Raw genomic sequence first — 108,610 nt, forward strand, 5'->3', positions numbered from 1 at the left:
CGCTCCGACGCGCATCTGGCGGCGACCGGGGACCGCCCCAAGGCGTTCCTGGCCGCGCTCGGCCCGGTGGCGGCGCACACCGCCCGGGTGACCTTCGCCGCCAACCTCTTCCAGGCGGGCGGCATCGAGACCGTTCAAGAGGCCGTGGACGCGGCGTCGGTGGCCGAGCCGTTCGCCCGCAGCGGCGCGAGCATCGCCTGCCTGTGCTCCGCCGACGCGGTGTACGGCGAGCAGGCGGCGGCGGTGGCGGCCGCGCTGAAGGCCGCGGGTGCGCGGCAGGTGCACCTGGCCGGCAAGCCCGGCGAGCACCGGGAGGAATTCGTGGCGGCCGGGGTGGACGGCTTCGTCTTCGCGGGCTGCGACGCGGTCGAGGCGCTGTCCTCGGCCCTGGACATCATGGAGGTGGCGTGATGGGGAACATCCCCGACTTCAGCGGGATCGAGCTGGGGGAACCGGCCGGAGCAGCCACCTCGGCCGACGCCGGGCGGTGGGCCGAGGCCGTGGCGCAGACCACCGGCAAGGACGTCGAGGCCCTGACCTGGGAGACGCCGGAGGGCATCGACGTCAAGCCGCTGTACACCGAGGCGGATCTGGCGGGCCTGGACTTCCTGGGGACGTACCCGGGGGTCACGCCGTATCTGCGCGGCCCGTACCCGACGATGTACGTCAACCAGCCCTGGACGATCCGGCAGTACGCCGGCTTCTCCACCGCCGAGGAGTCCAACGCCTTCTACCGGCGCAACCTCGCGGCCGGCCAGAAGGGCCTGTCCGTCGCCTTCGACCTGCCCACCCACCGCGGGTACGACAGCGACCACCCGCGCGTCACCGGCGATGTCGGCATGGCGGGCGTGGCGATCGACTCGATCTACGACATGCGGCAGCTCTTCGAGGGCATCCCGCTGGACAAGATGACCGTGTCGATGACGATGAACGGCGCGGTGCTGCCGGTGCTCGCCCTCTACATCGTCGCCGCGGAGGAGCAGGGCGTACCGCCCGAGAAGCTGGCCGGGACCATCCAGAACGACATCCTCAAGGAGTTCATGGTCCGCAACACCTACATCTATCCGCCGCAGCCCTCGATGCGGATCATCTCCGACATCTTCGCGTACACCTCGCAGAAGATGCCGCGCTACAACTCCATCTCGATCTCCGGCTACCACATCCAGGAGGCCGGCGCGACGGCCGACCTGGAGCTGGCGTACACCCTCGCCGACGGGGTGGAGTATCTGCGCGCGGGCATGGCGGCCGGTATGGACGTGGACTCCTTCGCCCCTCGCCTCTCCTTCTTCTGGGCGATCGGCATGAACTTCTTCATGGAGATCGCCAAGCTGCGCGCGGCCCGGCTGCTGTGGGCGCGCCTGGTGCAGCGCTTCGATCCGAAGAACCCCAAGTCCCTCTCCCTGCGCACCCATTCACAGACCTCGGGCTGGTCGCTGACCGCGCAGGACGTCTTCAACAACGTCACCCGCACCTGTGTGGAGGCGATGGCCGCCACCCAGGGCCACACCCAGTCGCTGCACACCAACGCGCTGGACGAGGCGCTGGCCCTGCCCACCGACTTCTCCGCCCGCATCGCCCGGAACACCCAGCTGTTCCTGCAGCAGGAGTCGGGCACCTGCCGGGTCATCGACCCGTGGGGCGGCAGCGCGTACGTCGAGAAGCTCACCCACGATCTCGCGCGGCGGGCCTGGCAGCACATCGAGGAGGTCGAGGCGGCCGGCGGGATGGCCAAGGCGATCGACGCGGGCATCCCGAAGCTGCGCGTGGAGGAGGCCGCGGCCCGTACGCAGGCGCGGATCGACTCGGGGCGGCAGGCGCTGATCGGCGTCAACAAGTACCGGGTGGAGTCCGACGAGGAGATCGAGGTCCTCAAGGTCGACAACTCCGCGGTGCGCGCCCAGCAGATCGACAAGCTCAAGCGGCTGCGCGCCGAGCGCGACGAGGCCGCCTGCCAGGACGCGCTGCGGGCGCTGACACAGGCGGCGAAGTCCGGTCCCGGCAAGGGACTCGAGGGCAATCTGCTGGCGCTGGCCGTGGACGCGGCCCGCGCGATGGCGACCGTGGGCGAGATCTCCGACGCACTGGAGGCGGTCTACGGGCGGCACTCCGGCCAGATCCGTACGATCTCCGGTGTGTACCGAGACGAAGCGGGGCCCTCCTCCGGTGTCGAGCGCACCCGGGCGCTGGTGGCCCAGTTCGAGCGCGCCGAGGGGCGCCGACCGCGCATCCTGGTGGCCAAGATGGGCCAGGACGGCCATGACCGCGGCCAGAAGGTGATCGCCACGGCCTTCGCCGACCTGGGCTTCGACGTGGATGTCGGCCCGCTGTTCCAGACGCCGGCGGAGGTGGCCCGCCAGGCGGTCGAGGCCGATGTGCACATCGTCGGGGTGTCGTCGCTCGCCGCCGGACACCTCACCCTGGTGCCCGCGCTGAAGGAGGCGCTGGCCGCCGAGGAGCGCGAGGACATCACCATCGTGGTGGGCGGGGTGATCCCGCCGCAGGACGTGCAGCCGCTGCGCGACATGGGCGCCGCCGCGGTCTTCCTGCCCGGCACGGTCATCCCCGACGCGGCCCACGACCTGGTGCGGGACCTGGCGTCGGTCCTCGGCCACGAGCTGTAGAGCGGGGGGTCATGCCTGCGACGATCGATGTCGAACGGTACGCCCAGGGGGTCCGCGCGGGCTCCCGGGCCTGGATCGCCCGCGCCGTCACCCTGGTGGAGTCCACCCGGCCCGACCACCGGGCGGCGGCCCAGCGGCTGCTGGTCGAGCTGCTGCCGTACTCCGGTTCGGCTCGCAGGGTGGGCATCAGCGGAGTGCCGGGCGTCGGCAAGTCGACGTTCATCGACGCGCTCGGCACGCTGCTGACCGGGATGGGGCACCGGGTGGCGGTGCTCGCCGTCGACCCGTCCTCCAGCCGGACCGGCGGCTCCATCCTGGGCGACAAGACCCGGATGGAGCGGCTGGCGACCGATCCCGCGGCGTTCGTGCGCCCCTCCCCCACGTCCGGGACGCTGGGCGGCGTGGCGCGCGCGACCCGCGAGTCCATCGTCGTCATGGAGGCCGCGGGCTATGACGTCGTCCTGGTGGAGACCGTCGGCGTCGGCCAGTCCGAGACCACGGTGGCCAACATGGTCGACACCTTTCTGCTGCTGACCCTGGCGCGGACCGGCGACCAGCTCCAGGGCATCAAGAAGGGCGTACTGGAGCTCGCGGACCTGGTCTCGGTCAACAAGGCCGACGGTCCGCACGAGCGGGACGCCCGCTCCGCGGCCCGCGAACTGGCCGGCGCGCTGCGGCTGTTGCAGCCCGCCGACGCGGTCTGGACGCCGCCCGTACTGACCTGCAGCGCCCGCGAGGGCACCGGTCTGAAGGGGGTCTGGGAACGCGTCGAGCAGCACCGCACCCTCCTCGACTCGACCGGTGCGCTGGCCGAGCGCCGCCGCACCCAACAGGTCGACTGGACCTGGTCGATGGTCCGCGAACAGCTCCTCGACCGCCTCCAGGAGCACCCGGAGGTCCGCCGACTGAGCCCGGACGTCGAGCGCGCGGTACGCGAGGGCGAGATCACCGCGACTCTGGCGGCTCAGCGGCTGCTGGCGGCGTTCGGGCCGGCGGACGGTGCGGCGGGCTGACGACCGGCGGCGCGTCCTGATCGTGGCCTACGACGACGCGCAGATCCTGGACATCGCCTCGCCCAGCGGCGCCCTGGACATCGCCAACCGCTACGGCGCCGCTCCGCCGTACGCCATCGAGCTGGGCACCCTCGGCCGCCGTGCGGCCCGCAGTTCGGCCGGCATCGTGCTGGGGGCGGGGCGCGATCTGCGGGCCGTGACCGGCCCGCTGGACACGCTGCTCGTCGTCGGCGGCGTCGGGTACGAGGAGGCGTCGGCGGACGAGCAACTGCTGGCCCAGGTGCGGCGGCTGGCCGCCCGCAGCCGCCGGGTCGCCTCCGTGTGCACCGGCACCTACGTGCTGGCCGCCGCCGGGCTGCTGGACCACCGGCGCGTGACCACGCACTGGGCGTACGGCGAGCAGCTCGCCGCGCGGCACCCCGCCGTGGCCGTCGACGTCGGGCCGCTCCACATCCGCGACGGCAACGTCTACACCTCCGCCGGCGTCACCAGCGCGCTCGACCTGACCCTGTCGCTGATCGAGGACGACCACGGGCCGACGCTGGCCCGCGCCGTGGCCCGGGAACTGGTCTCCTACCTCCACCGCCCCGCCGACCAGGCCCAGATCAGCATGTTCCTGGCCGCCCCGCCGCCGGGCGACCGGCTGGTACGGGACCTCGCCGGCCATATCGCCGGCCATCTGTCCGAGGACCTCTCCCCCGCGGCGCTGGCGGCCCGGGCGGGGGTGAGCACCCGTCACCTGACCCGGCTGTTCACCGCACACCTCGGGACCACCCCGGCCCGTGCCGTACGGGCGGCCCGTACGGAGGCGGCCGCGCATCTGGTGCGCTCCAGCGAGCTGTCGCTGGCGGCGATCGCCCGCCGCTGCGGGTTCCGGTCGGCACAGACGCTTCGGCAGGCGTTCCTGGACCACTACGGGGTCGGCGGGGACAGGATTCGCAGGATGCCGGACATGCCGCGGGCAGCCGGTGCGCCGGCGGCGCAGACTCCGGTGCCATGACGAACCCGACGACACCCACCGCCCCTTCGACCACCCGCCGCACGCTGCTCCGCGGGACCGTGGCCACCGCAGCGCTCGCCACCGCGGGCGTCACGCAGTCCGGTGTCGCCCGCGCCGGGCAGCCGGCCCGCCCGGGACCGGACATCGGCATCCTCCTCTACGACGGCTACAGCCTGCTGGACCCCACCGGGCCGGCGGAGGTGCTGTCCCGGCTGCCGGGCGCCACGGTGACGATGATCGCCGAGCGGCGCGGCCCGGTCCGTACCGACACCGGAGACGTCGCGATCCTGGCCGACCGGGCGATCTCCGCAGTCGACCACCTCGACGTGCTGCTGGTGCCCGGCGCGGGCAACCGCGGCACGACCGGGGCGATGCACAACGACGCGCTGCTGGCGTGGATACGGCGGATCCACCGGCACAGCCGGTGGACCACGTCCGTGTGCACCGGGTCGCTCGTCCTCGCCGCGGCGGGGCTGCTGGACGGACGGAAGGCGACGACGTACTGGGCGTCCGCCGACTACCTGGAGTCCGAGTTCCCCGTGACGTACCTGCCCGAGCGCTATGTGCGGTCGGGGAAGATCATCACGTCGGCGGGCGTCTCGGCGGGCATCGACATGGCCCTCTATCTGGCGTCCCAGATCGCCGGGGACACCACGGCCAGGGCCGTCCAACTGGCCGTCGAGTACGATCCGCAGCCCCCGTTCGACTCCGGCGACGCCGCCGAGGCGGATGCCGAGCTCAAGGAGCTGGCGCTGCGGCTGCTCGCCGAGTCCCAGGTATGAGGGGCTCGGCCACGTCGCCGTGACGGGTTCTGTGCTACTCAGCCGCGGACCTGAGTAGCCGCACTCATGACGCCCCCGCGCCCGGCCCCGAGTATGTCGATGACTGTAGGGGCGGGACGCTTTCCGCATCTTCCATGGGGGCCACCATCAATCCGCAGGACGTCACACACGGGCTGTACGACGACAATCCGCTGGTCGAGCTGATCGAGGGCTTCTGTCTGGCCCCGGCCGCGGACGGTGCGCTGGAGTCCCGGCCGGTCATCCACGTCCAGTTACGTCCCGGCGTGCGGCTGTCGGCGGTGGAGGCCGACCGGCTGGCCAAGACCTGCCAGCACGGCGTGCGGCGCCGACTCGCGGCAGCCGCCCGGGACATGGGCCAGCTGCCGGAGGACTGCCCGTCGGCCGACGAGATCGCGATCACGCTGCATCCGTACGGCGCGGGCCCGTTCTCCGGCGGACCCGCGGGCGACCGGGGCCGGTCCGCAACCGACGCGCCGGACCGGCCCTGAGCGACGGGGCGGGCCTTGTGGCTACCCGCCCGCGTCCGGGCGCAGCGCCGCCCGCGCGGCGAAGTGGGCGACCGCCATGTCGCGGAACCGCTCGGCGGCCGTGGAGAGATAGCCGTCCTCGCGGCGGACCAGGTTCAGGGTCCGTACGCAGTCGGGGGCGTCCAGCCGCAGCCAGGCCAGCGGCGCCCGGGCCAGATCGGGACGGGCGAGCGAGGGCATCAGGCCGATGCCGAGGCCGGCCGCGATCAGATGGTGGGTGGCGCCGGGCTCGTCGCCCTCGCAGGAGATGACCGGACGGCGCCCGATCGATGCGAACAGCCCCTCCAGCAGGGCGCGTTGCCAGTGCCCCGGCCCGGTGGTGATGAAGGGCTCCTGGGCGATGTCGGCCACCGCGATCCGCCCCCGCCCGGCCAGCGGATGGCCGGCCGGCACGGCGAGCAGCACCTCTTCGTGCAGCAGCCGCACCGCGCCGAGCCCGGGTCCGGTCAGCGGCTGCGAGGCGACGCAGAAGTCGACCTCGCTGGACCGGAGTTGATGGAGCATCACCTCCGGTGTGGACTGGAAGCAGCGGACGGCCACGCCGGGGTGGGCGGCCCGGTAGCCGGCGAGCAGCTCGGTGAGCGGCAGCAGGGTCTCCGCGGCGACGGCGATGCCGCCGTGGTCGAGTCCGGCGGCATCGGCGAGCTCCCGCCGTGCGTCGTCGAGTTCGTCCAGCGCCCGCTCGACCCGGGTCAGGAACGCGGCGCCGTAGCGGTTGAGGCGGATGGCCCGTCCCTGCCGGTCGAAGAGCGGCACACCCAGCTCGGCCTCCAGGCGGGCGATCGTACGGCTCACCGAGGGCTGGGCGACCCGTAGCTCCTCGGCGGCCCGACTGATGTGCTCACGGCGCGCGACCACCCGGAAGTAGCGCAGGGACAGCAGATCCATCGGCTTCTCGGGCCTCCCGCTCGGGTGTCGGCGACCCGGGAATGGTCACACACCGCCTCAGCCGTGCGGCGACACCGTGGCCCACACCGTCTTGCCCGAACGGTCCGGCGAGGTCCACCCCCAAGCCTCGCTGAGCCGGTCGACGAGGTGCAGCCCGCGCCCGGACTCGGCCATCGGGTCCCGGGGCCTGACGACAGGGACGCCGGTACCGGCGTCGGAGACCGCACACAGCACGGCGCCGTCCTGCCGGGTCAGCGCGAGCCATGCGGGGCGGCAGCACGCCAGGGCACCGCGGTCGTCGGGGGCATCCGGGACGGCGGGGGCGCCGCCCTCCTCGGCGCGGACGCCGTGGCGCAGCGCGTTGCTGACGAGTTCGGAGACGACCAGCGCCGCGTCCTCGGTGACTCCGGCGCACAACTGCCAGTTGCCGAGCGTCGCCCGGGTGAATCTGCGGGCCTCCGCGACGGTGTGCGCGGAGCTGCTGAGCGCGCAGGCGGCGAAGTCCTCGGGGCCGGGCATCCACCAGGACTCCTCACACGGTTCCTCCCGAAGGGCGTCGTGCACGGTCTCTGCCGGATATGCGGTCATCAACGTCTCCGCGAGCGATTTCGGGTCTGGGCCGAACTGCCTGGGACGGCTAATATCCTCGTCAACCGTCCCTTGATGCAAGTGCATCTGCAAGTACATCGGTAAGGACGGCGGCACAGGGGCCCGTTCACGCCAACGTGATCGCGGGCTCGGGATCGGTCGGAGGACTCTCCTCCAGCAAGGGAGCAGCTGTTATGGAGCCGGTGACCAACGGCATGCAGGCGACCAGCATCGAAGGCGCCGTCTGGCGCAAGAGCCGCCGCAGCAACCCCAGCGGCAACTGCGTTGAACTGGCCGTTCTTTCGGACGGCGGGGTGGCGGTGCGCAACTCCCGGTTCGCCTCGGGACCGGCGTTGATCTACACCCGCGACGAGATCGCGGCCTTCGTCCAGGGCGCCAAGGACGGCGACTTCGACGACCTCGTGGCTCGCGACTGAGGCATATGCCGCCGAGATTGGCGCATATGTCGTTCGGATAGTCGCCGCAACTGTACGAACCCTGGCGGCGATGGGACACTGGGCGTTCGCCCGACCACTCAGGGGAGTCAGCATGTGCGCCGCGCAGTCGAGCAGCGATACGTCTCTGCGCCGGTACCTCGAACACCCGCGGGGCGGGCCGACCGTCCTGCGCATCGTGCTGGGCACCCAGCTGCGCAGGCTCCGGGAGGCGGCCGGCATCACCCGCGAGGCCGCCGGGGAGGCGATCCGCGGTTCACATGCGAAGATCAGCCGCCTGGAGCTCGGGCGGGTGAGCTGCAAGGAGCGGGACGTCGCCGATCTGCTGACGCTCTATCACGTCACGGACGAGGCGGTCCGCTCCGACTTCCTCAAGCTGGCCGGCCGGACCAGCAGCCCCGGCTGGTTCGAGACGCATCTCGGCCTCGAAGAGGCCGCCTCGGTGATCCGTACGTACGAGGTCCAGTTCGTCCCGGGCCTGTTGCAGACGGCGGACTACGCCCGTGCGGTGGCACAGCTCGGCCACCCGCGGTCCACGCCCGAGGAGATCGAGCGACGGGTGCAGCTGCGCGTCCACCGCCAGGAGCTGCTGACCGTCCCCGACGCACCGCGGGTGTGGGCGGTGCTCGACGAGGCGGCGCTGCGCCGGCCGTTGGGCGGACCGGAGGTGATGGCCGGACAGCTCAGACATCTGCTGAAGCTGGCCGAGCTGCCCAATGTCACGCTGCAGATCGCACCGTTCAGCCTCGGCGGTCTGGCCGCGGCCGGTGGGCCGATCACGATCCTGCGCTTCCTGGAGCCGGATCTGCCCGACATCGTCTATCTGGAGCAGCTGACCAGCGCCCTCTATCTGGACAAGCGCGATGACGTCGATCACTACCTCGCGGTGATGGACCGGCTCAGCGCGCAGTCGGAGTCACCGCGCGAGTCGCTGGCGATGCTGGAGCGGATACTCAAGGAGAGCTGACCGCCCGCGACGGCCGGTCCGGCCGGTTCCGTTGGGCGACGAGGGCGGCTGCCCGAAGGCCACCGCACCCGCCACCGCTGTCGACTGCCGCCGCGCACCTACAGCTTGCGGGCGATGCCCCCGTACTCGATCCACTCCTGGGTGAGCTGCCTGGGACCGATGTCCGCGTCCGGCTTCCAGGTGGAGACCTCCACCAGGCCGGGCTCCACCACCTCCAGGCCCTCCAGGAAGCCAGCCAGTTCGTGCGCCTGGCGCACCCGGCCCCACTGCCCGTGGGTATTGACCCGCATGAACTCGGTGACGAAATCGCGGGTCGCGGCGTCCTCGCTCACCAGCTGGCACACCACCAGGAAGCTGCCGGGCGCCAGCCGGTCGGCGACCCGCTTGATCAGACCGGCCGGGTCGTCGGAGTCCGGGATGCAGTGCAGCACGGAGACGAAGAGCGCGGCGACGGGCTGGTCGAAGTCGATCAGCCGCTCGACCTCGGGGCTGCTGAAGATGCCCTCCGTGTCCCGCATGTCGGCCTGGATGACGGCGGTGTGGGCGTTCTCCTCCAGCAGCGCCCGTCCGTGCGCCAGCACGATCGGGTCGTTGTCGACGTAGACCACCCGCGACCGCGGATCGATCCGCTGCGCGACCTGGTGGACGTTGTCCTGGGTCGGCAGGCCCGAGCCGTGGTCGATGAACTGCCGGATGCCGTGTTCACTCGCCAGCCAGCGGACCGCCCGCTGCAGGAAGCGCCGGTTGTTGATCGCCAGCACCTGCGTGCTCGGCACCACCTTGCTCAGCTCGTCGCAGGCCGTGCGGTCGACGGCGTAGTTGTCCTTGCCGCCCAGGTAGTAGTCGTACATCCGCGCGACGCTCGGGATGGTGACGTCGACGGCGCCGGCCTGCGGTGGTGTTTCCTGGCTCATTCCACACTTTCCCGTCGCTTCGACAGCCATCGGCCATGGCGCCGCCGAACCCGTTCCGTGTCGGAACGACCACGCGGCGCAGCGTCCAACATACCTACGCAGGGGCGGTTGTTGCAGACGAGCAGCGGGATAATTCCGCGTTCGCGGCCGCGCACCCGCGTCGGACCGCCGGCGCGGGCGGCCGTGCCCCGCCGATTCTCATCCCCCTCTCACCCGGCGCTTATCGGCCGGTCACCACCGGTTCGTACGGTCGCCGAAGGCTCGTCGCGCACCCGGCCGGGTCCCGGGGCGCGTCTTGGAGGAGAGGCACCGTGTACCACCTGACCGGCGTGACCAAGTGCTACCGCAGCGCCAGGGACGGCGAGGTGGTGCGGGCGCTGGACGGTGTCGGGCTCTTCGTCGAGGACGGTGACGGCCTCGTCGTGCGGGGGCCGGCCGGCGCGGGCAAGTCGACGCTGCTGCGGATCCTGGGCGGGCTGGAGCGGCCGACCCGCGGCAGCGTCGTACTCAACGGCACGGATCTGGCCATGGTCACCGAGTGCCGGCTGGCCCGCATCCGCGCCGAGTCGGTCGGCACGGTCCTCGGCACCGGAGGCGACCTGCCGCCGGGGCTCACCGTCCGGCAGAGCGTGGCCGGTGCGCTCGTACCGCTGGGGCTGCGCCCCGCCGACTGCCGGGAGCTGGCCGATCAGGCGCTGGCGGAGGTCGGTATCACCGGCGAGCAACTGACGTGGCTCACACAGGAGTTGGACGCCGGATCGCAGCGGCTGGTCGCACTGGCACGGGCGCTGGTGAAGCGGCCGTCGGTGCTGCTGGCGGATCAGCCGACGGCCGGTCTGCCGGCGGGCGCCCGCGCCGGCGTCGTCGCGGTCTTCGCACGCCTGTGGAGCGAGCGGCGGCTCAGCTGCGTCGTGGCCACGGAGGACGAGGCCCTCGCCCGGCACGCGCCGCGGCTGGCGACGCTCTCGCGCGGGAGGGTGACGGCCCTGGAGCGCCGACGCGGCGCGGGACCGGCGGTCCCTTCTGGCCGCCCGGCCACCCGGCCGGTACAAGGGAGGCATGACAGAAGAGATGAGTGAGCCGGCGGCCATAGCGGAGGCCTTACCCGGCGTGGCGGAGATGGTCCGGGCCAATCAGGCGAACTGGGACGCCCGCACGCCGATCCATGTGGCGAGCGCGTTCTACGGGCTGGACGGCTCCCGTACCGCCGAGGACTGGTTCGCACCGTTCGAGTGGACGGACCTCGGCGATCTGACCGGGCGGGAGGTGCTGCACCTGCAGTGCCATCTGGGCACCGAGACCGCCGCGTTCGCCGAGCGGGGCGCCGCGCGCACCGTGGGGCTCGACTTCTCCGCCGCGGCGGTCGAGGCGGCCCGGCGGCTCGCCGACGCGGCGGGCCGCCGGGTGGAGTTCGTCCAGGCGGATGTGCACCGGGCCGTGGAGGCACTGGGCGGCCGCCGGTTCGACGTGGTCTACACCGGCAAGGGGGCGTTGTGCTACCTGCCGGATCTGACGGCCTGGGCGGGGATCGTCAGCGCGCTGCTCCGGCCCGGCGGGACGCTGTACCTGGTCGAGTTCCATCCGCTGCTGGACGCCCTCGGTCCGGCGCCGAGCCCGGACCCGCTGCGGCAGCAACTGACGCTCCGCTACGACTACTTGGCGGGGCGCGGCGCCATCCGGAGCGATGCGCCCCGCACCTACACCGACGGCCCGCCGGTGCAGGGGGCGACGACCAGCTACGAATGGCGGCACGGGCTCGGCGAGGTCGTCTCCGCCGTGGTGGGCGCGGGGCTGAGCGTCCAACTGGTGCGGGAGACCGAGCTGTTGCCCTGGAAGCGGTTCGACTCGATGGTGCCGGCCGACAACGGCTGGTGGCGGCTGCCGCCCTCGGAGCCGATCATCCCGCTGCTGTACGCCCTGCGTGCGGTGAAGCCGGCGGCCTGAGCCGGCGGGCCGGGCGCCCCTGGCGCCTCACGCCCGCCGGTAGACCGAACGCAGCAGCTGGTCCTTGGCCGGCCCGGTGACCCGCCACCGCAGGTACCACTCGTCCGCCGCGACGGTGGTGAAGGTCCCCTCGTAGCGGTCCGCGGAGCAGGGGTGGACGGCGCTCCACCGTCCGCCCCTGAGGTCGAGGTCGTGGAAGGGCCGGCCGTCGGCGAAGCGGATCTCGGCGGTGCCGTCGGGGCGCGGGCGAAGGCGCAGGGTGCGGCTCGCCGGGTACTCCGTGCCGTCCCACGTCAGCCGCCCCTCCTCGACGTGCAGCAGCTCCTCGCCGTCCGACGGCTCCCCGCCCCCGGCCGGCCGGAACTCCGCGGTCCCGCGGAAGCGGCCCTCGACGCCGGCCCGCAGGTCGTCCACGGTGCGCTCGACGCGCCAGCGGCCGGCGAGGTAGGCGGCGACGTCGGTGACCGGGTACGGCACCGCCTCCGGCGCGCACCGCGGCCCCGCCTCCGGCACCGGCCCGCTCCATGACATCCCCGACATGCCCCCATTCTCCCGCCCGCCCCTGACGTCACCCCATCGGCCCCGCCCAGGGGGTGTCTCCCCGGTCTCCGGCCCCTCGTACCGTGCGGACCCGCGGTGCCCGCCTTACGCTCGGTGCAGTGATCGTCACCGAGGTCCGGTGGCCGTACGCCGTCGGCCAGGGCGGCACGCCCGTCCGCCGCCGCCTCGTACGAGCCCGGAGACCGGAGGCCCCCATGCCGGAGCTGTTCATCGGCGGTCAGTGGACCGCAGCGGCCGACGGGCAGGTGCGGGAGATCCGCTGCCCGGCGGACGGCACGCTGGTCGCGACCGTCGACGAGGGCGGGCCGAAGGACGCGGCGGCCGCGATCACCGCCGCCCGTCTGGCCTTCGACGACGGGCCCTGGCCGCGGACCCCGACGGACGAGCGCGGCCGGCTGGTGCTGCGCGTCGCCGAGCTGCTGGAGCGCGACAAGGACGCGCTGGCCCGCGCGGAGTCGCTGGACACCGGCAAGCGGCTGGTCGAGAGCGCCTACGACATGGACGACATCGCCAAGTGCTTCCGCTACTTCGGCAACCTGGGCGCGGCCGGCGGCACCGACCGGGTGGTGGACACCGGCATCGCGGAGACGGACAGCACGGTGCGGCACGAGCCGGTCGGCGTCTGCGCGCTGATCACCCCGTGGAACTATCCACTGCTGCAGACCGCCTGGAAGGTCGCGCCCGCGCTCGTCACGGGCAACACGTTCATCCTCAAGCCCAGCGAGCTGACCCCGCACACCGCCATCCACCTGATGCGGCTGCTGGCCGAGGCCGGGCTGCCGGACGGCGCCGGCAATCTGGTGCTGGGCACCGGCCCGGAGGTGGGCGCGCCGCTGACCGAGGACCCTCGGGTGGACATGGTGTCGTTCACCGGTGGTCTGGCCACCGGCCGGCGCATCATGGCCGCGGCCGCCCCCACGGTGAAGAAGATCGCCCTGGAACTGGGCGGGAAGAACCCGAACATCGTCTTCGCGGACGCCGACTTCGACACCGCGGTCGACTACGCCCTGACGGCGGTCTTCCTGCACTCCGGGCAGGTCTGCTCGGCGGGCGCCCGGCTCCTGGTCCAGGACGAGCTGCACGACGCGTTCGTCGACGAGCTGGTCTCCCGTGCCCAGCGGATCCGGCTGGGCGGGCCGTTCGACGAGCACGCCCGCACCGGGCCGCTGATCTCGGCCGCGCACCGCGCGAAGGTCGAGGCGTATGTGGCGTCCGGGCTGGAGGAGGGCGCCGTGCTGCTCTGCGGCGGCTCGGCGCCCGACGACCCGTCGCTGGCCAACGGCTTCTACTACCTGCCGACCGTCCTGGACGAGTGCACCCCGGACATGTCCGTCGTACGGGACGAGTCCTTCGGGCCGGTGCTGACCGTCGAGCGCTTCCGCGACGAGAACGAGGCGGTCTCGCTCGCCAACGACACGGTCTACGGGCTGGCCGGGGCGGTGTGGACGCAGGACAGCGAGCGCGCCCACCGGGTGGCGGCCCGGATGCGCGCGGGAACGGTGTGGATCAACGACTTCCATCCGTACGTGCCGCAGGCGGAGTGGGGCGGGATGAAGCAGTCGGGCGTGGGGCGGGAGCTGGGTCCCGCCGGGCTGGCGGAGTACCAGGAGGCCAAGCACGTCTGGCGCAATACCGCGCCACGGCCGCAGAGGTGGTTCGAGTGACGGATCGCGGATCCGTGCACCCCCCGGCCGGGGACGATCATTCGCACGACGACGCCTCGCTCGCCGAACTCGGCTACAAGCCCGAACTCAAACGCACCCTGGGCAACTTCCATACCTTCGCCGCAGGCATCAGCTACATCTCGATCCTCACCGGTACCTTCCAGCTGTTCTACTTCGGTGTCGCCCACGGCGGCCCGGCGTACTGGTGGTCCTGGCCGATGGTCTTCGTCGGACAGCTGATGGTGGCGCTGTGCTTCTGCGAGCTGGCCGCCCGCTATCCGGTGGCCGGCTCGATCTACAACTGGGCCAAGAAGCTCGGCGGCCCGCACATCGGCTGGCTCGGCGGCTGGATGATGCTGACCGCGACCATGGTCTCGCTGTCGGCGGTGGCGCTGGCCTATCAGGTGACGCTGCCGCAGATCTCGTCGTGGTTCCAGTTCATCGGCGACGGCACCGGGCAGTCGGCGGCCGCCAACGCGGTGGTGCTCGGCACCGTACTCGTCACCTTCACCACCCTGGTCAACGCGTTCGGCGTCAAGCTGATGGCGCGGATCAACTCGGCCGGCGTGGCCATCGAGCTGATCGCCGCCATCGTCCTGATCGTGCTGCTCGCCGCGCACATCACCCGCGGTCCGGGCGCGGTGACCGACACCTTCGGGCTGGGCGAGGGCGAGACCCTCGGCTACTTCGGGGCGTTTCTGACCGCGTCGCTGGCCTCGGCGTATGTCATGTACGGCTTCGACACGGCCTCGTCGCTCGGCGAGGAGTCCAAGGACCCCGGCCGCAACGCGCCCCGGGCGATCCTGCGCGCGCTGGTCGCGTCCTTCCTCATCGGCGGACTGATCCTGCTCTTCGCCCTGCTCTCGGTGCCCGACCTGCACGCCGAGGAGCTGTCCGTGGACGGACTGCAGTACGTCGTCCTCGCCACCCTCGGCTCGACGGTGGGACAGATCGTGCTCTGGTGCGTGGTCATCGCGATCACCGTGTGCGAGCTGGCGGTGCACACCGCGGGCATCCGGCTGGCGTTCGCGATGGCCCGGGACAACAATCTGCCGGCCGCCTCGCTGCTCGCCAAGGTCAGTCCGCGCTTCCAGACGCCGGTGCTGCCCGCCGTCGTGATCGGTCTGGTGGCCATCGGCATCCTGGTGATCAACGTCAACCAGCCGCAGATCTTCTCGGTGATCACCAGCATCGCGATCATCATGATCTACCTGGCCTATCTGTCGGTCACCCTGCCGATGCTCGTCCAGCGGCTGCGCGGCAAGTGGACCCCGCTGGAGGGGAGGTTCTCGCTGGGCAGGTTCGGCCTGCCGGTGAACGTCCTCGCCGTCCTCTGGGGCATCGGGATGTCCCTCAACCTCGCCTGGCCGCGCGCCGCCGTCTACAACGCGACCGGCCCGCAGCACTGGTATCTGCGCTGGGGCGCCTTCCTGTTCATCGGCGTCGTCGCGATCGGCGGCTTCGCCTACTACTGGTTCGTCCAGCGCAAGCGGACCGGCGTCCTGGCCATGCACGCCGCCGTCGGCCCCGACGACGGCGGCCCGGGCGGCCCGGGCTCCTCCACCACCCCCACCCCCTGACGGGAGACGGCGCGATGCCCCAAGAGACCCCCGTGGAAGAGTTCGACTACGTCGTGGTCGGCGGCGGCACGGCCGGCGCCGTCGTGGCGGCGCGGCTGAGCGAGGACCCCTCGGTCACGGTCTGCCTGCTGGAGGCCGGCCCGTCCGATGTCGGCGATGACAACGTGCTGCGCCTGGATCGCTGGATGGGCCTTCTGGAGTCCGGTTACGACTGGGACTACCCCGTCGAGCCACAGGAGAACGGCAACGACTTCATGCGGCACGCCCGTGCCAAGGTGCTCGGCGGCTGCTCCTCGCACAACTCCTGTATCGCCTTCTGGGCCCCGGCCGAGGACCTCGACGAGTGGGCCGCGCGGGGCTGCCAGGGCTGGAGCGCGGCCGACTGCTTCCCGCTCTACCAGCGGCTGGAGAGCAACGACGCACCCGGCGACCACCACGGCCGCTCCGGCCCGGTCACCCTGCGCACCGTCCCGCCGCGCGACCCGTGCGGGGTGGCCCTGCTGGAGGCCTGCGCGGCGGCCGGCATCCCCACCACCCCGTTCAACACCGGCAAGACCGTGGTCCGCGGCGCGCACTGGTTCCAGATCAACTGCCGCCCGGACGGCACCCGTTCCTCCGCGTCGGTCTCCTACCTCCACCCCGTCATGGACACCCGCCGCAATCTCGACGTACGCACCGGGCTGCAGGCCAAGCGTCTGAACTTCACCCCCTCCCGGCGCTGCACCGGCGTGGAGTACCTCTCCCCCGACCTCTTCCACACCCGTAGCGTCAACGCCCGCCGCGAGGTCGTCGTCTCCTGCGGGGCCATCGACACCCCCAAGCTGCTGATGCTCTCCGGCATCGGCCCGGCCGACCACCTGAGGTCCATCGGCATCGAACCGCTCGTCGACGCACCGGGCGTGGGCGAGAACCTCCAGGACCACCCCGAGGGCGTGATCATGTGGGAGGCCAAGCAGCCCATGGTGACCTCCTCCACCCAGTGGTGGGAGATCGGCATCTTCGCCGACACCGAGCCCGGCCTGGACCGCCCCGACCTGATGTTCCACTACGGCTCGGTGCCCTTCGACATGAACACCTACCGCCGCGGCTACCCCACCTCGGACAACGCCTTCTGCCTCACCCCGAACGTCACCCGCGCCCGCTCCCGCGGCAGCGTCCGTCTGCGCACCCGCGACTTCCGCGACAAACCCAAGGTCGACCCCCGCTACTTCACCCACGAACACGACGTACGGGTCATGACCCACGGCCTCCGCCTCGCCCGCGAGATCGCCGCCCAGGCCCCGCTGGCGAGCTGGGCCGGCGTCGAACTCGCCCCCGGCCCCTCCGCCCACTCCGACGACGACCTGCTCGCCTACATCCGCGACACCCACAACACCGTCTACCACCCCGCCTGCACGGTCCAGATGGGCGCTCCCGGCGACGACGCCGCCCCGCTCGACCCCCAGCTACGGGTCAAGGGCGTCACCGGCCTGCGGGTGGCCGACGGCTCGGTGATGCCGTTCCTGACCACCGTGAACCCCTGCATCACGACGATGATGATCGGGGAGAAGTGCGCCGACATGATCCGGGGCGGCTGATCGCGACACCCCCGACCGCCCCTGCGCATCCCGCCACGGCCACGCGCCTCCTGGTCCGCCCTCCCGGATCCCGGCACGACCGGATCCCGGCACGACAAAGACCTACGAGGTGGGCTCCCTTCGCCGGCATTGTCCGGATCAGGTGCTTGGGGGTCGCCGTCCGGTCTCACGACCTTTCAGCCTCTCAGCCCGACCTTCCTTCTTGTCCTCGGCGAGAGCCAGAGCTCCCTTACCCCGAGGCCAGTCCGGTCGAACTCCCTCGCTCGCCCCGTAGGCCGGTCTTCAGGATACTCCCGGACAAGGGGAATGGAACAGTCAAATCGGATAAGTTGCCGGGATTTCCCGAAGGGCACTCGACCCCGACCCTCAAAACGAAGAAAACCCCTGATCAACAGGGGTTTTTCGCTGGTGTCCGAGGGGGGACTTGAACCCCCACGCCCGATAAAGGGCACTAGCACCTCAAGCTAGCGCGTCTGCCATTCCGCCACCCGGACTAGGTGTGATCTTCGCGGGGCGTTCCCCGCGGCGACATGGATAACAATACCAAGGTTTCGGAGTGCCTTTCACCTGCGTATCCGTGCGGGACATAAGCTCCGCTTATGGGCCATGACGGACACATCGCTCATCTTGCTGGGCCGCGCAGGCCACGGGCTCTTTCGCCGCTGCGGGAGCATCTGCGGGACACGTTCTGGTTCGCTCCGACCGCGGGGCTGCTCGGTGCGGTGCTGCTGTGGTGGGCTGCGTCGGCCGTCGACCTGGAGATCGTCGCGCTGCTGCAGCGCGAGCGGGCGTACGGCGCGGTCCGGGAGCTGATGTCGATCGCGGACGACGCCAAGACGATCGTGACGACGATCAGCGCGGCGATGATGACCTTCATCGGCGTGGTCTTCAGCATCTCGCTGGTCGCGGTGCAGATGGCCAGCGGGCAGCTCACCCCGCGGGTGGTGCGGATCTTCGTCCGGAGCCGGATCAGCAAGATCACGCTCACCGTCTTCCTGGCGACGTTCCTGTTCTCGCTGCTGGTGCTCACGTCCTATGAGAGCGAGAGCAGCGCGCGGGAGGTCACCTCCGTACCGGTCGTGCAGAGCCTGCTGACGCTGGTGCTGGTGGGGCTGAGTCTGGTGCTGTTCATCGCGTATGTGTCCTCCACGCTGCGGCTGATGCAGGTGGGGCCGGTGGTGGACCGGATCACGCGGGAGACGCTGCGGATGCTGGCGCGGCAGGCTCCGGGCAGTGAGGACGGCGAGGACGATGCGGGGGTGCGGGCACCGGAGACCGGATGGCTGGCGCATGAGGGGCGGGCGGGGGTGGTGCGGGATGTGCATGTGGCGCGGCTGGTGCGGGTGGCGCGGCGGCAGGGCGTCGTACTGCGGCTGATCCCTCGCATCGGGGACTTCGTGACGCCGGGGACGCCGATGCTCGCGGTGCACGGCGGGACGCCGCCGCGGCGGGTGCTGTTGCGGTACACGGTCTCGGTCGGCGTCGAGCGCACCTTCCACCAGGATCTCGGGCTGGGGCTGCGGCAGTTGTCGGACATCGCGCTGCGCGCGCTGTCGCCGGCGGTGAACGATCCGACCACGGCCGTGCAGTGCCTGGACCGGATCGTGCAGATCCTGGCGGTGGTGGTGCACCGGCCGCTCGGGACGGTGCACCACCGTGACCGCCGGGGTGTGGTGCGGCTGACGCAGCGGGTACCGGGGTGGGCGGATCTGGTGGATCTGGGGCTGACCGAGGTCCGGGCCGCCTCGGTGCACAGCCCGCAGGTGACGCGACGGCTGCTGGCCGGCATCGACGATCTGCTGCTGCTCGCACCGGAGGACCGGCGGGAGCCGCTGGTGCGGCACCGCGAGCTCCTGCTGAAGGCGCTGGAGCAGGCGATGCCGGAGGCCGCGGACCGGCGGTTCGCCGCGCGTCCCGACCGGCAGGGGATCGGCTAGGAGGCGGGCCGGCCGCGCCGTCCGCCCGGGGGTCCGTCGGGCGGGCCCCGGGTGCCCGCCGCCCCGTGGCCGGCGGCCGGCTACGGCATCAGGTGGTAGTCCGGGAAGTTGCCCGGCAGACGCTCGGTGGCCGGACCCTCGGTCACCGCACGCACCAGGAGTTCGCCGCCGACGAAGGCGCCGCTCCAGGAGTTGCCGAAGCCGCCGAAGAGCTCGTCGCGGTCGCCGCGGGAGCGGGGCTTGTTGTGGCCGACCTTGAAGGCGCGGATCTGGGGCGCGAGGCGGTCGTAGGTGTCCTTGTCGTCGCAGGAGAGGCTCGCGACCAGGGCGCCGTTGCTGGCGTTCATGGCGGCGAGCAGTTCGGCTTCGGTGTCGACGAGGACGACGGTGTCGACTGGGCCGAAGGGCTCGGCGTGGTGGAGGGGCGAGGAGGGCGGCGGGGCCAGAAGGGTGGTCGGCGGGAGGTAGGCGGAGGTGTCCTGGTCGGGCAGGAAGTGGCCGTCGCCGAGGGCGCCCCGGTGCAGGGGGACGGCACCCCGGGAGACGGCCTCGGTCGTGAGGTCGTCGAGTTCCTTGGCCTTGGCCGCGTTGATCAGGGGGCCGAAGTCGAGTTCGGGGAGCGGGTCGGCGGGATCGGCGACGGCCAGGGGGTGGCCGAAGCGGACGCTGCGTACGGCCGGGAGGTAGGCGGCGAGGAAGTCGGCGAAGGCGTCGCGCTGGACGACGAAGCGGGGGTAGGCGGTGCAGCGCTGTTTGGCGTAGTCGAAGGTCTTGCGCAGCAGGGGGGTGAGGGAGGGCCAGTCGGTGTAGTGCCAGATCCCCCAGGTGTTGAGGCCCTCCTGTTCGAGGATGTGGCGTTTGCCGAGGTCGGCGACGGCGGTGGCGACGCCGGCGCCGGTGTCCCGGCCGCCGACGAAGGAGACGCAGCCGATCTCGGGTGAGCGGACGAGGGCGGGCGAGAGCTCGCCGCCGCTGCCGCTGACGAGGGTGGCCGGGACGCCCTCCCGGGCGGCCAGCGCGCAGGCCAGGGTGAGGCAGACCAGGCCGCCGTCGGTGGGCGTCTTGGCGATCACGGCATTGCCCGCCAGCGCCTGGACGAGCATCGCGTGGATCAGGACCGACATCGGGTAGTTCCAGCTGGCGATGTTGCTGACCGGTCCGGGCAGCGGGGTGCGGTCGGCGAGCATCCGGTCGATCTCGTCGACGTACCAGCGGACGCCGTCGATGGCGCGGTCGACATCGGCCTGGGCGAGCTTCCAGGGCTTGCCGATCTCCCAGACCAGCAGCAGGGCGAGCAGTTCGCGGTGTTCGGTGAGGGCGTCGAGGGTGGCGGAGATCCGGGCCTTGCGCTCGGCCAGGGGGACCTGGCGCCAGGCGCGGTGCTGGTCGAGGGAGGCGCGTACGGCGTGCCGCGCGGTGTCCGCGTCGAGGCGGGGCGGGCCGGCGATGGGGGTGCCGTCGATGGGGCTGGTGGCGGGCAGCGGATCTCCGTCCGGGTGCCAGGCGGCGGCCCAGAGGTTGAGGGCGTGATCGTCGCGGAACGCCTCGGGGGCGGCCGCCAGGCTGCGTTGCCAGGCGTCCTGCCAGGACGTACCGGGCTTGAGGGCCAGGGTCGGGGTGGTGTCGGGGGTGGGTGCCATCGGTTGTCTCCGCTCTCGGTGCACGGCCGGAGGGGCAGGGTGGTGGCGCTCGGGCGGCTCCCTGAGAAGCCGTTACCGGACGGTAGTGGGCGGGGTGGCACCGGGGGGCGGTCCGGCGTCAGGTATGGCGAGTGTCACTCTTCGTGGGCGGCGGGGCCACCTGGGTGAGGCGAGTGGTGGGCGGGTCGCTCCCGCCCCTGGCCGCACGGCACCCACCCGCTCCCGTCTGCCGGTGGCTCTCCCTCGCCCACCCGTCGGAGGCTGCTGATCGGCGGTCAGGTGCGCATGCCCGGCACAAGATGGGGCCGCCGCAGGACCTGCCGCACGTCATGACGCCGATCACCGAGTTCGCCGCCACCGTGCCCGCCACGGCACGCGCCGCCGACCTGGTCTCGATGGCGTTCCGAAGTTCGGGGCCGGCCCTAGAGCAGCCACTTCCCCTCACGCATAAGTGTCCGCCCCTTCATCTCCGGAACCGTTCCCCACGCCTGCAGAACCTCCGGCATGACCTGGAAGAAGACGTACGAGGAGTGGTCCTTCCGAGGATCCCAGCCGTCCTTGGCCGCGAAGGCATCGCCCACCCCGGCTGGAAGCTCCTCGCGGGTCAGCATGCGCGCGGTGCCGTGGACCAGGACCACGTCCCGGGTGTGGCCGAAACAGAGGCGGACCTGTCCGTTGGCGGAAAGGTTGCGCCCAGTCGGATTGGTGACGCGGGTGGCCAGCCACACGGTCTCCCCGTCCCACCAGAAGGCAAGCGGAACAAGGCACGGCTCGCCGGTGGCGTCGGCCGTGGCGACCCATACATCGTTGTCCCGCGCGAGCCGTTCCAGCGCCTCGCGCTTGCGCTGCTCCGGGCTCCGGGGTCCGCGTGGACGAGAATCAACTGAGGTCATGGCGCGAGGTTATGGCGTGTGGCACCCCACCACATCCGTCAGCGGAACTAGGACTCGGGGCCGAGGAGTCGAGGCCGAGGAGTCAGGGCCGAGGAGTCGGGGGTCCGCACCCCGAACACCCCAAGGTCGAGTAATCCGTGTGCGTCTGTCAGTGACCGGCCGTACGATTCGCGCCATGGCGACCACATGCGTCCCAGACGCCGCCGAGGCCAATGAGCGCATACGCGCGTTCATGGCCGCCCGCACAGGTCGGCCCCTGTGGCCCGACGAGCAGGACGAGTACGAGCAGTTGCTCGCGGCATGGGCCGCTTCGGCACGAAGGGGAACGAACCTCTGACGCCGAGCTGCCGCGGTGCGGAGAGTCTTGCCCTGGCCTCATCTCATGCCGAGAACATCGCGGAACATGGCGACGTCTCCTGCGCCTTCCCCCCGTGGGAACTTGACCACCAACGCCCGCGGAGCGGCGAGTTGACGGTGGGAAGGCTACGAGCCGGCCGTTCGTGAGGCGACGTACTTCACGGCCGACGCGCCGCGTGATCAGCTCTCGGGTCCTGCGTCTGCGCCCTCGCGGGGTCCGTTCCCGGCCGCACCCTGATCGGCGATCGCTTTATGGTGGCGGACCACCTCGTCGATGATGAAGTTCAGGAACTTCTCGGCGAACGCCGGGTCCAGTCGGGCGTCCTCGGCCAGTCGGCGCAGCCGCTCGATCTGGGCGGCCTCACGGGCCGGGTCGGCGGGCGGCAGGCTGTGCCGGGCCTTGAGCTCACCGACCTGCTGTGTGCACTTGAAGCGCTCGGCGAGCAGATGGACCAGGGCGGCGTCGAGGTTGTCGATGCTGCTGCGCAGGTAGCCCAGCCGCTCGCGGGCCGCGTCGTCGGCGACGGAGGCCTCTTCGCCGGCCGCCGGTGCTGTCCCTTCGCTCATGTACCTCTCGCCATTCATGGTCGGTCGTCCGGTGCTTCGGTCCTGATCGGGTGAAGGTTACCCGGCCGGCGGCAGGCGCCCTGGGCTGGTCTCGCGGATCGGACGCGTGGCGGGCGCGGGCCCTGGGCCGGACCGTCCCTACTCCGTCTCGCGCACCCGCTCGTGGTACGTACGGCGGGTGTGCTCGGTGTGGGCGCGCATGAGGGTCGTGGCGCGCTCCTCGTCTCGGGCGGCGATCGCCGCGATCAGCTCGCGGTGCTCGCTCCACGACTTCCTGCCGCGCTGCCCGGCGACCGATGCGTGGTACCAGCGCACCCGCCGCCCGACCTGCGCGGAAAGCTCCGCCAGAACCGCGTTGCCGGCCAGCTCCCTCACCTTGGCGTGGAACGCGGCGTCGGCCGCCACCGCGTCGTCCACCGCGTCGGTTGCCACCGCGCGCTCGCCCTGGGCGCACAGCCGCTCCAGCTCCGCGATCCCCGCCGCGCCGGCGTTGGCCGCGGCCAGTCGGGCGGCCTCCGCCTCCAGCAGCGTACGGACCGTCAGCAGCTGGTCGGCCTCCTCCTCGGTGGCCTCGTGGACGAACGCCCCCTGCGCCGGCCGCAGATCCACCCAGCCGTCGGTGTTGAGCCGCTGCAGCGCCTCGCGGACCGGCTGCCGGGAGACGCCGAGGTGCTCCGCCAGCTCACTCTCGACCAGATGCCGGCCGGGTGGCAGCGCACGGGTGGTGATCAGTTCGAGCAGCGCCTCGTAGACGCGCTCGCGCAGCGGACCGGGGCGTTCGAGCTTCGGCACGGTGCCCTGCGGCAGCCCTTCGGACAGCATCGAGGTCCCCTCCGTGGACGCGTGCGGAGCCCTGCGGATCGGTGATCGGCTCTCGCCGAGGAGCGATTGGCTATCGTCTACAGTCTACCGGGCTCCCTTCCGCCACGCCGGAGGCCGGGACGGCCGACCGCCGGGCGCACCGCGCCCCGACGGCAGCCAACCCCTCGGCGAATGACGCCGGTTGGGCCCGGACGGCCGAGCCGGCCGCGCGCCGAGCCGCCGGGGGCCGGCACACCCGCCGTATGCAGGACAATGAGGGCGCCAAGGTCACCGGAACGAGTGGGACTGATCAAGCCATGGGACGTGTCACGGAACGACGCAAGGTGATCCGCATCCGCGACGGTGCCGTGAGCACCCGCCCGGACACCCTCGTCGCCGAGGAGCCGATGGAGATCCGGCTCGGCGGCAAACCGCTGGCGATCACGATGCGCACGCCCGGTGACGACTTCGCGCTGGCCGCGGGCTTCCTCGTCAGCGAGGGCGTCCTGGCGCGCGCCGACGAGCTGGCGAACATCGTCTACTGCGCGGGGGCGACCGGCGAGGGCGGCGCCAACACGTACAACGTCGTCGATGTGCGGCTCGCGGACGGGGTGCCGGTCCCGGACATCACCCTGGAGCGCAACGTCTATACGACGTCGTCGTGCGGGCTGTGCGGCAAGGCCAGCCTGGAGGCGGTGCGCACCACCACCCGCTGGCCGCTGGACGCCTCCCCCGGCACCCCGGCCCGCCTCGCACCCGCCACCCTCGCCGCCCTCCCCGACCGACTGCGAGCCGCCCAGCAGGTGTTCGACCGGACCGGGGGCCTGCATGCCGCGGCGTTGTTCACCACCGACGGGGAACTGCTCGACGTACGGGAGGACGTGGGGCGGCACAACGCGGTGGACAAGATCGTGGGCCGGGCGCTGCAGCAGGGGCAGCTGCCGCTGTCCTCGTGCGTGCTGATGGTCTCCGGGCGGGCGTCGTTCGAGCTGGCGCAGAAGGCCGTGATGGCGGGGATCCCGGTGCTGGCCGCGGTCTCGGCCCCGTCCTCGCTCGCCGTCGACCTGGCCCAGGAGACCGGGCTGACCCTGGTCGGCTTCCTGCGCGGCTCCTCGATGAACGTGTACGCGGGTGAGCACCGCCTCGCCCTGGGCACCACGGCCGCCACCGGCTGAGGCGTCGCACGGGGACGGGCGGCCGGCTTCACCACCGGCGGGACACATCCCCGCGCACGTCAGCCGGGCGGCGTCCGTTCGTCCCATACGTCATCCGTCCCGTACGTCATCCGGAGCCACGGGCAGCGGCTCCCCCACCAGCGGCTCACTCCCCCGGCAGCGCGATCCGGGTCAGCAGCGCGATCAGCTGCTCGCGCTCGGCGGGGGTGAGCGCCGCGGTCAGCTCCGCGTTGGCCTCGTCGCCGAGCCGCTGGGTGCGGCGCAGGCGCCGCCTGCCGTCGGCGGAGATCTCGACGGCGTTCTTGCGCCGGTCCTTGGGGTCGGGAGTGCGGGTGACCAAGGCGTCCTTCTGCAGGTCGTTGACGATCGCGACCATGTCCTTGGGGTCGATGCCCAGGGTCCGGCCGAGCTCCGCCTGGGAGACCGGGCCGAGCTCGTCGACCGCCGACAGGACGGCGTGATGCATCATCCGCATGCCCTCGGCGGCGAGGGCCTCGGCGACCAGACGGTGGCCGCGGGCGGCGGCGCGGCCCAGGAGCCAGCTGGGGAGCGCGCGGATGCGGCTGGGGGCGTAAGAGGTGTCGGCCATGGGTCCACCGTATCGAGAATCCATTGGGCCTCCCCATGAAAAGTCACGGAAATCCATTGGCTTCCCCAACGACTTCGGCTTATCGTTGGGGAACCCAATGAAACGGCCGGTGTCCGCCGGCCCGAACCTCACGGAGGTGGCGGCCCATGCGCCGAGTCCGATTCCACGCCTACGGCGGTCCGGAAGTCCTGCGCGTCGAGGAGGCCGAGGCGCCGGTGCCGGGCCCCGGGGAACTCCTGGTGCGCACCGAGGCGATCGGTGTGACGCTGCCGTGCGTACGGCGGCTGCGCGGCGACGGCAAGGGCGGCGGCGATCCGCTCCCCGCTACGCCCGGCGGGGAGATCGCCGGCGAGGTCGTCGCGCTCGGCCCGGACGTCACCGGCTTCGCCGTGGGCGACCGCGTCACCTCGCTCACCCTCACCGGCTCGTACACCGAACTCGCCCTCGCGCCCGTCTTCCTGGCGAGCCGGATACCCCAGGGGGCCAGCGCCGTGGAGGCGGTGGCGCTGGTGCGCAGCGGGCATGTCGCGCTCGCCGCGCTCAGCACCGCAGCGCCGCGGGGCGCCGAATCCGTGCTGATCACCGGCGCGGCCAGCGGCACCGGGCACCTCGCCGTCCAACTGGCCAAGCTCCAAGGGGTGCCGCGGGTGGTCGCCGCGGTCGGTTCGGCCGCCAAGGCGGAGTTCCTCCGCGGGCTCGGGGCCGATGAGGTGGTGACCTACGACCAGGAGTCCTGGGGCGAGCCGGTCGACATCGTCCTGGACGGCGTCGGCGGGGAGCTGCTGCCGCGGGCGCTGGCCGCCCTGGCGGAGGGCGGTCGGCTGGTCTTCTTCAACTCCGGTGGCGGCACGGTCCCGGCGCATGCGCTGCTGGCCGGCTCCAAGACGGTCACCGGGCTGACGATGCGCCGGTTCGCCACCGTCCACCGGGAGCTGTACGAGCAGCACCGCGCGCAGCTGTGGGAACTGGCGCGGTCCGGCCGGCTGCGGGCCGCCGTCCACGCCGAACTGCCGCTGGACGAGGCCGCCAAGGCGCACGAGATCATCGAGGCCAGGGCCAATCTCGGCAAGGTGGTGCTGCGGCCGTGACGCACCGTGGGCACGGACCGGGCGTGCCGTACCCCGCGGTCCTGCGGCACACCCGGCGCACCCGGCTCGCGCAGCGCACCCGGCGCACCCGGCGCAGTGCCTGCGGGCCGGGTGAGTGAATTCCGGCTGTGGCGCCGAGAACCGATGCAGGCTCCTTGTCGCGGTCCGCACGCGGCAGTAGCTTCCGTCAGGGATGCACATAGGACGTGGGATGTCCTGATGACCCGACCGCCGATCCCTCGAAGGGCAGGCCGGACCATGACGTCAGTTCTCCGCGCACACCCCAGCCCCCGCCGCAGACCCCGGCACCGCCGCGCCACCGCCACGCTCGCGGTGCTGACCGCCTCAGTCCTCGCGCTGCTGCCGACCGCCCCGGCACAGGCCGCGCCTGACGAGGCGTCGGGCGGTGGTCCCGCCGCGACGGCGCCGCCGCCCGCGGGCGGTTTCGAGCAGCAGATCCTCTTCAAGGCCTCCCAGGAACGGGGCTACTTCTGCTTCCGGATACCAGCCGTCGTGCAGTCCGCGCGCGGCACCCTGCTCGCGTTCGCCGAGGGCCGCCGGCACGACTGCGGCGACTCCGGCGACATCGACCTGGTCCTCAAGCGCTCCACCGACGGCGGCCGCACCTGGGGCCCGCTCCAGGTCGTCAACCAGGGCGGCGGAGACACCCACGGCAACCCGGCCCCGATCGTCGACCGCCGCACCGGCCGGATCGTCCTCGCCGAGACCTACAACAAGGGCCGCGACGACGGCCTCAGCTGCGATGTCCCCTGCGACCGCACCCCGCACCTCCAGTACAGCGACGACGACGGCACGACCTGGTCCGCGCCCCGCGACCTGACCCCCGGCATCCGTCCCCCGCAGTGGAACTCCTGGTACGCCACCGGGCCCGTGCACGGCATCCAGCTCGCCCACGGGCGGCACGCCGGCCGGCTGGTCTTCGGCGTCAACGCCGAGAGCTACGCGGACAACCGGGTCACCGCCAACCACGCCGCACTGATCCACAGCGACGACGGCGGCGCCACCTGGAAGGTCGGCGCACTGGACAGCTGGCCCATCGCGGCGAACGGAACGTTTCGTCAGAAGCCCTCGGAGATGACCCTCCTGGAGCGCTCCGACGGCTCGATCTACGTCAACGGCCGCGAACAGGACGGCAGCGACCTGGGTCACCGCGACGCCGCGGTCAGCCGTGACGGCGGCGATTCCTTCACCGCACCGTTCCGCGCCCTGCCCGACCTCTACTCCCCCATGGTGCAGGGCTCGGCGCTGCGGCTGCCGCATCCGTACGGCGGCCGCAGCCGCACCCTGTTCGCGGCCCCCGCCGATCCCGACCGGCGCCGGACCATGACCCTCCGCTCGTCCTGGGACGAGGGCCGTACCTGGGAGGGCGTAGACCGGGGCGCCCGGGTCACCACCGACTGGTCCGGCTACTCGGACCTGGTCGCCATCTCACCCGACGTCACCGGCCTGATGTACGAGGGCGGCGCGGTCGACGCCCGGGACGAGATCCGCTTCGTCCGCTTCACCCAGGACTGGCTCGGCCCGCGCCGCGCCCCGGACCCCACCACCCGCGACGCCGCCCTGGGCGCCCGGCCGGCCCTCGTCCTCGGCGGCGCGAGCACCACGGGCGGCCGGTTCGGCCAGGCCCTCTCCTTCGACGGCAAGGACGACGCCGTACGCCTGCCGTTCCGCGGCTCGCTCCCCCTGGGCGCCCACGACTTCACCTGCAGCCTGTGGTTCCGCTACGACGCCCGGACCGGCGAGCAGCCGCTGCTGTGGATGGGCGGTGTGGGCACCAGGAGCCCGCAGGTCGCGCTGACCGGCGACCCCCGCAACGGCCGGCTGCTGGCCCGCGTCACCGCCGTCGACGGCGCCTCTGCGCCCGCCACCGCCCAGGCCGCGACCGCGGCGGCCTACAACGACGGCGACTGGCACCATCTGGCGCTGCGTCGCACCGGCGGCCGGCTGCTGCTCACCGTGGACGGCACCGAGACCACCGTCGTGGCCGACGTCCCGGGCTCGGTCAGCCGCGGGTCGGTCTTCGGCGTCCACCTCGGTCAGAAGCCGGACGCCCGCGCCCAGTTCACCGGTGCGCTGGACGCGGTACGGGTCTACCGGCGGGCACTGACCGACGCCGAGCTGTCCGCCGTACGCACGGACGACGCCTCGGTGCCCGCGCCGTTGGTGCTGGGGCTGTCGCTGGACCGGGTACGCGGACCGGGCCGGTAGCCCCCCTCGCCGACCGCCGCCGCGGCGGGAGTGGTCTCCCGCCGCGGTTCCGGCTCCGCACCGGCCGCGTACCGCCTCGCCAGCACCGCGCACACCATCAGCTGCATCTGGTGGAACAACATCAGCGGCAGGACCATCAGGCCCGCCTGGGCGCCGAAGAGGACGCTGGCCATGGGGAGGCCGGCGGCCAGGCTCTTCTTGGAACCGGCGAAGGTGATGGCGATGCGGTCCGCACGGGGGAAGCCGAGCCGCTTCGCGCCGTACGAGGTGAGGGTCAGCATCAGCGCGAGCAGTACGGCCTCCACGCCCAGCAGGCACAGCAGCCGCAGCCAGGAGACCTGGTGCCAGATGCCCTGGACCACGCCGGCGCTGAACGCGGCGTAGACCACCAGGAGTATCGAACCGCGGTCCACATAGCCGAGGGCCTTCTTGTGGCGGGCGAGGAAACCGCCCTCCCGACGCCCGCCGGCACCCCGCGCCCGACCCCTCCGGTTCCACCAGCGGCGCAGCACCTGCCCGGCGGCGAACGGGAGCAGCAGCTGGCCGACGATCGAGAGCAGCGAGTCGGCGGAGAAGCCGCCGCCGTTCCCGTGCAGCACGAGCCCCGCCAGCAGCGGTGTGACGACGATGCCGGCGAGGCTGGAGAACGAGCCGGCGCAGATCGCCGCCGCGACATTGCCGCGGGCGAGGGAGGTGAAGGCGATCGAGGACTGGACCGTGGAGGGCACCAGGCACAAGAACAGCAGCCCGGTGTAGAGGGTCGGCGGCAGGACGTACGGGACCAGGCCGCGGGCGGCCAGGCCGAGCACCGGGAAGATCAGGAAGGTGGCGGCCAGGACGGTGAGGTGGAGCCGCCAGTGACGCAGTCCGTCCATCGCCTCGCGGGTGGAGAGCCGGGCGCCGTAGAGGAAGAAGAGCAGTGCGACGGCTCCGGTGGAGGCGCCGTCGGCGACGGTGGCGGCCGCTCCGCGGGCGGGCAGCAGCGCGGCCAGCGCGACGGTGCCCACCAGGGCCAGGATGTATCCGTCCACGGGCAGCCAGGAAGGCGGCTTGAGGGAAGGGCGGCGCATGGTCTCTCTTCGGTCGTCAGGCGGCTCTCGGGCGGCGGCGTGGACGGCGCCCTCTTCAGCGTGCCGGTCCGTGCGGCGATCGGGAACCCCTCTTACCGTGGTGACTGTCATCGCACATCATGATGAGCACCGGAGGGGCCCGTGTTCGAGCCCGCGCAGTTGCGCACCTTTCTGGCCGTGGCGCAGACGCTGAGCTTCACGCAGGCCGCGCACCGGCTCGGGCTGCGGCAGTCGACCGTGAGCCAGCACGTACGGAAGCTGGAGGAGGCCGCCGGCCGTCGGCTGTTCGCACGCGACACCCACGGTGTGGAGCTGACCGAGGACGGCGAGGCCATGCTCGGATTCGCCCGCACGATCCTGGAGGCGAACGAGCGGGCCGCCGGCTTCTTCGCGGGTACCAGGCTGCGCGGCCGGCTCCGCTTCGGCGCCTCCGAGGACTTCGTGCTGACCCGGATGCCGGAGGTGCTGGAAGGGTTCCGCAGGGAGCACCCCGAGGTCGATCTGGAGCTGACCGTCGAGCTGTCGGGGACCCTGCACGAGCTGCTGGCGGCCGGGCGGCTCGATCTCGTCCTCGCCAAACGGCGCCCGGAGGACTCGCGTGGGCGCCTGGTGTGGCGCGACCGGCTGGTGTGGGTGGGCGCCGAGCGGCTGCGGCTGGACCCGGAGCGGCCGGTGCCGCTGGTGGTCTATCCGCCGCCGGCGGTGACCCGGGCCCGTGCGCTGGAGGCGCTGGAGCGCCAGGGCCGGCAGTGGCGGATCGCCTGCACCAGCGGCAGCCTCAACGGACTGATCGCCGCAACCCGGGCAGGTCTGGGCGTCATGGCACATACCAGGGGCATGATCCCGCCTGGTCTGGTCCAGATCCCGCCACGTGCCGGGCTGCCGGAACTGGGCGGGGTCGACTTCGTCCTGTTGCACGGGGAGCGCGACCGCGCGGCGCGGGGCCCGGCGGAGGCGCTGGCGGACGCGATCCTCGCGGGTGGCGACCGACTGCAGCTCCCGTAGCCGCGGGCCCGTTCCGGGCAGTTCGGACGACCGGGATTCCGACCAGGTGTCAGGTGCAGAGATTTGGTGCAGATATGGTCCCGGCGTCGTGATCGTACGGCGTCGAAGTACCCGGATCATGTCCGCTCTTCTCCGGAGTAGCCCGATTTCTTCGCTTGGCCAGTTCCGGCGGGGGCGCGTTCACGCCGTGGTACTGCCCTGCCGGATGCCGTCCCCGTGGGGTACGGTCGCGGCCTTGTGAGCAACACCACGAGGAGCTGGGTCATTGCGCGAGTTCACCGTCCCGCCTTTGGCGACCGCGCCCCGGGTCGGCGGGCTGGCGGACGCCGTCTACGACCACGCCGAGGCCGACCCCGGACACATCGCCCTCGGGCGTAAGGACGACGCGGGGAACTGGCAGGACGTCACCTCCGGACAGTTCCGGGACGAGGTCATCGCGCTGGCCAAGGGCCTGCTCGCACAGGGCGTCCGGTTCGGCGACCGCGTCGGGATCATGTCCCGTACGCGCTATGAGTGGACCCTGTTCGACTTCGCGCTGTGGTCGATCGGCGCGCAGTCCGTACCGCTGTATCCGACGTCCTCGGCCGAGCAGGTCTTCTGGATGCTGCACAACGCGGGCGTCTCGGCGTGCCTGGTCGAGCACGAGGACCACGCGATGACCGTCGGTTCGGTCATCGACCGGCTCCCGCAGCTGCGCAAGCTGTGGCAGCTGGACGCCGACCCGGTGGCCGAGCTGACCGCGGCCGGTGCGCACATCGAGGACGACGTGGTGCACCGGCACCGGATGGCCGTCACCCCGGACGCCATCGCGACGATCATCTACACCTCGGGCACGACCGGCCGCCCCAAGGGCTGTGTCATCACCCACGCCAACTTCATGGCCGAGGCCGACAACATCGTCATGCGCTACGAGACGGTCTTCACCTCGAAGGGGGGCGACGAGGCCGCGACCCTGCTGTTCCTGCCGCTGGCGCACGTCTTCGGGCGGATGGTGCAGGTCGCCGCGGTCCGCGGCCGGGTCAAGCTGGGCCACCAGCCCGAGCTGGCGGCCCGGGCACTCCTGCCCGACCTGCAGGCCTTCCGGCCCACCTTCATCCTCGCGGTGCCGTACATCTTCGAGAAGGTCTTCGCCGCGGCCCGGCGGCAGGCGGAGACGGACGGCAAGGAAGGGCCCTTCGACAAGGCCGTCGACATCGCGGTGCGCTACGCCGAGGCACAGGAGAACAAGGCGTTCGGCACCGGGTCCGGCCCCAGCGCCGCGCTGCGGATGCAGCATCAGCTCTTCGACAAGCTCGTCTACAGCAAGGTCCGTACGGCGATGGGCGGCCGGATGCGGTACGCCATGTCCGGCGGCTCCGCGATGGAGCGCCGGCTGGGGTTGTTCTTCGCCGGCGCCGGAGTGCGGATCTTCGAGGGCTACGGTCTGACGGAGAGCACCGCGGCGGCCACCGCCAACCCTCCCGAGCGGACCCGCTTCGGCTCCGTCGGCACCCCCATCCCCGGCACCACCGTGCACATCGCGGAGGACGGCGAGATCTGGCTGTACGGCGGCCAGGTCTTCCAGGGCTACCACAACGACACCAAGGCGACCGACGCGGTGCTGCACGACGGCTGGTTCGCCACCGGTGACCTGGGCGCCCTCGACGAGGACGGCTATCTGACCATCACCGGGCGGAAGAAGGAGGTCCTGGTCACCTCCGGCGGCAAGACGGTCTCGCCGGTGGGCCTGGAGGAGCGGGTGCGGGCGCATCCGCTGGTCGCCCAGTGCATCGTCGTCGGCAACGACCGGCCGTTCATCGCCGCGCTGGTGACGCTGGACCCGGAGGCGGTCGCGCACTGGCTGGCCATGCGCGGCAAGCCGGAGATGCCGCCGACGGACCTGGTGCGCGACCCGGACCTGGAGACCGAGATCCGGCGCGCCGTCGTCGCCGCCAACACCCTGGTCTCCCAGGCCGAGTCGATCCGTACGTTCCGGATACTGGCCAACCAGTTCAGCGAGGAGCAGGGGCTGCTGACGCCGTCGCTGAAGCTCAAGCGCAAGGCGATCGAGGCGGCGTACTCGGTGGAAGTGGACGCGCTGTACGGGTCGTGAGGGGCGGCGGGCCACCACCGTCCGCGGGCCCGCCACCGCCCGTCCGTGCCGCGGGCCGCGCCTCCGCCGCACGGCGGAGCCGGATCGTCCGCGGGCCCGACGCCGACCGCACCGGCGCTCGGCAGACTCCGGTGCATGCCCTCTCGCCGTCTCACGCTCCTGGGCCGGACAGCCGTCCTGGCCTGCGCCCCGTACCTGACCCTCAAGCTGCTGTGGGTGCTGGGCTTCGACATCGGCGTCGTCGATCCGGATCGCTTCGGCCGCGCCGTCTGGATCGCGGCCAACGCCTTCACCTTCCTCCTCGACGCGATCGCGGCGGCGGTGGCCCACACCCTCACCCGCCCGAATGGCCGGCGCGCCCCGGCGTGGCTGCTGCTCCTGCCGCTGTGGACGGCCTCCGGACTGCTGGTCCCGCTGATCACCGGCGTCGTGGGCGGCAGCCTCGCCGGCCTGGTCACCGGCGCCCGCAACCCGATGGGCTCCGACGACCTCATCGCCCCCTGGGTCTTCGGCGTGGTCTACGGCGGCTTCCTGGTCGAGGGCGTCACCCTGCTCGGCGCCTTCGCGGTGTACGCGCATCAGCGCTGGGGCGGTCTGCTGCGCGCCCCGTTGGGCGGACTCGCCGACACCGGTACCCGGACCGCGCAACGGATCTTCCTCGCGCCGGCCGCGGTGCTGCTGGCGGCGCTGGGCTCGGTCCACGTCCTGTGGGGCGCGGGCTCGGCGCTGGGCGTGGACGCCGCCGAGGCAACCGCCGGGACCGTGATCAGCTCGGCTTCGGACTGGTCGCAGGGCCTGCTCCTGCTCCTCGCCGCCGCCGGACTGCTGCTGCTCCTGCTCCCCCGCCTGACGCCCGGACTGCGGGTGCGCTGGCCGCTCGCGGCGGTCTGGACGGGCGGCGGCACGGCGTTCGCCTGCGGGGGCTGTATGTGGCTGGTGCGGGCGGTGACCGACGGCTTCTCCCCCGGTGCGCCCGCCGTCTCCGGCGGGCTTCCCGGCCTGGTCGGCGCCCTGGAACTCTGCGTCGGACTGACGGTGCTCTGCGCCGGTGCCTTCACGCTCGGCGAACTCACCGCCGACGTGCGCGGGAATGCACGGCGGCGGATGATCGTTGAACGACCTGGAACACGAACGTATACCTAAGGATCGATCCCCCCGTGAGCAAGGTTCCGTCCATCACGCTCAACAACGGCATCGCGATGCCCCAGCTCGGCTACGGTGTCTGGCAGGTCCCCGACGACGAGGCGGCCACCGCGGTCGGCCACGCCCTGGCCGCCGGATACCGCAGCATCGACACCGCCGCGATCTACGGCAACGAGGAGGGCACCGGCAAGGCGCTCGCCGCCTCCGGCCTCCCCCGTGACGAACTGTTCGTCACGACCAAGCTGTGGAACTCCGAGCAGGGCTACGACGCAACGCTCCGCGCCTTCGACTCCTCCCTGGCCAAGCTCGGCCTGGAGTACGTGGACCTCTATCTGATCCACTGGCCGGTGCCGGCCAAGGACGCGTACGTCGACACCTACAAGGCCCTCGAGAAGATCTACGCGGACGGCCGCGCCAAGGCCATCGGTGTCTCCAACTTCCAGCCCGCCCATCTGGAGCGGCTGCTGGGCGAGACCTCCGTCGTCCCCGCCGTCAACCAGATCGAGCTGCACCCGCAGTTCCAGCAGGCCGAGTCCCGCGCTGTCCACGCCCGGCACGGCATCGCGACCGAGGCCTGGTCGCCGCTGGGCCAGGGCAGGGGCCTCCTTGAGGATCCGACGATCGCACAGCTCGCCGCGAAGCACGGCAAGACCCCCGCCCAGGTGGTGCTGCGCTGGCACCTCCAGATCGGCAACGTCGTGATCCCGAAGTCCGTCACCCCCTCGCGCATCGCCGAGAACATCGACGTCTTCGACTTCACGCTGGACGACGCGGATCTGACCACCCTCGCCGGTCTGGACGCCGGCAACCGCCTCGGCCCGGACCCGGCCACGTTCGACATGGCCTGACGGCCTCGACACGGGCCCTGCCCGCCACGCGCCACGGCGCCGTCCGCTCTTACGGACGGCGCCGTCGCGTACCCGAGTGGCGGGCTCGGCGGACGACGGGAAGTGTGGAGGGTGAGCGCCACGCGTCCCCGCGGCGCGCCGGCGGGGCCGACGACCGTGGCGCCCTGCCCTGCTTCTCTCCCCGCCGCACGGACGCGGCAGGCGCCCCCATCGAGGAGGCCACGATGCCCGAAGTCACCTCCGCCTATCAGCCCGGGACCCCCTGCTGGGTCGATCTCGCGGCCCCCGACCAGCAAGCCGCCATCGACTTCTACTCCAGCGTCTTCGGGTGGACCGGGGAGATCGGGCCGCCCGAGACCGGCGGGTATGCGGTGTGCGAGCTGAACGGCAAGCCGGTGGCCGGCATCATGGCCGCGATGGCCATGGGCGGCCAGCCCCCGCCGCCCACCGTGTGGACCACGTATCTGGCGGCGACGGACGCGGACGCCACCTCCCAGGCCGTGAGCGACTCCGGCGGCACGATCCTGATGCCGGTGATGGACGTGATGACGCTCGGCCGGATGTGTATCGCCGCCGACCCCACCGGCGCGGTGTTCGGCGTCTGGCAGGCGGTGGACTTCCCCGGCGCCGGCATCGTCAACGAGCACGGCGCGCTGATCTGGAACGAGCTCAACACCACCGACCGCTCCGCCGCCGCTGCCTTCTACCAGGCCTCCTTCGGCATCGAGAGCGCCGCCATGGAGGGCGCCGAGAACTACTACGCGCTCAAGGTGGGCGACCGCCCGGTGGGCGGTATGCAGCCGATGTCCGAGCAGATGCCGCCCGACACGCCCTCGCACTGGCTGGCGTACTTCTCGGTGGCGGACACCGACGAGACCGTCGGCAAGGTGACCGCGGCCGGCGGGGCGGCACTTCAGGAGCCCTTCGACATGATGGCCGGCAGGATGGCCGTGGTGACCGATCCGCAGGGCGCCACCTTCGCCGTGATCACCCCGAAGCCGATGGGCCAGGGGTGACACCGCCGCGCCCCTGATCCCCCTGTCCGCCCCTGCGCCCGGCCGGCGTACCGCCCGGCCGGGCGCAGGGGCGGTCGGGATCGAGCCGGCCTACCGGGCGCAGGCCGTGTGCACGGTCTGCGCGGACAGCAGGAAGACGTCGGGGCGGCGGGTGACGCCGGCCGCGTCGTCGGGGTCGGTGAGCCGGGCGAGGGTGGTGCGGTCGTCCGCGTCGAGGCGGTCGCCGTAGAGGTCGACGGAGCGGGTGAGACGGCTCTGGACGTATCCGCGGGCCTCGGCGGAGAGCGGGGCCGGGAGGTCCAGCAGGAAGCTGCGGGTGCGCGGGGTGCGCAGGCCCGCGTCGGCGAGGAAGGCGGGCCAGTCCTCGATGTCGTCGGCGGCGTCGGGCAGCGCCGTCCGCATCGCGGTGAACCACTCCTCGCCGGCCGCGTCGAGCCGGGACTGCAGCCCCGGGCGGCCGATGCCGATGTCGCGCGGCAGGTAGCGCGGGGCGAGGCCGCCCTCGCAGACGGCGAGCAGTCCGCCGGGCCGCAGATGGCCCGCGAGGGCGGCGACCGCGGCGCGCTGGTCGCCGACGTGGTGCAGGGCCCTGCTCGACCAGATGAGGTCGGCGCCGCCGAGGGCGTCGAGCCCGCCGGGGACCTGTGCGGGATGGGTGTGGACCCGGTCGCCGAGCCCGAGGCGGTCGGCCCGCGCGCGGGCCCGCTCCAGCAGCGCCCCGCCCGCGTCCACCGCGACCACCTCGGCCGCGGGGAAGACCTGCGCCAGCAGGCAGCTGACGACGCCCGGCCCGCTGCCGACGTCGAGCACCCGGCGCACCCCGTCGGGGCCGGCGCCGGCCACACCGGTGAGCAGTTCCCGCAGCCAGGCCGCGATCTGCTGATGGAGCGGTGTGTGCAGTTCGGCGCCCCGTTCGAGGATCGGGCCGAGCGCCTCCCAGTCGATCTGCGCGCTGTCGTGGCGGGCGTGGTGGTGCCCGGGTCCGGTGCGGTCGTGGTCGCTCATGACATCGAGCCTCCGTTACGGGTGACTTCGGTGCAATCTCCCCTGACGTACCGGCAACCCCCGGTTCCGGCGGTCCGGGAGGTGATCGTAGGGTCTTGGCCTGTGGCTACTCCGGGATGGATGCCGCCGACGGATACCGAGCGGCGGCTGTGCGAAGCGACGGCGCGTGGTGATGTGGACGGCCAGGTCGCCGCGGTCGCCGGCGAGGACCTGTATTTGGCGGCGCCGCAGCCGGGACAGGACCCGCTGCCCGTCTACGACGACCCGGTGACGGGCGGTAGGTGCATTCCCGTCCTGACCCGCGGCATGCTGCCGCCGTGGCAGCCGCAGCAGTTCTTCGACCGGGTCTCGCTGGAGGAGCTGGCGCAGGACTGGCCGAACGACAAGTGGCGGCTGGCGATCAACCCGGGGACGCCGTGCGCGGCGTATCTGGCCGCCGTCCCCCAGGCGCGCGCCGGCTGGCTGCGGCTGCGCGCCCAGGTCGGGGTGCGGCCCGGCGGTCTGCTCGTCACCCACTTCGGGGGGCCGCTGCACGGCCCCGTCGCACAGGGGCTGGCATGCGGCGCGCCGCTCGCGGTGCACCACAGCGTGCCGTGGAACGAGCTGGGTACGGCCTTCCTCGACCACGCCGCGGACGCCCGGACGCTGCACGAGCAGTGGTCGGTGACCGACCCCGCCGGCTGGCAGCAGCGTCTGGACCAGCTCCTGGCCGGGCAGTTCGTACCGGCCGACACCGAACAGGCGCTGCGCGCACGGGCGGCGGCGGACGCGGAGAAGGAGAACCAGGGCGCCGCCGACGCGCCGGAGCTCCCCGAACTCGTCGCCCGGTACGAGGAGCGGTTCCACACGGACGGGCTGCTGCCGGCCGGTGGCCGGGTGGTGTCCGTGCTCGCGCTGGACCTCGTGCACGCCGTCAACCTCGTCCGCTGGGGCCTGGGCGCCCGGCTGTGCGCGCCGCCGCAGGCCGAGCAGGCGGTGCAGCGGGTCGGGGCGCGGGCGAGGGAGGTCTACGGCTCGTGGGCCGAGTTCGCCGCGGGCTATCTGCTGGGCCGGATGCTGGCGTTCGACCACGGCTGGTTCGGCCCGCAGTACGCCGAGGCGGCGCACCTCCATCGCGTGCTGACGCAGGACCCGTCCTCGCCGTGGCAGGTGCTGCCCTTCGCGTGAGCGGGCGGGCGGGCGGGCGGGCGGGCGGGCCGTCGTCCCCTCGTCCATACGGGGGATGTGGCCGCGGAGAGCTGACGGGTGGCGGTGCGGACCGGGACCGTGAGGTGTGTCCGCCGCCGGACGCGGCGGTGCCCCGGTGGGCGGTGCCGCCCGGTCGTCTTCGGACAGTCCTGGCGCGGGGGATGATGCAGGACGTATCGACGAGAGGACGCAACGACATGGGCGACAGCGGTACGCGCCGGGGGATGAACCGGACGCTGCTGGACCGTGCGCTCGGCGCGGCCGGGCCGAAGCCGCCGCCCGCCCGGCCGACCTGGGCCCAGTGCCGTACCGCGCTGCGCCATACGCCGCTGTCCGTCTGGCACGACGATGTGACGGACTGGGCGGCGAGCCTGACGTACTACTCGGTGCTGGCGCTGCTGCCGTCGCTGATCGTCACGGTGTCTTTGATCGGGCTCGCCGACCCGGCGGCCACCGAGCAGCTCATCGACCAGATCAGCGCCATCGCCCCGGCCGAATCGGGCCCGACCGTCCGCCGGGCGCTGGTCGGCATGGCGCATCAGCGCACCGCCGCGTGGGTGGTGGTGGGCGGCGCCCTGGCCAGCGCCCTGTGGTCGTCGTGCAGCTATCTGGCCGTGTTCCGTCGGGCACTGCACGCCATGCACCGGACGAAGGACGACCGGCCGCCGTGGCGCAAGGCGCCGCGGATCCTGGTGACGGCGCTGCTGCTGATGGCGCTGCTGATCAGCAGTGCGGTGGCGCTGCTGGTGAGCGGGCCGATCGCGACCGCGCTGGGCCGGGCGCTCGGGTTCGGTGAGGCGGGCGAGGCCACCTGGAACCTGCTGAAGTGGCCGCTGCTGCTGCTGTTGGCCACGGTGCTGGCGATGGTGCTGTTCCGCTCCGGGCCGCCCAGCTCGCGCGGGGTGCGGCGGGCCGCGCCCGGTGGTGTGGTCGCGGTGCTGCTGTGGCTGGTGTCGTCCGCGGGCTTCGCGCTCTACGCCTCGTACGTCGGCACCTTCAACCGGCTCTACGGGTCGCTGGCCGGACCGGTGGTGTTCCTGATCTGGCTGTGGTTCTCCCATCTGTCGCTGCTGTGCGGCGCCCAGTTCAACGTGGAGCTGGCGCGCGCGGGCCGGGTGGTCAGACCGCGCTCGGGCGACTGACCCGCCGGCCGCCGGTCAGCGGGCGCCGTGGGCCGCGGCGATCTCCTCGATCCTCCGGGCGAGGCCGAAGTCGAGGTGGGTGATCCGGCCGCCGGCGCTGTGGGTGTTCACCGCGACGGCGAGCCGGTCGTAGCCCAGGGTCAGCTCGGCGTGGTGGTCCAACTCCTGCTGGATCCGCGCGACATGGACGACCATCACGGCGGCCGGCAGGTGCCCCTGGAAGGAATAGGTCCGGCGCAGCAGGTCGTCCTCGGCGGACCAGCCGGGCAGCTCCGCGAGGCGGTCCTCGATCTCCTGGGCGCTGAGCGGTGCGGGCCGAGCGTTCACGGTGTTCTCCTCGCGCGGTATGTCGACTGCCTCACGGCTCCAGCCTGTCACGACGCGGACGCTTCCGCCGGGTGCCGGGGGTTCCCCGTCCGGCCGTTCGGGGTGAGCCGCGAACCATATAATCGGCGCTGACGGCCGATCAGTTTCGCTCCATCCGGCACCTCGGAGATCAGCTTGGCAGCTTCCAGCCTTCCGGAACCTGATCAGGAATGCTTCTTCATCGCCCCCATCGGAGACGAGGGTTCGGACATCCGCAACCGCTCCGACGGCATTCTTGAATTCATCGTGCAGCGTGCCGCACAGGAGATAGGTCTCACGGCGGTCAGAGGAGATCAGATCGCCGAGCCGGGGCAGATCAATCTGCAGGTCCTGGACCACATCCTGCGGGCGAAGGTGGCGGTGGCGGACCTCACCGGGCTCAACCCCAACGTCTTCTACGAGCTGGCGGTGCGGCACACCGCCAAGCTGCCGGTGGCGCTGATCGCGGACAAGTCCTGCGACCTGCCGTTCGACATCGCCCAGATGCGTGTCATCCTCTTCGACCACACCGACCTGCGCAGCGCGGACAACTGCCGGCAGCAGATCGTCACCCATCTGAACCAGGCATTGACCAGCGGCAATTCGGAGAGCCCGATCTCCACCGCCCTCGACGTGCAGTCCATGCAGAGGGGCAGTCCCGTGGAGCGGAGCGTGGCCGAGATGGTCACCAGCGTCGAAGAGATCGCGCGGGCCCAACGCCATATCGCGGTGGACCTGAACCGTATCGCGCAGGGGCGGAAGGAAACCGAGCGCGAGGACTTCGCGCTGCGCTACGCCCTCAAGAAGCTGAAGACGCTCCGCGAGAACGTCGCCGACATGAGTCCGGGCGAGATCGAATACGTCCTGGGTCAGACGGCCGAGGCGATCTGGTACGCGACGTCCCCACGTATGCAGTTGAACCCGCTCCACGAGCGGACCACCGGGCGCGTGTCCGAGGAGCGGACGGCCCCACCGGACAACCTCAACTCACTCGTTCTGTCGGAACTTCAGCAGGTGGCCTCGGCACTGGGCATCAGGGGTACGGCGCGCATGCGGAAGTCCCAGCTGATCGCGTTGATCAGGGATGCGCAGAGCGGCAAGAACTGAACGGGCGGGCGGGCGGCGTGGAACGGCCGCCGCACCCGGAACGACGACGGCAAGGTGGAGCCAGCCCCACCCCTTGGTGGCGGTAACCCCCCGGCCGGTCCGGGGGGTGCACCGGCTGTCGGGCCGCGGGCCGGGGCGGAAGACTCGCCGGTATGACGACGGGGCTTGGGCGGCGGTCACTGGCGGGTGCGGTGCTCGCCGGGGGCTGGGCGGTGTTCTTCACACTGGGCGACAGCTGGTGGCAGCCGGCGGTGGCCGGGCTTGTGGCACTGGTGTCCGGGCAGGTCGCGCGGGTCACCCGTGAGACGGCGGGTCGGCGGGGGCGCCGGGGCCGGCGGCCGAGCGGGATCGGCGGGCGGCTGTGGGGGAACCTCGGCGTGGGGATGTCGTACGGCTGGTGGATGAGCGAGCATCCCCGGCACCCGGCCGGGCCGCCCCGGTTCCGCGGGCGCCCTCAGGCGGGGCTGTTCCTTCCGCTGCTGGCCCTGGAGGGGGTCCGGCTGCGGGTGGCGAGCGTCCGGGCGCTCCGTTCCCCCACGATGCCGGCATGGGGGACGGAGGCGGTGCTGCTGCTGGCGCACATCACGCTCTACCTCTGCGCGCTGTTCCTGGTGCTGTCGCCCGGCAAGGCGCTGGTCTTCCTCCTCGTCCATCAAAGCGCCTTCGGCGTGTGCCTGAGCCGCCTCAGCGGCTCGGGCAGATGGACGCTCTCCTCAGGAGACCTTCTCGGGGACCGCGTCGCGCTGCGGCCGGTGGGTGGGCTCCGTCTGCGAGGCGCCCGCCTGGTCCTGGCGGCCCGCCCGGCGGGCCGCCATGAAGGCGTAGACGAGGATGCCGGCGAAGAGGAACAGCACGCCCTGGTAGATCGCGGCGTAGCCGGCCCCGGCGACGAGCCAGAAGGTGAAGCCGAACGCGACGAGGGCGAGGGTCAGGTCCCGGGCGAAGCGGGCGGGGCGGACCTTGTCGCGGCGGCCGGTGAGCAGGAAGTAGACCTGCGCGCCGGCGGCGAGGAGGTAGGGCACGGTGGCGGAGAAGGTGGTGATCAGGACGAGGATCTCGAAGACGCCGCCGCTGCCGATGAAGTAGTTGATCACCGTCAGGACGCTGGCCAGGACGGCCGCGGCCAGCACGCCGAAGGTCGGTACGCCGCGCCGCTTGGTCAGGAACGGGGCCGGGAAGAGGCCGTCCTTGGCGGCGGCGTACGGGGACTGGGCGCTCATCAGGGTCCATCCGTTGAGCGCGCCGATGATCGAGACGACGGCCGCGCCGGCGACGAGCGTGCCGCCCCAGTGGCCGCCGAACATCGCGTCGACCGCGTCCGAGAACGGCGCCTTGGAGTTCACCAGCTTGTCGTGCGCGACGGTGCCGAAGACGGCGAGGGTGCCCAGGAGGTACACCACGGCGGCGCCGATGGTGCCGAGGACGGTGGCCCGGCCGACGTTCCGCTCCGGGTCGCGGACCTCGCCGGCGCTCATCGCGGCGGACTCCACACCGACGTACGAGTAGAGGAGGATCGCGGCGGCCGCCGACATCCCGCCGACCGCGCTGCCGCCGCCGGCGTGGAACGAGCCGAGGTTGTCCGGGTCGAAGAAGAACAGTCCGACGACGGCGATGAAGAGGAGCGGGACGAACTTCAGGACGGTGGAGACCAGCTGCACGGCGCCCACGTAGCGGGTGCCGGCGAAGTTGGCGAGGGCGGGGAGCCAGAGCGCGCCCAGGGCGACCGCGAGGTCGGTGCCGGCGGAGGCGCTGCCGGGGACGAGGACGTGGACATAGCCGACGGCGGCGACCGCGAGGGCCGCGTTGCTGACCCAGGTCATGGTCCAGTACGACCAGGCCGAGAGGAAGCCGGCGAAGTCGCCGAACGCCTCGCGCGCGTAGACATACGGGCCGCCGGTGTCCGGATGGCGCTCGGCGAGCCGGCCGAAGACCAGGGCGAGCGCGACGGCGCCGATCGTCAGGACGCCGAAGGCGACCAGGCTGACGGTGCCGAACGGGGCCACCGAAGCCGGCAGCAGAAAGATGCCGCCGCCGATGATGTTGCCCATCACCAGGCAGGTGGCTGTCAGCAAGCTCATCCGAAACGGCTGCTTGGCTTGATTGTGCAGGTCAGAGCCGGTCTCGGGGTCCTGAGCGGCAGGGCTGCGGTGCATGGATCGTGCGTCTCTCGTCGTGCCGGTGCCCGAGGTCGCCGGGCCATGGCACATGGTCACTGTCTGGGGGGCATGCTTCAAATCGCCGGTAATGCTCCGGCCGCGGGCACCTCGGAGCGAAGGATCTTCGGCCCACCGGGCACCCGGCAGTAAGGCCCGGCCGGACCGCGCTCCGGGGCCGACCGGCCCCGACCACCGCTACCGGCACTACTATCGGCCTTCGTCCTACGGGCGGCCCTGGAGCGGCGCGGCCCCGAAGACGGGCTTCCAGCGCCGTCCGCCCTCCGGGAGTGCCCGTGTTTCCCCCCACCGTCATCGTCGGCCTGCACGGGACCCTCACGCGGCATCCGTGGTTCGACCGGGTCGTCGAGCAGGACGCCGAGGGCACGGTCGAGGAGGACCTGCTCGGTCGTGCCGTCGACCGGGCCGGCTCCTACGGCTGGCAGACCGTCAGCAGCGCGCTGCACGAGGACGGACGGATCACGGCCCGCCATGAGCCCACGGCGTGGGCCCATGAAGAGGTCGGCGGTGACTGGACCCAGGACGGCGCGGTCCACCGACTGGCCTGGCTGCAGGCGGGCGTGCTCACCGATCCGCCGCGCCCCGGTCTCCCCGTCCGGCCCGTCGTCCTGGTCCTGTCCGAGACGCTGGCCCGCGTGGGTGCGGTGACGTTCACCGGGCTGCACGCCTTGCTGCCGTTGCAGGCCGTCGGGCGCAACACGGCTTTCCACCAGATCGAGTTGGCGCCGTGGTTCGACCTGGCGGATCCGGACGCCCGGCACGAGGTGCTGGTCACGGTCGCGCGCCGTACCGGCGTCGCGGGCGGGATGGGCGCCGACGACGCGGTGGCCGTGTGCGAGGCGGTGCGGCACATGGCCCAGGGGGCGGTGGAGGTCTTCGTGCCCGTGACGGAGGGCGCCGCGGCGGCCGGGGACCTCGCGGGACTGGACCTCGATCTCGACGGCGCCCTGCACACCGAGGGGATGCGTGAGGTGCTGCGGCTGGGCTGCCGTACGCGGGAGTGGTCGCCGGATGTCGCGGTGTGGCTGCTGGAGATGGTGGCCGAGGGCGTGCGCGGGGTGGGGCGGCCCGCGCCGGTGGTGGTGACCGTCTCGCTGGCGTAGGGCGTGGCCGAGGGGTCAGGGCCGGCCCCGGCCACGGCCCCTCGGACACGCCCTGCCCCCTCCGGGCGGCGGGCGTGGCGCGCGTTCAGTCGTCGCCGTCGTCGCCGCACTCGTCGAGCCCCGCGGTCGCCAGCGCGCGCTCCACGGGGTAGTCGGCGGCCCCGGGCACGGCGAGCGCCGTCCGGAACTGCGCGCGTGCCTCGGCGACGCGGCCCGCCGCACCGTAGGCGCGGCCCAGCCGGGCGCGGATGTCCATCTCCAGCCGGTCGTAGTGGGGTTCGGTGAGCGGGGACAGCGTCCGGTGCCGGGAGAGGGCCTGGTGGTGGAGGGCCGTGGCGGCGCTCAGGTTCCCCTCGCCCTGCTCCGCCGTGCCCAGGCGGGTCAGGACGATCGCGTGCAGCAGGGCGTCCCCGACCCGCTGCGCCAGCTCGGCCGCGTGGCGGTACAGGGTCTTGGCCTCGCCGTAGCGGCCGAGGTCGAGGTGGACCCCGGCGGCGTTGGCCAGGGCCATCCCGATCACGCGCGGCCGGCCGTTGGTCTCGGCGTGGGCACGGGCGGCGGCGAAGCAGCCGAGCGCCTCCTCGGAGCGCTGCCGGCTGTGGTGGACGGCGCCGAGGAGGGAGAGTCCCATGGCGGCGACCCAGTCGTCGTCGAGCCGCCGGGCCAGCTCCACCGCCTCGGTCAGCGGGGGGATCGCCTCGTCGGCCCGGCCCAGGTTCAGATCGGCGGCCCCCAACCCGCCCAGGGCCACGGCCTCTTCGCGCCGGTCCGCGCGGCGGCGGCTGAGGTCCAGCGCTTCGGCGAACCAGACCCGTCCCTGGGCAATGCGCCCCTGGTAGATGTCGGCGATGCCCAGACAGTTGCGCAGTGCGGGGGCCATCCGCCGGTCGGTGGCCCGGTCCGCGTGCGCGAGCGCGCTCTCCAGGGCCGTCCGGCCCTCGTGGTAGCGGCCCCGGCGGGTGAAGTAGTCGCTCAGGGCCTCGGCGATCCAGCACGCGTAGTCGGCTTCCCCGCGCGCCGCGGCGTGCCCGACGACATCGGCGAGCTCCGCGCCTGCCGCGTCCAGCCAGCCCTCGGCCTCCTTCCAGTCCGCGAACGGCGCATCGCCGGGTCGCGGCCCGGTGGGAAAGCCCCCGGGGCCCCAGTCGCTGGTGGTCCGGGCCGCGTCCAGGTAGAGGCGGAGGGCGGCGGTGCGCGCCGCGCGGGCTTCGGCGGGTGCGGCCTCCGCGAGCCGCCGTGCGTGCACCCGGACCAGGTCGTGCAGGCGGTAGCGGCCCGGTCGGGGTTGTTGCACCAGGCTCGCGTCGACCAGGCTCTCCAGGATCCGCTCGGCCTCCCGGGGGGACCGGTCCAGCATGGCCGCCGAGGTCAGCGCGTCGAACTCGACCGTCGGCGACAGGCCGAGGGTGCGGAAGGCGAGCCGCTGCTCCGGCGTGAGCTGGTCGTACGACAGGCGGAAGGCCGCCTCCACGCTGCGGTCCCCGGCGCTGAGCTCGCCGAGACGGTGCTCGTCGCCCGCCATCCGCTCCACCAGGTACGCCAGCGTCCAGGCCGGACGGGTCTGCAGCCGCGCCCCGGCGATGCGCAGGGCCAGCGGCAACCCGTCGCACAACCGGACCAGTTCGCGGGTCGCCGCCGGCTCCCGGTCCGCGCGCTCCTCCCCCACGATGTGCCTGAGCAGGGACAGCCCCTCGCCGGTCTCCAGGGGCTCCAGGGTGACCCGTCGGTCGGCGTCCAGGCCGGCCAGCCGCCGCCGGCCGGCCACCAGCACCGTGCTGCCCGGTCCGGCGGGCAGCAGCGGCCGTATCTGCCGTGCGCCGGGCACATCGTCCAGCACGAGCAGCAGCCGCAGCGGGCTGGTCGCGGCCCGCCACGCCGCGGTGAGCTCGTCCAGGTCGTCGGGCACCTCGCTGTCGGCGGCGCCGAGCGAGCGCAGCAACCGGCGCAGCACGCGCTGCGGGGAGATCCTGTGCCGTCCGGTGCTGTGCGCCCGCAGGTCCACGAACAGGCAGCCGTCGGGGTGGTCGCCGCTCAGTACACCGGCCGCGTGGACGACGAGCGCGGTCTTGCCGACCCCGGCGGTCCCGTCCACCGCCACGACCGACACGGATGCGGGCGACGAGGGCGCGGTCAGCAGCGCCAGCTCGCGCTCCCGGCCGATGAGGCGGCCGGTGCCGCCCGGCAGTTCGTTGACCGCGCGGCGTGGCCGGCGCGGCACCTCTGCCGGCCGTGCCGCCGGGCCGAGGAGCCGCGCGTCGTCCCGGCGCAGCACCGCCTGGTGCACCCGGCTGAGTTCCTCGCCGGGATCGACCCCGAGTTCGTCGCGCAGCCGCGTGCGCATGTCCTGATAGGCGCTCAGCGCCGCGACCTGGTGTCCGCTGCCGTACAGGGCGCGCATCCGCAGCGCGGTCAGCGACTCGTCGTACGGATCGGACGCGGACAGGGCGGCGAGGTCGTCCAGGGCGTCGGCGGAGCGGCCGAGCAGGACCAGGCATTCGAGGTTCTCCCGCCGCAGCGCACGCTGCCGTTGCGCGAGCCGCCGCCGCTCGCCCTGTGCGAACGGCCCCGGCAGCCCGGCCAGCGGCTCGTCCCGGAACAGGCCGAGCGCCTGGGAGGACCGTGCCATCGCGGTGGCCGGGTCGTCGGACGCCCGCGCGCGCCGCACCTCGCCGAGGCGTTCGGTCAGTTCCGCCACGTCGAGCCGTACCCCGTCGCCGACGAAGCGGTACCCGCCCCGGCCGCTGCGGATCACCGATCCGGCCGGTCCGGCGCCCGCCGCGTCGAGCACCTTGCGCAGCGGATAGACGTAGCTGGGCAGTACCCGGCGACCGGTCTTCGGCGGCTGGGCGCCCCACACGTCGACGAGCAGCTGCTCATGGCTGACCAGCGTGCCCGGTCGCAGCGCCAGCGCGGCCAGTACCGCCTGCCGCCTGATCGGTCCCAGGTCGAGTGACGCCCCGTCACGCCAGGCCCGCAGCGGGCCGAGCACCTCGATCCGAAGCCGCTGGGGGGATCCCCCGTCCACAGCCCACCCCTCCGCCCCCGCGCCGCCGTCGGCATCACCACGATTTCATCGGCATTTCAGCGTCTCCCGCAAGGGTTGGCAAGTCACCACCGAGAACCGCGGGGAAGCAGGGGGAAGCGGCGCGGCGCGGGGCGGCACCGGGCGCGGCGCGGTGCGCCCGCGACGTGCCGGGCGTCGCGCCGTTCCCCCCGCGGAGATCGCCGCGGCGGCCGACGGCACGCCATGCGTATGTGTCACTTCCCGACCTGGAGGTCATCTTGAGCGAGCACCGCCCCACCCGCAGAAGTGTCCTGAGGGCCGTCGGCGGGGTCTCCGCGGCGATGGCTCTCGGCGGCGCGAGCGTCCTCGCGGCGGCCTCGCCGGCCGGTGCGGCCGGTGCGGCCGACGACGGGCTGCGCGTCGTGGACCGCAGGGAGGACGACCCCCGCATGTGGTACTACCGCTTCGCGACCGACGCGATCGGCTGGCAGCCCGCCGTCAACGTCCTGCTCCCCGACGACTACCACTCCAGCGGACGCACCTACCCCGTCCTCTACCTGTTCCACGGAGGCGGTACCGACCAGGACTTCATGACCTGGGACCGCGCGGGCATCCGCGACCTGACCGCCGGCAAGCCGATCATCGTCGTGATGCCCGACGGCGGTCACGCGGGCTGGTACTCCAACCCGGTCAGCTCCAACACGGGCCCCCGCAACTGGGAGACCTTCCACATCGCCCAGCTGCTGCCGTGGGTCGAGGCGAACTTCCGGACGTACGCCGAGTACGACGGCCGCGCCGTCGCCGGGTTCTCGATGGGCGGCTTCGGCGCGCTGAAGTACGCGGCCAAGTACTACGGCCACTTCGCCTCGGTGAGCGCCCACTCCGGCCCGCCCAGCCTGCGTCGCGACTTCGGTGCCGTCGCGCACTGGGCCAACGTGTCCTCCGCGGCCCTGGACCTCGCCGGCGGCACGATCTACGGCGAGCCGTGGGACGAGGCGCGGGTCAGCGCCGACAACCCGATCGAGCACATCGAGCGCTACCGCGACAAGCGGGTCTTCCTGGTCGCCGGTACCAGCCCCAACCCGGTCGACCCGTTCGACCTGCTCAACGAGACCGAGGTGCTCGCCGGCCAGCGGGAGTTCCGGGCCAAGCTCGACGAGGCCGGCATCCCGCACGAGTCGCACGAGCAGCCCGGCGGGCACTTCATCCGCCCCGACATGTTCACCCGCGACCTCGACGGCATCCTCGACCGGCTCCGCAAGGCATAGGCCACGCGCGGGCGGTCACCCCTGGTCCGGTGGTGGCACACCGTCGGGGGCGGCCGCCCCGTGCCGGGCCGCGTCCCGGCCGGGGCCGACGGGCCGTTGCGGGCCGTCGGCCTCGCGCAGCCAGCGCCGCAGCACCCGGTGCACCTCCTCTGCGCCGGTCGGCGTCCGGCCGTCCGGGGCCGGCGGGGTCAGTTCGGCGGGCCACAGGAGGAAGGGCCGGCCCTGGGCGCCGCCCAGCCCGCCGTGCGAACCGATCTGCTCCTCGAAGGCGTGGACCGCGCCGGTCGCCGGGTCGTAGGCGGAGTTGACCATGAGGTCGGCGGCGTGCGGGAAGCGGGCGGTGCGGCGTACGGCTTCGGCCGCGCCGGCGCCGAAGGGGGCCAGCGGGTCGCTGCCGGTGATGCGGCCGGTGTCGAGGTGGTGCTCGGCGCCGGCCGGGCCGAGCACCACGGGGCCGTGCGCGGCGGAGCGGACCAGCAGGAAGCCGATGCCGGGGTGGTTGGCGAGGGTGCCGAGCAGGGCGGGGTGCCGCCGGTCCAGCTCCTCGCGGGTGATCCGGCCGGGCACGTCCGGGAAGGACACCAGCCCCAGGTTTCCGGAGGCCAGGACGACGGGCTGGGTGGTGGAGCGATGGCCCTGCGCCCCCTCGGGGCGGTGGAGGGCGGCGCGGGCGGCTTCCCTGGCCTCGGCCCCGCTCGGGGTGCGTCCGGCGCGGCGCGGCACCGGCAGACCGCACCCGGCGCGTACCAGGTCGCCCAGGCTCAGCCCGTAGCGCTCCAGGAAGGTCGGGCCGTGGCTCTGTCCGTGGTCGGAGAGCAGCACGATGCGGTACGGGCGCGGGGCGTGCCGGGCGGCCTTGGCGATCAGCGCGACGGCCCGGTCGAGGCTGCGCAGCACCTGGTGGGTGTCGCGGTGCGCGGGCCCGGAGTGGTGGGCCACTTCGTCGTAGCCGACGAGGTCGGCGTAGACGGCGCTCCGGCCGGCGAGCAGGTCACCGATGACGGCGGCGACCACCACGTCGCGCTCGACGACGGTGGCGAAGGCCCGGATGACGGGGTAGAGGCCGCCGCGCTTGACCCGTGGCCGCTCGCGGCGCAGGCGGCTGCGCAGCGACTGGACGATCTCGCGGACGACCTCGGCGCCGAAGGAGACGGCGGTGCGGGTGGCGTTGGCGGGGTCGGAGAAGTAGGCGAAGTATCCGGCCCGGGAGCGGTTGTGCCGGCCGCGCCGGGCGGCCACCGACATCACCAGGGCGACCTGGCCGGCGCCCCCGCTGAAGAGGTTGCCGCGGCTGGCGCCGTCGTGGGCGAGCAGTCCGCCGTCGCCGGTGCGCTCGACGGCGCGGCGCTGCAGTTCGGCGGCGCTGCTGGGCCGGTTGCTGACGACGACGGTGCCGGTGTCCTTCTCGTACCAGCGGAAGGCGGGCAGGTCCTCGTTGCTGCCGTGCAGGATGGCGAGCTGGCTGGCGCCGGTCTGGCTGGACCAGTCGGTGTGCCAGGGGGTGAGGCGGTGGGTGTCGCCGATCCAGCGGGCGACGGTCGCCATCAGCGGCCGCTCGCCCCGGGTGGCCTCCCGCAGCAGGTCGTGGCCCAGGCCGTCGAGCTGGAGGAAGAGCGTGCCGGGGGTGTCCGGGCGGGGTGCGGCGCGACCGCGGCGGCGGCCGGCGAGCCGCACCAGCCGGCGGTGGTAGGCGTCGTCGTTGCGTACGGCGAGGAAGGCGGAGGTCGCCGAGGAGGCCGCGGACATCGCCGCCGCGACGATCACCGCGGTCTGCGGGGCGGCCTGGCCCTGCCCCTCGGGGATCAGGTCGAGCGCGAGCAGCAGCAGCGAGCCGTTGAGGACGAAGACCAGCAGACCGAGGACGAGGGCCGGCACCAGCAGCAGGGCGCGTACGAGGATCGGCCACACCAGTGCGCTGAGCAGGCCGAACGCTCCGGCCCCCAGGACGGCGGCGAGGGCGGTACGGGTGAGGCTGTCCCCGCCGGGGGACTGCAGCCGGAAGTCGGGCAGCAGCGCGGCGAGCACGAGCAGGGTGAGGCTGGAGACGGCCCAGACCGCGAGCACCCGGAACAGGGCGCCGCCGAGGGTCTTCCACCGCGGCATCCGCACGCCGTCCCTCCTCCCGCCCCGGCCCGCGCCGGCTGCACGGCCCCGCCGCCCAGCGTGTCACAAAGCGTCCGACGCACGAGTGATGCCCGATGTGCGGCGTACGCCCGTCGTTTCCGGCCGGATGGTGGAAGATCGGAGAATGGAGGTCACCTGGTGGGGGCACGCCACCACGACGGTCGAGGACTCCGGGGTGCGGGTGCTGACCGACCCGCTCTTCGTGCGCCGGCTGGCCCATCTGCGGCGCCGCCGGGGCGCGCTGCCGCCGCCGGAGGCCGCGCGGGCCGATCTCGTCCTGGTCTCGCATCTGCACGCCGACCATCTCCATCCGGCGTCGTTGGCCCGGCTCGCGCCGGGGACCTCGCTGGTGGTGCCGCGCGGGGCGATGGCGGCGGTGCCGGGGCTGCGCAGGGTGGCCGCGGCCCGGAGGCTGCGGGTCGTCGAGCTGCGGGCGGGCGAGGAGTGCCGGGCCGGTGCGGTGACGGTACGGGCGGTGCGCGCGGCGCACGACGGACGGCGGCTGCCCTGCGGGCCGCGCCGGGTGCCGGCACTGGGCTATGTCGTGCACGGCCAGGCGCGTACGTACTTCGCGGGCGACACCGGTCTGTTCGAGGAGCTGGCGGAGGAGGTCGGTCCGTGCGATGTGGCGCTGCTGCCGGTGGGCGGCTGGGGGCCGTTCCTCGGACCGGGCCATCTGGACGCGCGGCGGGCGGCACAGGCGGCGGCCCGGCTGGCGCCGAGCTGCGCGGTCCCGGTGCACTACGGCACGTACTGGCCGATCGGGCTCGATGCCGTGCGGCCGCATGAATTCCATGCGCCGGGCCTGGAGTTCGAGCGCCACATGGGGCTGATGGCACCGCAGGTGACGGTCCATCGGCTGGGGCACGGTGAGTCGGTGCGCCCGGAGGCGGTGCGATGACCGCGCCGGCGGCGCTGGCGGGGCTGGCCGCGCTGACGCCGGCCGGTGGGCTGCTGCGGAGCGTGCCGCCGGAGTCGACGCAGCAGGCGGTGGGCTACCCCTCGTTGTTCCTGCTGGTGATGCTGGGGGCGCTGGTGCCCGTGGTGCCGACCGGGGCGGTGGTCAGCTCGGCGGCGGTGGTCGCCTTCCACCACGCCTCGCCGTTCTCCCTGCTGATGGTCTTCGCGGTGGCGTCGTGCGCCGCGTTCCTCGGCGATGTGCTGCTGTACTGCCTCGGGCGGCGCGGCAGTCACTCGCGGGGCGGCTCGCGCTGGCTGTCGCGGCTGCGCGCCCGCGCCGCGCCGGAGCGGCTGGACCTGGCGCAGCGCAGACTGCGCGAGCACGGGGTCCTGGTGCTGGTGCTGTCCCGGCTGGTGCCGGCCGGACGGATCCCGGTCATGCTGGCGTGTCTGCTCGCGGCGATGCCGCTGCGGCGGTTCGTACGGGGTGCCGCTCCGGCGTGTCTGGCCTGGGCGGCGACGTACCAGCTCATCGGGCTGCTGAGCGGTTCGCTGTTCAGCAGGCCGTGGGCGGGTGTGGCGATGGCGATCGTGGTGACGATGGCCATCGCCGCCGTGCCGGCCGCCTGGCGGCGCGTCAGACCGGCCGGGGACGGGGGCGGCAACGAGGGCAGGGAGGACGGCTAGGGCGAGCCGGGCCGCACCGTCTGTCAGCGCTCGGCCAGCACCCGTGACGCGCCGACCGGGAGATCCCACAGGTCCTCGCGGGGCCGGCCGGTGGCGGCCCAGGCGGCGCGCACCCGGCGCAGCGGCTCCAGGGGCGGCTCGCCGGAGAGCAGGAAGGTCGACCAGTGCATCGGGACCAGGGACCGGGCTCCGAGGTCCTGGCAGGCGCGTACCGCCTCTTCGGGGTCGGTGTGCACCGGGCGCAGCATCCAGCGCGGGTCGTAGGCCCCGATGGGCAGCAGCGCCAGGTCGATACCGGGGTAGCGGCGGCCGATCTCCTCGAACCAGTGGCCGTAGCCGGTGTCCCCCGCGAAGTGGATCCGCCGCCCGTCGGGGGCGGTGAGCAGCCAGCCGCCCCACAGGGAGCGGCAGGTGTCGGTCAGGGTCCGCTTGCTCCAGTGGTGGGCGGGGACGAAGTCGAGGCGTACGGGGCCGCCGGGGGCGGGCAGTTCGACCGCCTCCCACCAGTCCAGGTCGGTGACGTGGGTGAAGCCCCGCCGGCGGGCCCAGCGGGCCAGTCCGGCGGGGAGCAGCAGCGGGGTGTGGCGCGGCAGCCGCTTGAGGGTCGGCGCGTCGAGGTGGTCGTAGTGGTTGTGGCTGATCAGGACGGCGTCGATCGGTGGCAGGTCCTCCCAGCGGACGCCCACGGGGGTGACCCGGGCGGGGGTGCCCAGGATCTTGCGGGACCAGACCGGGTCGGTCAGCACCGTCAGACCCGCGATCCGGATGACCCAACTGGCGTGCCCGGCCCAGGTGAGGGCGATGGTGGTGGCCGTGGCGGCCGGCATCGGGCCCGGTTCGAAGGGGAGTTGCTGGATCTCCAGGAGCGTCTCGGGGGGCGGGCGCAGCTTGCCCTCCCGGGCGATCCTGGCCAGTGCCCGCACTCCGGGCAGGGGTGCGGTCAGTCGGTCGGTGAAGTCCCGTGGCCAGCTGCGGGGTGCGTTCAGCGGGCGGGGTTCGGCCAGTGGGGGCGGGGTGGCGTGCGGCAGGACCGGCGCGGCGGCGGGGCCCGGGTCGACGGTGGCGGGACCCGCGGCGGCCGGGCTCCGGCTGCGGTCCGCTCCCCCGCCCGCCGCGCCCTCGTCCTGATCCGTACCGCTTCCCGCGCCGGCATCGCCGCCCCGGTCGGCGCCGCCGGGCTGGGCGTGCGGGAGTCGCTCGGTGCCGGAGGACTGCTCGGCGAGGGAGCGCTCGGTCTGCTCGGTCATCGAGGGGCCCTTTCGGTGGACGGAACGATGGCGGGTGCGGGGCGGGTCGGGGGCGTGGGCGGTGATCGCGGGGTGGGCGGATCAGCCCGCCGCGGGTGCCGTGAGGGCGGCCAGTGCGCGCGACAGCGCGGTCAGCGCCTCGGTGATGTGCGGCAGGTCCAGCGGGTCCGGCGCGTCCAGGGTGCGTTGCCGCAGCTCCCGTTCGGCGCCCAGCAGCGCCTCGGCGCCCAGCCGTACCCGCAGGGCGCCCGGGTCGTCGCCGAAGCGGTACCCGCCCAGCGCCGCCCAGGGCGCCAACTTCCGCTCCAGCGCGGTGGATTCGACGATGCCGCGGGCGGCCAGGGGGCGGCGCAGCGGTTCGAGGTCGGCGTAGAGGTGGCTGCCGGCGCGGGGTGGGCGGCAGACCGCACCGGCCTCGGTGACGACGTGGTGCAGGGCGGCGGCGAGCGTGCCGTAGACCCGGGCGGCCGCGGCCGTTCTGGCACGTAGGGCGTCGGGCTCGCCGAGTGCGTGGGTGACGACGCAGCCGACGGGGCCCGGCAGCGGCGTACCGAGCGCGGTGAGCGCGTCCAGCGCGGCGGCCCGCAGGACGGAGCCGGGGTCGGTGGCCGGGAAGCGGGCCAGCGCGGCGGGCCAGGAGGCGGGCACGAGCGTGGCGCCCAGGTCGGTGAGCACCACGACCTCGTCGGGCAGTATCTCGGCGGGGCTGAGCAGCACCGTGTCGTGCGGATCGTGCAGCAGATCGCGGCGGCTCTCGTCGCTGAGGACCCACATCCCCTCCCCGGCCGCCGCCTCGCAGACCTCGTACAGCTGTTCTGGGGCTGGGCAGGTGCCAGTCGGGTCGTCGGCGACGGACAGGACCAGGACGCGTGGTGTGTCCCCGTGCATCCGGGCCCGGCGGACGGTCTCCAGCAGCGCGAACGGGTCGGGCACCCCGCCCGACTCCGCCGGTACGGGCGCCAGGTGCACCTGCCGCCCGAGGAGCCTGGCGGGTGGCGCGTACAGCTCGGAGCAGGGGCGCGGCAGCACCACCCCGCCGTCGGCCGCGGCGTACAGCGCGAGGAGCAGGGCGGCCACCCCGGGCGCGGCGAGCATCTGACCGGGGTCGGTGACCAGGCCGCGGCGGGCCCAGTAGCCGCAGGCGGCGGTGCGCAGGGGGGCGGCGCCGCCCGGGGGTTCGGGTTCGGTGCGGTCGGCGGCCGCGGAGAGGTGTGCGGCGAGGTCCGGGAGGACCGGCAGGCCCACCGGCGGTTCCGGCCGCGGATCCGGGGCGGTCCGCTGCATCCGTACCTCCACTCCACGACGGCGGGTCGATCGTGGGCCCATCACATGATGGGCGGCCCCGACCACCTTTGCAGATCCTTGGGGTGGCGCCCGGGGGCGACACGTCAGCGGCGGCCTAATGGCCCGAGCGCGCCCTCTCGTAGCGGTGCACCGCCACCACCTCGCCCGCGCCCCACTCCTGCCGCTCGGTGGCGCGGCGGACCCAGCCCAGGCGCTCGTAGAGGGCGATGGCCGCGGTGTCGGTGGTCTTCACCTCCAGTACGGGACGCAGCCCGCGGGCGGCCGCCTCCGCCTCGACGGCCCGCAGCAGCCGGCCGCCCAGGCCCGCGCCCCGGGCCGCGGGGGCGACGCAGAGCCGGCTGACCTCGCGGCCGCACAGCGCCACATGGCCGACGACCCGGCCGGCCGTCTCGGCGACCCAGGCCGCGGTCAGCCCGTCGGGGGTCAGCCAGCGCACCGGGTCCCGCGGCCAGTGGTGCGGATAGCCGCTGTGGGTGTGCACCTGGGCCAGGACGTCCACACAGGCGTCGAGGTCGGTGTCGTGCCGTCTCCGGATCATCGGGGAATCGAAGCACGGTTTCGCGCCCCACGGGGTGGAGAACTGCTCAGGATTGAGTCAACTCCATTACGCATTAAAGCCTCTGATTGGGTGTTAAGTTTGCTTCATGAACCTCACGGAATGGGCGGTAGCGAACGGTGTGCACCCGCATACCGCCTATCGGTGGTTCCGTGAGGGGATGTTGCCGGTACCGGCTCAGCGGGTCGGGTCGCGCACGATCCTGGTGAACATCGAGGCGAACACCGCGCCGGAAGCGGTCGGCGGTCTGGGCCTGCATGCCCGCGTCTCCTCCTACGACCAGAAGGCGGACCTGGAGCGCCAGGTTGCCCGGCTGACGCAGTGGGCCGCGACCACGACACGCCCCGTGGTGCGTGTCGAAACCGAGATCGCATCCGGTATGAACGGCGCCCTCAAGAACCTTGAGGCGGCCGAGCATGGCTGACCAGAAGAAGAAGCCGCTGCGCCAGATCGATCCGCCGTTCGTTGCGCTCGGCGCGTCCGGTGTCGCGACCCGTACCAGCCTCAAGCACCTCACGTCCGGGGACGGCAAGGTGTTGCGGGCCGTTGGCGCGCACCTCGGCTCCCTCGCCTCGAGGGACCTCAAGCGCAGGTGCGCTGACGGCCTGGAGAATTCCACGGACAGGTGGGCGGAGAGGAAGCGTGCCCTGACCAAGGAGTCGTCGTCGCGCTGGGCCGGGTCGATCACGAAGGCGTCGCACGACCAGTGGGCGCTCTCACGGCGTGCCCAGCTCGCCCACATCCAAGGGCTTGAGGCGGGCGTCAAGACGATCGCGCATCGCCTGTCCCAACGGGTCGGTGAGAAGGGCACCAAGCGTGTGCCAGGCGGTTACCGGTCGCGGCAGGAGTGGTTCGCCAAGGCCCGGCGACTGCACGTGCTGGAGGATCGGCTGGCCGCCGAGCGTGCCGACCGCGAGCAGGGCCGGGTTCGCGTCGTGCGGGGCGGCAAGAAGCTGGCTCGCAACCGTCACAACATGGAATCCGCCCAGCTCACCCGCGAACAGTGGCGGGATCGCTGGGAGGCCGAACGCTGGTTCCTCGCTGCTGACGGCGAGTCCGGCAAGCGCTTTGGGAACGAGACGATCCGCGTGACGGCGGACGGCGAAGTCAGCGTCAAGCTGCCCGCTCCCCTCGCCCACCTGGCGAACACCAGGCATGGCAGGTACGTACTGGCCGCGAAAGCGACCTTCCGCCATCGGGGCGATGAGTGGGCCGACCGCGTATCGGCAAACCGGGCGGTTGCCTACCGCATCCACCTGGACGTGCAGCGGAACCGCTGGTACCTCACGGCGTCGTGGACGATCCCGCCGGCCAAGACCGTCCCCATCGCCCAGGCGCGCACCGGCGGCCTGATCGGCGTGGACACCAACGCCGACCACCTTGCCGCCTGGCGACTCGATGAGCACGGCAACCCGTGCGGCGAGCCCCGCAGGTTCTTCTACGATCTCCACGGCCCCGCCGGATACCGGGATGGCCAGCTTCGGCACGCCCTCACCCGGCTGCTCCACTGGGCCCACCGGCGCGGCCTGTCCCTCGCGATCGAAGACCTCGACTTCACCGCCGAGAAGACCCGTGAGAAGCACGGCCGCCGCAAGAGGTTCCGCCAACTGATCTCCGGCATGCCCGTTGCCAAGCTCCGGGCACGGCTCGTCAGCATGGCCGCCGAACTCGGCATCACCGTGATCGCTGTCGATCCCGCATACACCAGTAAGTGGGGAGCCGAGCACTGGCAAAAGCCCCTCACCAGCAAGAACCGCAAGACCACCCGACACGACGCCGCGAGCGTCACGATCGGACGACGCGCCCTCGGGCACCGCCTCAGGCGACGGACGGCACCGCCCCACGACGACCAGAGCGATCGTCGTGGGCATCGGACCGCCCAGGCCGGAGACGTCATCCGAGGGCGTGAGGAAACCCGCCCCCGCATCCCCGGACCACGGACACGATCCGTGTCGCCGGATGCGGAGCGAACGCGGGCAACCAGTGCATCCACAACCGTTCGGGATGCACCAGATGCGCAGGTTCGGGTCCAAGACCCACTCCTGCTCACTGATTAGGCACGGTACAAGGAGGCCCATGCGATCGCTACTGACCCGTCTCGACCGTCGGACCTTCGATCTCATCGCGGCCCGCGAGTGGCCGGGGGCCCAGCAGGTGCTGCCCCGGCTGACCCGCAGCGCCAACCACGGACTGCTGTGGTTCGGCCTCGCGGCCGGCGCGGCCGCGCTGGGCGGGCGGCCGGCCCGCCGTGCCGCGCTGCGCGGTGTGGCCTCGCTGGCCGTGGCGTCGGCGACGGTGAACACGCTCGGCAAGCGCTCCGTACGGCGCCGGCGCCCGCTGCTGGACCCGGTGCCGGTGATACGGCAGCTGACCCGTCAGCCCTTCACCTCCTCCTTCCCGTCCGGGCACGCGGCCTCGGCGGTGGCCTTCGCGTCCGGCGTCGCGTTCGAGAACAAGTGGTGGGGTCTGGCGCTGGCGCCGCTCGCCGCTTCGGTGGCGTTCTCCCGCGTCTATACGGGCGTGCACTATCCGGGTGATGTGCTGGCGGGGGCCGCGCTGGGGGCGGGTGCGGCGTTCGCGGTGCGGGGCATCGCGCCGACCCGCGCCCAGCTGGCGCCGCCCGCGCGGCCGCGGGCCGAAGCGCCCGCGCTGCCCGGCGGGCGCGGCCTGGTCGTGGTGGCGAACCAGGGCTCGGGACAGCGCACCGGCCCCCTCCCGAACCGGATCGAGGAGGTGCACGGGGTACTGCCGCACGCCGAGGTGACGGTGTGCGGCGGGCCGGGCGGGCTGCCGATGGACGAGGCGCTCACCGAGGCCGCGGAGCGGGCCCGGGAACTCGGCGGCGCGCTGGGGGTGCTCGGCGGGGACGGCAGCGTCAACGCCGCGGCGGCGGTGGCGGTGCGGTACGGGCTGCCGCTGGCGGTGCTGCCCGGCGGAAGCCTGAACCACTTCGCGTACGACCTGGGGATCGAGACCCATGCGGCGGCGGCGCGCGCCGTGGAGAGCGGGGAGGCCGTCGCGGTGGACCTGGCGCGGTTCGGGGCCGGTCCGCATCGGGAGGCGCGGTACTTCCTCAACACCTTCTCGGTCGGCGTGTATCCGGAGCTGGTGCGGATCCGGGAGCGGTGGGCCGGCCGGATCGGTGCCTGGCCGGCCGGGGTTCTCGCGGCGTGGGAGGTGCTGCGCACCGCCGAGCCGCTGACCCTGCGGATCAACGGCGAGCGGCGCGCCGTGTGGATGGTGTTCGCGGGCAACTGCCAGTACCGGGGGCTGGGGGTGTCGCCGGTGCGCCGGCACGACCTGGCGGACGGGGTGCTCGACGTGCGGGTGGTGCACGGCGGACGGCTGGCCCGCACCCGGCTGCTGGTCGCCGCCCTGACCGGCTCCCCGCGCAGCACGCCGGTGCTCGGCGAGGCGCGGTTGTCGCGGCTGCGGCTCTCCGGGCTGCCGCAGGGCGCGACCGTCGCGTTCGACGGTGAAGTGACGTCCGGGGAGGGCGAGTTGCTGTTGGAGAAGGAGCGTGAGGCGCTGACGGTCTATCGACTGCTGCCCGACCGGCCGACCGCCGTCCACCCCTCGTTGCCCGCATAGCAAGACGCCACTCTCATGATGCGAGATACGCGCGTACGGTGAACACCACCGCCGGAGCACGCGAAGGAGAGTCGGCCATGCCGCAGGAGTCCGCCGTCTACACCCACGGCCACCACGAGTCCGTACTGCGCTCCCACACCTGGCGCACCGCCGCCAACTCGGCCGGATACCTGCTGGGTTCGCTGAAGCCGCATATGCAGGTACTGGACGTCGGCTGCGGCCCGGGCACCATCACCGCCGATCTGGCGGCGCTGGTGCCGCAGGGGCGGGTCACCGGGCTGGAGCGGGCGCCGGAGGTGCTGGCGCAGGCGCGCGACACCGCCGCCGGACGCGGCCTGACGAACGTCCGCTTCGAGGTCGGCGACGTCCACGCACTGGACTACCCGGACGACACCTTCTGCGTGGTGCACGCCCAACAGGTACTGCAGCACGTGGGCGACCCCGTCCAGGCGCTGCGCGAGATGCGCCGGGTCACCAGGCCCGGCGGGATCGTCGCCGTACGCGACGCGGACTACTCGGCCATGACGTGGTACCCCGAGGTCGCGGGGATGGCCGACTGGCAGCGGCTGTATCTGCGGGTGGCTCGCGGTAACGGGGGCGAGCCGGACGCCGGACGCCGGCTGCACGCCTGGGCCCGGCAGGCGGGTTTCGCGCCGGACGCCGTCACCGCGACCGCCGGCACGTGGTGCTACCGGACCCCGGACGAGCGGTCCTGGTGGAGCGAGCTGTGGGCGGACCGCACGGTCGGCTCCGCGTTCGCGCGGATCGCGGTGGAGGGCGGGCACGCCACCGAGGAGGAACTGCGGCGGATCGCGGCGGCCTGGCGGGCCTGGGGCGCCGAGGAGGACGGCTGGTTCGCCGTCCTGCACGGCGAGATCGTGTGCCGCGTCTGAACGGGCCTGCACCACACGGCTCTTCGGGGTCGCCCGACGGGGCACGGCCGGGTCCGCGGCGAAGAGCGGACGGATGCGGGCCAAGTGATCGCGTACCGGCGGGCCGCCCAACTAGGGTTGCCCGTATGGACATTCTGGGGACCTCATTGCGGGTGTGCGTCGGTGATCTCAATGCCGCGATCGACGTCTACGAACGGCTGACGGGCGCCGAGGCGATCCGCTTCCAGCGCGGCGCGGTGGCGGTCGCGGCCGTCGGGTGCTTCTTCCTGATGAGCGGGCCCGAGGCGGAGTTGTCGGTGCTGCGGAAGATCACCGCGACCCTCGCCGTCAAGGACGTGGACGAGGCGCTGGCGGATCTGACGGCGGTCGGCGCGGACATCATCGCCGGCCCGCTGCCGACCCCCATCGGCCGTAATCTCGTGGCCCGCCACCCGGACGGTTCGATCTTCGAGTACGTCGACCGCCAGGGCGGAGAGCAGGGCGCGGAGGCCTGAGCGACCTCCGCACCGCCCCGGGCCGTCGCCGCCGACCGGCCGTCAGGACACCTCGAGCACGATCTTGCCGCGGGACCGGCCGGCCATGCTCCGCCGGAACGCCTCGGCGGCCTCGGACAGCGGGAAGACCGCGTCGACCGGAACGGTCAGCTTCCCGGAGTCCGCGAGCGCGCCGAGCGCGGCCAGATCGTCGGCGTTCGGGCGCACCCACACCATGTGGCCGCCCTTCGCCGTGACCTCGCCGTCGGCGACGGACACCACCCGGCCGCGGTCCTTGAGCAGCTCCTGCGAGACGTCCACAACACCGCCGCCGACGAAGTCCAGGGCCACGTCGACGCCTTCGGGTGCCAGCGCACGCACCCGGTCGGCGAGTCCGTCGCCGTAGGTGACCGGCTCGGCGCCCAGGGACCGCAGGAAGTCGTGGTTGGACTCGCTCGCCGTGCCGATGACGCGGGTGCCCTGGGCGACCAGGATCTGCACGGCGAGCGACCCGACGCCGCCGGCGGCCGCATGCACCAGGGCGGTCTCGCCGGCCTTCGTGCCGACCCGCTTGATCGACTGATAGGCCGTCAGTCCGGCGAGCGGCAGCCCGGCGGCCTGCCGCCAGTCGAGCGCGGCGGGCTTGGGCGCCAGGGTGCGGACCGGCGCGGCGACCAGCTCGGCGAACGTGCCGTGCTGGACCTCGTCCTTGCGGACATAGCCGATGACCTCGTCACCGACCGCGTACTCGGTCGCGTCGGCGCCGACCGCCTCGACGACCCCCGCCACGTCCCAGCCGGGAATGAGCGGGAAGTGGCTGTTCATGATCGGGTCCAGATAGCCGGCGACGATCTTCCAGTCCACGGGGTTGACCCCGGCCGCCCTGACCCGGATCAGGACCGAGTCCGGAGCCACCTTCGGGTCGGGCAGGTCGGAGTAGGCGAGGACTTCGGGGCCGCCGTAGCTGTTGGTGCTGATTGCCTTCATGGTCCGACCCAACGCGGGACGGACGGGGAACATTCCGACGCGTGCCGACGATCACCGGATCGGCGTAGGAGCGCGGCGCCGGGCCTTGGGACGTGTCCGATGGGTCACGGCCGGGTCAGCCGGGCTGCGCCCCCAGCGAGCGCAGCAGGAACGGCAGCAGCTCGCGGATCGCCGCCTCACCGGAGGAGGGACCGTCCGTGGCGGGGCCGTGCGCCGCGTCGGGCGTCAGGAACAGGCGGCTGACCATCGAGCCCACCACCAGATCGGCGAGCACATGGGCGTCCCGCAGCGGCGGGATGTCCCCTCGGGCGACCGCGCGGCGCACCACCGTGGCGGCCCGGTCGCGGACCGGCTGGATGATCGCGGTGTCCAGCACCCGGGCCAGCGCCTCGTTGTGCGCGGACTCGCCGATCAGGACGTGCAGCAGCCGGCCGCCGGGGCCCTCCAGCGTCTCGGCCTTGTCCCGCAGCAGCGCGGCCAGGTCGCCTTCGAGGCCGCCGGTGTCCGGCTGCGGGCCGAGGTCGCTGGCCCAGCGGACGGCGGTGCCCACGACCAGGTCCTCCTTGGAGCGCCAGCGGCGGTAGAGGGTCGCGGTGGAGACACCGGCCCGCTTGGCGACCGCTGCCGTGGTCAGCCCGCCGTAGCCGCTCTCCTGGAGGACCTGGACGGTGGCCTCCAGCAGGGCCCGGTCGCGTCCGGCGTCCCGCGGGCGCCCCCGGCCGCGCGTCGGCCCGGCTGCGGTCTGGTTGCTCTCGGTACGTTCGCCCACACCGGGAGTCTACCGACCTCCAATTGCGAAACGAAAAGTTTTCGTTTCGTGTAGCCTCGGCGCCATGACATCCCACGCCTCCACCCCCGACCTGGACGCCGCCGCCGTCGTCGACCGGCTCCGCGCCACCTTCGCCACCCGTCGTACGGCCTCCCCGGACTGGCGGCGCGGACAGCTGACGGCGCTGCGCACGCTGCTCACCGACCACCGCGACGACCTGCTCGCCGCGCTCGCCACCGACCTCGGCAAGGGCCCCGAGGAGGCCTACCGCACCGAGATCGGCTTCACGGTCAACGAGATCGACCACACCCTCGACCGGCTCGACGACTGGCTGGCGCCCCGCCCGGCGGAACTGCCCGAGCGGCTGCTCCCGGCGACCGCGCGGGTCGTCCGCGAGCCGCTCGGCGTCGTGCTGGTGATCGCCCCCTGGAACTATCCGCTGCAGCTGGCGCTCGCCCCGCTCGTCGGCGCGCTGGCCGCGGGCAACTGCGTCGTCGTCAAGCCCAGCGAACTCGCCCCCGCGACCTCCGCCGCGATCGCCCGGCTGCTGCCGCGCTATCTGGACGCCGAAGCGGTGACCGTCGTCGAGGGCGCGGTACCGGAGACCACCGCCCTGCTGGCCCAGCGCTTCGACCACATCTTCTACACCGGCAACGGAGCCGTCGGCCGGATCGTGATGGCCGCCGCCGCCCGGCATCTGACGCCCGTCACGCTGGAGCTGGGCGGCAAGAGCCCGGTCGTCCTGGACGCCGGCACGGACCTGGCCGCCGCCGCCCGGCGGCTGGTGGCCGGCAAGTTCCTCAACGCCGGCCAGACCTGTGTCGCCCCCGACTACGTCCTGGCGATCGGCGAGACCGCCCGGGCCGTCGAACCGCACCTCGCCGAGGCGGTACGCGAGGCATACGGGACCGACCCGGCCACCGCGCCCGAGTACGGGCGGATCGTCAACGAACGCCACTTCGACCGGCTCACCGCGCTGCTCGACAGCGGCCGCACGGTCGTCGGCGGCAGCCACGACCGCGCCACCCGCTATCTGGCGCCCACCGTCCTCGCCGAGGTCTCCTCCGACGCCCCCGTCATGCAGGAGGAGATCTTCGGCCCGGTCCTGCCGATCGTGCCGGTGCCCGACCTGGACGCGGCGATCGCCTTCATCAACGACCGCGACAAGCCGCTGGCGCTGTACGCCTTCACCGACTCCGACGACACCAAGAACCGGCTGCTGACCGAGACCTCCTCGGGCGCGCTCACCTTCGGCCTGCCGGTCGCCCATCTCACCGCGCCCGACCTGCCGTTCGGCGGGGTCGGCGAGAGCGGCATGGGGCGCTACCACGGCGAGTACTCACTCGACACCTTCAGCCACACCAAGGCGGTGCTGGACAAGCCGCTGGGGTGACGGGAGCGGTGCGACGATCAGCCCCCGGCGGGATCCGCCTCGGCCCCACCCGGCGCCGACACCGGCCGCATCCGGTACTCGTACCGCTCCGGGAGCGGATGAACGGACCGGGCCGTGGCGCGGACCTCCTCGGTGACCGGCCCGCCGGCCGCGATCAGCTGCTCGGCGACGGCGTACCAGGTGTCGCTCAGCGTCTCGTCGCCCTCCCGTAGATCGGCGATCTCGAAGCCGGCGTCGAAGACCTCGCGGGCCGCGGCCGGCCGTCCCTGGGCGAGCGCCACCCGGGCGGTCAGCAACCGGAAGCGGCCGTCGGCCAGTTCGGCCGGCGGCAGCCCGGACAGCAGCCCGGCGGCCTCCTCGACGCGGCCCGCCGCGAGCAGTGCCGGCACCGCCTCCCGGACGAGCGCGGTGCGCACCGCACGCCAGGCGCGCGCCTGGGGGCCGTTCGCCGCGGCCGCCTGTGCCGCCGCGGCGCAGGCCTCGGCGAACCGGTCGGCAGCGCGGGCCGGCTCGCCCGCCGCCAGCTCCGCGACGGCCAGGCAGTACACCGGCAGCGCCCCACCGCCGCACCCGGTCGCGCGCTCCCAGCTGCGGACGGCCTGAGCGCGGTCGCCGGCCTGCCACTGGGCGAGGCCCAGGTGGTAGTCGGTGGCCGGCCCCGGCGGTGCGGACTCCAGCAGATCGCGCCAGGCCGGTGCGGTCAGCGCCGGTCCGGGCACCGGCCCGGCGGCCGGCAGGTCACCGCTCCGCAGCAGCGTCAGCCACGGCTCCTGCTCCGGGCCGAGGGTGGCCGCGTCGAACGGCGTACCGGGCAGGTCGAGGCCGGCCCGCGCGACCTCCAGCGCGCCCCAGCCCGACCCGGTGGCCAGCGACTCCTTGGGGTCCCGGTCCGCGTACGGCAGCCACGCGGCGTGGGCGGCGTCGACGTCGGCGCGCGGCAGGGCCTCCTCCAGCCGGGCGGCGACCTCGCCGCGGGCCGCCGCCCAGTCGGCGCCGTGCACCGCCGAGGGATCGGCGGCCAGCGGCCCGTAGGCCTCCAGCCAGGTGAACTCCCCGCCCCCGTCGAGCGGTAGCTGCTCCAGCTGGGTGCGGGCCAGCCCGGCCTGGATCTCCGCGTAGCCGCCGGTGCCCGGCTCGGTGAGCCACCGCTGCCAGCGGCGCCCGGCCCGCCCGGCACCCCACAGGAAGAGCTTGCGGCCGCGCAACGCGTCCGTGGAGGTCTGCACCAGCCCGCGGCCGTCCTCGTCGAGCGCGGTGACCCAGCGGCGGGCGCCGTCGGGCACCTCGTAGAAGTAGTCCGCCGGAGACTCGCTGCGCAGCGGGTAGGTCCGGTCCACGCCGCCGGATTCGGGGACCGGCACCCGGCGCAGCACCCGCTCGTAGCCGAATTGCCAGGCCTCGTCGGCGGGCGCCAGTACCCGGCTGCCCGCCGCCTCGGGGACCGCGATGTTGGACCACCAGTAGACCGGGACGGTGTGGTGGTGCGGATTGCGGATCCGCACGCCCACGTACAGGAAGTCGGAGCCCTCCGGGAGCCACAGGTCCACCTGGAAGGGCAGATCGCGCAGCCGCTCCCACTCCCACAGGCGCAGCATCTCCCCGCCGTCCGGCGCCGGGACGCGGGCGGCGTGCAGCGGGGCGCAGGAGAGGGTGGTGTGGCCGGTGGCGCCGATGTTCCATTCGATGCCACCGGAGAACCAGGCACCGTTGAGCGCGAAGGCGGCGGGCTGCAACACCGGGTTGCGGTAGAGCAGTTCGCGGTCGGTGGGCTTGTGGTGCAGGGAGTGCACCCGCCCGCCGAGGCCGGGCAGGACGGTGACGCGCAGCCGGTCGTTCTCGACGACCAGCGCGTCGAGGTCGGTGCGGCGACGGGTACGGCCGTATCCGTCGCGCATGGCGGTCGGCAGGATCGAGCGCAGCGGCTGACAGCCGATCTGACGGGCCATGTCGGCGGGCAGTCGGGTGCCCCGGGGGATCTCGACGCGGTGCGGGTCCTGGCCGCCGTTGAGCGCCGGGAGGGGGTTGTCCGGACCGAGGGGGGCGGCGGGAAGGGTCAGGGTGGTGCGTCGCACAGTCGTGGCCACGGCTGCCTCGCAATGCTGGACCGGGCCGCCTCGGCTGCGGCGGCCTCCGATTGCCCATGGAACCTCGCGATCGCCGGTCTGAACAGGCCTTCTTGCGGCCGGCCGAGGTCAGGGTTGCGCAAAGACCCCCTCAAGGAGCCCGGTGAGCAGGGCGGCGCCGGTCCCCTCGGGATCGCGGTCCGGGTCGTAGATGGTGACGTTGATGCCGGCGCAGCGCGGCGACGCCGCCAACGGGCCCAGCAGTTCGGCGAGTTCGCCGGTCAACAGACCGCCCGGATCGGGGCTGTCGACGGCGGGCATGACGGACGGGTCGAGGACATCGGCGTCGAGATGGATCCAGAAGCCGTCGAGCGGCGGCTTCTGGAGGTGGGCGAGGGCCTCGCGCGCCACCGCTGCCGCGCCGCGCCGTCGGATCTCGCCGACCGGGGTATGGCTGATGCCCAGCCCCGCCAGCTCCTCCTGGTCCTCGTCCGCGTCCCGGATGCCCAGCAGGCTCACGTCCTCGTCCCGCACATACGGCCGCAGCCCGTCGATGTCGGTGAGATCCGCCTGCCCCCGCCCGGTGATCTGCGCGACGCCCTCCCCGGCCGCGGCCCCCAGCGGTCCGGACAGCGCCACGTTCCCCGGATGCCGGAAGTCGCCGTGCCCGTCCAGATAGGCCACGCCGTACCGGCCCAGCCGCCGCAGCCCGAGCACCGCCCCGAGCAGGATGCTGCAGTCCCCACCGAGCACCACCGGGAAGTCCCCACCGCGTACGTGCCCCTCGACCCGCGCGGCCAGCTTGACGGTGTACGCGGCGATGGCGGCTGCGTTGAAGTCCCCGTCCTCGCCCTCCCGCCAGTCCCCCAGGTCGTACCGCGGCGGCACCACCACGCCGCCCTCCAGCGCCCCGAGCCGGCGCAGCAGCCCCTGTTCGCGCAGTGCGCCGGCGAGCTTGTGGCAGCCGGGGACGGTTCCGGGCGCGGGCGGACGCAGTCCCAGGTTGGAGGGGGCATCGATCACTACGGTGCGGCGCATGCGGAAATCGTCACACAGAGTCCCGGGAAAATGGAGCGCACCCGAAAGATCAGCCGAAATACCCTGTCGGTCCGACCCGGTCACCAACAGCCGCACCGGCGAACGGAAGAGGACACCGATGAGCACCACCCAGCACACCTACCGAGTGATCGTCCGCGGCAGGTGGGACGGTCTGACGGACGGGGCCCGGGCCAAGCTGCTCGCGGAGGTGGCCGACCACGGTCTCGCGCAGCTCCGGTTCACCCCCGAGGGCTCGCTGGCCTACGACGCCACCCTGACCTCCTTCACCTACCGCTACGTCATCGTCTCCGACGCGGCGGACGGCGAGGAGATGGCGGCCGCGCTCGCCGAGGACCGGGCCGAGACCGCGCTGCGCGCTGCCGGCCTGGGCTTTCGCGAACTGCGGTCCACGGCCACCGACATGGACACCATGAAGGTCAATCGCAAGGGCCGGTAGGGCCGGCGTCGTCCGGGCCCGGCTCGTTGAACCGCAGCCGGTTGCCGAAGGGGTCGGTCAGGGTCAGGCAGGTGCCGATCTCGTCGTGCTCCAGTCCGGGACGCAGATACGGATAGTCCTTGCCCGCCAGCTCGGCGTGCAGCGCGCGGACTCCGCTCAGCTCGGTGTAGACGGTCGAACCGGGCGTCGCGTCACCGTGGTGCTCGGACAGGTGCAGCACCAGGCCGCCGCGGGATACCTGCGTGTACAGCGGCGTGCCGGGCGCGAAGCGGTGCTCCCAGTCGACGGTGCAGCCGAGGTAGTCGACGTAGAACTCGTGGGCCTTGGCCACGTCGAAGATGCGGAAGACCGGCACGGTGCGGCGGAAGACGATGTCCATACCGGACACGGAATCACACCTGCTCGCCGGGCGCCTGCTCGGCATCGGGCAGCATCTCGCAGGTGATCGCCCAGCGCTCGTGGTCACGCCAGGCGCCGTCGATGAACAGGAAGTCCGGGGAGAAGCCCTCCAGACGGAAGCCGGCCCGTTTGACCAGGGCGATCGAGCGTTCGTTGGCGGGCTGGACGTTGACCTCCAGGCGGTGCAGGCCCAGTTGTCCGAAGGCGTGGTGGAGCACGAGCCCCAGGCCCTCGCCCATCAGTCCGCGACCCGCCGCGTGATCGAAGGCGCCGTAGCCGAGCGCACCGCAACGGAACGCTCCGTGCACGATGTTGTTGATCGTGACATAGCCCGCGATCCGGCCGTCGGCGAGCTCGCAGATCAACAGGCCCTCGCGGGACGGCTCCTGGAGCCTTCGCAGATAGGCGTCGTAGGCGGCGTCGGTGGCCGGCGGGAAGAGCCACGGGTGGTGTATCCGGGCGCTTCGGCGTGCGGCGGCGGTGAACTCCTCCCGGTCCGCGGCGGTGAAGTGCCGGATGCCCACCCGCGGACCTCGTGCCAGGTAGGGGTCGCTGATCGTCATCGGCAGATCGTACGCGCCCGGTGTCAGTCGCTGGGAGGAGCTCGGCACGGAGGCCGTGATCAGCGAGGTCGAGGCCGAGACCGACCCCGGCGCTCCTGCGGGCCGTACCACCGAAGAGGCGGCGGCCGCCCGGGTGGATCTGGAGGGGTACGCGGCCGCGCCGGCCATGGTCCTGCTGAGGGCCGAGCGACTCGCCGTACCGGCCGACGAGGTCCCCCGCAGGCCCGGTGGCGATACTGTGCAAGGCCTCATCGAACTGCCGCTGACCTGGTATCAGCCAGGCCGGGAGACGGAAGGAAAGGGGTCCGGGATGCGGATCACCATCGACAGCGAAGTCTGTATCGGCTCCGGTCAGTGCGCGCTGACCGCTCCGGAAGTGTTCACCCAGGACGACGGTGGATACGGCACGGTGCAGCCCGGCCGCGAGGACGGCGCGGGCGACCCGCTGGCGCGCGAGGGCGCCCGCGCCTGCCCCGTGCAGGCCATCACGATCTCGGACGACTGAGCCGCTCCGTCCGCTACCGCAGCCCCCCTCGGGTGACGGGGAGTTCGAGGACACCGGTGTCCTCGGGCGTGCTGGTGACGGTCACCGGCTTCACCCCCCGATTGCCCGTGTAGGCGTCGTCGCTCGCGGCGATGACGAAGCCGAGCCGGTGCCCCGGCTCGTAGCGGTGCACGATCCCCGGCAGCTCGACGGAGAAGCTCCGGGTCACATCGGACACCCGCGCCGGGGCCACCAACCGGTGCACCAGGGTCTTCGTGCCGTCCGGCGCGATGTCGTAGAGCTTGGCGAAGAGCACCAGCCGGTCGGCCGCGTCCGGGGAGTTCTGGGCCTGCTCGGCTGCCGGCGAGTCCACCTTGAGCGTCACCCTGGGCGCGCCCACCACGTCCACCGGACGGCCCACCACCGGCTGGGACGTCCAGGCCAGATGGGTGCCCGCGGCGTCGGACGGCGGCGGGTCCGGCAGCCCCAGCATGCTGGACAGCGAGCTCTCCGAATGGCTGGTGGCCATCGGCAGATTCCGGTACGTACGGCTGCCGGGCACCACCTTGGCGCGGTCGTCGACGAGCGTGCCGTCCCCGGAGAGGTACAGCCGCTGGCCGTCGCCCGCCGGGACGGTCGACAAGCCGGCGTAGGTGGGGCCGTCGGTCACCCAGTCCCGGTAGTAGGCGAAGGCCGGCCCGGTGTCGGTCTTCTTGTGGTGGTGCAGATAGCGGTCGAACCAGGCGAGGATCCGCCGCCCGACGTAGCTGCTGCCCACGTTGCCCTGGGCCAGGTCGAGTTCGCCGGCTGCCGGCTTCCGCATCCCGCCGCTGTGGCCCCACGACTGCCAGATCATCTTGGCCGGGGTGCCCTGTGCGGTCAGGGTGCGGTAGGAGGCGGTGGCCTCGTTGAGGTTGAACAGGGTGTCCGCCTGCCCCTGGATCAGCAGCGTCGGTGCCGTGACCGACTTCAGGTACGAGACCGGTGAGACGCTGCGCGTGTAGGCGAGCATGGCCTGGGTCTGCTCGGCCGGGTACGTCCCCGAGTCCAGCAGCCGCTTGGTGGCGCAGGCCCGCTCGACGAAGTGCAGACAGCCCGCGCCGCCGGTCCGCGACCCGTCCAGGTTCGGGTGGAGGAGCCCCTGCGACTCCCCCAGGAGGAAGAACCCGTTGGTCCACTGCCACTTGTAGGCGCCGGGCAGCGGCCCGCTGACGCCCTCGGTGCGGCCGGCGTTGTTGGGGTCGAGGGAGTAGGTGAGGTCGTTCCAGGTGATGAGCGGGACCAGGGCGTCGACGCGGTGGTCGACGGCGGCGGTGGCCATCTGGATCGCCCCGCCGTAGGACGCGCCGATCATGCCGACCCGCGGATCGCTGTTGCGGTCCTTGGTGACGTAGTCGACGCGGGTCCCGTCGTCGGCCTTGCGGCTGCCGGCCAGCAGGTCGAGCAGCCGGCTGGCCGTTCGGCCGTCGACCCGCGGGTCGTCCAGCGAGATCGGGCAGCCGGTCTTGCCGAAACCGAGGCCGGAGTAGGCCAGCGCCACATAGCCGCGCGAGGCGAACGCCCTGGCGATGGCGTCGGTCGCGCCGTCCGCCTTGCTGCCGCCGAAGCCGTTGGTGGTCAGCACGGCGGGCGCGGGGTGTGCGGCGTCGACTCCGGCCGGGCGGTAGACATCGGCGTCCAGGGTGCAGCTGCGGTCGCCGGCCCGGACCGTGACCTTCAGTTCGGTGACGGTGTACGGGTCCGCGGCGACGACCGCGGCCGCGGGGGCGGACAGCACGAGCGGCGCAGCGAGGGCGGTGCCGGCCAGCAGGGCGAGGGATGTGCGGAGCAGGGAGCGGGAGAGTGCTCGGGACTCGCTGGGCACCAGGACCTCCACAAGGACACGTCGTACCAACCAGTCGGTAACGGCGCGCTCATGTTGTGACACGAGTAACGGTCAAGTCAACGCTCGCGACCGGCGTTTCTGACAGGACATCAGTTTGCAGGCGTCCAAAGGGCGTACGGCGGCGGCCGCCGCGTCAGAGCAGCGCCGGCCCCGTGAAGCGCAGCGTGCCCGCCGTCGCGTCCAGCTCCGCGGCGACGCCCAGCGGAACGGTCAGGGCGGACTCCCCGTGGCCGAAGCCGAACTCCTCGGCCACCGGCACCCCGAGCCCGCCCAGCCGGTCCCGCAGCACCTCCCGGACCCGCTCGTAGGGTCCGCAGCGCGCCCAGGAGCCGAGCACGACCCCGGCGACGCCGTCCAGCCAGCCGGCCCGTAGGAGTTGGGTGAGCGCACGGTCGATCCGGTACGGCGGCTCGCCCACGTCCTCCAGCAGCAGCAGGCCGCCTCCGGTGCCGCGCCTGGCCCGGCGGGTGCCCAGCTCACTGGCGAGCATGGCCAGACAACCGCCGACGGTGACCCCGCGGGCCCGGCCCGGCACCAGCGGCCGGGCCGTGGCCGAGGCCAGCGTGCGGACGGTCTCCGGCGCGAAGAGCGTGCGCCGCAGCTGCTCGCGGGTGGCGTCGTCCTTGAGGAAGACCTCGCCGGCGACGGCCGGGCCGTGCAGCGTCGAGACCCCGGCGCGTACCGCGAAGGCCTCGTGCAGCACCGTCACATCGCTGAAGCCGACCAGCGGTTTGGGGGCCGCGGCCCGGAGGGCGGACCAGTCCAGCAGGTCGACCATCCGCTGTGCGCCGTAGCCGCCGCGGGCCGCGAACACCGCCTTGACGGAGGGATCGCACCAGGCGGCCTGGAGGTCGCGGGCCCGGTCCTCGTCACCGGCCGCGAGGTATCCCAGCGTGCCGTGCGTGCCCAGGACATGGGGCGCGGCGACCGGATCGAGGTCCCAGCCGCGCAGCACGTCCAGCCCGCGGTCCAGCCGGTCGGCGACGATGGGGCCGCTGGGCGCGACCACCGCCACCCGGTCGCCGGCCCGCAGCCGCGGGGGCCGGCGCAGCGCCGCCACCGTCATCCGCGCAGCTCCAGCGCCGGGATGTCGCCGCGGGTGAAGCCGAAGGCCTGGGCGTAGAGGGAGAGTTCGGCCTCCACGGCGCGGACGATGGTGTCCGCGCGGCGGAAGCCGTGGCCCTCGCCGGGGAACGCCAGGTAGGCGTGCGGTATGCCGCGCCCGGCGACCGCGGCGAGGAAGCGTTCGCACTGGGCGGGTGGGCAGATCACGTCGTCCAGGCCCTGGAGCAGCAGGAACGGGGCGGCGATCCGGTCCGCGCGGTGCAGCGGCGAGCGCTCGCGGTAGCGCTCGGGCACCTCGGCGAGCGGGCCGACCAGCGACTCCAGGTACTGCGACTCGAAGTCGTGGGTCTCGCCGCCGGCCCAGCCGGTGAGGTCCAGGATCGGATAGCTGATGGTGCCGCAGGCGTAGAGGTCGGTGGTGGTCAGCGAGGCGGCGGTGGTCCAGCCGCCGGCGCTGCCGCCGCGGATCGCCAGCCGGGCGGGGTCGGCGGTGCCCTCGTCGGCCAGGGCCCGGGCGACGGCCGCGCAGTCCTCGACGTCCACCACGCCCCACTGGCCGCGCAGCCGCTCGCGGTAGGCGCGGCCGTAGCCCGTCGAACCGCCGTAGTTGACCTCGGCGACGCCGATCCCCCGGGAGGTGAAGTAGGCGATCTCCAGGTCGAGCACGAGCGGGGCGCGGCCGGTGGGGCCGCCGTGCGCCCAGACCACGAAGGGCGGCAGCTCGCCCTCGGGGGCGGTGTGGTCGGGGCTGTGCGGCGGATGGATGTGGGCGTGGACGTCCCGCCCGTCGGGCCCGGTGAAGGTGCGGCTGTGCGGTCGCGGGTAGTAGGCGGGGTCCAGCACGTCGACATGCCGGCAGCCGATCGCGCGGGCCCGTCCGGTGCAGGTGTCCAGCTCGACGACCTCGTATCCGCGGTGCGGGCCGGCCGCGATGCCGATGACGCGGCTGCCGTGCACGGCGAGGGTGGGCGCCCACTCCGTCCAGGGCCCCGCCGCGTCGACCAGGTCGCCGCTGACCGGGTCGAGGATGCCCAGGGCGGTCGCACCGCGGCCGTGGACGACCGCGAGGGTGCCGTTGTCCAGGGGCAGGAACCAGCGCTGGCCGACGTTCCACAAGGGGCCGCCGAACTCCTCCTCCCGGGCGGGGCACAGCGCGCGGCTCGCGACCACGCCGTCTCCGGTCGGGTCGGGGTCGATGCGCTGCAGTTCCCACCAGCCGCTGAGGTCCGAGACGAACAGCAGCGAGCCGTCGGCGGCCCACTCGATCTGCGCGACGGACTCACCGCTCTCCGCGTCGCCCCGGGCGTCGGTGCCCAGATCGCCGACGAGCGGCCGGACGTCCTCGAACGTGCCCCCGCCGGTGATCCGGGCGACCATCACCACGGTGCCGTCCCAGGGCATCCGGGGGTGGTCCCAGGCGATCCAGGCGGCCCGGCTCCCGTCCGGGGAGATCCGCGGACCGGTGACGAACCGGTGCCGGTCGTCGCTCAACTCCCTGACGGCGTCACGGTCTTCGGCCGCCGAGCCGTCGAGCGGCACGGCGGCGATCACCCGGCGGACATCCGTCGGCCGGTCGCCGGTGAACTCCTCCAGGACGCACCACACCTCGCCGAGCTCCGGGCGCAGCACCGGATCGACCCAGCGCAGCCCGTCGCCGACGCCGGAGAGCGGGGTGAGCGGGCGCGGCGCGGCGTCGCCGTCCGGCTCGCAGGCGTACAGCCGCTGGTCGGCGTAGTCGCTGAAGACGACCAGCGGGCCGCGGTCGGTGACGGTGCCGGCCCAGGGCTGGCCACCGTACTCCAGCACCCGGCTGCGGACGTTCCAGGGCGCCGGCAGCACCGGCCGCCGGGTGCCGTCCGGCAGCCGGCGGACCAGCGCCCGCCGGCCGCCCTCGTCGGGCCGCGGCTCCGTCCACCACACCTCGTCGCCGACCACACCGACGAAGGCCGGCCGGCCGTCGTGTGCGGCGACCGTGCGGGCGTCCATCGGGGACGCCCAGGTGCCGTAGGGAGCGGTGGTCACCATGCAGCAGTTCCTCTCGTGCGCCGGTCGGGCGGGTCCCGTCCGGTCAGGCCAGGCGCAGGAAGTGGTCCAGCACCCGGACTCCGAAGTGCAGTCCCTCGACCGGTACCCGCTCGTCCACGCCGTGGAAGAGCGCCTGGTAGTCGAATCCCTCGGGCAGCTTCAGCGGCGAGAAGCCGTAGCCGGTGATGCCCAGCCGGGAGAACTGCTTGGCGTCCGTACCGCCGGACATGCAGTACGGGACGACATGGCCGTCCGGGTCGAAGCGCTCGATCGCGGCGCGCATCGCGGCATAGGTCAGGGAGTCGACCGGGGCCTGCAGGGCGACCTCGCCGTGGTGGTACTCCCAGCTCACATCGGGCCCGGTCAGCTCGTCCATGGTCGTACGGAACTCCGCCTCACCGCCGGGGACGACCCTGCCGTCCACGTAGGCGACGGCGGATCCGGGGATCACATTGACCTTGTAACCGGCCGTCAGCATCGTGGGGTTGGCGCTGTTGCGGACCGTCGGCTCGACGAGCTTGGCGCACGGGCCGAGCGCGCCCAGCAGCGCGTCGACGTCGAAGTCGGGCGCCTCGACGTCCACGTCGACGGCGCGCAGCGCGGCGAGTTCACGCAGCGCGGCGCGGACGGTCGGGGTCAGCCGGACCGGCCAGGAGTGCGCGCCGATCCGGGCCACGGCGGCGGCGATCCGGGTGACGGCGTTGTCGGGGTTGACCTTCGAACCGTGCCCCGCCCGGCCCTGGGCGGTCAGCCTCAGCCAGGCCGTACCGCGCTCCCCGGCCGCGATCGGGTACAGCTGCATCCCGCCGCCGGCGTGGAAGGTGAACGCCCCGGACTCGCTGACGCCTTCGGTGCAGCCCGCGAAGAGACCCGCGTGCCGGTCGGCCAGGAAGCCCGATCCGTCGTCGGCGCTGGCCTCCTCGTCGGCGGTGAAGGCCAGCACGATGTCGCGCCGCGGCCGCACGCCGGTGCGCGCCCAGTGCCGTACGACGGAGAGCACCATCGCGTCCATGTTCTTCATGTCGACGGCGCCCCGCCCCCAGACCACGCCGTCACGGACCTCCCCCGAGAAGGGGTGCACGCTCCAGTCGGAGGGCTCGGCGGGCACCACGTCCAGGTGGCCGTGGACCAGCAGGGCGTCGGCCCCGGGGTCGGTGCCCTCGATGCGGGCCACGACGTTCGTCCGGCCCTTGGTGCGCTCCAGCAGCGTCGGCTCCAGTCCGGCGGCGGCCAGGTGCTCGGCGACGTACTCGGCGGCCGGCCGCTCCCGGCAGGCGCCGTCGCCCGCGTTGCTGGTGTCGATCCGGATCAGGTCCGAGGTGAAGCGCACCACCTCGTCCAGCGCCTGCTGGTCGACGCCCGGGGCGGGCTCGGCCGCGGGGTCCGCCATGATGTCCACCTCAGCCATACGCTTCCTCCACGGCCGACGACACGACGGTGGTGACCGTCTTGAAGCACCGGATGGCTTCGTACATGTTCTGACTGGTATACGCCACGCGGCGTTCCCCGCTGCGCTCCACGCCGGGCACACAGGTCGCGACCACCACCAGATGCTCGGCGTCGAACTCCAGCTCGAAGCGGTGCGGTCCGCGCCGGACCGGTTCGTGGCGCACCGCGAGCGCCGCCCCCTTGCGCGCCCCGGCCCGGATGTCGGCGGCCGTACGGGCCGGCGGCCGGCAGACCGCCGCATAGCGCGACACATAGTCCTTGACCGCCACACCGGGCGCCTGCGGGGCGTAGCCCAGCGCGTCCTGGCAGGTGCGGTCGTCGCCGGTGACCAGCACGACCGGCACGCCGTACTCGGCGACCACGAGGGAGTTCAGAAGGCCCTCGCTCGCCCGGGTGCCGTCGACCCAGACACCGGTGAGCGTGTTGGCGAGGTAGGTGTGCGCGAGGACGCCCTCGGTGCCGGCCGCGGTGTGGTAGCCGACGAAGGCGATGCCGTCGACATCGCCGTGCTGTACGCCCTCGACCATGCTGAGCGACTTGTGCTTGCCGGTGAGCATCTGCGCGCGCTCGTCGAGCTGTTCCAGCAGCAGATTGCGCATCGACCAGTGCGCCTCGTTGACCAGCACCTCGTCGGCGCCGCCGTCGAAGAAGCCGGCGATCGCCGCGTTCACGTCGGACGTGAACATCCGGCGGCAGCGCTCCCACTGCGGGGTGCCGGGCAGTACGTCGGCGGGCCAGGTGACGCCGGTGGCGCCCTCCATGTCGGCGGAGATGAGGATCTTCACATTCACCAGTCCTATCGCGGCTAGGCGGCGGTACGCACGATTCCCGACATCACTCGTCAACAACAGTTTCGAGGCGGCGAACGGATTCCCCACCCTAACCAGGGCCTTCGGTGTGACGCCCCGTCCAGCGCCTTCCAGGACCGCCCAGTTGGCCGCGTCGGCACTGTCCGGAGGGCGCCGACGCGCCGGAACGCTCGCGCGGCGCCGCGACCTACACAGTTTCTGTCGCAAAGCGGAACGTCTTCCGCCAGAATTCGGACTGAGTTCCGACGGACATCTGTCAGCTGCCGTCGGCACTTGCCGGGTGAGGTAGAACAGCCCGGACCGGCCTCCCACATGATGAGACAGAGGCAGAACGATGAGCAATGCACTCAACGGCGTCTGGTTAGCGCAGCCCGGCGACACGCGGGCCGACGACACCGATCAGCTCGCGATCCTCACCGATCTGATCACGCAATCACTTTGCGACCGCAATCCACGCTTCCGGGATTGCCTGGAACACGACACCCGTACGCAGGTCACCCGGCTGATCGAGGAGGTGCTGCGCAACGGCCGCCCGCTGCCCGACACCGTACGAGCGGTCATGCTCGGGACCGGTACCGACATCCACCTCGTGGCGTCCGCGCTGGGCGACTGCCTCGTCAGCGCGCCCGGCGAGGCACCGGGTCTGCTGATCCCCGGCGCGCTCGCCGACGACAGCGGCGGCCGCGCCCGCCTCAAGGGCGTGCTGCGGCACCGCGCCGCCGCGGTCGGCCATGCGGTACCGGCGCACGACGCCGCCGCCTCCGTACGGTCCGCGGCCCGCCTGCTCGCTCTGGCGTCCGCACACGACGGCCCCGATGCCGGAGTGATGTTCGTCGACGACCACCTCTCCTCCCTCGTCCTGCTGCAGGACGAGTCACTGGCCCGCACGCTCGTCGCGCGCCGACTGCGACCGCTGGCGGGCCTGTCACCGGAGCGGTGCGAGCGCCTGGAGGCCACCCTGCTGGCATGGCTCGGCGGGATGGGCGCCCCGGAGATCGCCAAGGCGCTCGGCATCCATCCGCAGACCGTGCGCTACCGGATGCGCCAGCTGGAGAAGCTCTTCGGCGCCCGGCTGCGCGACCCACTGGCCCGTTTCGAGATCGAGATGGCCCTCCGCAGCCGCCGACTGCTGGGAGCCGCCCACCGCCGCCGCGCGGCCGCGACCCGCCGACGAGCCGCGACCGGGGCCCGCCGCCCACTGCCACGCCCCTAGAGCAGCCCCCGAAGACTCCGCACTCCCCCGTGTCCGGTTTGGCGAATCTCACACGCCACCCCATACCGTCAAACTCGGACAATCCATCCCATGTGTCCGGGGGCGCCGCGCAGCCGCCCCGTATCGTCCACCCCCATGCACAGCTCACGCATATCGACCTGCGCGCGCCGCGGGCTGGCCGCGGTCGTGGCTGCCGGGTCGCTGCTCACGGTGCTCACCACGGCGACGCCGGCCGCGGCCGGCACCGCCAGCACGCCGGTGAACGGCGCCAAGGTCGTATGCACCTCGCAGAAGCCGGGCCTGGCCCCCGCCCTGTCCCATGACATAGCCGCCGCCCTCGACAGCCACGAGGGCACTTCGGCGCTGGCCGTCTACGACCGGCGCACCAGGACCCGCTGCGACTTCAAGGCCGGTGCGCACTTCGACTCGGCGAGCGTGGTGAAGGTCACCGTGCTCGGGGCGCTCCTGCGGCAGGCCGAGGAGGCGCACCGCCGCCTCACCCCGCGCGAGGTACGGCTGACCACCGCCATGATCACCAAGTCGGACAACGCCTCGACCGACGCGCTGTGGCGCCAGGTCCGACCCGCCGGCGTCCAGCACTTCCTGACCCTGGCCGGGATGCGGCACACCGTCCCCGGCGCGGGCGGGGCCTGGGGCCTCACCCAGATCACCGCCGCCGACCAGCTCACCTTGATGCAGCTGCTGACGACGGACAACCCGGTGCTCACCCGGACCTCCCGCGGCTACGCGCTCGCCCTGATGAGGCACGTCGTCCCCGACCAGCGCTGGGGGGCGCCCGCCGGCGCACCGGCCACGGCGACCGTCCACGTCAAGAACGGCTGGCTGCCGCGCAAGACCGACGGCTGGCGGGTGAACAGCGTCGGCACCTTCACCGGCGGCGCCCACGACTACGGCATGGCCGTGCTGTCCACCGGAAACCGCACCATGGACGACGGCGTGGACGCCGTGGAGAGCGCCGCCCGCGTCATCCACCGCGACCTGTCGCGCTGACGGTCCCGGTCCCTGCGATACGACTTTGCACTCCCCGGGGTGACCGGCGCCCCGATGTCCCCCACGGGCGGCGCGACCGGCGATATCAACGCCGCATGATCAAGGCAGACCTCACGGGAGTTCCCGAAACGGCGTTGTGGACCCTCTATCACCGGGCCACCGAGGCCGCCCGCCCCGACACCGTGCTGCCCGACCCCCGCGCCGTACGGCTCGTCACCGAACTGGACTTCCCCTTCCGGGAGCGGCTGGGCGCCGCCCGCCCCTGGGTGGCGCAGGCCGTCGCCCTGCGCGCCCTCGCCTTCGACCAGGTGGTGCGGGCGTTCCTCGCCACCCACCCGGACGGCACCGTGATCGCGCTGGGCGAGGGCCTGGAGACCCAGTTCTGGCGGGTGGACAACGGCCGCGCCCGATGGGTCACGGTCGACCTGAGCGACCCGCTGGAGCTGCGCGGGCGCGTCCTGCCCCACGGCGCGCGGCAGCGGCTCGTCGCCTGCGACGTCCGCGACAGCCGGTGGACGGCGGGCGTCGACGCCGCGCGCGGGGTCCTGGTGACCGCCCAGGGGCTGCTGATGTACCTGCAGCCCGCGCAGGTGACCCGGCTGATCGCCACCTGCGCCGACGCGTTCCCCGGCGGCACACTGGCGTTCGACTCCGTCTCCCGGCGCTTCGCCACCCGCACCCGCGCCGGCGCGAAGGGGCCGGGCGGCCACCGCCTGCCCCCGATGCCCTGGGGCATGGACGCGCACGAACGGGACCGGCTCCGCGGTGCCCACCCCGCCGTCGGCGACGTGGTCGACGTCCCGCTCCCCGCGGGCCGCGGCCTCCTCGGCTACCTCGCGCCCCGCCTCGCGTCCCTGCCCCTGCTCCGCGGCGACCGGCCCCTGGTCACCCGGCTGAGCTTCCGTGCCGACGCCGCCCCGCACCGGCCGCCGCGACCCGCTCGGCGAGCCGCTCCGGACGCTCCGCACTGACCGCGGGCGACGTCCCGGTGTGGCGGCGGGCCCGCGCATCGGGCCCGCCGGCCGCCGCCCCGGGGCGGGCGCTTTAGTCCTCGTGCCCCAACTGCAGGTCGCGTTCGGTCCGACCGCCGCCGGCCATCTGCAGGACGGTGGCCACCGGTGGGTACCCGGCGGCGATCACGGTGTACTCGCCGGCCGACAGGTCCACGAAGCGGAACAGCCCGTCGGCACCGGTGGTCGCGGTGTCGACGACATTGCCGGCGGTGTCCAGGAGGGTCACCCGGGCGTCCTCGACGGGGCGGCCGCCACCGGCCCGTACGGTGCCGCGCAGCACCGCGCCACCGGCGAGTTCGACGTCCTGACGGGTCTCGCGCGACGCCTGGACGGTGACCGGCAGCGCGGTCGGCCGGAACGCCGGGGCGCTGGCGGCGAGGGTGTACTCCCCGGCCACCAACTCCCCCATGACATACCCCCCTTCACGCCCGGAGCGGGTGGTCGCGACCACCTCGCCGCGGACGTCCGTGAGGGTGACCATGGCGTCGCGCACGGGCGTGCCGTCGGCGGTGGTGACGGCGCCGGCCAGGCGCCCGGCGCCGCCGAGCACCACGTCCAGCTCGACCGGCCGCTCGCCGACGGTGACGCTGACGGCCTGCGGCTGGTGCCCGCCGGCGGCCGCGACCAGCACATACGAACCGGCGCCCGGTGTGCTCAGCGCGTACCGCCCGTCCTCGCCGGTGGCGCCGCGGCCGATCTGCCGCCCGTCGACGTCGATGAGGGTGAGCGCGGCGCGCGGCACGACGGAGCCGTCGTGGTGCTGGACGGTGCCGCACACGGGGACGCCCGGGTGCCCCGTGGCGGCGTGGGCGCGGGGCCGGGCGTACGCGGACGCGCGGCCGGACGGGCCGACGGCTGCCGCGTCGGCGGCGGGGCGGGCCGGGGGTACGGCGGCGGGGGCGGCCGGTTCGTCGTACGGGGCGTGCGGGGTCGGGGAGGCCTGCGGAGCAGGAGAGGCGTGGGACACCAGCGGTTTCTCTTTCAGGAAGAAGGCGAGCACAAGGCCCAGGACGAGCACCGGCACGAGGGAGAAGAAGATCCCCGGCACGGCGTGCGCGTAAGCGGCCAGTTGGCCGTCGCGCAGCGAGGCCGGCAGCGCCCGCACGAGGTACGGGGTGATCGACTCCGGGTCGGACAGCGGGGCCGACCCCGGCGGCCGGTCGCCGGGCCGGCGCAGGAGCCGGTCGGCGAGGAGGGCGCCGAAGAGGGCCGCGCCGACGCTGCCGCCGATCTGCCGGAAGCAGTGGTCGGCGCTGGTCACGGTGGTGCGGTCGCGGCCGCGCACGGAGGTGCGTACGGCGAGCACCAGCACCGGCACGACCAAGCCGATGCCGAGGCCGAGGACGCCCGTCCACAGGCCGCACACCTCGCGTGGGGTGTCCGGCCGCATCCGCGACAGCGGCCACATCCCCGCCGCGGCCACCGCGCAGCCCAGGACGGGGAAGACCTTGTAGTGGCCGGTGCGGCCGATGAGCCGGGCGGAGACGGCCGTGGCGAGCACGATGCCGCCCGTCACCGGCAGCATCAGCAGCCCGGTCTCGGTGGCCGAGGCGCCGTCGGCCGCCTGGAGGAAGGTCGGCAGATGGTCGGCGGCGCCGAAGAGCGCGAGGCCGACGGCGGCGCCGATCAGGCCGGTGACGTGGAAGACCGAGTCGCGGAACAGCCGCAGCGGGATCAGCGGTTCGGCGGCGAAGTACTCGACGGCGAGGAACAGCAGGGCGGTGCCGAGCGCGCCGGCGCCGAGGCCGAGGACGGTCCGCGAGTTCCAGGCGTACTCGGTGCCGCCCCAACTGGCCAGCAGGACAAGGCAGGTGGAGAACGCGGCGAGCAGCAGCGCGCCGGCGATGTCGGGCCGGCGGCGTCCGGTGGGCCGGGGCAGCCTGAGGGCGAAGGCGAGGACCAGGAGGGCCAGCACGCCGAAGGGGACGTTGAGGCGGAAGCACCAGCGCCAGGAGGCGTGGTCGGCGCAGAGGCCGCCGACCAGCGGCCCGGCCGCGGTGGCGAGGCCGAAGGTGGCGCCGATCAGGCCCATGGCGCGGCCGCGGGCCGGTGCCGGTACGACGTCGGCGGTGATCGACTGGGCGCCGATCATGAGCCCACCGCCGCCGAGGCCCTGCACGGCCCGGAAGACGACCAGTTCGTCCATGGTGCGCGACCAGCCGGCCAGCGCCGAGCCGGCGGTGAAGACGACGAGCGCGAAGAGGAGGACGGGCTTGCGGCCGAAGAGGTCGCCGAGCCTGCCGTGGAGGGGCAGGGCGATGGCCGACGCCAGGAGGTAGGAGGTCACCGCCCAGGACGTCCGGCCCGAGCCGGGCAGCTCACCGACGATCTTCGGGAGCGCGCCGGCGACCACGGTCTGGTCGAGGGCGGCGAGCAGCAGGGTCAGCAGCAGGCCGGCGACGACCGTGCGGACGCGGCGTGGGCCGAGCGGCACCGGCGCCGTGCCGGGAGCGGGCGCGTCGGTCCGCTCGCTCAGGGTGGTCCCGCCCACGTGCTGCTCCCCTCGTCACGCCTGCTGCCGCCCAATTTCTCGCATTGGGCGACAACAGCGTTCAAGCGCGGCGAAAGGGTGCGTGCGGGGCGGGAACGGACGTCAAGTGCCTTTCCCTGGAGGCCTATTGGGCTCCCATCAGGGATTTCCGAACGGAAGGGATCCGGTGGGCCGGACACTTCGGCCCACCGGAAACCACCCGAACCGGTGAGCGTGACGACACACACTCAGGGTGACGGAAGTGACGACGGATCACGCCTCTTCACCGTCGCCTCCGCGTGCGGCCGCCCTTCGTACCGGGGGTCACTTCTCCATACGGGCGGCGAGATTGGCGAGGATGGCGTCGTAGATCCGGCCGAGCCCCTTGGGCGCGAAGGTCCGCTCGAAGAAGCCGCCGATACCGCCGGCGCCCTGCCAGGTGGTGGTGACCACGACCCGGGCCCGCTTCTCGCCGGCCGGAGTGACGACCCAGGTCGTCACCATGGAGGAGTTGCGGTCCTTCTCGACGAGCTGGCCGTCGGTCGGCTCGTCGACCTCCAGCAGGCAGTCGCGCACCCGCTTGCTCGTGGCCTGGAGCTTCCAGTGGACGAGGGTGCCCTTGCCGTCGCCGCCCTCGCGGACCTCGTACTCGCTGAAGTGCTCGGGCAGCAGCTGCTGGCGCGTGCCGGTGTAGTCGGCGAGCGCGTCGAACACGTCCTCCGGGTCCGCCGCGATCTCGCGCTGCGTGGTGGCCTCGACCTGACCCATGTGTGTCTTCCTCCAGTAGTCGGCTGCCGGTCCTGCGATGCGCGCCAAGCCAACCACCACTGGGGGGCACGCCCAAAATCCGGGTCGACGGACCACAAGGGAACACTTGTTCTATTATTGCGAACGGGGGGCTCGGCAGCACGCAGAAGGAGGCCCGATGCGCTGGGACAATCTGGGCGAAAGCCGATCCGCCCTGTTCGGCGCGGACGTCGTCAGCCGCACGATCGACACCCCCGAGTTCCGCGGGATCACCTTCCACGAGGTGCGCGCCCGCTCGATCGTCAACCGCGTCCCGGGCGCCTCCCGGATGCCGTTCGAATGGACCGTGAACCCCTACCGCGGTTGCAGCCACGCCTGCGTCTACTGCTTCGCGCGCAAGACGCACAGCTACCTCGACCTGGACACCGGACTCGGCTTCGACTCGCAGATCGTGGTGAAGATCAACGCCCCGGACCTGCTGCGCCGCGAGCTGGCCGGGCGCCGCTGGCGCGGTGACCACATAGCCATGGGCACGAACGTCGACTGCTACCAGCGCGCGGAGGGCCGCTACGGACTGATGCCCGGCATCATCGCGGCGCTGCGCGACCACGCCAACCCCTTCTCGATCCTCACCAAGGGCACGCTGATCCTGCGCGATCTGCCGCTGCTGCGGCAGGCCGCCGCGGTCACCGACGTCGGCATCTCCGTCTCCGTCGGCTTCCTCGACCGCGAGCTGTGGCGCACGGTCGAGCCCGGCACGCCCGCCCCGGAGCGCCGGCTGGACGTGGTGCGCACGCTCACCGCGCACGGCATCCCGTGCGGTGTGCTGATGGCGCCGGTCATCCCCTTCCTCGGGGACGCGCCGGAGCAGCTCCGCGCCACGGTCCGGGCCGTCGCGGAGGCCGGCGCCGGGTCCGTCACCCCGCTCGTCCTCCATCTGCGGCCCGGCGCCCGCGAATGGTTCATGGCCTGGCTGGGGCACCACCACCCGCGGCTCGTACGACGCTACGAGACGATGTACGCGGACGGCGCCTACGCCCCGAAGTGGTACCAGCGCCGGATCACCCGCCAGGTCCATGAACTCGCCGCCGAGTACGGAATCGGACCCGCCCGCCCCGGCGAGCACCGCCGGATCACGCCACCGCCCCCGGCTCCCGCACCCGGCGAAAACACCCCCAACGCCCCTGCCGAACCCGTCCAGTTGACGCTGCTGTGAGCCCCGGCCCCTCCTCAAGGGCGCGGTCCACCCCGCTCCGCCCCGGCCGGACGCCTACGCCGAAGCGGCCGGGACCGCCTCCAGGGCCCGCGCCAGGCGGTCGCGCGCCTCCAGCTGGGCGGCTATCCGCTCGTCGATGGCGGCGAGCCGCTCACGGGCGATGCGCAGGCCCGCGGGGGACGGCGGGGCGGTGGCCATGTCCCCGTCCAGGCAGGGGCCGAAGCACCGGACGTCGGCGAGGGTCAGCCCGGCCTCCAGGAGATGCCGTATGTTGCGCACCCGTACGGCCGCACGCGCGTCGTAGACCCGATAGCCGTTGGCCGCCCGCTCCGAGGCGATCAGCCCCTCGCGCTCGTAGTTGCGCAGCGCACGCGTCGACGCCCCCGTGAGCGCCGCCAGCTCACCGATCCGCACCGGTCCCCCTCCCGTCCACGACCGCCGACAGCGGCCGGCCCTCCTGCCTGCCGGGTGAACTCCCGGCGGGGGACGCTGGTTCCCGGATCAGCCCACCACCGCTCCCCCGTCGACCGGGAGGACCACCCCGGTCACGAACGACGCGGACGGCGCGGCGAGCCGGGTGACCGCCCAGGCCACTTCCTCGGGACGGCCGATCCGCCCCATGGGGGTGTGCTCGATCTGCCACTTCCGGACGGCCGTGCGCTGCTCCGGCGACCAGCCCTGGTGCAGCGCGATCGGGGTGTCGATCGCGCCGGGGGCGACCGCGACGACCCGTACGCCGCGCGGCGCGAGCTCCACCGCCCAGCTGCGGGTGAGGAGTTCGAGTCCGGTCTTGGTCGCCGCGTAGACCGAGTTGCCCGGCCACCCCCGCTGGCCGACCGAGGTGCTGATGTTGACCACGACACCGCCGGTCCGCTCCAGGTGGGGCACGGCTTCCTGGGTCAGCAGCACGGGCGCCACGAGGTTCGTCGCCAGCTGCGGCGCCATGCCCTCCTTGGTGTAGGTGCCGAGCGCCCCGCTGCCCACCACCGCCGCGTTGTTGACCAGGACGTCGAGTCGGCCGTAGGTGTCGACGGCGTGGCGCACGAGGGCCTCGGGCGCGCCGTCGTCGGTGATGTCCGCGGCGTACGGGACGATCTCGCCGCCCGCGCGGCCGGCCTGCGCCGCCGTCTCCACCAGCGGCTCGGCCCGGCGCCCCACCGCCAGCACGCGCGCCCCGTCCGCCGCGAAGGCGCGGGCGGTGGCGCGCCCGATTCCCGTGCCGGCCCCGGTGATGATCACGACCCTGCGGTCCGTTCCGGGCACGGTCGGCCCGGTGTGCGTGAGGTGTTCCATGCCGGGAGTCTCGAACCTTGACGCCTGGGGCAAGGTCAAGCGGACACCCGCGGCCACGCGCTTTCCCCGGCCCGAAAACCCCTTTGACCGGTCTCCTAGGCTTTTGCGCCATGAACGGGTCCATGAACGGGGAACTGGACGGACCGCCCGGCGGGTCCGGTGCGGGGGCACCGCACCGGGTTCGGATACGGGAGATGACCGAGGCCGACATCGACGCGGTCTCCGCCGTGCGGGTCCGCGGCTGGCAGGCCGCGTACCGGGGGCTGATGCCGCAGACGTATCTGGACGCGATGAGCGTGGCGGCGGATGCCGCGCAGCGGCGCTCGTGGTTCGCGCGTCGACCACCGGCGGTCTCGGACCTGGTGGCCGAGCGGGACGGCGAGGTCGTCGGGTGGGCGTGCGTCGGGCCCTGCCGCGACCCCGATGTCGCCCCGGGCGCCGCCGAGTCGCCCGCGGCCCGCCCGGCCGCGGGCGAGCTGCTGGCCCTGTACGTGGCGCCGGGGCTGATCGGCACCGGTGTCGGGCGTGCCCTGATGGCGGCCGGTACGGCACGCGCACGGGCGGGCGGGTTCCGCGCGCTGTACCTGTGGGTGCTGCGCGACAACGCCCGCGCCCGGCGGTTCTACGAGCGGGCCGGCTTCGTGCCGGACGGGGCGCAGGAGGCGTACGAGGTGGAGGGCAGCGGCGTCCGCGAGGTGCGCTACTGGCGCCCGCTGGGACCGGTCCCGCGCTGAGCGTCGTCGGCCCCGTCCCGGCCGCCGCCCCCCTTCGCCTCGGGCCCGTCCTGTCCGGGCACCTCGTGGACCCCCAGTCGCGCCAGCGACGCCGCCGCGGCCGCCGCGAGCCGGGGGTGGGCGACGGCGGCGGCCAGCGCGGGGACGGCGCGCCGGTCACCCAGCGCGCCCAGGCCCTCGACGCAGGCGAGCGCCACCCGCCAATAGGGGTTGTGCGGGGTCAGCAGCCGCTCCAGGGTCGCGATCAGCGCCGGTACGGACTGCGGCGCGCGGAGCTCGGCGAGCAGCCGGACCGGGTGCAGGGCGTAGGCGGTGCGCAGCGGGTTGGTGGCGAGTGCGGCCGCGGCACGGGCGGTGCGCGGGTCGCCGAGCCGGCTCAGGGCGTGCGCGGCGGTGGCGCAGCGCACCGGGTCGCGGTAGTTCAGCAGCAGCACGAGCGTCTCGAAGGCGCGCTTGTCGCCGGCGCAGCCGAGAATGAAGGCGGCGATCTCCCGGGCCCACAGAGGGCGTTCGACGGCGACCAGCATCCGGGCCAGTTCCTCCCGCCCGGCGGGGGTGTTCTTGCGGGCCAGCCCCAGTAACCGCTCGTAGGCGACCAGATCCTGCGGGGAGCGGAGTTCGGCCCGCACCCGGTCCGTCAACTCGTGGAATTCCTCTTCCATTTGTCGCTCCCTCCCGCCGGGCCGCCCCGGTCCCTGCGACGTGGCCTGCACCACAGCCTAATGACCCGCACTACCCCTGGCGCTTCGGTTACCCACCGGTTAACCTGCTGGAACGAGCAGCACCACTGCTCAGGCGGCCTGGTGACGCAGCCGCCACAGAGTGAAGTCGGTTCGGCACCGCACAGCACGACACCAGTACGGAGCGAACGGCACGGCCCCGGGACAGGGCCCGCCGCACCTCCGACACCGCCGGCGCTGCCAGCAGCGCTGCGGCTCTCTCGGCCCACCGCCGTATTTCCCGCCGCTGCGTTTTCGCTACGCCTCGCGTCCGCGCGGACACCCCTCAGTCGTCACTTCTCCCCTGCCTTCAGGGGAACACCCTCAGGAGTCTCGCGATGGGCCCTCAGTCCACCCCAGATCTCTCAACTGAAGCCTCCCCACCCTCCCTTTCCACCGTGGCCGTCGTCGGTCTGGGCACCATGGGCACCGGTATCGCCGAGGTGCTGACCCGGGCCGGCCGCGAGGTCGTCGGCATCGACACCGACGAGGCCGCGGCCCGGCGCGCCGTCGCCACGCTCGAAGCCGCCACCGCCCGCGCGGTGCGGCGCGAGCGGATCACCGAGCGCGAGCGCCAGGACATCCTGGCCCGCTTCCGCACCTTCACCGATCTGCAGGCCGCCGCGGACGCCGACCTCGTCATCGAGGTGGTGCCCGAGGACTACGAGCTCAAGCGGCAGGTGTTCGCCGGGCTGGACGCCGTGGTGCGTCCGGACGCCATCCTGGCCACCGGCACCAACGCGCTGTCCGTGACCCGGCTGGCCGCCGACTCCCAGCGCCCCGAGCGGGTGCTCGGCGTGCACTTCTTCAACCCCGCACCGGCCATGAAGCTGGTCGAGGTGGTCTCCTCGGTGCTCACCGCGCCGACCGCCGTCGCGGCCGTCACCCAGCTCGCCCGCGACCTGGGCAAGGACCCGATCTCGGTCGGCGACCGGCCCGGTTTCGTCGCCGACGGGCTGCTCTTCGGCTATCTGAACCAGGCCGCGGCGATGTACGAGTCGAAGTACGCGACCCGCGAGGACATCGACGCCGCGATGCGGCTCGGCTGCGGTCTGCCCATGGGCCCGCTCGCGCTGCTCGACCTGATCGGCGTGGACACCGCCCGTACGGTCCTGGAGGCGATGTACGCCGAGTCCCACGACCGCCTGCACGCCCCCGCGCCGATCCTGGGCCAGCTGGCCGAGGCGGGGCTGACCGGCCGCAAGGCGGGGCGCGGCTTCTACACGTACGAGGCTCCGGGCAGCCCCACGGTGGTTCCGGACGCCGAGAGCCCGGCGGCGGCCGGCGGGGACGCCGCCGGGCGCGCGGTCTCCAGCGTCGGCGTCGCCGGCTCCGGGACGATGGCCAGCGGGATCGCCGAGGTCTTCGCCAAGGCCGGCTACTTTGTCGTGCTGGCCGCCCGCAGCCTGGAGAAGGCCGAGAAGGCCAAGGCCAGGATCGCCAAGTCGCTGGGCCGCTCGGTGGAGAAGGGCCGGCTGACCGCCGAGGCCCGGGACGCCGCGCTGTCGGCGATCACCCCGGCCGGCTCGCTCGACGCGTTCGCCGAGGTGGATTTGGCGGTCGAGGCGGTGGCCGAGGACCTGGTGGTCAAGCAGGAGCTGTTCAAGGCGCTGGACAAGGTCTGCAAGCCGGGCGCCGTCCTGGCCACCACGACCTCCTCGCTGCCCGTCGTCGCCTGCGCCCGCGCCACCTCGCGCCCGCAGGACGTCATCGGGATGCACTTCTTCAACCCGGCGCCGGCCATGAAGCTGGTCGAGATCGTGCGGACGGTCCTGACCGCCGACGACGTGCACGCCACGGTGCGGGCGGTGTGCGCCAAGGTCCGCAAGCACCCGGTGGACTGCGGGGACCGGGCCGGCTTCATCGTGAACGCACTGCTGTTCCCGTACCTGAACAACGCGATCAAGATGGTCGAGGAGCACTACGCGTCCCTGGACGACATCGACGCCGCCATGAAGCTCGGCGGCGGCTACCCGATGGGCCCGTTCGAACTCCTCGACGTGGTCGGTCTGGACGTGTCCCTGGCCATCGAGAAGGTGCTGCACGCCGAGTTCCGCGACCCGGGGCTCGCCCCGGCCCCGCTGCTGGAGCACCTCGTCGCCGCGGGCTGCCTCGGCCGCAAGACCGGCCGCGGCTTCCGTGAGTACGCCCGGCGCTGACGCGTGGCGGCGCCCCCGCCCAGGAGGGGGAGGCTGGGGTGGACTGCTGGAGCCCGACGGCGGTCCACCCCCGCTCACAAGGGCGGAGGCGGCACCTCATGCCGCAGGTCGCGTAAATATGCAGTACCGTCCCCACATGTCCCAGCCCGCTCGTACGCAGCCCTCCGAGACCCCCGAGACCAGCACTCCCGGCACCCGCCGGGCGGCCGCGCAACGACTCAAAATGCGCCGCGAACTGTCGGCGGCGGCCATGGAGCTGTTCGCGACCAAGGGCTACGAGGCGACCACGGTCGACGAGATCGCGGCGGCCGCGGGCGTCGCCCGACGCACCTTCTTCCGCCACTTCCGCTCGAAGGAAGAGGCGATCTTCCCCGACCACGACGACACCCTCGTCCGCGCCGAGGCCGTCCTGGACGCCGCCCCGCCGCACGAGAACCCCCTCGACACGGTCTGCCGCGGCATCAAGGAGGTCATGCGGATGTACGCGGCCTCCCCGGCCGTGTCGGTGGCCCGTTACCGTCTGACCCGCGAGGTACCCACCCTCCGGGAGGCCGAGATCGCCTCGGTGGCCCGCTACGAGCGGCTGTTCACCCGTTATCTCCTGGGGCACTTCGACGAGGGCGCCCACCGCGAGGGCGACGACGACCCGCTGCTGGCCGAGGTCGCCGCGTCCGCCGTGGTGACCGCGCACAACCACGTACTGCGCCGCTGGCTGCGGGCCGGCGCGGAGGGCGATGTCGAGGCGCAGCTGGACCACGCCTTCGAGATCGTCCGCGAGACCTTCGGCGCCGGTATCGGCGCCGGCCGCACCACCACGGGGGAGCAGCCCCCGGCGGCCGTCTCTCGGGAGGGCGAGGTCCTGGTCGCGGTGGCCCGCACGGACGCCCCGCTGGACGAGGTCATGCGCACGATCCGCAAGGCGATCAAGGACCGGAAGTGATCCCGTAACGGCCTGACGGACCCGGCTCGCTCGCGCTGTCCACGCGGACGTGGCGGACGCGAGCGAGGCGGGGCCGGCGACCGGCCGGTCCCCCGGCCGCACCCGGACGAAGTCGCCGCGCTCCGCGGCCACTTGCCGTCGGCGCTCGACGTCGTGACGGGCCGGCCGCGCAACGGCGACGGCAGCGCGCAGCGGGTCCTGACCGCGTCACGTCCGCCCGGTGAGCGAGGCCGGCGCACACGACCTACCGCTGCCGCGGAGTCTGACCGCGGTCTTCCTGCACCACTTCCACACGCCGCCGCCCGGCTGTGACCAGGGGTCCGCGAGCGGCCGAGGCCCCGGAGCCGACCCGGGCCATAACCCGAATGGCCTAATCACCTCTCCGTTGACACCAAGTGCACGCATGATTCCCCTGTGTGTCCAACACCCCTCCGATCGGGCCATCCGTTGCTCATGCGTGCCGCCCTGATGACATCTGAGAGAAATTCTTGGCACTCAGTGTCTTGTCGACTGGCACGCGGTGTCATACGTTGAGGGTGTCCGGGCGGCCGGCGCGTAGCGAACCCACGCGCGCCGGCTGTCCCACCAGCCCTACGTGGCTGTCCGCCCGGACGCCTGCGTCACAGGCGAAAAACCCAGCTACGGCTGGATCGCGCACACCAGCGCTGCCAGGCACCGCGACCGACGGCCCCGCACCCCCCGCGGAGACGACGGAGACGGCGCCACCCCCGGCCGAACCGACGGCACCACCTCCGCTCCACCCCCGACGTTCCCTCAAAACCGTTCCCTCAACGGTTCCCCAAGCTCTCGGCTGCGCGCGAGCGAGGGGAGGCCCCAACCGCCGGAGGCACCCCGTGAACGAAATCCTGGACGCAATCCTCGCGCCTGACACCACCAGCGCCGACTTCGCCGCGCTGCCCATCCCCGAGTCCTACCGCGCGGTGACCGTGCACAAGGACGAGGTCGAGATGTTCGACGGCCTCACCACCAAGGAGAAGGACCCCCGCAAGTCGCTGCACGTCGACGACGTGCCGGTGCCCGAGCTCGGCCCCGGTGAGGCACTGGTGGCCGTGATGGCCTCCTCCGTGAACTACAACTCGGTGTGGACCTCGATCTTCGAGCCGCTGTCGACGTTCGGCTTCCTGGAGCGCTACGGCCGCCTCTCCCCGCTCGCCAAGCGGCACGACCTGCCGTACCACGTCATCGGCTCCGACCTGGCCGGCGTGGTGCTGCGCACCGGGCCCGGCGTCAACGCCTGGCACCCCGGCGACGAGGTCGTGGCGCACTGCCTGTCCGTCGAGCTGGAGTCCTCCGACGGCCACAACGACACCATGCTCGACCCCGAGCAGCGCATCTGGGGCTTCGAGACCAACTTCGGCGGTCTGGCCGAGATCGCCCTGGTCAAGTCCAACCAGCTGATGCCCAAGCCCAAGCACCTGAGCTGGGAGGAGGCGGCGGCGCCCGGCCTGGTCAACTCGACCGCATACCGCCAGCTGGTCTCCCGCAACGGTGCCGGGATGAAGCAGGGCGACAACGTCCTGATCTGGGGCGCGAGCGGCGGGCTGGGCAGCTACGCCACCCAGTTCGCGCTGGCCGGCGGCGCCAACCCGATCTGTGTCGTCTCCAGTGAGCAGAAGGCGGAGATCTGCCGGAAGATGGGCGCCGAGGCGATCATCGACCGCAGCGCCGAGGGCTACAAGTTCTGGAAGGACGAGCACAACCAGGACCCGCGGGAGTGGAAGCGCTTCGGCAAGCGGATCCGCGAGCTGACCGACGGCGAGGACGTGGACATCGTCTTCGAGCACCCGGGCCGGGAGACCTTCGGCGCGTCGGTGTACGTCACCCGTAAGGGCGGCACCGTCGTCACCTGCGCCTCGACCTCCGGCTACAACCACGAGTACGACAACCGCTACCTGTGGATGTCACTGAAGCGGATCGTCGGCTCGCACTTCGCGAACTACCGCGAGGCGTGGGAGGCCAACCGGCTGATCGCCAAGGGCAAGATCCACCCGACCCTCTCCAAGACCTACACCCTCGAGGAGACCGGTCAGGCGGCGTACGACGTGCACCGCAATCTGCACCAGGGCAAGGTCGGCGTGCTGGCACTGGCGCCCGAAGAGGGTATGGGTGTGCGCGACGAGGAGATGCGCGCCAAGCACCTGGACGCCATCAACCGGTTCCGCGACGCATAAGCGGCACGGACCCACAGACACCGGCCGGAACGCCTGAGACACCTCGGACGTTTCGAACCTCCAAGATTCGGGCCTGATATGACTGAGCGTCAGAAGGATCGTCCGTGGCTGATGCGGACCTACGCCGGGCATTCCACCGCCGAGGCGTCCAACGAGCTGTACCGGCGCAACCTCGCCAAGGGACAGACCGGGCTGTCGGTCGCGTTCGACCTTCCGACGCAGACCGGCTACGACCCCGACCACATCCTCGCCCGCGGCGAGGTCGGCCGGGTCGGGGTCCCGGTGTCGCACCTGGGTGACATGCGGCGGCTGTTCCAGGACATCCCGCTGGACCAGATGAACACCTCGATGACCATCAACGCGACGGCGATGTGGCTGCTGGCGCTGTACGAGGTGGTCGCCGAGGAGCAGGGTGCCGACATCACCAAGCTGTCGGGGACCACCCAGAACGACATCGTCAAGGAGTACCTCTCGCGCGGGACGCACGTCTTCCCGCCGGGCCCCTCCCTGCGGCTGACCACCGACATGATCACGTACACGGTGGCCCACATCCCCAAGTGGAACCCGATCAACATCTGCAGCTACCACCTGCAGGAGGCCGGGGCGACGCCGGTGCAGGAGATCGCGTACGCGATGTCCACCGCCATCGCGGTGCTGGACGCGGTGCGCGACTCCGGCCAGGTGCCGCCGGAGAAGTTCGGCGACGTCGTGGCCCGTATCTCCTTCTTCGTGAACGCCGGCGTCCGGTTCGTCGAGGAGATGTGCAAGATGCGCGCCTTCGGCCGCATCTGGGACCGGATCACCCGCGAGCGCTACGGCATCGACAACCCCAAGCAGCGCCGCTTCCGCTACGGCGTCCAGGTCAACTCGCTCGGGCTGACCGAGGCGCAGCCGGAGAACAACGTCCAGCGGATCGTGCTGGAGATGCTGGCCGTCACCCTCTCCAAGGACGCCCGCGCCCGGGCCGTGCAGCTGCCGGCCTGGAACGAGGCACTGGGGCTGCCGCGCCCCTGGGACCAGCAGTGGTCGCTGCGCATCCAGCAGGTCCTGGCGCACGAGAGCGACCTGCTGGAGTACGAGGACATCTTCGCCGGCTCGCATGTCATCGAGGCCAAGGTCGACGCCCTGGTCACCGACTGCCTCGCCGAGATCGAGCGGATCCAGGAGATGGGCGGCGCGATGGCCGCCGTGGAGTCCGGCTACCTCAAGTCGCAGCTGGTCTCCGCGCACGCCGAGCGGCGGGCCCGGATCGAGGCGGGCGAGGAGAAGATCGTCGGCGTCAACTGCTTCGAGTCCACCGAGCCCAACCCGCTCACCGCGGACCTCGACACCGCCATCATGACCGTCGACCCGGCCAACGAGGCGCGGGTCGTGCAGGCCCTGCACGACTGGCGGGACAACCGCGACGAGGTGCGCGCCCAGGAGGCGCTGTCGGCCCTGAAGAAGACCGCGGCCGGTGACGCCAACCTCTTCGCGGCCACCCTGGAGTGCGCCCGCGCCGGGGTGACGACCGGCGAGTGGGCCTGGGCCCTGCGGGACGTCTTCGGCGAGTTCCGGGCGCCCACGGGTGTCTCCAGCGCTCCCCTGGCGGTCGCCGCCGAGGAGGGCAGCCCGCTGGCGGCGGTCCGCGAGAAGGTCGCCAAGACCGCGGCCGAGCTCGGCAGCGGCAAGCTGCGGCTGCTGGTCGGCAAGCCCGGCCTGGACGGGCACAGCAACGGCGCCGAGCAGATCGCCGTACGGGCCAGGGACGCCGGCTTCGAGGTGATCTACCAGGGCATCCGGCTCACCCCGGAACAGATCGTCTCGGCGGCGGTCGCCGAGGACGTGCACTGCGTCGGCCTGTCGATCCTGTCCGGCTCGCACGCCGAGCTGGTCCCGGACGTACTGGCCCGGCTGCGCCGTACCGGCGTGGACGACATGCCCGTCATCGTCGGCGGCATCATCCCCTCCGCCGACGCGGCCGCGCTCAAGGAAGCCGGAGTGGCGGCCGTCTTCACACCGAAGGACTTCGGTATCACGGAGATCATCGGCCGTATCGTCGACGAGATCCGCAAAGCGAACCAGCTCGACCCCCTGGAGGTCCCCGCATGACAGCGCCAGCGCCTGTCAGCCGACTGCGGCCGCGCCGCTCGTGCCTCGCGGTCCCCGGCAGCAATCCGCGCTTCCTGGAGAAGGCCCAGGGCCTCCCCGCGGACCAGGTGTTCCTGGACCTGGAGGACGCCTGCGCCCCGCTCGCCAAGGAGGGCGCGCGGCACACCATCGTCGACGCGCTGAACGGCGGCGACTGGACCGGCAAGACACGGGTCGTACGGGTCAACGACTGGACGACCCACTGGACGTACCGCGATGTCGTCACGGTCGTCGAGGGCGCGGGGCAGAACCTCGACTGCATCATGCTGCCGAAGGTCCAGGACGCCCAGCAGATCGTGGCGCTGGACCTGCTGCTGACGCAGATCGAGAAGACCATGGGCTTCGAGGTCGGCCGGATCGGCATCGAGGCGCAGATCGAGAACGCCAAGGGCCTGGTGAACGTCGATGCGATCGCCGGCGCCTCGCCGCGCCTGGAGACCATCATCTTCGGCCCGGCCGACTTCATGGCGTCCATCAACATGAAGTCCCTGGTGGTCGGCGAGCAGCCGCCCGGCTATGGGGCGGACGCCTATCACTACATTCTGATGCGCATCCTGATGGCGGCCCGGACCTACGATCTACAGGCAATTGATGGCCCGTACCTTCAGATCAAGAACATTGATGGCTATCGCGAGGTGGCCGGCCGCGCCGCCGCGCTCGGCTTCGACGGCAAGTGGGTGCTGCACCCGGGTCAGGTCGAGGCCGCCAATGAGGTGTTCTCCCCCTCCCAGGAGGACTACGACCACGCCGAGCTGATCCTGGACGCCTACGAGTGGCACACCTCGGAGGCGGGCGGAGCCAAGGGCTCCGCGATGCTCGGCGACGAGATGATCGACGAGGCGAGCCGGAAGATGGCGCTGGTGATCGCCGGCAAGGGCCGGGCCGCCGGCATGATCCGTACGTCCAAGTTCGAGGCCCCGGAGGCATAAGCGCGATGCAGTTCGGCCGTACCTATGAAGAGTTCACCATCGGCGACGTGTACAAGCACTGGCCGGGGAAGACCGTCACCGAATACGACGACCACCTCTTCTGTCTGCTCACGATGAACCATCACCCGCTGCACATGGACAGCAACTACGCGGAGCAGACCACCGACTTCGGAAAGAACGTCGTCGTCGGCAACTACATCTACTCACTGCTGCTGGGCATGTCCGTTCCGGACGTCTCCGGAAAGGCCATCGCCAATCTGGAGATCGAGTCGCTCAAGCACGTGGCGCCGACCTTCCACGGCGACACGATCTACGGCGAGACCACGGTGCTCGACAAGACGCCGTCGAAGTCCAAGTCCGACCGCGGCATCGTCTACGTCGAGACCAAGGGCTACAAGCAGGACGGGACCCTGGTCTGCGTCTTCCGGCGCAAGGTGATGGTCCCCACGGCCACCTACATCAAGGAGCGCGGCGGCGAGCAGCCCGGCCGCCCGGAGCTCAAGGCCCCGCCGGCCAAGAAGGAGAAGTAAGTCACCATGAGCCGTCTTGCGCAGACCGAGGGCCTGACCGACATCCAGCGGGAAATCCTCTCCACCGTCCGCGACTTCGTGGACAAGGAGATCCTGCCGGTCGCCACCGAGCTCGAACACCGCGACGAGTACCCGACGCAGATCGTCGAGGGGCTGAAGGAACTCGGCGTGTTCGGCCTGATGATTCCGGAGGAGTACGGCGGGCTGGGCGAGTCCCTGCTCACCTACGCGCTGACCGTCGAGGAGATCGCCCGCGGGTGGATGAGCGTCTCCGGCATCATCAACACCCATTTCATCGTGGCGTACATGCTCAAGCAGCACGGCACGCAGGAGCAGAAGGACTACTTCCTGCCGAAGATGGCGGCCGGTGAAATCCGGGGTGCCTTCTCGATGTCGGAGCCGGCGCTGGGCTCGGACGTGTCGGCCATCTCCTCCAAGGGCGTGCGGGACGGCGACGATTACGTCCTCAACGGCCAGAAGATGTGGCTCACCAACGGTGGTTCGTCCACCCTCGTGGCGGTGCTGTGCCGTACGGACGAGGGCCACCCGGAGGGCACCGCTCCGCACAAGTCGATGACGACCTTCCTCGTGGAGAAGGAGGCCGGGTTCGGCGAGGTGCGCCCCGGCCTGACCATCCCGGGCAAGATCGACAAAATGGGCTACAAGGGCGTCGACACCACCGAACTGATCATGGACGGGCTGCGCATTCCCGCCGATCGGGTGCTCGGCGGCCAGACCGGACGTGGCTTCTATCACATGATGGACGGCGTCGAGGTCGGTCGGGTCAACGTGGCGGCACGGGGCTGCGGCGTCGCCCAGCGCGCCTTCGAGCTGGGCGTTTCCTACGCGCAGCAGCGACACACCTTCGGCAAGCCGATCGCCCAGCATCAGGCCATTCAGTTCAAATTGGCAGAAATGGCGACAAAGGTCGAAGCCGCCCATGCGATGATGGTTAACGCCGCTCGCAAAAAGGACTCGGGCCAGCGAAACGACCTCGAGGCGGGCATGGCGAAGTACCTGGCCTCCGAGTACTGCAAGGAGGTAGTGGAAGACGCGTTCCGCATCCATGGCGGGTACGGCTTCTCGAAGGAGTACGAGATCGAGCGCCTCTACCGCGAGGCCCCGATGCTCCTGATCGGTGAAGGTACCGCCGAGATCCAGAAAATGATCATTGGTCGCCGGCTACTGGAGGAGTACCGAATCCAGGGGTGAACGCCCGGTTTGGGCCGATTTACCCTAGACGAAGATCACACCCCGTCATCCTACTTCGGCCACGGATTGGCTCTGGCTCTTGGCCAGTTGCCGCTCGCAACCGATAGCATCCTTGGAAAGCCGCCGTCCCCCGTATCCATACGCGGCATCCTCCGCTACGAAGGTCATTCATGCCCCACAGCCAATCCTCTGCACAACGCGGTCGCGTCCGCCTCGCGCGCGGAGCGTCGCCGTGGCTCCTGCCGACCGTTGCCACGGCAGCGGTCAGCCTCGCCCGGTCCCGCCGGTCGGGTCGCTGGGCCGCCGTTGCCGTGCCCACCACCGCTCTGGCGGCGGGCATGCTGTGGTTCTTCCGCGACCCCGAGCGGGAGATCGCTCAGGGTCGCGTCATCTCCCCGGCCGACGGCGTGGTGCAGAGCATCATGCCGTGGAAGGACGGACGCACCCGCGTCGCGATCTTCATGAGCCCGCTGAACGTCCACGTCAACCGCGCGCCGCTGGCCGGCACGGTGACCTCCGTCGAGCACATCCCCGGCGGGTTCGTTCCGGCGTTCAACAAGGAGAGCGAGAACAACGAGCGGGTCGTCTGGCACTTCGACACCGAGCTCGGCGACATCGAGATGGTGCAGATCGCCGGCGCGGTGGCCCGCCGTATCGTCCCCTACGTGCCCGAGGGCACCAAGGTGGAGCAGGGCGAGCGGATCGGTCTGATCCGCTTCGGCTCGCGCGTCGACGTCTACCTCCCGGAGGGCGTCGAGGTGGCGGTCGAGGTCGGCCAGGCCACCACCGCGGGGGTGACTCGACTTGACCGTGATTGATCCCGAGACACAGGCGGGCTGGGCACCCGAGACCGACGAGGACGAGGACGACATGCCGCTGTCCACGCGGCTGTCAATAGCGGACACCCTCACCCTCGGCAACGCGATCTGCGGCTTCATGGCGGTGTACTTCACCACCACCGGAGTCCTCATCCCGCACCTCACGGGGACCGAGGACGGCGGGATGGCCCGGCACAGCGCGGCCATGGCCGTGATCCTGATGCTGCTCGCGTCGGTCTTCGACCTCTTCGACGGGCTGGTGGCACGCAAGCTGCGGGCCTCGGCGATGGGGGCCGAGCTCGACAACCTCTCGGACCTGATCAGCTTCGGGCTGGCGCCCGCGTACTTCGTCGTGACCTGGGGCATGGTCGCCCTCCAGAGCGCGCACCAGCGGGTGTCGCTGGTGGCCGCGGTCGTGGTGCTGCTGGCGGTGGTGCTGCGGCTTGCGCGGTTCTCCTGTGTCACCCTGCGCGACGGGATCTTCCAGGGCATGCCGAGTCCCTTCGGCGCCCTGACCGTCGTGGCGATCGTGCTGCTGGAGCTGCCGTTCCTGCCGACGCTGCTGGCGATCATCGGGGTGGCCTGGCTGATGGTGAGCCGGGTCGAGTACCCCAAGCCCCGCGGCAGGCTCGCGGTGGCGATGCTCAGCTGGATCGTGCTCAGCATGGGCATGCTCGCGGCCTGGGCGCTGGACGCCCCCGGCGGCCAGCTGCTGCTGCAGACCGGCTGCTCCCTCCAGGTGGTCCTGGGCGCGATGATCCCGCTGTTCGCGACGGCCCGGAGGGTCAACACCTTCCGCGACAACCGCCGCGAGTCGCGGGCCGAGTCGCGCGCCGCGCAGCTGCCCTAGCGCGGGCGCGGCACCCCGTACACCACGCCGAGAGCCCCGAGCGAACGATTCGCTCGGGGCTCTCGGCGTTACGGCGTGGGCGCCGGGGCCGGCCTCAGACCAGGAAGTCGCGGGCCAGGTCCTGTGCCGCCCGCTCCAGCAGCGGGCCCGCCTCGGCCATACAGCGGGCCGGGTCGGACTCCAGGTCCGTCAGGGCGTACGCGCGCCGGATACCGGCCCGGCTCAGGGCCTCCTGCGGCAGCTGGAGCCGGCCGCAGACCGCGACCACGTCCAGGCCGGCCGCCCGGGCCGCGGCGGCGACACCGGCCGGCGCCTTGCCGTGCAGGGTCTGCTCGTCCAGAGAGCCCTCGCCGGTGATCACGAAGGTGGCCTTCGCCAGGGCCGGGGCGAAGCCCAGCACATCGAGCATGACCTCGATGCCCGGCCGGAACGCCGCGTCCAGACCCACCAGCGCGCCGTAGCCGATACCGCCGGCCGCGCCCGCGCCGGGCGCCAGGGCGTGCTCGGCGGCCTTGGGGCCGACCGCGCGCGCCAGCACCTCGGCGTAGTGCGCGAGGGCGGCGTCGAGGGTGGCCACGTCGTCCGCACTGGCGCCCTTCTGCGGTCCGTAGACCGCCGGGGCGCCCTTGGGACCCGTCAGCGGGTTGTCGACGTCGCTGGCGAGCACGATCTCGGTCTTGGCCAGCCGGGGGTCCAGGCCGGACAGGTCGGCCGTGGCCAGATCGCGCAGCGGGCCGCCGCCGGGGGCGACCGGCGCACCGTCCGCGTCGAGGAAGCGGGCGCCCAGCGCCGCGAGCATGCCCGCGCCGCCGTCGGTCGTGGCGCTGCCGCCGACGCCGAAGACGATGGTGGTCGCGCCCGCGTCCAGGGCTGCCAGCAGCAGCTCCCCGGTGCCGTACGTGGTGGCCGTCAGGGGGGCGAAGACGCCCCCGGGCAGGTGCTGGAGGCCGGACGCCTCCGCCATCTCCACCACCGCGGTGCCGTCGTCGCGCAGCGCGAAGGTGGCCGTCACCGGTACGCCGGTGGGGCCGGTGACCCGCGCCTCATGGCGGGTGAAGCCCGCCGCGAGCGCCGCGGCGACCGTGCCGTCGCCGCCGTCCGCGACCGGGACGGCCGCCACGTCCAGATCGGGGACCACGCGCCGCAGACCGGCCGTGACGTGCTCGGCGACCTCGACGGCCGTGAGCGAACCCTTGAACTTGTCCGCGGCGATCAGCACATGTGCTGTGTGTGTCCTTGCTGCGTCCGCCACCGTGTTTCCCCTTGCTTTCGAACTGGCAGTCGCGCCGCTGTGACCTTATCCGGCCGGCGGCCCGGCGAACAGGGCACATCGGTCGCGGGCGCTCCCGAACGCACCGAAATGCGCCCTCGAAGATCAGCCGGGCAGGCTCTAGGCTCGCGCCGTGACGACCATGGATTACGCCACGTACCTTGCCGGCCTGCCCCGTGTTCTCGCGGGGGCGGGAGCGATCTTCCGTGACGCGGAGGGGCGCATTCTGCTCGTGGAGCCCAACTATCGCGACACCTGGATCCTGCCGGGCGGGACCGTCGAGTCGGACCGCGGCGAGTCGCCCCGGCAGGCCGCGCGCCGCGAGACCGCCGAGGAGATCGGCCTGGACGTCGAGCTGGGCCCGCTGCTCGCCGTCGACTGGGTGCGCGGGGAGGGGCGACCGCCGTTGGTGTCGTACCTCTTCGACGGCGGAGTGCTGGACGCGGACCGGCTCGCCGCCATCCGGCTGCAGGAGGAGGAGCTGCTGTCGTGGCGGCTGGTCCATTGGGACGAGGCCCAGACCCTGGTGAACCGGGCGATGGCGCTGCGCCTCGGCGCGGCCCTCAAGGCCCTCGCGGACGGCCGCGGGCCGGCGGAGCTGGAGGACGGGGTGCCACCGGTGGTCGCCGGCGGTACGCGGGGAAGGTGAGCCGGCGGTAGCCGGGAGGGTGGGCCGGCGGGAGCCGGGAAAATGACGTGAGGGGCGGCCGCCCGCGCGCCTAGATTTCTCCCGTGGAAGACACCGTGGAGAAGATCGCCGCCAGGGTCGCGCGGGTGACCGGAGTGGTCGGAGTGATGCTCGGGGGGAGCCGGGCGCGGGGGACGCACCGACCGGACTCCGACTGGGACCTGGGGCTCTATTACCGGGGCGAGCCGGATCTGACGGCGCTCGGGACGCTGGCCGCGGAGCTGACCGGCGAGCCGGTCGAGGTATACGGGCCGGGGGCCTGGGGTGCGTGGGTCGACGGCGGTGCCTGGCTCGTACTGCCCGACGGGAGCCGTATGGACTGGATCCTGCGGGACGTCGACCGGGTGTGGCGGGTGTGGGACGAGTGCCGCGCGGGCCGCTTCGAGATCGGCGTCCAGGCCGGTCATCCGCTCGGCTTCTGGTCACCCGCCTATCCGGGTGAGGCGGCGCTGGGCCGGGTGCTCGCCGACACCGACGGGGAGCTGGCCGGTCTGAAGAAGGCGGCCCAGGACTACCCTCCGGCGCTGCGCACGGCGCTGACCGGTGCCGCGGTCTGGGACGCCGGGTTCTCGACGGCGATGGCGGGCCGGTCGTACGCGACGCGGGACGTGCTGCACGCGGCGCTGTGCCTGTCCCGCGCCGTCGGTCACCTCGTCCAGGCGCTGCACGCGCACCACGGTGTCTGGTGCCTCAACGAGAAGGGCGCGCTGGCGGCGGCCGCGGCGCTGCCGCGGACACCGTCCGGCTTCGGTGACCGCGCCGCCGCCGTGCTGTCCCGGCTCGGGCCCTCGGAGGAGGAGTTGCGCCGTGCGCTGGCGGAGGCGGAGCGGCTGGTGGCGGAGGTGCGGGCGGTGGTGGACGGCCAGGGTCCGCCCACCGCGTCCACGGCGGACTGAGCCCGGCCCGGCCGTGGCTCAGCGGCTGATGCCGACCGCGTGGCCGTAGGTCTGCGGATCGGCGAGGAAATCGAGCATGGCGCGCGCCACGTCGGCGCGGGCGATGGACGCTCCGGCCGGGCCGGCTTCGACGGCGTGGCGGTAGCGGCCCTCGCCCGGCTTGTCGAGCAGGCGGGGCGGGCGGACCGCGGTCCAGTCGAGGCCGCTGCCGCGCAGTACGGCCTCCATGCGCTCCAGGTCGGTGTACAGCTCCTTGAGGACCGCCCACAGCAGGGGCCCGAACACCCGGTGGCCGACGAACGGCTGGCCGGTGCCGGTGCGGTTGAGCGGGCCCGCGCTGATCATGAGCACGCGCCGTACGCCGGTGGCCCTCATCGCCTCGACCACCGCGCGGGCGGAGGTGGAGGCGGGCCGCAGCGGGTCGTGCCGGCCGACCTGGCCCATACCGGAGAGCACCGCGTCGGCCCCGTCGACCACGGCCTCGACGGAGGCGGCGTCGAGCGCGTCCGCGCGGACGACGGTCAGGCGGTCGTGCCGCTCGGTGAGCTTCTCCGGGCTGCGCAGCGCGGCGGTCACCTCGTGCCCGTCGGCCAGCGCGTGGCGGACGAGGTGCCGGCCGACGCCGCCCGACGCGCCGAGAACGGTGAGCTTCATGCCTCTCCCGGGATGAGGGGGTGTCGCGTGGATGCGGGATGTGCGAGGGGGATGTGCGCTGCGGACAGCAGGTGAGTGGGTACTCACTCACGCCTGAGTGTGAGTGAGTACCCACTCACCTGTCAATGTAGGATCGGGGCCATGCCCCACGACGCCGCCGCTCCCCTGACCGGAGGCGCCCGCACGCGCGCCCGCATCCTCGACGCCGCCGCCGCACTGATGGCGACCGTGGGGCTGACCCGCACGACGACGAAGCAGATCGCCCGGGAGGCCGGGTGCTCCGAGGCGGCGCTGTACAAGCACTTCCGCAACAAGGAGGAGATCTTCGTCAGGGTGCTGCACGAGCGCGCCCCGCGGTTCTCCACGGCGCTGGAGCAGCTGCCGGATGTCGTGGGCGACGAGCGCGGCCCTTCCGGGCACCTCCAGGAGGTGGCGCTGGCGGCCGTCCGCTTCTACCGGCGTGCCTTCCCGATGGCGGCGTCGCTCTTCGCCAGTCCGGAGCTGCTGGCGACGCACCGCCGCAAGCTGGACGAGCTGGGCACCGCCGGGCCGCAGAACGCCAGCCAGCATCTGGCCGGCTATCTGCGGGCCGAGCAGGCGCTGGGCCGGGTCTCGTCCGCCGTCGACCCGCACGCGGCCGCCACGCTGCTCATCGGGGCCTGCTTCCACCGGGCCTTCCTCGACCTGTTCTTCGGCGCCGAGGCGCCGGCCGGCGCACTGCTGCCCGAGTCCGAGGAGGAGTTCGCGGCGCAGACCGCACGGGCCCTGCTCGACGGCCTCACCCCACGGGCCTAGGGCCGCCTTAGCCCGACCCATCGGGGCGCCCCCGTGGCGCGGGGCTCACGTCAGCCGCACGCCTGGGCCGGGAACAGCGTGTCGGCTTCCTCGGACCGTTCGAAGGCGAGCAGCCGGCGCTTGCGGTCCAGGCCGCCGCCGTAGCCGGTGAGGCTGCCGTCGGCGCCGACGACGCGGTGGCAGGGGACGATGATGCCGATCGGGTTGCGCCCGTTGGCCAGGCCGACCGCGCGGGCCGCCGACGGTGCCCCGATCCGTGCGGCGAGCTGCCCGTACGAGAGCGTCTCGCCGTACGGGATGGTGCACAGCGCCGCCCAGACACGGCGCTGGAACGGCGTGCCGCGCAGCGCGAGCGGCAGGTCGAAAGTGGTCGATGCGCCGCGGAAGTAGGCCTGGAGCTGGGCGATGGCCGCGGCGAACGGCGGCTCGCCGGGGTCCGCCGGGCTGCCGAAGCTCTCCTGGGGCGGGCGATGGCGCTGGTCGGTCATGTAGAGGCCGGTGAGCGCCTCTCCGGCGGCGACGAGGGTGAGGGGTCCCACCGGGGTGCCGGTCAGGACGGTGTGGGTGAGGGGGGCGGTGTCGTCCCGGGGTCCGGGTGTGTGCACGGTCATGGCTGCGGCTCAGTTCGTCGGGAGGTGGTTGATGGGGTGGTCGTCGGTCGCCCAGAGGTACTGGACGGCGTAGGCGCGCCAGGGGCGCCAGACCGCGGAGTGCCGCACCAGGGCCGCCGGGGTGTGTGGCAGGCCGAGGCCGGCGGCCGCGCGACGCAGTCCGAGGTCGGTCGGGGTGAAGGCGTCCGGGTCGCCGAGGCCGCGCATGGCGATGCATTCGACGGTCCAGGGACCGATGCCGGGCAGCGCGGCGAGCCGGGCGCGGGCCTCGTCCCGGTCGCTGCCGACGCCGAGTCGCAGCGCTCCGGAGGCGAGGGCGGCGATGACTCCGGTGAGCGTGGCGCGGCGGGTGCGGGGCATCGCCAGCGACTCCGGGTCGAGCTCGGCGAGCGCGGCGGCGGACGGGAAGAGGTGGTCCAGGCCGCCTCCCGGGTCGTCGATCCGCTCGCCGTGGGCGCGCACCAGCCGTCCGGCGTGGGTTCGGGCGGCCGCGGTGGAGATCTGCTGGCCGAGGACCGCGCGGAGGGCGAACTCGGCGGCGTCGACGGTGCGCGGGACCCGGCGGCCGGGCGCCTTGGCGACCAGCGGCGCCAGCTGCGGGTCCTCCCGCAGCAGCCCGTCGACGGCTTCCGGGTCCGCGTCGAGGTCGAGCAGCCGGCGGCAGCGGGCGATGGCGCCGGCCAGATCGCGCAGGTCGGTGAGGGCGAGCCGGCAGTCGATGTGGTCCGGCCGGGGTGCGAGCGCGACGATGCCGTGCCCGTAGGGGAGGCTCAGGGTGCGGCGATAGGCGCCGTCCCGCCACTCCTCGACGCCGGGGACGGCGGTGGCCGCGAGATGCCCGAAGAGGTTGTCGGGGTTCAGCGGCTGCCGGAAGGGCAGTCGCAGCGCGAGCGTGCCGGGGACCGCCGCGCGCGGACCGGGCCGGGCCCGCCGCCGCAGTTCGGTCGGGGAGAGCGCGAAGACCTCCCGCACCGTCTCGTTGAAGGTGCGGATGCTGGCGAAGCCGGCGGCGAAGGCGACCTCGGCCATCGGCAGCGCGGTGGTCTCCACCAGGAGCCGGGCGGTCTGTGCGCGCTGGGCGCGGGCCAGCGCGAGCGGCCCGGCGCCCAGCTCGGCCAGCAGCTGCCGCTCGATCTGCCGGGTGCTGTAGCCGAGCCGGGCCGCGAGGCCGGGGACGCCCTCGCGGTCGACGATGCCGTCGGCGATCAGCCGCATGGCGCGGGCGACGAGATCGGCCCGCTCGTCCCACTGCGGGGACCCGGGGCTGGCGTCCGGGCGGCACCGCTTGCAGGCCCGGAACCCGGCCTGCTGGGCTGCGGCCGCACTCGGGTAGAAGCGCATGTTCTCGGGCTTGGGCGGCACCACTGGGCAGCTGGGCCGGCAGTAGATACGGGTCGTGAGCACCGCCGTGTAGAACCAGCCGTCGAAGCGGGCGTCCTTGGACTGCACGGCGCGCAGACAGCGCTCGGTGTCGGTGTGCATGCCCCCAGGATTGCCCAGTGGGCGGGCCGCGGCTGGCGGGAATCCGACATCAACGTCGGGTGACCAGGACTGGTCCGGGTCACCCGGGCTCAGGTGTTCCGTCCGCCGCGAAGCGGTCCAGCGCCCCGATCACCTCGTGCCGCATCCTCCCGCTCCCCTTGTGCCCCGCGTCGTGGATCACGATCAGCCGGGCGGTGGGCCAGGCACGGGCCAGTTCCCATGCGGTGTGCAGGGGTGTGCCCAGGTCCTGACGGCCGTGGACGAGCACCCCGGGGATGCCCGCCAGCCGTCCGGCGTCGCGCAGCAGGGCACCCTCCTCCAGCCAGGCGCCGTGCGAGAAGTAGTGCGAGCAGATCCGCACCAGGCCGAGCCGCGCCTTCGACGGCCGGTCGCCGTACGGGTTGGCCGAGCCGGACGGCTCCAGGGACAGCACCGCGTCCTCCCAGGCGCACCAATCGGCGGTGGCCCGCTCCCGTACCGCCGGGTCGGGGTCCGCCATCAGGCGCGCGTACGCACCGACGACGTCACCGTCCCGATCCGTCCCGGGCGCACCGGCGAGAAAGCGCTCCCACTGCTCGGGGAAGAACCGGCCGACACCCCGGTAGAGCCAGTCGATCTCCGAGCGCCGGGTGGTGGTGACGCTGGGGATGACGATCTCCGACACCCGCTCGGGGTGGCGTTGCGCGTACGCCAGGATCAGCGTCGAGCCCCAGGAGCCGCCGAACAGCAGCCAGCGGTCGATGCCCAGGTGGTGGCGCAGCCGCTCCATGTCGGCGAGCAGATGGTCCGTCGTGTTGTGCCGCAGGTCCGTGGCCGGATCACTCGCGTGCGGGGTGCTGCGCCCGCAGCCGCGCTGGTCGAAGAGGACGATCCGGTAGCGGCCCGGATCGAAGTACCGGCGCGCCCCGGTGGTGCACCCCGACCCCGGCCCGCCGTGGACGACCAGTGCGGGCTTGCCCTCCGGGTTGCCGCAGACCTCCCAGTAGACGAGGTTGCCGTCGCCGACGTCGAGCATGCCGGTGTCGTAGGGCTCCAGCGGTGGATACGGCTCACGGAGCGTCTCTTCAGAGGGCGTTGACACCCGGACATCGACCATGACGACAGGGTGTCATGTCGTCGACGCGGGACGGTGGCCATGTGGCGGGTCGTCAGGACTCGGCCAGGGCCGTCTCGTAGGCCTCGCGGGCGCGGTCGTCGAAGACGACGAAGCGGATCTCGTCGAAGGCGTCCGGGGACGCGGCGACCGCGGCGCGGACGGTGGCGACGGCGGTCCGGGCGGCGTCGGCGACCGGCCAGCGGTAGACGCCGGTGGAGATGGCCGGGAAGGCGACGGTACGGGCGCCGAGCTCCGCGGCCGCCTGGAGCGACCGGGTGTAGCAGGAGGCGAGCAGGTCGGTGCGGTCCTCGCTGTCGGAGTGCACCGGGCCGACGGTGTGGACCACCCAGCGCGCGGGCAGCCGCCCGGCGGTGGTCGCGACGGCCTGACCGGTGGGCAGGCCGCGCCCGTACTGCGCGGCACGCAGCGCACGGCACTCGGCCAGGATCTCCGGGCCGCCGCGCCGGTGGATCGCGCCGTCCACTCCCCCGCCGCCGAGGAGCGAGGAGTTGGCGGCGTTGACCACGGCGTCGACGGCCTGTTCGGTGATGTCGCCCTGGACGAGGGTGAGGGAGGTGCTCTTGGCGCTCATGGGGTCCGAGCGTAGGGCTTCGGCCGTCTCCGCCTGTGCACCAACGACGAGCCGCACGCAGCCGGCGCCCCCACGCGCCACCGCACCCTAACGACGAGCCGCACGCAGCCGGCGCCCCACGCGCCACCGCACCCTAACGACGAGCCGCACGCAGCCGGCGCCATACGGTCTTGGCCGCGTAATGGCCCGACATCCCATGGACACCCGGGCCGGGCGGGGTGGCCTGGGAGCAGAGGAAGACGGCGGGGTGGGCGGTCTCGTAGGGCACCCGGGTGAGCTTCGGGCGGATCAGCAGACGCAGGCCGGCCGCGGAGCCGGTGGCGGTGTCGCCGCCGACGTAGTTGGCGTTGCGGGCGGCGAGTTGCGGCGGTCCGGCGACCGCACGGGCCAGCACAAGGTCGCGGAAACCGGGGGCGAAGCGCTCGATCTGCCGCTCGACGACCTCGGTCGCATCGCCCTCCCAGCCGTTGGGGACATGCCCGTACGCCCAGAAGACATGCTTGCCCTCGGGGGCACGGGTGGGGTCGATCAGGCTGGGCTGAGCGGTGATCAGGAAGGGTACGGACGGGTCCTGGCCGCGGCTGGCGGCATCCAGCGCGGCGGAGATCTCACCGCTGGTGGGGCCGATGTGGACGGTGCCGGCGCGACGGGCCTCCTCGGCCGTCCACGGCACCGGGCCGGACAGCGCGTAGTCGATTTTGAAGACGCTGGGTCCGTAGGTGACGTCGCGGTAGGCGTTGCCCAGGCCGGCGATGCGGGCCAACGCGGTCGGGGAGGTGTCGAAGACATACGCACGGGCCGGCGGCAGGTCGTCCAGGCGCTTGACCTCGAAGTCGGTGTGCACCGCCCCGCCGTGGGCGCGCAGCAGCCCGGCGAGCGCGTCGGAGATGGCCTGCGAGCCGCCGCGCGCCACCGGCCAGCCCTTGGCGTGCGCGGCGAGCGCGAACATCAGGGCGATGCCGGAGGTGCCGACGCCGCCGAGCGGGGCGATGGCGTGCGCCGCGAGGCCGGCCATCAGCCCGCGGGCCTTCTCGTCCTGGAAGCGGCGGTTGAGGAGGGTGACCGGCTGCGCCGCGACCAGGCCGAAGCGGGCGTAGGTCAGCGGGTCGGAGGGCAGGCCCAGCCACTGGGTGCGCAGGAAGTCATGGGCCATGGCCTCCCACTTGCCGATGAACGGCGCGACGAGCCTGCGGTAGGTGCCGGCGTCGCGCGGGCCGAAGGACATCGCGGTCTCGCCGACGGAGTGGGCGAGCACGGCGGCCGTCCCGTCCGGGAACGGATGCGCCATCGGGAGGTCCGGATGCAGCCATTCGAGGCCGTGGCGCTCCAGCGGCATCCTGGCGAAGGCGGGCGAGCCCACGCCGGTCGGATGCACGGCGGAACAGGGGTCGTGGCGGAATCCGGGGAGGGTCAGCTCCTCGGTACGGGCGCCGCCGCCGATGGTGTCGCGGGCCTCGAAGACCTCAACGGACATGCCACGACGGGCCAGTTCGACGGCCGCCGTCAGGCCGTTGGGTCCCGCCCCGATCACCACGGCATCGAGCATCCTCGGCACCTGCGCCACTCCCCTCGTGTCCGACCCTCGTCGGTGAGGATCAGTTGGCGGCCGCCAGCAGTCCGAGGATACGCCGCGCGGTTTCGGCGTCACGTGCCGCCGTGAAGGGCAGCGCATTGCCGCCCTCGATACGGAACGGCTGCCCGGCGACCGTGCCGCTGGCGCCGCCCGCCTCATGGACCAGCAGCAGCCCGGCCGCGTGGTCCCAGGCGTTCTCCCAGCTGAAGGCCGTGGCGTCGAGCTCGCCGCGGGCTATGTACAGATACTCCAGGCCCGCCGAACCGCACGGCCGCGGGGCGATGCCCCCGGTCTCCAGCGCGGCCAGCACCCGCTTCTGGTCGTCGTCGGTGAAGTCGAAGTGGGAGGTGGCGACATCGAGCACCGCGTCCGGGGACGGGCTGCCGGCGCGCAGCGGTACGCCGTTGAGCCGGGCGCCGGCGCCGCGGCGGGCGACCGCCATCAGGCCGAGCGCGGGGGCGTACGTCCAGGAGGCCAGCACCTCGCCGCGGTGGGCGAGCGCGACGAGCGTGGCGAAGCCGGGGTCGCCGTGCACGAACTGGCGGGTGCCGTCGACCGGGTCGACTATCCAGACGGGGTCGTCGCCGCGCAGCGCGTCGAGCACGGCCGGGTCGGCGTGCACCGCCTCCTCCCCGACCACCCGGGAGCCGGGCAGCAGGGTCGTGAGGGCGATGGTGAGGTGCTCCTCGGCGAGTCGGTCGGCGACCGTGACGAGGTCGTGCGGCCCGTTCTTCTCGACGATGTCCTCGGCGGCGAGCTGGCGGAAGCGCGGCATGATCTCGTCGGCCGCGGCACGGCGGACGGCGGCCTCGACGGCGGCCAGGTCCAGCCCGGTCAGGTCCGGCGAGAAGGACATCGTGGTGGCATCGGTGACGTTCGTGGTGTCTCCCGAATCTTGGGTACGAAGTGCTTCGATCATGCGTCCATGGAAACACGAGCCACTGACACGGCAGCTGGATCGCAGGTGAACTCCCGGTGTTGCACAGGGCACGGCGAGGGTGCGCCGAGCGGCGGACGAGCGGCCGGTGGCGCGACCGCGGTCCCTGCGCCGCACCGCCTCAGCGCCCGACCGCGTACCCCTGCATCCCCCGGGGATTGGCCGCCGCGGACAGCACCCCGCTCTCCGGGTCGCGGGCCACCGCGCACAGCCGGCCCTCGGACCAGGGGTCACCCACCGTGACCAGATGCCCACGCCGCCGCAGCCCGGCGATGACCTCGTCACCGATCCGGGACTCCACCGTCACGCTCCCCGGCCGCATCCCGCGCGGGAAGAACGAGCCGGGGAAGGAGTCCTGGTGCCAGTTCGGTGCGTCGATGGCGCCCTGGAGGTCGAGCCCGCCACGGACCCGGCCGCGCAGCGCCACGGCCAGGAAGAAGTGCACCTGCCACTGGTCCTGCTGATCACCGCCCGGCGTGCCGAAGGCCATCACCGGGACCCCGTCGCGCAGCGCGAGGGACGGCGAGAGGGTGGTGCGGGGCCGCCGGCCCGGGGTGAGGGAGTTGGGCAGGCCCTCCTCCAGCCAGGCCATCTGCAGCCGGGTGCCGAGCGGAAAGCCGAGGGCGGGGACCACCGGGCTGGACTGCAGCCAGCCGCCGGAGGGGGTGGCGGAGACCAGGTTGCCCCAGCGGTCGACGACATCGATGTGGCAGGTGTCGCCCCGGGTGGCACCGCTGCGGTCGGTCTCGGGCGCCGCCTGTGCGGGGGCGCCCGCCGGACGGCCCGCGCG

Annotated in this window: 97 protein-coding genes, 1 tRNA gene, 2 pseudogenes and 1 riboswitch (1 of these 101 running past the window's edge); of the genes and pseudogenes, 56 read left to right on the forward strand and 44 right to left on the reverse strand. The window is 72.9% G+C overall.

All coding sequences use genetic code 11. The features are described from left to right. From ACFWZH_RS20365 to ACFWZH_RS20390, 6 genes are all read left to right on the forward strand, one after another. A protein-coding gene (locus ACFWZH_RS20365; RefSeq protein ID WP_384432729.1) for a methylmalonyl-CoA mutase family protein crosses the window boundary here: on the forward strand, nt 1–411 show its 3' end. Its footprint begins 1,494 nt before the window's first position; 411 of the gene's 1,905 nt are visible here — the last part of the coding sequence; its start codon lies off the left edge, out of view; it ends in the stop codon at nt 409–411. Continuing rightward, nucleotides 411–2,621 (forward strand): methylmalonyl-CoA mutase, encoded by a 2,211-nt coding sequence (gene scpA / locus ACFWZH_RS20370; RefSeq protein ID WP_384432732.1) that lies wholly within the window; start codon nt 411–413, stop codon nt 2,619–2,621. The genes ACFWZH_RS20365 and scpA overlap by 1 nt, the downstream gene beginning before the upstream one ends. Nucleotides 2,622–2,632: 11 nt before the next feature. Further along, nucleotides 2,633–3,634 (forward strand): methylmalonyl Co-A mutase-associated GTPase MeaB, encoded by a 1,002-nt coding sequence (gene meaB / locus ACFWZH_RS20375; protein ID WP_384432735.1) that lies wholly within the window; start codon nt 2,633–2,635, stop codon nt 3,632–3,634. After that, nucleotides 3,621–4,634, forward strand: a complete 1,014-nt coding sequence (locus ACFWZH_RS20380) for a GlxA family transcriptional regulator (protein ID WP_384432738.1) — start codon at nt 3,621–3,623, stop codon at nt 4,632–4,634. The genes meaB and ACFWZH_RS20380 overlap by 14 nt, the downstream gene beginning before the upstream one ends. After that, a complete protein-coding gene (locus ACFWZH_RS20385) occupies nt 4,631–5,416 on the forward strand; it encodes a DJ-1/PfpI family protein (RefSeq protein ID WP_384432741.1) in 786 nt (261 codons plus the stop codon). Before ACFWZH_RS20380 ends, ACFWZH_RS20385 begins: the two co-directional genes overlap by 4 nt. A 134-nt stretch (nt 5,417–5,550) precedes the next feature. Then, nucleotides 5,551–5,925, forward strand: a complete 375-nt coding sequence (locus tag ACFWZH_RS20390) for a coenzyme f390 synthetase (RefSeq protein WP_384432743.1) — start codon at nt 5,551–5,553, stop codon at nt 5,923–5,925. Between the two features lie 21 nt (nt 5,926–5,946). Here ACFWZH_RS20390 and ACFWZH_RS20395 read toward each other — a convergent pair whose 3' ends face one another. Together ACFWZH_RS20395 and ACFWZH_RS20400 are read right to left on the reverse strand one after the other, a co-directional pair. After that, on the reverse strand, nt 5,947–6,852 hold the full coding sequence (locus tag ACFWZH_RS20395; protein WP_384432745.1) for a LysR family transcriptional regulator: 906 nt from the start codon (nt 6,850–6,852) through the stop codon (nt 5,947–5,949). Between the two features lie 57 nt (nt 6,853–6,909). Next, on the reverse strand, nt 6,910–7,440 hold the full coding sequence (locus ACFWZH_RS20400; RefSeq protein WP_384432748.1) for an ATP-binding protein: 531 nt from the start codon (nt 7,438–7,440) through the stop codon (nt 6,910–6,912). A gap of 194 nt (nt 7,441–7,634) precedes the next feature. Here ACFWZH_RS20400 and ACFWZH_RS20405 point away from each other — a divergent pair, with 194 nt between their 5' ends. After that, nucleotides 7,635–7,877: a DUF397 domain-containing protein gene (locus ACFWZH_RS20405; protein WP_384432750.1), complete on the forward strand. Its 243-nt coding sequence runs from the start codon at nt 7,635–7,637 to the stop codon at nt 7,875–7,877. A gap of 112 nt (nt 7,878–7,989) precedes the next feature. Continuing rightward, a complete protein-coding gene (locus ACFWZH_RS20410) occupies nt 7,990–8,862 on the forward strand; it encodes a helix-turn-helix domain-containing protein (RefSeq protein WP_384432753.1) in 873 nt (290 codons plus the stop codon). Between the two features lie 98 nt (nt 8,863–8,960). On the opposite strand, the gene ACFWZH_RS20415 is transcribed toward ACFWZH_RS20410, so the two are convergent. Next, nucleotides 8,961–9,776, reverse strand: a complete 816-nt coding sequence (locus ACFWZH_RS20415) for an SAM-dependent methyltransferase (protein WP_384432756.1) — start codon at nt 9,774–9,776, stop codon at nt 8,961–8,963. A 311-nt stretch (nt 9,777–10,087) separates the two neighbouring features. Here ACFWZH_RS20415 and ACFWZH_RS20420 point away from each other — a divergent pair, with 311 nt between their 5' ends. Together ACFWZH_RS20420 and ACFWZH_RS20425 are read left to right on the forward strand one after the other, a co-directional pair. Further along, nucleotides 10,088–10,855: an ABC transporter ATP-binding protein gene (locus tag ACFWZH_RS20420; protein WP_384432759.1), complete on the forward strand. Its 768-nt coding sequence runs from the start codon at nt 10,088–10,090 to the stop codon at nt 10,853–10,855. Next, nucleotides 10,836–11,720, forward strand: a complete 885-nt coding sequence (locus tag ACFWZH_RS20425) for a class I SAM-dependent methyltransferase (protein ID WP_384432761.1) — start codon at nt 10,836–10,838, stop codon at nt 11,718–11,720. The genes ACFWZH_RS20420 and ACFWZH_RS20425 overlap by 20 nt, the downstream gene beginning before the upstream one ends. A 27-nt stretch (nt 11,721–11,747) precedes the next feature. Here ACFWZH_RS20425 and ACFWZH_RS20430 read toward each other — a convergent pair whose 3' ends face one another. Continuing rightward, on the reverse strand, nt 11,748–12,251 hold the full coding sequence (locus ACFWZH_RS20430) for a DUF6314 family protein (protein WP_384432986.1): 504 nt from the start codon (nt 12,249–12,251) through the stop codon (nt 11,748–11,750). A gap of 224 nt (nt 12,252–12,475) precedes the next feature. On the opposite strand from ACFWZH_RS20430, the gene ACFWZH_RS20435 reads away from it, so the two are divergent. From ACFWZH_RS20435 to ACFWZH_RS20445, 3 genes are read left to right on the forward strand one after another with little or no spacing between them, the layout of a single operon-like run. Further along, nucleotides 12,476–13,945: an aldehyde dehydrogenase family protein gene (locus tag ACFWZH_RS20435; protein WP_384432989.1), complete on the forward strand. Its 1,470-nt coding sequence runs from the start codon at nt 12,476–12,478 to the stop codon at nt 13,943–13,945. Further along, nucleotides 13,942–15,525, forward strand: a complete 1,584-nt coding sequence (locus ACFWZH_RS20440) for an APC family permease (protein ID WP_384432764.1) — start codon at nt 13,942–13,944, stop codon at nt 15,523–15,525. Before ACFWZH_RS20435 ends, ACFWZH_RS20440 begins: the two co-directional genes overlap by 4 nt. 14 nt (nt 15,526–15,539) lie before the next feature. Continuing rightward, on the forward strand, nt 15,540–17,102 hold the full coding sequence (locus tag ACFWZH_RS20445; RefSeq protein ID WP_384432767.1) for a GMC family oxidoreductase: 1,563 nt from the start codon (nt 15,540–15,542) through the stop codon (nt 17,100–17,102). Nucleotides 17,103–17,200: 98 nt separating this feature from the next. After that, a riboswitch (TPP riboswitch) is annotated at nt 17,201–17,343 on the reverse strand. Nucleotides 17,344–17,508: 165 nt separating this feature from the next. Here ACFWZH_RS20445 and ACFWZH_RS20450 read toward each other — a convergent pair. Continuing rightward, nucleotides 17,509–17,596 (reverse strand) — tRNA-Leu (locus tag ACFWZH_RS20450). 105 nt (nt 17,597–17,701) lie between these two features. Here ACFWZH_RS20450 and ACFWZH_RS20455 point away from each other — a divergent pair. Further along, nucleotides 17,702–19,039 (forward strand): DUF2254 domain-containing protein, encoded by a 1,338-nt coding sequence (locus ACFWZH_RS20455; RefSeq protein ID WP_384432770.1) that lies wholly within the window; start codon nt 17,702–17,704, stop codon nt 19,037–19,039. Nucleotides 19,040–19,119: 80 nt separating this feature from the next. Here ACFWZH_RS20455 and ACFWZH_RS20460 read toward each other — a convergent pair whose 3' ends face one another. Then, entirely contained in the window at nt 19,120–20,679 is a 1,560-nt protein-coding gene (locus tag ACFWZH_RS20460) for an aldehyde dehydrogenase family protein (RefSeq protein WP_384432773.1), read from the reverse strand. Between the two features lie 422 nt (nt 20,680–21,101). After that, entirely contained in the window at nt 21,102–21,572 is a 471-nt protein-coding gene (locus ACFWZH_RS20465; RefSeq protein WP_384432776.1) for a pyridoxamine 5'-phosphate oxidase family protein, read from the reverse strand. 175 nt (nt 21,573–21,747) lie between these two features. On the opposite strand from ACFWZH_RS20465, the gene ACFWZH_RS20470 reads away from it, so the two are divergent. Continuing rightward, entirely contained in the window at nt 21,748–21,909 is a 162-nt protein-coding gene (locus ACFWZH_RS20470; RefSeq protein WP_384432778.1) for a hypothetical protein, read from the forward strand. A gap of 200 nt (nt 21,910–22,109) precedes the next feature. Here ACFWZH_RS20470 and ACFWZH_RS20475 read toward each other — a convergent pair whose 3' ends face one another. Together ACFWZH_RS20475 and ACFWZH_RS20480 are read right to left on the reverse strand one after the other, a co-directional pair. Continuing rightward, nucleotides 22,110–22,496, reverse strand: a complete 387-nt coding sequence (locus tag ACFWZH_RS20475; protein ID WP_384432781.1) for a chorismate mutase — start codon at nt 22,494–22,496, stop codon at nt 22,110–22,112. Between the two features lie 138 nt (nt 22,497–22,634). Next, a complete protein-coding gene (locus tag ACFWZH_RS20480; RefSeq protein ID WP_384432784.1) occupies nt 22,635–23,318 on the reverse strand; it encodes a GntR family transcriptional regulator in 684 nt (227 codons plus the stop codon). Nucleotides 23,319–23,614: 296 nt separating this feature from the next. Here ACFWZH_RS20480 and fdhD point away from each other — a divergent pair, with 296 nt between their 5' ends. Next, on the forward strand, nt 23,615–24,472 hold the full coding sequence (gene fdhD, locus ACFWZH_RS20485; RefSeq protein ID WP_384432787.1) for a formate dehydrogenase accessory sulfurtransferase FdhD: 858 nt from the start codon (nt 23,615–23,617) through the stop codon (nt 24,470–24,472). A 145-nt stretch (nt 24,473–24,617) separates the two neighbouring features. Here the strand turns inward: fdhD and ACFWZH_RS20490 are convergent, their stop codons facing one another. Then, nucleotides 24,618–25,061: a MarR family winged helix-turn-helix transcriptional regulator gene (locus ACFWZH_RS20490; protein WP_384432789.1), complete on the reverse strand. Its 444-nt coding sequence runs from the start codon at nt 25,059–25,061 to the stop codon at nt 24,618–24,620. 146 nt (nt 25,062–25,207) lie between these two features. Here ACFWZH_RS20490 and ACFWZH_RS20495 point away from each other — a divergent pair, with 146 nt between their 5' ends. From ACFWZH_RS20495 to ACFWZH_RS20505, 3 genes are all read left to right on the forward strand, one after another. Beyond that, nucleotides 25,208–26,149, forward strand: a complete 942-nt coding sequence (locus tag ACFWZH_RS20495; RefSeq protein WP_384432792.1) for a zinc-binding alcohol dehydrogenase family protein — start codon at nt 25,208–25,210, stop codon at nt 26,147–26,149. Next, nucleotides 26,146–26,268 (forward strand): hypothetical protein, encoded by a 123-nt coding sequence (locus ACFWZH_RS20500; RefSeq protein WP_384432795.1) that lies wholly within the window; start codon nt 26,146–26,148, stop codon nt 26,266–26,268. The genes ACFWZH_RS20495 and ACFWZH_RS20500 overlap by 4 nt, the downstream gene beginning before the upstream one ends. Before the next feature lie 139 nt (nt 26,269–26,407). Further along, on the forward strand, nt 26,408–28,378 hold the full coding sequence (locus ACFWZH_RS20505) for an exo-alpha-sialidase (RefSeq protein WP_384432798.1): 1,971 nt from the start codon (nt 26,408–26,410) through the stop codon (nt 28,376–28,378). Here ACFWZH_RS20505 and ACFWZH_RS20510 read toward each other — a convergent pair. Next, a complete protein-coding gene (locus ACFWZH_RS20510; RefSeq protein WP_384432801.1) occupies nt 28,261–29,448 on the reverse strand; it encodes a bile acid:sodium symporter family protein in 1,188 nt (395 codons plus the stop codon). The two genes, ACFWZH_RS20505 and ACFWZH_RS20510, sit on opposite strands and share 118 nt — an antisense overlap. A 141-nt stretch (nt 29,449–29,589) precedes the next feature. Here ACFWZH_RS20510 and ACFWZH_RS20515 point away from each other — a divergent pair, with 141 nt between their 5' ends. From ACFWZH_RS20515 to ACFWZH_RS20535, 5 genes are all read left to right on the forward strand, one after another. Further along, the gene (locus tag ACFWZH_RS20515; protein ID WP_384432803.1) at nt 29,590–30,453 is read left to right on the forward strand and encodes a LysR family transcriptional regulator; all 864 of its coding nucleotides are present in this window, start codon (nt 29,590–29,592) and stop codon (nt 30,451–30,453) included. 265 nt (nt 30,454–30,718) lie between these two features. Further along, the gene (locus ACFWZH_RS20520; protein WP_384432806.1) at nt 30,719–32,545 is read left to right on the forward strand and encodes an AMP-dependent synthetase/ligase; all 1,827 of its coding nucleotides are present in this window, start codon (nt 30,719–30,721) and stop codon (nt 32,543–32,545) included. Nucleotides 32,546–32,680: 135 nt separating this feature from the next. Then, a complete protein-coding gene (locus ACFWZH_RS20525) occupies nt 32,681–33,688 on the forward strand; it encodes a hypothetical protein (protein ID WP_384432809.1) in 1,008 nt (335 codons plus the stop codon). 14 nt (nt 33,689–33,702) lie between these two features. Next, nucleotides 33,703–34,536, forward strand: coding sequence for an aldo/keto reductase (locus ACFWZH_RS20530; RefSeq protein WP_384432812.1), 834 nt, complete (start codon nt 33,703–33,705; stop codon nt 34,534–34,536). A 224-nt stretch (nt 34,537–34,760) separates the two neighbouring features. After that, on the forward strand, nt 34,761–35,552 hold the full coding sequence (locus ACFWZH_RS20535; protein ID WP_384432815.1) for a VOC family protein: 792 nt from the start codon (nt 34,761–34,763) through the stop codon (nt 35,550–35,552). Between the two features lie 90 nt (nt 35,553–35,642). On the opposite strand, the gene ACFWZH_RS20540 is transcribed toward ACFWZH_RS20535, so the two are convergent. Beyond that, the gene (locus ACFWZH_RS20540; RefSeq protein ID WP_384432818.1) at nt 35,643–36,557 is read right to left on the reverse strand and encodes a class I SAM-dependent methyltransferase; all 915 of its coding nucleotides are present in this window, start codon (nt 36,555–36,557) and stop codon (nt 35,643–35,645) included. A 120-nt stretch (nt 36,558–36,677) separates the two neighbouring features. Between ACFWZH_RS20540 and ACFWZH_RS20545 the strand changes: the two genes are divergently transcribed. After that, nucleotides 36,678–37,724: a DUF1266 domain-containing protein gene (locus tag ACFWZH_RS20545; RefSeq protein ID WP_384432821.1), complete on the forward strand. Its 1,047-nt coding sequence runs from the start codon at nt 36,678–36,680 to the stop codon at nt 37,722–37,724. A gap of 218 nt (nt 37,725–37,942) precedes the next feature. Then, entirely contained in the window at nt 37,943–38,887 is a 945-nt protein-coding gene (locus tag ACFWZH_RS20550; protein WP_384432824.1) for a YihY/virulence factor BrkB family protein, read from the forward strand. A gap of 15 nt (nt 38,888–38,902) precedes the next feature. Here the strand turns inward: ACFWZH_RS20550 and ACFWZH_RS20555 are convergent, their stop codons facing one another. After that, a complete protein-coding gene (locus ACFWZH_RS20555) occupies nt 38,903–39,214 on the reverse strand; it encodes a 4a-hydroxytetrahydrobiopterin dehydratase (protein ID WP_384432827.1) in 312 nt (103 codons plus the stop codon). A 1,005-nt stretch (nt 39,215–40,219) separates the two neighbouring features. Between ACFWZH_RS20555 and ACFWZH_RS20560 the strand changes: the two are divergent. Further along, nucleotides 40,220–40,330, forward strand: a pseudogene (locus ACFWZH_RS20560) (Rho termination factor N-terminal domain-containing protein); the annotation flags it as partial. A gap of 722 nt (nt 40,331–41,052) precedes the next feature. Here ACFWZH_RS20560 and ACFWZH_RS20565 read toward each other — a convergent pair. Next, nucleotides 41,053–42,417, reverse strand: coding sequence for an amino acid permease (locus ACFWZH_RS20565; protein ID WP_384432829.1), 1,365 nt, complete (start codon nt 42,415–42,417; stop codon nt 41,053–41,055). Nucleotides 42,418–42,788: 371 nt separating this feature from the next. On the opposite strand from ACFWZH_RS20565, the gene ACFWZH_RS20570 reads away from it, so the two are divergent. Then, nucleotides 42,789–43,616, forward strand: a complete 828-nt coding sequence (locus ACFWZH_RS20570) for a hypothetical protein (protein ID WP_384432832.1) — start codon at nt 42,789–42,791, stop codon at nt 43,614–43,616. Between the two features lie 85 nt (nt 43,617–43,701). Here the strand turns inward: ACFWZH_RS20570 and ACFWZH_RS20575 are convergent, their stop codons facing one another. Then, nucleotides 43,702–46,641 (reverse strand): BTAD domain-containing putative transcriptional regulator, encoded by a 2,940-nt coding sequence (locus ACFWZH_RS20575; protein WP_384432835.1) that lies wholly within the window; start codon nt 46,639–46,641, stop codon nt 43,702–43,704. 257 nt (nt 46,642–46,898) lie between these two features. Between ACFWZH_RS20575 and ACFWZH_RS20580 the strand changes: the two genes are divergently transcribed. After that, the gene (locus tag ACFWZH_RS20580; protein ID WP_384432838.1) at nt 46,899–47,888 is read left to right on the forward strand and encodes an alpha/beta hydrolase; all 990 of its coding nucleotides are present in this window, start codon (nt 46,899–46,901) and stop codon (nt 47,886–47,888) included. A gap of 15 nt (nt 47,889–47,903) precedes the next feature. On the opposite strand, the gene ACFWZH_RS20585 is transcribed toward ACFWZH_RS20580, so the two are convergent. Then, nucleotides 47,904–49,991: a phage holin family protein gene (locus tag ACFWZH_RS20585; RefSeq protein WP_384432991.1), complete on the reverse strand. Its 2,088-nt coding sequence runs from the start codon at nt 49,989–49,991 to the stop codon at nt 47,904–47,906. A gap of 145 nt (nt 49,992–50,136) precedes the next feature. On the opposite strand from ACFWZH_RS20585, the gene ACFWZH_RS20590 reads away from it, so the two are divergent. Both ACFWZH_RS20590 and ACFWZH_RS20595 read left to right on the forward strand, forming a co-directional pair. Then, on the forward strand, nt 50,137–50,913 hold the full coding sequence (locus tag ACFWZH_RS20590) for an MBL fold metallo-hydrolase (protein ID WP_384432840.1): 777 nt from the start codon (nt 50,137–50,139) through the stop codon (nt 50,911–50,913). Then, complete coding sequence (locus tag ACFWZH_RS20595) at nt 50,910–51,599, forward strand: DedA family protein (RefSeq protein ID WP_384432843.1); 690 nt, start codon at nt 50,910–50,912, stop codon at nt 51,597–51,599. Before ACFWZH_RS20590 ends, ACFWZH_RS20595 begins: the two co-directional genes overlap by 4 nt. Before the next feature lie 23 nt (nt 51,600–51,622). On the opposite strand, the gene ACFWZH_RS20600 is transcribed toward ACFWZH_RS20595, so the two are convergent. The 3 genes from ACFWZH_RS20600 to ACFWZH_RS20610 all read right to left on the reverse strand — a co-directional run bounded on the left by ACFWZH_RS20600 (nt 51,623) and on the right by ACFWZH_RS20610 (nt 54,689). Beyond that, a complete protein-coding gene (locus tag ACFWZH_RS20600) occupies nt 51,623–52,846 on the reverse strand; it encodes an MBL fold metallo-hydrolase (protein ID WP_384432846.1) in 1,224 nt (407 codons plus the stop codon). 81 nt (nt 52,847–52,927) lie between these two features. After that, a complete protein-coding gene (locus ACFWZH_RS20605) occupies nt 52,928–54,130 on the reverse strand; it encodes an aminotransferase class I/II-fold pyridoxal phosphate-dependent enzyme (protein ID WP_384432849.1) in 1,203 nt (400 codons plus the stop codon). A 115-nt stretch (nt 54,131–54,245) separates the two neighbouring features. Continuing rightward, the gene (locus tag ACFWZH_RS20610) at nt 54,246–54,689 is read right to left on the reverse strand and encodes a GNAT family N-acetyltransferase (protein WP_384432852.1); all 444 of its coding nucleotides are present in this window, start codon (nt 54,687–54,689) and stop codon (nt 54,246–54,248) included. Between the two features lie 106 nt (nt 54,690–54,795). On the opposite strand from ACFWZH_RS20610, the pseudogene ACFWZH_RS20615 reads away from it, so the two are divergent. The 5 genes and pseudogenes from ACFWZH_RS20615 to ACFWZH_RS20635 all read left to right on the forward strand — a co-directional run. Next, nucleotides 54,796–55,092: pseudogene (locus tag ACFWZH_RS20615) on the forward strand (IS607 family transposase); the annotation flags it as partial. A 31-nt stretch (nt 55,093–55,123) separates the two neighbouring features. After that, on the forward strand, nt 55,124–56,764 hold the full coding sequence (locus ACFWZH_RS20620) for an IS200/IS605 family accessory protein TnpB-related protein (RefSeq protein ID WP_384432855.1): 1,641 nt from the start codon (nt 55,124–55,126) through the stop codon (nt 56,762–56,764). 19 nt (nt 56,765–56,783) lie between these two features. Next, complete coding sequence (locus ACFWZH_RS20625; RefSeq protein WP_384432858.1) at nt 56,784–58,298, forward strand: bifunctional phosphatase PAP2/diacylglycerol kinase family protein; 1,515 nt, start codon at nt 56,784–56,786, stop codon at nt 58,296–58,298. A gap of 77 nt (nt 58,299–58,375) precedes the next feature. Continuing rightward, nucleotides 58,376–59,191 carry a class I SAM-dependent methyltransferase gene (locus ACFWZH_RS20630; RefSeq protein ID WP_384432861.1) on the forward strand — a complete coding sequence of 272 codons (816 nt, stop codon included), beginning with the start codon at nt 58,376–58,378 and terminating at the stop codon, nt 59,189–59,191. Between the two features lie 125 nt (nt 59,192–59,316). Further along, the gene (locus ACFWZH_RS20635; RefSeq protein WP_384432863.1) at nt 59,317–59,685 is read left to right on the forward strand and encodes a VOC family protein; all 369 of its coding nucleotides are present in this window, start codon (nt 59,317–59,319) and stop codon (nt 59,683–59,685) included. A 42-nt stretch (nt 59,686–59,727) separates the two neighbouring features. On the opposite strand, the gene ACFWZH_RS20640 is transcribed toward ACFWZH_RS20635, so the two are convergent. Both ACFWZH_RS20640 and ACFWZH_RS20645 read right to left on the reverse strand, forming a co-directional pair. Then, nucleotides 59,728–60,651, reverse strand: a complete 924-nt coding sequence (locus ACFWZH_RS20640) for an NADP-dependent oxidoreductase (protein WP_384432866.1) — start codon at nt 60,649–60,651, stop codon at nt 59,728–59,730. A gap of 115 nt (nt 60,652–60,766) precedes the next feature. Further along, nucleotides 60,767–61,420, reverse strand: coding sequence for a TetR/AcrR family transcriptional regulator (locus ACFWZH_RS20645; protein WP_384432869.1), 654 nt, complete (start codon nt 61,418–61,420; stop codon nt 60,767–60,769). 64 nt (nt 61,421–61,484) lie between these two features. Here ACFWZH_RS20645 and ACFWZH_RS20650 point away from each other — a divergent pair, with 64 nt between their 5' ends. After that, nucleotides 61,485–62,813: an aldehyde dehydrogenase family protein gene (locus ACFWZH_RS20650; protein ID WP_384432872.1), complete on the forward strand. Its 1,329-nt coding sequence runs from the start codon at nt 61,485–61,487 to the stop codon at nt 62,811–62,813. 17 nt (nt 62,814–62,830) lie between these two features. On the opposite strand, the gene ACFWZH_RS20655 is transcribed toward ACFWZH_RS20650, so the two are convergent. Both ACFWZH_RS20655 and ACFWZH_RS20660 read right to left on the reverse strand, forming a co-directional pair. Next, nucleotides 62,831–64,897, reverse strand: coding sequence for a DUF5107 domain-containing protein (locus ACFWZH_RS20655; RefSeq protein ID WP_384432875.1), 2,067 nt, complete (start codon nt 64,895–64,897; stop codon nt 62,831–62,833). 108 nt (nt 64,898–65,005) lie between these two features. Then, the gene (locus tag ACFWZH_RS20660; protein ID WP_384432878.1) at nt 65,006–65,914 is read right to left on the reverse strand and encodes an arginase family protein; all 909 of its coding nucleotides are present in this window, start codon (nt 65,912–65,914) and stop codon (nt 65,006–65,008) included. A gap of 118 nt (nt 65,915–66,032) precedes the next feature. Here ACFWZH_RS20660 and ACFWZH_RS20665 point away from each other — a divergent pair, with 118 nt between their 5' ends. Then, on the forward strand, nt 66,033–66,371 hold the full coding sequence (locus ACFWZH_RS20665; protein ID WP_384432881.1) for a DUF6204 family protein: 339 nt from the start codon (nt 66,033–66,035) through the stop codon (nt 66,369–66,371). Here the strand turns inward: ACFWZH_RS20665 and ACFWZH_RS20670 are convergent. Together ACFWZH_RS20670 and ACFWZH_RS20675 are read right to left on the reverse strand one after the other, a co-directional pair. Further along, complete coding sequence (locus ACFWZH_RS20670) at nt 66,352–66,750, reverse strand: glyoxalase superfamily protein (RefSeq protein ID WP_384432994.1); 399 nt, start codon at nt 66,748–66,750, stop codon at nt 66,352–66,354. The genes ACFWZH_RS20665 and ACFWZH_RS20670 overlap by 20 nt on opposite strands. 13 nt (nt 66,751–66,763) lie before the next feature. After that, a complete protein-coding gene (locus ACFWZH_RS20675) occupies nt 66,764–67,333 on the reverse strand; it encodes a GNAT family N-acetyltransferase (RefSeq protein WP_384432883.1) in 570 nt (189 codons plus the stop codon). A gap of 310 nt (nt 67,334–67,643) precedes the next feature. On the opposite strand from ACFWZH_RS20675, the gene ACFWZH_RS20680 reads away from it, so the two are divergent. Continuing rightward, nucleotides 67,644–67,838 carry a ferredoxin gene (locus ACFWZH_RS20680; protein ID WP_384432997.1) on the forward strand — a complete coding sequence of 65 codons (195 nt, stop codon included), beginning with the start codon at nt 67,644–67,646 and terminating at the stop codon, nt 67,836–67,838. A gap of 13 nt (nt 67,839–67,851) precedes the next feature. On the opposite strand, the gene ACFWZH_RS20685 is transcribed toward ACFWZH_RS20680, so the two are convergent. The 5 genes from ACFWZH_RS20685 to ACFWZH_RS20705 form a co-directional block, all read right to left on the reverse strand. Beyond that, nucleotides 67,852–69,681 (reverse strand): CocE/NonD family hydrolase, encoded by a 1,830-nt coding sequence (locus ACFWZH_RS20685; protein ID WP_384432886.1) that lies wholly within the window; start codon nt 69,679–69,681, stop codon nt 67,852–67,854. 154 nt (nt 69,682–69,835) lie between these two features. Then, complete coding sequence (locus ACFWZH_RS20690) at nt 69,836–70,768, reverse strand: LD-carboxypeptidase (protein ID WP_384432889.1); 933 nt, start codon at nt 70,766–70,768, stop codon at nt 69,836–69,838. Then, complete coding sequence (locus ACFWZH_RS20695) at nt 70,765–72,792, reverse strand: prolyl oligopeptidase family serine peptidase (protein WP_384432892.1); 2,028 nt, start codon at nt 72,790–72,792, stop codon at nt 70,765–70,767. Before ACFWZH_RS20695 ends, ACFWZH_RS20690 begins: the two co-directional genes overlap by 4 nt. A gap of 43 nt (nt 72,793–72,835) precedes the next feature. Further along, the gene (locus ACFWZH_RS20700) at nt 72,836–74,182 is read right to left on the reverse strand and encodes a M20/M25/M40 family metallo-hydrolase (RefSeq protein ID WP_384433000.1); all 1,347 of its coding nucleotides are present in this window, start codon (nt 74,180–74,182) and stop codon (nt 72,836–72,838) included. Between the two features lie 10 nt (nt 74,183–74,192). Next, complete coding sequence (locus ACFWZH_RS20705) at nt 74,193–75,026, reverse strand: M55 family metallopeptidase (RefSeq protein ID WP_384433003.1); 834 nt, start codon at nt 75,024–75,026, stop codon at nt 74,193–74,195. A 358-nt stretch (nt 75,027–75,384) separates the two neighbouring features. Between ACFWZH_RS20705 and ACFWZH_RS20710 the strand changes: the two genes are divergently transcribed. The 3 genes from ACFWZH_RS20710 to ACFWZH_RS20720 all read left to right on the forward strand — a co-directional run bounded on the left by ACFWZH_RS20710 (nt 75,385) and on the right by ACFWZH_RS20720 (nt 78,245). Further along, entirely contained in the window at nt 75,385–76,263 is an 879-nt protein-coding gene (locus tag ACFWZH_RS20710; protein WP_384432895.1) for a helix-turn-helix domain-containing protein, read from the forward strand. A gap of 135 nt (nt 76,264–76,398) precedes the next feature. Beyond that, nucleotides 76,399–77,274, forward strand: a complete 876-nt coding sequence (locus ACFWZH_RS20715) for a serine hydrolase (protein WP_384432898.1) — start codon at nt 76,399–76,401, stop codon at nt 77,272–77,274. 95 nt (nt 77,275–77,369) lie between these two features. Beyond that, complete coding sequence (locus tag ACFWZH_RS20720; protein ID WP_384432901.1) at nt 77,370–78,245, forward strand: class I SAM-dependent methyltransferase; 876 nt, start codon at nt 77,370–77,372, stop codon at nt 78,243–78,245. A 73-nt stretch (nt 78,246–78,318) separates the two neighbouring features. Here the strand turns inward: ACFWZH_RS20720 and ACFWZH_RS20725 are convergent, their stop codons facing one another. Together ACFWZH_RS20725 and ACFWZH_RS20730 are read right to left on the reverse strand one after the other, a co-directional pair. Next, nucleotides 78,319–80,778 (reverse strand): MFS transporter, encoded by a 2,460-nt coding sequence (locus ACFWZH_RS20725; RefSeq protein ID WP_384432904.1) that lies wholly within the window; start codon nt 80,776–80,778, stop codon nt 78,319–78,321. 303 nt (nt 80,779–81,081) lie between these two features. Next, on the reverse strand, nt 81,082–81,525 hold the full coding sequence (locus ACFWZH_RS20730) for an SRPBCC family protein (RefSeq protein ID WP_384432906.1): 444 nt from the start codon (nt 81,523–81,525) through the stop codon (nt 81,082–81,084). A gap of 157 nt (nt 81,526–81,682) precedes the next feature. On the opposite strand from ACFWZH_RS20730, the gene ACFWZH_RS20735 reads away from it, so the two are divergent. After that, nucleotides 81,683–82,720, forward strand: coding sequence for an Rv2578c family radical SAM protein (locus ACFWZH_RS20735; protein ID WP_384432909.1), 1,038 nt, complete (start codon nt 81,683–81,685; stop codon nt 82,718–82,720). Between the two features lie 54 nt (nt 82,721–82,774). Here ACFWZH_RS20735 and ACFWZH_RS20740 read toward each other — a convergent pair whose 3' ends face one another. Both ACFWZH_RS20740 and ACFWZH_RS20745 read right to left on the reverse strand, forming a co-directional pair. After that, the gene (locus ACFWZH_RS20740; protein WP_384432911.1) at nt 82,775–83,134 is read right to left on the reverse strand and encodes a MerR family transcriptional regulator; all 360 of its coding nucleotides are present in this window, start codon (nt 83,132–83,134) and stop codon (nt 82,775–82,777) included. Between the two features lie 87 nt (nt 83,135–83,221). Then, entirely contained in the window at nt 83,222–84,013 is a 792-nt protein-coding gene (locus ACFWZH_RS20745; RefSeq protein ID WP_384432914.1) for an SDR family NAD(P)-dependent oxidoreductase, read from the reverse strand. Between the two features lie 194 nt (nt 84,014–84,207). Between ACFWZH_RS20745 and ACFWZH_RS20750 the strand changes: the two genes are divergently transcribed. Then, the gene (locus ACFWZH_RS20750; protein ID WP_384433006.1) at nt 84,208–84,747 is read left to right on the forward strand and encodes a GNAT family N-acetyltransferase; all 540 of its coding nucleotides are present in this window, start codon (nt 84,208–84,210) and stop codon (nt 84,745–84,747) included. Here the strand turns inward: ACFWZH_RS20750 and ACFWZH_RS20755 are convergent. Beyond that, nucleotides 84,714–85,409 (reverse strand): HEAT repeat domain-containing protein, encoded by a 696-nt coding sequence (locus tag ACFWZH_RS20755; protein WP_384432917.1) that lies wholly within the window; start codon nt 85,407–85,409, stop codon nt 84,714–84,716. The genes ACFWZH_RS20750 and ACFWZH_RS20755 overlap by 34 nt on opposite strands. Nucleotides 85,410–85,804: 395 nt before the next feature. Between ACFWZH_RS20755 and ACFWZH_RS20760 the strand changes: the two genes are divergently transcribed. The 9 genes from ACFWZH_RS20760 (at nt 85,805) to pssA (ending at nt 97,226) form a co-directional block, all read left to right on the forward strand. Continuing rightward, on the forward strand, nt 85,805–87,625 hold the full coding sequence (locus ACFWZH_RS20760; RefSeq protein WP_384432920.1) for a 3-hydroxyacyl-CoA dehydrogenase family protein: 1,821 nt from the start codon (nt 85,805–85,807) through the stop codon (nt 87,623–87,625). 136 nt (nt 87,626–87,761) lie between these two features. Further along, nucleotides 87,762–88,565, forward strand: a complete 804-nt coding sequence (locus tag ACFWZH_RS20765; protein WP_384432923.1) for a TetR family transcriptional regulator — start codon at nt 87,762–87,764, stop codon at nt 88,563–88,565. 854 nt (nt 88,566–89,419) lie between these two features. Continuing rightward, a complete protein-coding gene (gene ccrA, locus ACFWZH_RS20770; RefSeq protein ID WP_384432926.1) occupies nt 89,420–90,757 on the forward strand; it encodes a crotonyl-CoA carboxylase/reductase in 1,338 nt (445 codons plus the stop codon). A 78-nt stretch (nt 90,758–90,835) separates the two neighbouring features. Then, entirely contained in the window at nt 90,836–92,848 is a 2,013-nt protein-coding gene (locus tag ACFWZH_RS20775; RefSeq protein WP_384432929.1) for a protein meaA, read from the forward strand. Next, nucleotides 92,845–93,816, forward strand: coding sequence for an HpcH/HpaI aldolase/citrate lyase family protein (locus tag ACFWZH_RS20780; RefSeq protein WP_384432932.1), 972 nt, complete (start codon nt 92,845–92,847; stop codon nt 93,814–93,816). The genes ACFWZH_RS20775 and ACFWZH_RS20780 overlap by 4 nt, the downstream gene beginning before the upstream one ends. 5 nt (nt 93,817–93,821) lie before the next feature. Next, nucleotides 93,822–94,346: a MaoC family dehydratase gene (locus ACFWZH_RS20785; protein ID WP_384432935.1), complete on the forward strand. Its 525-nt coding sequence runs from the start codon at nt 93,822–93,824 to the stop codon at nt 94,344–94,346. A gap of 6 nt (nt 94,347–94,352) precedes the next feature. Then, the gene (locus tag ACFWZH_RS20790; RefSeq protein ID WP_384432938.1) at nt 94,353–95,558 is read left to right on the forward strand and encodes an acyl-CoA dehydrogenase family protein; all 1,206 of its coding nucleotides are present in this window, start codon (nt 94,353–94,355) and stop codon (nt 95,556–95,558) included. Nucleotides 95,559–95,728: 170 nt separating this feature from the next. Continuing rightward, complete coding sequence (locus ACFWZH_RS20795; RefSeq protein WP_030079423.1) at nt 95,729–96,376, forward strand: phosphatidylserine decarboxylase; 648 nt, start codon at nt 95,729–95,731, stop codon at nt 96,374–96,376. Further along, entirely contained in the window at nt 96,363–97,226 is an 864-nt protein-coding gene (gene pssA / locus ACFWZH_RS20800) for a CDP-diacylglycerol--serine O-phosphatidyltransferase (protein WP_384432941.1), read from the forward strand. Before ACFWZH_RS20795 ends, pssA begins: the two co-directional genes overlap by 14 nt. A 94-nt stretch (nt 97,227–97,320) precedes the next feature. On the opposite strand, the gene ACFWZH_RS20805 is transcribed toward pssA, so the two are convergent. Next, nucleotides 97,321–98,445: a glycerate kinase gene (locus ACFWZH_RS20805; RefSeq protein ID WP_384433010.1), complete on the reverse strand. Its 1,125-nt coding sequence runs from the start codon at nt 98,443–98,445 to the stop codon at nt 97,321–97,323. 193 nt (nt 98,446–98,638) lie between these two features. Here ACFWZH_RS20805 and ACFWZH_RS20810 point away from each other — a divergent pair, with 193 nt between their 5' ends. Continuing rightward, nucleotides 98,639–99,145: an NUDIX domain-containing protein gene (locus tag ACFWZH_RS20810; RefSeq protein WP_384433013.1), complete on the forward strand. Its 507-nt coding sequence runs from the start codon at nt 98,639–98,641 to the stop codon at nt 99,143–99,145. A gap of 146 nt (nt 99,146–99,291) precedes the next feature. Next, nucleotides 99,292–100,080: a nucleotidyltransferase domain-containing protein gene (locus tag ACFWZH_RS20815; RefSeq protein WP_384433016.1), complete on the forward strand. Its 789-nt coding sequence runs from the start codon at nt 99,292–99,294 to the stop codon at nt 100,078–100,080. Between the two features lie 18 nt (nt 100,081–100,098). On the opposite strand, the gene ACFWZH_RS20820 is transcribed toward ACFWZH_RS20815, so the two are convergent. After that, a complete protein-coding gene (locus tag ACFWZH_RS20820) occupies nt 100,099–100,734 on the reverse strand; it encodes an NAD(P)-dependent oxidoreductase (RefSeq protein WP_384432944.1) in 636 nt (211 codons plus the stop codon). A gap of 141 nt (nt 100,735–100,875) precedes the next feature. On the opposite strand from ACFWZH_RS20820, the gene ACFWZH_RS20825 reads away from it, so the two are divergent. Continuing rightward, nucleotides 100,876–101,529 carry a TetR/AcrR family transcriptional regulator gene (locus ACFWZH_RS20825; protein ID WP_384432947.1) on the forward strand — a complete coding sequence of 218 codons (654 nt, stop codon included), beginning with the start codon at nt 100,876–100,878 and terminating at the stop codon, nt 101,527–101,529. Between the two features lie 50 nt (nt 101,530–101,579). On the opposite strand, the gene ACFWZH_RS20830 is transcribed toward ACFWZH_RS20825, so the two are convergent. The 7 genes from ACFWZH_RS20830 to ACFWZH_RS20860 all read right to left on the reverse strand — a co-directional run. After that, nucleotides 101,580–102,140 (reverse strand): methylated-DNA--[protein]-cysteine S-methyltransferase, encoded by a 561-nt coding sequence (locus ACFWZH_RS20830; RefSeq protein WP_384432950.1) that lies wholly within the window; start codon nt 102,138–102,140, stop codon nt 101,580–101,582. A gap of 9 nt (nt 102,141–102,149) precedes the next feature. After that, nucleotides 102,150–103,622: an AlkA N-terminal domain-containing protein gene (locus ACFWZH_RS20835; protein WP_384432953.1), complete on the reverse strand. Its 1,473-nt coding sequence runs from the start codon at nt 103,620–103,622 to the stop codon at nt 102,150–102,152. Nucleotides 103,623–103,701: 79 nt separating this feature from the next. Next, entirely contained in the window at nt 103,702–104,718 is a 1,017-nt protein-coding gene (gene pip, locus ACFWZH_RS20840) for a prolyl aminopeptidase (protein WP_384432956.1), read from the reverse strand. A 52-nt stretch (nt 104,719–104,770) separates the two neighbouring features. Continuing rightward, nucleotides 104,771–105,310, reverse strand: coding sequence for an O-acetyl-ADP-ribose deacetylase (locus tag ACFWZH_RS20845; RefSeq protein ID WP_384432959.1), 540 nt, complete (start codon nt 105,308–105,310; stop codon nt 104,771–104,773). A gap of 133 nt (nt 105,311–105,443) precedes the next feature. Further along, complete coding sequence (locus ACFWZH_RS20850) at nt 105,444–106,856, reverse strand: phytoene desaturase family protein (protein WP_384432962.1); 1,413 nt, start codon at nt 106,854–106,856, stop codon at nt 105,444–105,446. Between the two features lie 49 nt (nt 106,857–106,905). Further along, the gene (locus ACFWZH_RS20855) at nt 106,906–107,802 is read right to left on the reverse strand and encodes an inositol monophosphatase family protein (RefSeq protein ID WP_384432965.1); all 897 of its coding nucleotides are present in this window, start codon (nt 107,800–107,802) and stop codon (nt 106,906–106,908) included. Nucleotides 107,803–107,941: 139 nt separating this feature from the next. Continuing rightward, nucleotides 107,942–108,610: gamma-glutamyltransferase (locus ACFWZH_RS20860; RefSeq protein WP_384432968.1), on the reverse strand; the 669-nt coding region annotated here is incomplete at its 5' end.

The sequence above is a fragment of the Streptomyces sp. NPDC059008 genome, assembly GCF_042749045.1.
Lineage (GTDB): Bacteria > Actinomycetota > Actinomycetes > Streptomycetales > Streptomycetaceae > Streptomyces.

Bases quoted from the DNA above. Each gene is read 5' to 3' on its own strand.
- ACFWZH_RS20735 (WP_384432909.1), top strand. From the start codon at position 81,683: ATGCGCTGGGACAATCTGGGCGAAAGCCGATCCGCCCTGTTCGGCGCG.
- ACFWZH_RS20550 (WP_384432824.1), top strand. From the start codon at position 37,943: ATGGGCGACAGCGGTACGCGCCGGGGGATGAACCGGACGCTGCTGGAC.
- ACFWZH_RS20465 (WP_384432776.1), bottom strand. From the start codon at position 21,572: ATGACCTCAGTTGATTCTCGTCCACGCGGACCCCGGAGCCCGGAGCAG.
- ACFWZH_RS20430 (WP_384432986.1), bottom strand. From the start codon at position 12,251: ATGTCATGGAGCGGGCCGGTGCCGGAGGCGGGGCCGCGGTGCGCGCCG.
- ACFWZH_RS20535 (WP_384432815.1), top strand. From the start codon at position 34,761: ATGCCCGAAGTCACCTCCGCCTATCAGCCCGGGACCCCCTGCTGGGTC.
- ACFWZH_RS20790 (WP_384432938.1), top strand. From the start codon at position 94,353: ATGAGCCGTCTTGCGCAGACCGAGGGCCTGACCGACATCCAGCGGGAA.
- ACFWZH_RS20630 (WP_384432861.1), top strand. From the start codon at position 58,376: ATGCCGCAGGAGTCCGCCGTCTACACCCACGGCCACCACGAGTCCGTA.
- ACFWZH_RS20815 (WP_384433016.1), top strand. From the start codon at position 99,292: ATGCTCGGGGGGAGCCGGGCGCGGGGGACGCACCGACCGGACTCCGAC.
- ACFWZH_RS20745 (WP_384432914.1), bottom strand. From the start codon at position 84,013: ATGGAACACCTCACGCACACCGGGCCGACCGTGCCCGGAACGGACCGC.
- ACFWZH_RS20585 (WP_384432991.1), bottom strand. From the start codon at position 49,991: ATGCCGCGGTGGAAGACCCTCGGCGGCGCCCTGTTCCGGGTGCTCGCG.
- ACFWZH_RS20730 (WP_384432906.1), bottom strand. From the start codon at position 81,525: ATGGGTCAGGTCGAGGCCACCACGCAGCGCGAGATCGCGGCGGACCCG.
- meaB (WP_384432735.1), top strand. From the start codon at position 2,633: ATGCCTGCGACGATCGATGTCGAACGGTACGCCCAGGGGGTCCGCGCG.
- ACFWZH_RS20710 (WP_384432895.1), top strand. From the start codon at position 75,385: ATGAGCAATGCACTCAACGGCGTCTGGTTAGCGCAGCCCGGCGACACG.
- ACFWZH_RS20810 (WP_384433013.1), top strand. From the start codon at position 98,639: ATGGATTACGCCACGTACCTTGCCGGCCTGCCCCGTGTTCTCGCGGGG.
- ACFWZH_RS20830 (WP_384432950.1), bottom strand. From the start codon at position 102,140: ATGACCGTGCACACACCCGGACCCCGGGACGACACCGCCCCCCTCACC.
- ACFWZH_RS20650 (WP_384432872.1), top strand. From the start codon at position 61,485: ATGACATCCCACGCCTCCACCCCCGACCTGGACGCCGCCGCCGTCGTC.
- scpA (WP_384432732.1), top strand. From the start codon at position 411: ATGGGGAACATCCCCGACTTCAGCGGGATCGAGCTGGGGGAACCGGCC.
- ACFWZH_RS20490 (WP_384432789.1), bottom strand. From the start codon at position 25,061: ATGGCCGACACCTCTTACGCCCCCAGCCGCATCCGCGCGCTCCCCAGC.
- ACFWZH_RS20435 (WP_384432989.1), top strand. From the start codon at position 12,476: ATGCCGGAGCTGTTCATCGGCGGTCAGTGGACCGCAGCGGCCGACGGG.
- ACFWZH_RS20680 (WP_384432997.1), top strand. From the start codon at position 67,644: ATGCGGATCACCATCGACAGCGAAGTCTGTATCGGCTCCGGTCAGTGC.
- ACFWZH_RS20640 (WP_384432866.1), bottom strand. From the start codon at position 60,651: ATGAAGGCAATCAGCACCAACAGCTACGGCGGCCCCGAAGTCCTCGCC.
- ACFWZH_RS20415 (WP_384432756.1), bottom strand. From the start codon at position 9,776: ATGAGCCAGGAAACACCACCGCAGGCCGGCGCCGTCGACGTCACCATC.
- ACFWZH_RS20475 (WP_384432781.1), bottom strand. From the start codon at position 22,496: ATGAGCGAAGGGACAGCACCGGCGGCCGGCGAAGAGGCCTCCGTCGCC.
- ACFWZH_RS20820 (WP_384432944.1), bottom strand. From the start codon at position 100,734: ATGAAGCTCACCGTTCTCGGCGCGTCGGGCGGCGTCGGCCGGCACCTC.
- ACFWZH_RS20845 (WP_384432959.1), bottom strand. From the start codon at position 105,310: ATGAGCGCCAAGAGCACCTCCCTCACCCTCGTCCAGGGCGACATCACC.
- ACFWZH_RS20505 (WP_384432798.1), top strand. From the start codon at position 26,408: ATGACGTCAGTTCTCCGCGCACACCCCAGCCCCCGCCGCAGACCCCGG.
- ACFWZH_RS20525 (WP_384432809.1), top strand. From the start codon at position 32,681: ATGCCCTCTCGCCGTCTCACGCTCCTGGGCCGGACAGCCGTCCTGGCC.
- ACFWZH_RS20795 (WP_030079423.1), top strand. From the start codon at position 95,729: ATGCCCCACAGCCAATCCTCTGCACAACGCGGTCGCGTCCGCCTCGCG.
- ACFWZH_RS20855 (WP_384432965.1), bottom strand. From the start codon at position 107,802: ATGATCGAAGCACTTCGTACCCAAGATTCGGGAGACACCACGAACGTC.
- ACFWZH_RS20765 (WP_384432923.1), top strand. From the start codon at position 87,762: ATGTCCCAGCCCGCTCGTACGCAGCCCTCCGAGACCCCCGAGACCAGC.
- fdhD (WP_384432787.1), top strand. From the start codon at position 23,615: ATGGGACGTGTCACGGAACGACGCAAGGTGATCCGCATCCGCGACGGT.
- ACFWZH_RS20595 (WP_384432843.1), top strand. From the start codon at position 50,910: ATGACCGCGCCGGCGGCGCTGGCGGGGCTGGCCGCGCTGACGCCGGCC.
- ACFWZH_RS20540 (WP_384432818.1), bottom strand. From the start codon at position 36,557: ATGAGCGACCACGACCGCACCGGACCCGGGCACCACCACGCCCGCCAC.
- ACFWZH_RS20715 (WP_384432898.1), top strand. From the start codon at position 76,399: ATGCACAGCTCACGCATATCGACCTGCGCGCGCCGCGGGCTGGCCGCG.
- ACFWZH_RS20460 (WP_384432773.1), bottom strand. From the start codon at position 20,679: ATGGCACCCACCCCCGACACCACCCCGACCCTGGCCCTCAAGCCCGGT.
- ACFWZH_RS20455 (WP_384432770.1), top strand. From the start codon at position 17,702: ATGGGCCATGACGGACACATCGCTCATCTTGCTGGGCCGCGCAGGCCA.
- ACFWZH_RS20445 (WP_384432767.1), top strand. From the start codon at position 15,540: ATGCCCCAAGAGACCCCCGTGGAAGAGTTCGACTACGTCGTGGTCGGC.
- ACFWZH_RS20755 (WP_384432917.1), bottom strand. From the start codon at position 85,409: ATGGAAGAGGAATTCCACGAGTTGACGGACCGGGTGCGGGCCGAACTC.
- ACFWZH_RS20410 (WP_384432753.1), top strand. From the start codon at position 7,990: ATGTGCGCCGCGCAGTCGAGCAGCGATACGTCTCTGCGCCGGTACCTC.
- ACFWZH_RS20635 (WP_384432863.1), top strand. From the start codon at position 59,317: ATGGACATTCTGGGGACCTCATTGCGGGTGTGCGTCGGTGATCTCAAT.
- ACFWZH_RS20625 (WP_384432858.1), top strand. From the start codon at position 56,784: ATGCGATCGCTACTGACCCGTCTCGACCGTCGGACCTTCGATCTCATC.
- ACFWZH_RS20470 (WP_384432778.1), top strand. From the start codon at position 21,748: ATGGCGACCACATGCGTCCCAGACGCCGCCGAGGCCAATGAGCGCATA.
- ACFWZH_RS20395 (WP_384432745.1), bottom strand. From the start codon at position 6,852: ATGGATCTGCTGTCCCTGCGCTACTTCCGGGTGGTCGCGCGCCGTGAG.
- ACFWZH_RS20780 (WP_384432932.1), top strand. From the start codon at position 92,845: ATGACAGCGCCAGCGCCTGTCAGCCGACTGCGGCCGCGCCGCTCGTGC.
- ACFWZH_RS20565 (WP_384432829.1), bottom strand. From the start codon at position 42,417: ATGAGCTTGCTGACAGCCACCTGCCTGGTGATGGGCAACATCATCGGC.
- ACFWZH_RS20665 (WP_384432881.1), top strand. From the start codon at position 66,033: ATGAGCACCACCCAGCACACCTACCGAGTGATCGTCCGCGGCAGGTGG.
- ACFWZH_RS20670 (WP_384432994.1), bottom strand. From the start codon at position 66,750: ATGGACATCGTCTTCCGCCGCACCGTGCCGGTCTTCCGCATCTTCGAC.
- pip (WP_384432956.1), bottom strand. From the start codon at position 104,718: ATGGTCGATGTCCGGGTGTCAACGCCCTCTGAAGAGACGCTCCGTGAG.
- ACFWZH_RS20785 (WP_384432935.1), top strand. From the start codon at position 93,822: ATGCAGTTCGGCCGTACCTATGAAGAGTTCACCATCGGCGACGTGTAC.
- ACFWZH_RS20405 (WP_384432750.1), top strand. From the start codon at position 7,635: ATGGAGCCGGTGACCAACGGCATGCAGGCGACCAGCATCGAAGGCGCC.
- ACFWZH_RS20590 (WP_384432840.1), top strand. From the start codon at position 50,137: ATGGAGGTCACCTGGTGGGGGCACGCCACCACGACGGTCGAGGACTCC.
- ACFWZH_RS20620 (WP_384432855.1), top strand. From the start codon at position 55,124: ATGGCTGACCAGAAGAAGAAGCCGCTGCGCCAGATCGATCCGCCGTTC.
- ACFWZH_RS20545 (WP_384432821.1), top strand. From the start codon at position 36,678: ATGCCGCCGACGGATACCGAGCGGCGGCTGTGCGAAGCGACGGCGCGT.
- ACFWZH_RS20700 (WP_384433000.1), bottom strand. From the start codon at position 74,182: ATGGCGGACCCCGCGGCCGAGCCCGCCCCGGGCGTCGACCAGCAGGCG.
- ACFWZH_RS20510 (WP_384432801.1), bottom strand. From the start codon at position 29,448: ATGCGCCGCCCTTCCCTCAAGCCGCCTTCCTGGCTGCCCGTGGACGGA.
- ACFWZH_RS20720 (WP_384432901.1), top strand. From the start codon at position 77,370: ATGATCAAGGCAGACCTCACGGGAGTTCCCGAAACGGCGTTGTGGACC.
- ACFWZH_RS20610 (WP_384432852.1), bottom strand. From the start codon at position 54,689: ATGATCCGGAGACGGCACGACACCGACCTCGACGCCTGTGTGGACGTC.
- ACFWZH_RS20695 (WP_384432892.1), bottom strand. From the start codon at position 72,792: ATGGTGACCACCGCTCCCTACGGCACCTGGGCGTCCCCGATGGACGCC.
- ACFWZH_RS20750 (WP_384433006.1), top strand. From the start codon at position 84,208: ATGACCGAGGCCGACATCGACGCGGTCTCCGCCGTGCGGGTCCGCGGC.
- ACFWZH_RS20600 (WP_384432846.1), bottom strand. From the start codon at position 52,846: ATGACCGAGCAGACCGAGCGCTCCCTCGCCGAGCAGTCCTCCGGCACC.
- ACFWZH_RS20850 (WP_384432962.1), bottom strand. From the start codon at position 106,856: ATGCTCGATGCCGTGGTGATCGGGGCGGGACCCAACGGCCTGACGGCG.
- ACFWZH_RS20385 (WP_384432741.1), top strand. From the start codon at position 4,631: ATGACGAACCCGACGACACCCACCGCCCCTTCGACCACCCGCCGCACG.
- ACFWZH_RS20835 (WP_384432953.1), bottom strand. From the start codon at position 103,622: ATGCACACCGACACCGAGCGCTGTCTGCGCGCCGTGCAGTCCAAGGAC.
- ACFWZH_RS20480 (WP_384432784.1), bottom strand. From the start codon at position 23,318: ATGCTGTCCGAAGGGCTGCCGCAGGGCACCGTGCCGAAGCTCGAACGC.
- ACFWZH_RS20760 (WP_384432920.1), top strand. From the start codon at position 85,805: ATGGGCCCTCAGTCCACCCCAGATCTCTCAACTGAAGCCTCCCCACCC.
- ACFWZH_RS20825 (WP_384432947.1), top strand. From the start codon at position 100,876: ATGCCCCACGACGCCGCCGCTCCCCTGACCGGAGGCGCCCGCACGCGC.
- ACFWZH_RS20675 (WP_384432883.1), bottom strand. From the start codon at position 67,333: ATGACGATCAGCGACCCCTACCTGGCACGAGGTCCGCGGGTGGGCATC.
- ACFWZH_RS20775 (WP_384432929.1), top strand. From the start codon at position 90,836: ATGACTGAGCGTCAGAAGGATCGTCCGTGGCTGATGCGGACCTACGCC.
- ACFWZH_RS20390 (WP_384432743.1), top strand. From the start codon at position 5,551: ATGGGGGCCACCATCAATCCGCAGGACGTCACACACGGGCTGTACGAC.
- ACFWZH_RS20400 (WP_384432748.1), bottom strand. From the start codon at position 7,440: ATGACCGCATATCCGGCAGAGACCGTGCACGACGCCCTTCGGGAGGAA.
- ACFWZH_RS20495 (WP_384432792.1), top strand. From the start codon at position 25,208: ATGCGCCGAGTCCGATTCCACGCCTACGGCGGTCCGGAAGTCCTGCGC.
- ACFWZH_RS20605 (WP_384432849.1), bottom strand. From the start codon at position 54,130: ATGCAGCGGACCGCCCCGGATCCGCGGCCGGAACCGCCGGTGGGCCTG.
- ACFWZH_RS20690 (WP_384432889.1), bottom strand. From the start codon at position 70,768: ATGACGGTGGCGGCGCTGCGCCGGCCCCCGCGGCTGCGGGCCGGCGAC.
- ACFWZH_RS20425 (WP_384432761.1), top strand. From the start codon at position 10,836: ATGACAGAAGAGATGAGTGAGCCGGCGGCCATAGCGGAGGCCTTACCC.
- ACFWZH_RS20660 (WP_384432878.1), bottom strand. From the start codon at position 65,914: ATGCGCCGCACCGTAGTGATCGATGCCCCCTCCAACCTGGGACTGCGT.